Origin of the sequence: Arthrobacter gandavensis, from assembly GCF_015355785.1 — a bacterium.
GTDB classification, from domain to species: Bacteria; Actinomycetota; Actinomycetes; order Actinomycetales; family Micrococcaceae; genus Arthrobacter_B; species Arthrobacter_B gandavensis_A.
On sequence record NZ_JADKYW010000006.1, the window covers coordinates 115,343 to 206,701 of the forward strand.

Sequence of the window (91,359 nt, forward strand, 5' to 3'; positions counted from 1 at the left end):
GCGTTACTGGGGGGTTACACAACCTTCAGTACGGCGAGCTATGAGACGGTGCAGCTCCTCCGGGAGGGACGGCGTGCCGCAGCCTTCCTGAGCGGCGTGCTGATGCTGGCTGCCTCAGTGGGCGCGGCGTTTGCCGGACTCTGGGTGGGCACGGCCTTGTAAGCCGCGGCGTTCACCGAGAAACAGACCTGCCGGTTCTAGGCCTCCAAAGTGGCCTCCATGGTGATGCTGATGCCGGCCAGGGCCTGCGACACCGGGCAGCCGGTCTTGGCGGACTCAGCGATGTCCGTGAATTCTTCCGCCGTCAGGTCCGGAACAAGGGCTTTGACACGCAGATGGCTGCCCGTGATGCCGGTGCCCGGAACGAACGTGACTTCGGCTGATGTTTCGATGCGCTCTGCCGTCTTGCCGGCCTCTGCGAGTGCGTTGCTGAAGGCCATCGAGAAGCAGGCTGAATGCGCGGCGGCAATCAGTTCCTCGGGGCTCGTGCGTCCCTCTGCCTCCTCCGCGCGAGCCTTCCAGGTGACGTCGTAAGTTCCCAGCTGGGAAGAATCGAGTGTGACTTCACCACGGCCGTGGAACAGGTCGCCGTTCCAGATGGTGTGGGCTGAACGGACAGTAGCCATGGATGCTCCTTCGGGAATGGCTCCGGGCGGGTTTGCCGGACGCACTGGCGCCTATCCTTGCAGGACGGGCTTCCAACAGCCAGACCCGGACGCCGTCGTGTGTCCCCATCCGGCCAGGGGCACGAAAAAGGCCCCTCCCCTCCAACAGCGGGGGGGGAAGGGCCTAGCAGCTCGGCTGGTCAGCGTCGCATCGCCGTCCAGGGGCCGGTTACCACATAGTGGCAACTGCCACGTTGACCACGGTGAGGATGCCTACGCCATTGGCCAGGACGCCCGAGACCGGCTGGTCCTTCTTGTACTTTCGCTGGCCGATGAAGGCCATGACGGCGATCACCAGTGCGATGGTGAGCTTGACGGCAACCTTGATGTGGTTGACATCTCCGTCGCCCATTTCGTTGACGCCTACCAGCAGGATGCCGGTTACCAGCTGCAGCAGTGCGGCGTGGAACTGTCCGGGCATCACGGTGGGGTTCTTGATCTTGGCAAGCCAGATGCCGACGATTGCGCCGGCACCGAGGATGTGCAGGAAGACGAGGAAGTTGTGAAGGAAGTCCATGGTTTCGATCTTACCGACAGTGTGTCAGGGTGCGTAATTATTCCGATAACTATTCTACAACGGGTAGAAAATCGCAGGTCGAAGGCGACTTAAAGCCGGAAGGCGGGTGCCCCTGGAGGGATACCCGCCTTCAACCTGCCTTAGCAGTTAAAGGCCAAGATCGGCTTCGAAGCTGCCTTCTTCAAGGCGCGCCTTGAGGGTCTGCAGGAAGCGGCCTGCGTCGGCGCCGTCCACCAGGCGGTGGTCGTATGTCAGCGACAGGTACATCATCGACCGGATGGCAATGGTGTCATTGCCGTCTTCGTCAGTCCGCACAACCGGACGCTTCACGATCGCACCGGTGCCCAGGATTCCCACCTGGGGCTGGTTGATGATCGGGGTGTCGAAGAGGGCGCCGACACTGCCGATGTTGGTGATCGTGAAGGTGCCGCCGGAGAGCTCATCCGGACCGATCTTACCGCTGCGGGTGCGTGCACCGACGTCGGCGATCTTCTTTGCCAGGCCGGCGAGGTTCAGGTCCCCGGCGTCGTTGATGACCGGCACCAGCAGGCCCTTTTCGGTATCGACGGCGATCGCCAGGTGCTCGGCGTCGTGGTAGGTGACCTCCTGCGACTCGCTGTCGTAGGACGCGTTGAGCTTCGGGTGCGCCTTCAGCGCCTCCACCACGGCCTTGGCGATGAACGGGAGGAACGTCAGGTTGGCGCCGTTCTGCTCCTTGAAGCCGGCCTTTGCCTTCTGCCGCATCGTGGCGATGCGGGTCATGTCGATTTCCTGCACCTGGGTCAGCTGTGCCGAGGTGTCCAGGGACTCCATCATGCGCCGGGCAATGGTCTGGCGGATCCGCGGCGCCTTGACCGTGGTGCCTCGCAGCTTTGCGCTCTCTTCGCTGATTTTCGCCGGAGCGGCCTTGTCAGAGGACGACGGCGCCGCAGCCGGTGCCGATTCCTTTGCCTTGGCGGCTTCGGCAGCATCAAGGACATCCTGCTTGCGGATGCGTCCCGCTACCCCGGAGCCCTTGACGGTGGAGAGGTCCACGCCGTGCTCATTGGCCAGCTTGCGGACCAGCGGGGTGACGTAAGTGCCGGAGCCGGACTCTTCCTGGCCGGATTCCTGCTTCGGAGGCTCTTCCTTGGGAGCTTCCTGCTTCGGAGCCTCTTCCTTCGGGGCTTCCTGCTTGGGCGCGTCTTCCTTGGGAGCTTCCTGCTTGGGCGCCTCTTCCTTCGGTTCCGCGACGGGCTCGTCACGCTCGGTTGAAGGTGCGGCAGCTACGGGCTCAGCTTCCTTGGGTTCGGCCGCGGCCGGAGCAGAGGAACCGGAGCCGATGACGGCCAGGACGGAACCGACCTCGGCGGTCTCGTCCTCGTTGACCTTGATCTCCAGCAGCTTGCCGGCGACGGGGGAGGGGATCTCGGTGTCAACCTTGTCGGTGGAGACCTCAAGGAGGGGCTCATCGACAGCGACGTCGTCGCCCACGGCCTTCAGCCAGCGGGTAACGGTGCCTTCGGTAACGCTTTCACCCAGTGCGGGCAGCGTGACGTCGGTGCTGTCGCCGGACTCATCGGAGCCGGCGTCCTGCGCGGGTTCTTCCGGTGCTTCTTCGTTGGGCGCGGCCTCGGACTCGGCGGGAGCCTCTTCGGCTGCCGGCGCTTCTTCCTGGGCGGGCGCCGAACCGGAGTCATCGGAGGAAGAACCGGAGCCGTCGCCGATGCGCACGAGCGCCTCGCCGACCTCAGCGGTATCATCCTCGGCCACGAGAATTTCCTCGATGACGCCTGCTACCGGAGACGGGATTTCGGTGTCTACCTTGTCGGTGGACACTTCCAGCAGGGGCTCGTCAACGGCGACGGTATCGCCTACCTGCTTTAGCCAGCGGGTTACGGTGCCTTCGGTGACGCTTTCACCAAGGGCGGGTAAGTTCACGGTTTCAGACATATTGTCCCCGTTTCTCCTTATTAGTTCTTTGACCAGCCGTGCCGCTGGTGCTGGTTGGTGTGAAGCCTAGTGCACCCGGCGCCGCTGGCGCCGGGTGCACCGGCAAACTCTTTGCCCTAGCCGTGCAGCGGCTTGCCGGCGAGGGCCATTGCGGCTTCGCCGAGGGCTTCGTTCTGGGTGGGGTGCGCGTGCAGCAGGCCGGCCAGGTCTTCCGGGTAGGCTTCCCAGTTGACGATCAGCTGGGCCTCACCGATCTGCTCGCCGATGCGGCCGCCGATCATGTGGACGCCGATGATGGGGCCGTCCTTCTCACGGACCATCTTGATCAGCCCGGAGCTGCCCAGGATGGAGGTCTTGCCGTTGCCGGCCAGGTTGTATTCCTGGACCTGGACGTTTTCGGCACCCAGCTTTTCCTTGGCCTTTGCCTCGGTCAGGCCCACGGAAGCGATTTCGGGCTCGCAGTAGGTGACCTTGGGGATGTTGACGTCTTCAACCACGACCGGCTTGAGCCCGGCGATTTCCTCGGCGACGAAGATGCCCTGCTGGAAGCCGCGGTGTGCCAGCTGCAGGCCGGGGACAATGTCGCCCACGGCGTAGACGTTGCCGACGCCGGTGTGCAGGCGCTCGTTGGTGATGACGAAGCCGCGGTCCATGGTCAGACCGGCTTCCTCGTAGCCGAGGTTGGCGGTGACCGGCCCGCGGCCGACGGCGACGAGCAGCAGCTCGGCCTCGAAGGTCTTGCCGTCAGCGAGGGTGACGACGACGCCGTCGTCATTCTGCTCCACCTTCTCGAAGAAGATGCCCGTGCTGAACTTGATGCCGCGCTTCTTGTAGGCGCGCTCCAGGTTCTTGATGATGGCGGCGTCCTCGTTGGGGACCAGCGACGGCAGGCCTTCCACGATGGTGACGTCCACTCCGAAGGAGTTCCAGACCGAAGCGAACTCGACCCCGATCACGCCGCCGCCCAGGATCACGGCGCTCTTCGGTACGTAGTCCAGGGTCAGTGCCTGGTCGGAGGTGATGACGCGTCCGCCGATTTCCAGGCCCGGCAGCGACCGGGAGTAGGATCCGGTGGCCAGGATGATGTTGGAGCCGGTGTAGGTCCGCCCGTTGACCTCAATGGTCTTTTCGCTGGTCAGGCGTCCTTCGCCTTCAATGACGGTGATGCCCTTGGACTTGATCAGGCCCTGCAGGCCGCGGAACTTGCCCGCAATGATGTTGTCCTTGTAGGAGTTGACGGCGTTCATATCCACGGAGTCGAAGGTGGCCTTGATGCCGTACTTCTCCGCAGTCTTGGCGTTTTCAGCGATTTCGGCTGAGTGCAGCAGTGCCTTGGTGGGGATGCAGCCGTTGTGCAGGCAGGTGCCGCCCAGCTTCCCCTTCTCGATCAGCCCAACGGAAAAGCCCAGCTCCACGGAGCGGAGTGCTGCGGCGTAGCCGCCGCTGCCTCCACCGAGGATCAGGATGTCGAACTCTTGCGCAGTTGCCTCTTCGGCCACGTGGACGCTCCCTCGCGTAATCTGTTGACGCACTGATGGCGCGTCGGTTAGTGATTCGGGCGGTTGTGAATAGGTTTCACACTATCGCCCAGTTTCCTTGGCATCCACTCGGTTAAGTGGGCCGGAAGGCGAATGTAACCAGAAACACGCGCAACAAATGCCCCTTTAAGTTGCACGCAGAACATATTGGGGTGCTATACCGCGCGGGCCAGCACGTCCTCCGCGTAGGACACCAGCGTGCGCACGGCCACGCCGGTGCCTTCCTTTGGGGTGTAGCCGTAGGGTGCGCCTTCGTTGAACGCCGGTCCGGCGATGTCCAAATGGGCCCACGGAATCTTCACGCCGTCGACCTCTCCCACGAACTCGCGGAGGAACACGGCCGCGGTCATCATGCCGCCGAAGCGCTCACCGATGTTCGCCAGGTCAGCGGTGGGGGAGTCCAGGCTCGCGCGCAGCTCTTCCGGCAGCGGCATCGGCCAGAACAGTTCCCCAGCCCGGTCAGCGGCGGCCTTGACCGCATCGCGGACGCCGTCCTCGCCCATGACGGCGGAGACACGGTTGCCCAGGGCGACCATCTGCGCGCCGGTCAGGGTGGCGACGTCGATGATGACGTCCGGGTTTTCCTCGCTGGCAATCGCCAGGCCGTCGGCCATGACCAGTCGGCCCTCGGCGTCGGTGTTCAGGACCTCAACGGTGCGTCCGCCGTAGGTGGTTAGGACGTCCGAGGGGCGCTGGGCCGTGCCGGAGGGCATGTTCTCGGCGAGGCAGAGCCAGGCGGTGACCTTGAGCGGCAGGCCCAGTTCAGCAACGGCCAGGAGGGCGTTAAGGACGACCGCGGCGCCGCCCATGTCCGACTTCATGGCCTGCATGCCGGCGGCCGGCTTCAGGGACAGTCCGCCTGAATCGAAGGTGATTCCCTTGCCCACCAGGGCGAGCTTGGCCTTGGCGCGGGCGGGGGAGTACTCCACCTTGACCAGGCGCGGCGGGCGGGCTGATCCCTTGCCGACGCCGAGGATGCCGCCGAAGCCTTCGCGTTCGAGCTTCTTCTCGTCCCACACGGTGACCTTGACGGGCAGCGGCCGGGCGGCGTCGCGGGCGGCGGCGGCGAACGTCTCGGGGAAGAGGTGGCTGGGCGGCTGGTTCACCAGCGTGCGGGTGGCGTTCACGGCGCGGGCAACAACCCGGGCGCGCTCGAGCGCAGGTTTCAGGGCGGCATCGCCGGCGGTGGAGGTAACCACGGTGATGGAGGAGACCGGCGCGGGAACCTTGGCGGAGTGGGTGCTGCGGTGTTCCGTGAAGCTGTATGCGCCGAGCAGGGCACCTTCGGCAACGGCGGCAGCGTCTTCCACCGTGGCGGCGGGCAGCGCCAGGGCGACCGTGGAAGTGCCTGCGAGCTGCCGGACGGCGGAACCGGCGGCTCGGCGGAGCGACTCGGTGCCCAGCTGCTCGCCGGCGGCAACGGGTCCCAGTCCTGCCAGGACCAGCATTTCAGCCTCCAGCTCCGGCAGGCCGGGAAGTCGGACCACCTGGTCGGCGGCGCCGGTGACGCCCAGCAGTGCGAAGGAACCGGCCACAGCCGAGGAAGACTTCTGTGAGAGCGGGCTGTCCACCAGGACGGGTCCGTCAGGGCTCTGCCCGACGCCGACTACCAGTGCCTGCGTTTGGACCTTGCGGATGTCCCGGGAAATGACCTGCAGGTCTGGCTCACTGGCTTTGCTCACGAAGCTTCATCCTCACGTTTGTGTGTGTTCTTTGTGCTTTGTTCTTCCGATCGTAGTCTCTTCCTCCGCTGCCCACGCGGCCGGACCGCCGTCGGGATGGAATGAATCGGCTATTGCGTGGCGTTTACCCTTGAGTAAGGGATTGACGACCAAGCGCTTAGTTTCATAAGCGCACCCGCAAACCAACGGGACGAGTGGCAGGAAGGTACAACATGCTTGATCCGCTGACCCTGTTCAACCTGGATCCGGAACTGGCCGCTTCCGCCGAAGTGCGCGGGCTGCCGCTGCTTGCCGGATTCACGGGTTTCGGTGAGGCAGGACATGTGGTGTCCCAGGTCCGTGATGAGCTCTTCGAGAACCTGGAACACGACCTGGTGGCCACGTTCGACGCTGACCAGCTCATCGACTACCGTGCCCGCCGTCCGCAGCTGACTTTCGTGGAGGACCACTTCACGGGCTACGAGGCTCCGCGCATCGAACTGCATCGCTTCCATGACGGTCTGGGTGAGCCTTTCCTTTTTCTGACCGGGTTTGAACCCGATTTCCAGTGGGAACGCTTCACCGCCGCGGTGCTCAGCCTGGTTCACGCCCTCGACGTGTCCCTCGTGGCCTGGGTCCATTCGATACCTATGCCCGTTCCGCACACGCGCCCGATCGGCGTCACGGCACACGGCAACCGCCCGGACCTGATCGAGGGCATCAGTTCATGGAAGCCGACGGCCCAGATCCAGGCTGCCGTGGGGCACCTGCTGGAGCTGCGCCTGTCCGAGGCCGGCATCGACGTCGTCGGCCATGTTGTCCACGTTCCGCACTACCTTTCGGACGCCGAATTCCCGCCGGCCGCCGTGGCGGCGCTGGAATACCTCGGTGCGGCGGCTAATCTGGTGCTGCCGACCGACCGGCTGCGTGAGGCCGGCCGGGAGGTTGAAAAGCAGATTGCCCAGCAGGTCGACGCCTCGGCTGAGGTACGCGGCGTCGTGTCCACGCTGGAGAGCCGGTACGACGAGTACAACGGCAGCACGGTCCGGCGTTCCCTGCTGGTTAAGAACAACGATGAGCTGCCCGACGCCGATGAGCTCGGTGCCGCCGTGGAAGCGTACCTGGCCAGCCCGCAGGCCGAGGAAGAGACCGAGGCGCTGCTTGTTGGACAGAATGAGCAGGAACCGGGTCCGGACGGCGAAGGCCCTGCGGCAGACGAGGATGAGGAAAGCGTTGAACCGAACGGCCCCGAGCCCCTTCCCGGCGGCGGCGACCGGCCCGGAACACCCGAAGACGGCGGCAAGGCATAGGGTCGGCCGTGCTGTGACCGCCGGGCCTGGCGGTGCGGTATGAAAAATCGGGGTGCATGGCTGGTCTGGGGTGCCGGGGTCTTCGCCTACATGGTTGCGGTTACCCAGCGGACCGCCTTCGGTGTCGCGGGTGTGGAGGCAACTGAACGGTTCTCTGCTACTGCGTCCGTCCTGTCCATTTTTACGGTCGTGCAGCTGGTCGTCTATGCCGGACTGCAGATTCCCGTGGGCATGCTGGTGGACCGGTTTGGTCCCCGGCTCCTGATTGCCGCCGGAGCGGTGCTGATGTTCGCCGGGCAGTTCCAGCTCGCCGCCGCGGAGTCTGTTGGCGCCGGCATTGTGGGCCGGTCGATGGTTGGTGCAGGCGATGCACTGACCTTTATCTCGGTGCTCCGGCTGCTTCCTGCCTGGTTCCCCGCGCCGAAAATTCCCGTCCTGACCCAGTGGACAGGGATCATCGGCCAGCTGGGCCAGATCGCCAGCGCCATTCCCTTCGCCCTGGCGCTGCACGAACTGGGATGGAATGCAGCGTTCATGTCAGCGGCGGCACTCTCCGTCCTCGCCTTCGTGCTGGCGCTGGCTTTCATCCGCAACCAGCCCGGCGCAGCCGTGCGTTCTCCGCGCGCGGCCCACGACGGCGGTTCCCTCACTGCAGCCTGGCGCCAGCCCGGCACCCGGCTGGGCATGTGGACGCACTTCACCATCCAGTTCCCCGGGACGGTGTTCGTGCTGATGTGGGGCTACCCCTACCTGGTCAGCGCCGAACAGGTTTCCCCCGCGGCAGCATCCCTGTTGATGACTTTCTTTGTTGCGGTTGCCATCGTGTGCGGACCGTGGCTGGGATCGTGGGTGGGCAGGCATCCGCTGCGCCGGTCGACCATGGTCCTGCTGATCGCAGCTGCCATGGCCTGCGCCTGGCTCGTGGTAATGCTCTGGCCGGGCCCGGCTCCGGTCTGGGTCCTGGCGGGTCTTGTTGCAGTGCTTGCCGTTGGCGGGCCGGGCTCCATGATCGGTTTCGACTTCGCACGGACATACAACCCCAGCACCCGCCTGGGCACGGCCACCGGGATCGTGAACATCGGCGGGTTTACTGCCTCGCTGATCTCGATGTACCTCGTGGGCCTGGTCCTCGATGTCCTGCTCAACACGGGGTTCTCCGGCGGTGACCTGTATGACATGGCAGCCTTCCGCATCGCCCTGGCCGTGCAGTTCCTGGTGACGGTTGTGGGGGTGGCCGGCATCCTGGCCAACCGCAGAAGGGTCCGGGCGGCCCTGGCCGATGAAGGACGGCGCCTGCCGCCGCTGCGGGATGCGCTGGCCCGGGAGCGCCGCCGCCGCCGCGAGGAGCGCAGGGGCGCCGGGTCCGGGGAAGGCGGGCACTCAGCCCAGGAACCGGCAGCGGACTAGCTCATTCCTCCACAGCTTCCTTCCTCCACACCGAAGCCACCATCCGGTTCTGCGGGGCCGTTGTCCCCCGAAGACAGGGTGCCGGGACCGGTGTGCCGCCCGCGGAGGCAGGCTGGTGCGCATGAACGAATCCCAGAAAGCAGGACATGCTTCCGGCGGCGCCCGGCCCGGACGCCGCCGGCCCGACCGGCCCGCCGCTGCAGGACGCGGTGGTCCGGCCCCTGATACCTCCGGAGCAGGGATGCCTGAGGTGCTGCGCGCCGGCACCCCGCAGGACATCCTGGCCTTCGTACCCCACAGCCTCGGCTTCCAGCCGCAGGAGTCGCTGGTGCTCCTCGGGCTGCGCGGGACACGGCTTGGGGCGACACTTCGCCTTGACCTGCCGGGTGCGTCCTGCTCGGGGGACAGCCCAGGCCCGGACAGTCTTGAGCTGCTTTCCGGCTATGTTTCCCGGGCTGCCTCGCTGCTGTCCCATGATGCGGACACAGACGGGGTGCTGGCAGTGCTCTTCACGGACCTTCCCCTGGCCGAAGGCGGCCCCCCGCCCTACAGCGCCCTGATGGAAATGCTGGGCAGGGAACTGGAAGAGAACGGCCTGGTTCTGCGCGACGCCTGGCTGACGGGAAACGGATCATGGCGCGCCTACTTCTGCACGGACGCCGCCTGCTGTCCCTGGCCCGGGCATCCGGCTGACAGGATCACCGAGAGCAGGCTCAGTGCAGAACTGGTTTATCGGGGCAGTGCCTACGCCCCCTCGCCGGGTGGTTCGCTGGACGGACCGCTGCACGTGGCCGGAATCCTGCGGACCGCTGCGCTGGATCAACGCGTTGAAGAAGTCCGCCGCCGCATGGAGGGCACGTGGGGCGCCCCTGGAGTCTTCGACGAAGTGCTCGCAGCCTGGGACCGCCGGATCTGCTCAACACCTCGGCAGGTCCCTCCCGCGTCCGATGTCCCGTATCCCGGACATGACGGGCTTGAACGGGACGCCCTGCTGCTCGCCAGCCTGGAATCCAAGCCTGTTCGGGACACCGTCCTGGTTCTCGCTGCATCGGGACTGGCTGCCGCCGCAAACGGGGTACGTCAATGGCTGCACCCTGCACCGGAGTCGATGCCGGCAACGGGAAGCGCAGACCAGTCAGCTCCCGCCCTCGCAGGCCAGCAGTTCAGGTCCATCCTCATTGGACGCAGCCGCACCGCCCCGGACTGGGAACGGCTGGACCGCACCCACTCAGTATTCAGTGACCTCCTGCAGCGGGCGGCAGGTGAGCCGGCTGCCGCCCTGCTGACCCTGCTGGGGTGGGTTGAGTGGGCGCGGGGACGCAGTTCCCGTGCAGAGGTCTGCCTCTCAGCAGCCCTTCGCGAGGAACCCGGATACCGCCTCGCCGCGCTGCTTCGGGAACTGCTGCGCCGGGGAGAGCTGCCGCAGTGGGCATTGTCCCCGCTGACCGCGTGGCGCGGCGGTCCGCGGACCTGAACGGGCCTGCAGGCCGGCGGAGGAGCAACAGGTATCCGTGTCCGGTGGTGGCACTGTGCCAAAGCATGCGACAATGGGAACCGAGACCCGGTTGGGTTCGTGTACCTAGTGTCGTTCCATGCTTTCCGCTCACGCGGGGAATAGGAACAGGACGCGATGTGTTTCCATCAGGAACTGCGTCGCGTACAAAACACTGGTTATGGCACGGACTTGACAGGGTCATAGTGGTGTTGCCCCCATGGCGGCGCCGCAGCCCGCCGTATTGAAAGGTTTTCTGTGTCCGCGAGAAAGACAACTGCTGTCAAAGAGACTGACACTGTGACTGCCGAGGTTGCTGAGGCCGCGCCCGCCGCAGCCACCAAAACGGCGGCCAAATCCGCCCGCAAGCCTTCCACCCGGAAGGCACCGGCCAAGGCCTCCGCGGCAAAGACCACCGCCAAGAAGGCAACCGCGCCCGCTGAGGACGCTGAAAGCAACACCGATGAGACCGAAGCGGAGCCCACCGAGGTGGACGTTGAGGTCGTCGAGGCGGACGCTCCGGAAGCGGCGCCGACCGGTTCCGGCTTTGTTTACTCCGACGCCGACGACGACGACGCTCCTGCCCAGCAGGTCGTCTCCGCTGGCGCTACCGCGGATCCCGTCAAGGATTACCTGAAGCAGATCGGCAAGGTTGCCCTGCTGAACGCTGAGCAGGAAGTTGACCTGGCCCTGCGCATTGAAGCGGGCCTCTACGCCGAAGAGAAGATCGCCGCGGATCCGGACATGGATCCCAAGCTCAAGCGGGACCTGCAGCAGATCATCCACGACGGCAAGCGCGCCAAGAACCACCTGCTGGAGGCCAACCTGCGGCTCGTCGTGTCGCTGGCCAAGCGCTACACCGGCCGCGGCATGCTGTTCCTGGACCTGATCCAGGAAGGCAACCTGGGCCTGATCCGCGCTGTGGAGAAGTTCGACTACACCAAGGGCTTCAAGTTCTCCACCTACGCCACCTGGTGGATCCGCCAGGCCATCACGCGTGCCATGGCCGACCAGGCCCGCACCATCCGTATCCCTGTGCACATGGTGGAAGTCATCAACAAGCTGGCCCGCGTCCAGCGCCAGATGCTCCAGGACCTGGGCCGCGAGCCCGCCCCGGAAGAGCTGGCACTGGAACTGGACATGACCCCCGAAAAGGTCGTTGAGGTCCAGAAGTACGGCCGTGAACCCATCTCCCTGCATACCCCCCTCGGCGAGGACGGAGACTCCGAGTTCGGTGACCTCATTGAGGACTCCGAGGCCGTTGTTCCCGCTGACGCGGTGAGCTTCACCCTTCTCCAGGAACAGCTCCACTCCGTCCTGGACACCCTGTCCGAACGTGAAGCGGGCGTTGTTGCCATGCGCTTCGGCCTCACTGACGGCCAGCCGAAGACCCTGGACGAGATTGGCAAGGTCTACGGCGTGACCCGTGAGCGGATCCGGCAGATCGAGTCCAAGACCATGTCCAAGCTGCGCCACCCCTCGCGTTCGCAGGTCCTGCGGGACTACCTCGACTAGGACTCCGCAGCCCCGGCGTACCTGGAGCCGGCGTACTACCCAAAAAAGGCAGTGCCCCCGCGTCGCAAGCGGGGGCACTGCCTTTTGGTCCACTTGGCAAACGCCCCTTTCCCGGATACTGCCTGGATTCCGGAACCGGTGTGCCGCCAGACCCGTGCGCGGACAGAACGAAGGCCCCTCCACATCGGAGGGGCCTTCGCCAAGTCTTGGACTGCTGGTCTTCGGAATTAGTCTTCCGGAGAAGCGGCCTTCTGGTGCAGACGATCACTCTCGTCAAGCCACTCAGACGTCAGGGGGCGAAGGTTGGCCTCCACCGCCCGTGCATGATGAGCGCAGAAAAGCAGTTCACCACCGGAGGATTCCAGTACCGCGCGCACGTAAGCCTGAGCGCCGCAGCGGTCACAGCGGTCCAGCGCATTGAGTTGACGTGTAGCAACTGCTGCTGTCATGAGTGCCTCCTTAGGGGTGTTGATACTTCATATAACCACCTTTGACCGCCCCGCCTTTCAATTGGGGCCCGCCTTTCGCTCTGCGCGTACCAATGGGCAGCAGCTCACATCCGTTACCGGGCAGGGGCACCTCTTCCTTTTTGCCGGCCGGAAGGTTTTGGACGGGCCGGTGCTGCTGAGTCGCTGGCGGCCTCTGTCACCCGCGGGCATTAACCTTAAGGGAAGGCCGGTTTCCGCCGCCTGCCCAGCCGCAAGGCATCCGTCGCATAAGAAGGCCCTTTCCGGCCCTAGGAGTTCAGCACCGTGGTCCCCCTGGATACTGAGTACAACGCCCGGCACCTTTCCGTTCTGGAAGGCCTCGAGGCTGTCCGGAAGCGCCCTGGCATGTATATCGGGTCCACCGACTCCCGCGGGCTGATGCACTGTCTCTGGGAGATCATCGACAACTCCGTCGATGAAGCCCTGGCGGGGTACGGACAGAGCATCCGGATCATCCTGCACGCGGATAACTCCGTGGAAATCCATGACGACGGCCGCGGCATTCCGGTGGACATCGAGCCCAAGACCGGGCTTTCCGGCGTTGAGGTGGTCTTCACCAAACTCCATGCCGGCGGCAAATTCGGCGGCGGCTCGTACGCAGCTTCCGGCGGACTGCACGGTGTGGGCGCCTCCGTAGTCAATGCGCTCTCATCCCGTCTGGACGTGCAGGTGGACCGTGCTGGGAAGACCTACCAGATGACCTTCCGCCGCGGCGAGCCCGGCGTATTCGCGGACAGCGGCTCCAAGCCCACCCCTGATGCAAAGTTCACCCCGTTCCTGGACAGCAGCAAGCTAGAGGTGGTTGGCAAAGCGAAGCGCGGTGTCACCGGCACCCGCATCCGGTACTGGGCAGACCGGCAGATCTTCACCCCGGACGCCAAGTTCTCCTATGCGGAACTTGAGGCCCGGGCACGCCAGACCTCCTTCCTGGTGCCTGGCCTGCGGATCACGCTGCGCGACGAGCGCCGCCTGCCCGGGACTCCCGGCGAAGACGGACCGGTAGAGGAGGTCTTCCAGCACGACGGCGGCATCTCCGAATTCGTTGAATTCCTCGCAGCAGATGCGCCGGTTACTGACATTTGGCGCCTGCACGGAGCCGGGAAGTTCAAGGAGTCCGTCCCGGTCCTGGACGAGCGAGGGCACAGCAAAGTCACCGAGGTTGAACGCGAGTGCGAGGTGGACATCGCCCTTCGGTGGGGGATTGGCTACGAGACCAGCATCCGCAGCTTCGTCAACATCATCTCCACACCCAAGGGCGGCACCCATCAGGCCGGTTTCGAGCAGGCGCTGCTAAAGACCTTCCGCAAGGTCATTGAGAGCAATGCCCGCAAGCTGAAGGCCGGCAACGACAAGATCGAGAAGGACGACGTTTTTGCCGGCCTTACCGCCGTGCTGACCGTCAGGCTGGCCGAACCGCAGTTCGAAGGCCAGACCAAGGAGATCCTCGGCACGTCCGCGGTGCGGTCGATCGTGTCCAAGGTCGTCGAAAAGGAGATCTCTGCCAGGCTCAACTCAACGGCCCGCGGCGACAAGGCCCAGACGGCGCTGCTCCTGGAAAAAGTGGTGTCGGAGATGAAGTCACGTATCTCTGCCCGGGTGCACAAGGAAACCCAGCGCCGGAAGAACGCACTGGAAACCTCGTCCATGCCCGTAAAGCTGGCCGACTGCCGGATTGATGACAACGAACGGTCCGAACTCTTCATCGTGGAGGGGGACTCGGCCCTGGGCACTGCCAAACTGGCACGGTCCTCGGATTTCCAGGCGCTGCTGCCCATCCGGGGCAAGATCCTCAATGTGCAGAAGGCATCCGTCTCCGACATGCTTTCCAACGCCGAGTGCGCAGCCCTGATCCAGGTGGTGGGTGCCGGTTCCGGCCGAAGCTTCCAGCTGGATGCGGCGCGCTATGGCAAGGTGATCTTCATGACCGATGCCGACGTCGACGGCGCGCACATCCGTACGCTGCTGCTGACCCTGTTCTTCCGGTACATGCGCCCGCTGGTTGAAGCTGGCCGGGTATATGCCGCCGTGCCGCCGCTGCACCGCGTGGAAGTCATCAACCACGGCTCCAAGGCCAACGAGATGGTTTATACGTACAGCGAGAAGGAACTCCACCAGCTGCTGGAGCGGCTGGAGAAGGAAGGCAAGCGCTACAAGGAGCCCATCCAGCGCTACAAGGGCCTGGGTGAGATGGACGCGGACCAGCTGGCCGAAACCACTATGGACCCCCGCCACCGCACGCTGCGCCGAATCCGGCTCAGCGAAGCGGAGGAAGCTGAACGCCACCTGGATGAGGCAACGTTTGAACTGCTGATGGGCAGCGATGTTGCTCCGCGCAAAGAGTTCATCATCGCCGGTGCCGCAATGCTGGACCGGGACCGCATCGACGCCTAGCGGGCCGTTCCCGGCCGGCTATCCGTGAATCAGGCCGGGGGCGAACAGCAGCACCGTGGGGACGGCCAGCAGCAGTACGGCAGCGGCCTGGATGAGGATGCTGGCCCAGCGGGACAGCGGCGGCTGCGGTGTGAGCAAACGGCTGAGCCGGGCTGCCATTCCGGTTTCGTCCTCCCTGCCGCCGCCGGCAACGACGGGAACCGAGGAACCTGGTAGGCCGGAGGACGGGTCACCGACGGCGCCGGAGGCAGAACCGACGATTGCCACCGCACGGACCAGGGTTGGGCGGTCCACCTTCTTCAGTGCCTCGTCGTCAGCCAGCATCTCAATCAGTTCGTTCACGGACCGCTGCGCGAGCTGTGAGGTGGGCAGCCACGGTAGGGCCGCCCGCCAGGCGGCAAACGCCCACAGCAGCAGGTGGTGGTGCTGGCTGAGGTGTGCCTTCTCATGCGTCAGCACACCGGAGAGCTCTTCCTCGGAGAGGATATCCATCAGTCCGTCCGAAAGGACGGTGACCGAGTGCGCCCCGCCCGGAAGGCAGTATGCAACAGGTGAGGGATGGGGGATGACGAGCGTTGCCGGTGTGTTCAGCGAGGGGGAACTAAGGAGATTCAGCATGTCCCGGTGGCGGCGCCTACCGGAGACTATGCGGTAGTAGGTGAGCAGCAGCGTGAAGACAAGATGCACAGTCAGCAGAACGGCCGCGCTGATCGCAAACACGTGGACCAGGCCCAGTGCTTCGACGGACTGCCGCTGCAGCAGGATGTTCCAAAGGCCCGTGAGGCCCTGGCCAAGGTTGTCCGCGATCGGCTCCAGTCCCCAGGTCAGCATGGCGCCGATCATGGACAGCCCGCCGGCCAGGGCGATCGACTGCCACAGCACCATGGCGGTGAACGGTGACCGTGCCGTCCACCTGGCGCGTGAGAGCAAAACCGGCACCGGCCAGGCGAGGATTACCGCAAGTGCAGCGAGAAAGTAGGAGGCCCAGAACATGCGGGGCGCAGACCGGGGGCCTAGGCGCCGTCGAGCAGCCTGCGCAGGGTTTGCGCTTCGGTTGCCGAGACGGAACCGACGAAGCGGGCCAGCACCGCTTCACGGTCGTTGGCCGAGCCGAGAACCTCGTGCATCAGCTCGGCGGTGTGTTCGGCGCGGGTGGTCACCGCGCGGTAGCGGTGCGGGCGGATATCGCGTTCACGCGCCACGAGGGCCTTCTTTTCGAGCCGGGAAAGCACGGTCAGGACCGTGGTCACGGCCAGTCCTTTGGCGTCCGGGCGGCCGGCATCGTTCTGGGCCAGCCGTTCGCGGAGTTCGTTGGCGGTTAAAGCCTGGGGTGCCTCCCAGAGGAGGTCCATCATCGCCCGCTCAAGCTCTCCGAGAGTCGCCATAGTCCGCATCTTCCTTTGTTTTCGGTTCCTGTCCGGGAGGTCGCCCCGGGCCGGTTTGTCCCGGCCGCTTGCGCCGGAGCCGGCTGCGTCGGGATGCTTAACAATACCGAGATTCAGGGAAGTTCTCTACATCACGTAGAAACATGTCGCCAAGGTGTTCTACGATGCGTAGAAGAAGGTTTTCTACGGCCTGTAGAACATTGACATAGCTAAGGACCTGCACGTGGAAGCATTGGACATTGCCCGCTGGCAATTCGGCATAACAACCGTGTATCACTTCCTGATGGTCCCCCTGACCATCGGACTGGGGCTGGTTGTGGCCGCCCTGCAGACCGCGTGGGTCCGCACGGGCAAGGAAGAGTACCTTCGCCTGACCAAGTTCTGGGGCAAGCTGTTCCTGATCAACTTCATCATGGGCGTGGCCACCGGCCTGGTCCAGGAATTCCAGTTCGGCATGGCCTGGAGCGAGTACAGCAGGTTCGTGGGCGATGTTTTCGGCGCGCCGCTGGCGCTTGAATCGCTGCTCGCGTTCTTCACCGAGTCAGTGTTCCTGGGCCTGTGGATCTTCGGCTGGAACCGCCTTCCCAAGAAACTTCACCTGGCCACCATCTGGCTGGCGACCGGAGCCTCGGCACTCTCTGCCTACTTCATCCTCGCGGCCAACTCGTGGATGCAGCATCCCGTTGGCGTTGAGCTTGTGGATGGCCGGGCCGTCATGACGGACATCTGGGCTGTGCTCACAAACAACACCCTGCTGGTTGCGTATCCGCATACCATTGCCGGTGCCTTCGCCGTGGCCGGCGGCTTCCTGCTGGGTATTTCCTGGTACCACCTGTGGAAGCGGCGCCGCGACGGCATCGACACGGTGGACGCGGACGGCCGCGTGATCGTGGGCGAAAACGCCGCGATCGGCCGGGACAAGACAGACCACGCGGTCTGGATCAAGGCACTGCGCATCGGTGCGGCCGTGGCAGTTGTCGCGTTCGCCGGCACCGCTGTCACCGGTGACCTGCAGGGGAAGCTGATGTTCGAGCAGCAGCCCATGAAGATGGCTGCCGCGGAAGCAGCCTGCCACAACGGCACCTCTTTCTCGATCCTTTCCGTTGGCGACGTGGGAGCCCGCAACTGCGACGACGTCAAGACGCTGATCGAGGTTCCCGGGGTCCTGTCCTTCCTGGCGAACGGCGACTTCAATACTCCGGTCGACGGCGTGAACACCCTGATCCCGGAATACCAGGAGAACTACGGCACCCACCTGCCGGATGACCCGATGTACGGCGAACAGGCCGGCCAGGAAATCGACTACCTGCCGGTTATGGCCGTGACCTATTGGGGCTTCCGCATCATGATCGGCTTCGGAGGCATTGCGGCAGTGGCGGCCGCGGTGGCCCTCTGGGTCACCCGCAAGGGGACCGTCCCGCAGTCCAAGGGGCTCATGCGCCTGGCCGTCTTCGGTATCCTGGCCCCCTTCGGGGCCAACAGCGCCGGCTGGATCTTCACCGAAATGGGCCGCCAGCCCTTTGTCGTGGTGCCGAACCCGAGCTTCACCGGCATCGACAACGTGTTCATGTTCACCGCCGCGGCGGTGTCCCCGGGGGTAAGCAGGGCCGAACTGCTGTTCTCCGTCATTTCCTTCACGGTCATCTACCTGGCCCTGCTGGTGGTGGAAGTCGGCCTGCTGGCGAAGTATGTCCGCGGCGGCGTCCCATCGGCGATGCCCGAACTGCTGCCCGCCAACGGACACGGCGGCGACGGCCCCGACGGCCCCGACGGGCCGGACGGGCCGGACGGCACCGGCAGCGACGGCCGGTCCGGCGGGCGCAAGTCCGACGACGTCCTCGATTTCGCCTACTAGCAGGAACGGACGAACATGGAACTCACAACATTCTGGTTCATGGTTATTGCCTTCCTGTGGGTTGGCTACCTCTTCCTGGAAGGGTTCGACCTGGGCGTGGGCATGCTCATGAAGCTTTTCGCCCGCGATGAGCGAGAGCGGCGCGTCCTGCTCAACACCATCGGTCCCGTGTGGGACGGCAACGAAGTCTGGCTCATCACCGCCGGCGCGATGACCTTCGCGGCCTTCCCGTTCTGGTACGCGGCGTTGTTCTCCGCCCTTTATCTGCCGCTGACCCTGGTGCTGCTCGGCCTGATCTTCCGCGCAGTTTCCATCGAATACCGCGGCAAGCGGGACTCGGACCGCTGGCGCAACCGCTGGGACTGGGCCATGGCCCTGGGCTCCTTTGTCAGTGCCTTCGGCGTGGGTGCGGCCCTCGCGCTGACCTCCACCGGCCTGCCGCTGAACGAGAACGGAGACCGGGTGGGCGGAGCCTTCGCCTGGCTCACTCCCTGGGCAGTCCTCGGCGGCCTTGCCGTCGTCGGCTTCGCACTGGTTCACGCATGCGCCTTCCTGATGCTGAAAACCGGTGGCGAGATCCGTGCCCGGGCCCGCCGCGCCGTCGTGCGCTGGCTGCCCGTGGGCGTGCTGCCGCTGGCTGCCTGGGCCATCGGAGTGCAGTTCACCAGCGGCGAGCTGATGTCCCTGATCCCGCTGGCCGTTGCCGTGGCTGCCCTGGTGGTTGCCTGGCTCATGGCCTACAGGGGCAAGGAGGCGCTCTCCTTCGCAGCTTTGGGCGCGTTCCTCCTCTTCGGTGCGGTATCGATCTTCGCGGCTATGTACCCCGTGGTCCTTCCGTCCTCGCTTGACGCAGCCTGGAACCTGACCATCGACAACGCTTCGTCCAGCCCCTACACGCTGAAAGTCATGACCTGGGTATCAGTGTTCGGCCTGCCCGTCGTGCTTGTCTATCAGGGGTGGACCTACTGGGTCTTCCGCAAGCGCGTCACGGCGGAGTCCATTCCCGGCGTGCACAAGGTAAAGGTTCAGTGAAGCCGGTCCTGCCGGTCAGCGCCACCAGCCGCCGGGCGCTGTATCTGCTGGGACTCGTCGCCGCGGCAAAGGCCCTGGCCCTGGTGCTGCTGGCAACCGGCGTTGCCGCCGGAATTGCCGGCCTCGCCGCCGGCAGCCCGAACTGGGGATATGTCGCTGCGACGGGCATCAGCGGGGCGGTGCTGCGGTCCCTTGCCATGTGGACCCAGGAAACCGTGGCCCAGCGGGCCGCCGCGGGAGTTAAGGATGAGCTGCGCGGCCAGCTCACGCATCGGGTGCTGGCCGACGGCGGCAGCGTGCCCGGCATGGGGCCCGGAGCACTCAGTGTCCTGCTGACCCGCGGTCTGGACGGCCTGGACAACTACTATGCCAAGTATCTTCCCGCGCTGGTGACCTGTGCGGTCCTGCCGCTGCTTGTGGGTCTCCGGATCCTCACCGCCGACTGGGTCAGTGCCGTCGTGGTTGTGCTGACCGTGCCGCTGGTACCGGTGTTCATGATCCTCATCGGCCTGCACACCGGAGACAAGACAGCCAAGGCCATCGAGGCCCTGAACCGGCTCTCTGACAACATGCTTGAACTCGCCAAGGGACTGCCCGTGCTGGTGGGCCTGGGCCGGGCCCGTGCCCAGACGCGGGCACTGCGCGACGTCGCCGACCGCTACCGCGTGAAAACCCTCGAAACCCTTCGCGTAGCCTTTATGTCCTCCCTGGCGCTTGAACTGATCGCCACGATCTCCGTGGCAGTGGTTGCCGTTTTCATCGGCGTGCGCCTTGTACATGGGGACATGTCCCTGGAGATGGGCCTCCTGGCGCTGATCCTGGCTCCCGAGTGCTATCAGCCGCTGCGGGACCTCGGCACGGCCCACCACTCCAGCGAGGACGGGCTGGAGGCGCTGAAGCGGGCCAACACCGTGCTTGACGCGCCTTCCGCCCGGCCGCTCGCCCGGGAACCGGAAGACAACGACGGCGGCGTCAGCGTGCGCGGACTGACCGTTCAGTATGAAGGACGCCCCGAACCGGTGGTCCGGGACCTTTCCTTCACCGTCCCGGCAGGGTCGATAACCTCACTCACCGGGCCAAGCGGCAGCGGCAAGACCACCGTCCTGGAAGTGCTCGCCGGACTGCGCCGGGACGGAGCGGGCATGCGGATCAGCGGGAGCGCTTCCGGGGTGGACCGCAACCGGGTCGCCTGGATTCCGCAGCATCCGGTGCTCGTGGAGGACACCGTGGCGGCGGAGATCGGCCTCTACTCCGGCCTGGCCGATCCGGATGGGCAGCGGACTGCAGCCAAGGACGCGCTGGCCGAGATCCGTTCACTGCACCTGCTCGATGCCCACACCGCGGACCTGAGCCCCGGTGAGCAGCGCCGGGTAGCCGTAGCCCGGGCCATCGCCCGGGTCCGCAGCGTTCCTTCGGTCCGCGTCCTGCTCGCTGATGAACCCACGGCGCACCTCGACGACGCCAGTGCCGGCGCGGTCCGTGCCGCGCTGGCCGGCCTCAGCCCCGAGTGCACCGTCCTGCTGGTCGCCCATGACCGCCGGACGGCTGCCATCGCCCGGACCGAGGTCCAACTCGGTGACGGGGTGTCCGGTGCCGTACCGGTGCCTGACATCCGGCCCGCGGCCGCACCGGATGTCCCGGACGCGCTGCCTGAGTTCAGCGGCTCGACGGCGCAGACCGGCTACGCGCACCAGCCCCTGTGGAAGAACCTCCTGGTGCTGCGGCCCTGGAGCCCCCAGTTCCTGAAGGCACTTGCCTACGGAACGGGCGCAACCATCTTCGCCGTCGCACTCAGTGCCCTTTCCGGGTGGCTGATTGTCCGCGCCTCCGAGCAGCCTCCGATCCTGTACCTGCTCACCGCCATCGTCGGCGTCCGGTTCTTCGGCATCGGCCGCGCCGTCCTGCGCTACCGTGAACGGCTGCACCTGCACGACGCCGTCTTCCGCGCCACGAACTCGATCCGCATCCGGCTCTGGAACGGCCTGCTCAACCGCCCCGGAGGATGGCGCCGGCTGGCCCGCGGCGGGGGTGCGCTGGAACGGCTGGTGGGGGACGTCGACGAGCTGCGGGACATCGCCCCCCGTGTGGTCTTCGCCCCGCTGACGGCCTTCGTCACTGCGGTAGCAGCCTGCGTTGCCACCTGGGTCCTGATTCCGGAAGCCATCTGGGTGCAGATCGGCCTGTGCCTCATTGGGCTCCTCGGCGCCCCGGCCGTTGCGCTCTGGGCCGACGCCGCGGCCCGTGCCCGCACGGTAACGCTGCAGTCGAGGGCCATGGCCTCCATGGCAAAGCTGCTTGGGGCAGCCAGGGACCTGGAAGCCAATACCTCCGCGACGCCCGTGGTTAAGCGCCAGCGGCTGCTGGATGCTGCCGCAGCCGGCGCCGCCCGGCGCAGCGCCTGGGCGCAGGGACTGGCGAACGCCCTGACGGCGCTGGCCTGCGCCGGCTCAGCGCTCTGGATCCTGGGCATGGCCCAGGGGGTCCCGGCGACGGTCGCAGCGGTGATAGTACTCATGCAGCTGGCCCTGCTGGAGTGCTTCGCAGCAGTCAACGGGTCGGTCCAGCAGTTCACTGCCTGGCGTGTCCTCGGCGACAAGGTGCTTCCGGACCTTGGTTCGGATTCTGTGGATCCCGGCGCGGAGAAGGATTTCGATACTGCCGTTTCCGCGGCTCCCCGTCCGGGCAGCATCGAACTGGCCGGAATCCGCTACCGCTACCCGGGTGGATCCCGGGACGTGCTCAGCGGCGTCGACCTCAGCCTGCAGCCGGGCGACTGGCTCGCCGTCACCGGGCCCTCCGGCAGCGGCAAGTCCACCCTGCTGGGCATCCTGCTCGGATTCCTGCAGCCGCAGGCCGGTACGTTCCGCATTGCTGGGCGCCCGGCGTCGGAGTTCAGCCGGGAAGCCCGCGGGATGGCCTGGTGCCCGCAGGAGGCACATCTGTTTGACTCAACCCTGCGCGGCAACCTGCTGATCGCCCGTGACCGTTCGCACGCCCCGGGCGAGGCCGAAATGCTGGCTGCCCTGGAGGCAGTAGGTCTGGGCGGACTCGTCGCAGATCTCGAGGACGGCATCGACACCCGGATTGGCAACGGCGGGCACCGGCTTTCCGGTGGCCAGCGCCAGCGCCTTGCGGTGGCGCGCGCCCTGCTGACGGAAGCTGGGATCGTCCTCCTTGATGAGCCTACGGCGCACCTGGACGCCGCAGCCGGACACCGGCTCATGGCAGACCTCGCTGCCGGGCTGGAAGGCAAGACAGTAGTGGTTGTGACCCACAATCCGGCTGACGCCTCCTGGTGCGGCCGCAGGCTCTCGCTGGGTGCGGCCCAAAGCAGCCTTGCCCTACGCTAGGTGCCATGGCCTCAACTAACACTGTGCAGTTGCCCGGACCGCAGACCCGGCTGGCGTGGCGTGCCATTACGGCTGCCGACCTCGATGACTGGCATGCCCTGATCCGCCGGATGGTGGAGGTGGACAAGCCGGGGTGGGCCGAAGACCGCGCCGATTTGGAGCACGCGCTGCAGCGGCAGGGTGATGACCCGCACCGGGACTCTCTCCTGGGCGTAGACGCGGACGGCGTGCCCCGGGCTTTCGGGCTGGTCAGCCTGAATCCCGGCTCGGTCCGGGCCACCGGATTTGGCGGGGTGGACCCGGCATGGCGGAGACGGGGGATCGGTACGGCCGTCCACCGCTGGCAGGCTGCCCGGGCGCGTGAGCGGGTCCGGGAGCGGGATGGGGCGAACCCGGTGCTGCGCAGCTATGCCGAGTCCAACAATCCCTCGCACCTGGCCCTGCTCGAATCAACGGGCGCCCGGGTGGTGCGGTACTTCACCGAGATGACGCGTCCGCTGGACGGGGACCTGCCCGACGCGCAGCTTCCCGACGGACTGGAGTTCCGGACCTTCTCCGAGGAGTTCTCCGAGCAGCTGCGGCAGGCTCACAACGAAGCCTTCCGGGATCACTGGGGGAGCGAACCCCGGGACGCCGAGAGCTGGAAGTTCACGGTGGGTCACCCGCAGTTCCGCCCCGACTGGAGCTTCGTGGCGGCAGACAAAGCCTCCGGGGACATAGCCGCTTACCAGCTGGCCAGCTATGACCCTGAGTCTCCGGCCATTTTCGGCTACTCAGAGGGATACACCGAGCTGCTGGGAGTGCTGCGGCCGTGGCGCGGCAAGGGAATAGCTCCGGCGATGCTGGCCGAGGCAATGCGGCGTTTCCGGAACTCGGGGATGCAGAACGCGGGCCTGGGTGTGGATACCGAGAATCCGTCAGGTGCCCTCCGGATCTATGAAAACCTGGGCTACAGCCCGGTCAGCCGGCAGGTCGTGTACGACCTGCCGCTGGAGAGGGAACCCGCTTAGGCCTGCACAACCCAAATAGCTTCCGCAGCGGGAATTCCGAGCTCAACGCGTCCGCCGGCCCGTTCCAAGGTGAGGGTGCCGGCGTAGGCCTGCCGCTCCAGGACAATGATTTCCGTGTCCAGGCCAAGTCCCATGCCCCCGAGGTAGCGGAGCAGCTCAGGACTGGTATCGGAAACCCTTGCTATGCGCAGCAGCCGCCCCGGTTCACTGTGGCTCAGCCGAGAAGCATCCAGTGCGGGAAGGCTGCCGTCCGGAGCCGGAATGGGGTCTCCGTGCGGATCACGGGCCGGGTTGCCCAGCCGCACCGCCAGGGCCTCGACCATCTTGTCCGAGACGGCGTGTTCCATGTTCTCCGCCTCATCGTGGACCTCGTCCCAGCCGTACCCGAGATACTCCACAAGGAAGGTTTCGATGAGCCGGTGCCTGCGTACCATCTTCACGGCAGCCTGCTCGCCGGCGGGAGTCAAAGCCACTGACCCGTAGCGTGCATGGGTCAGGAACCCCTGGGAAGCCAGCTTCTTCACGGCCTCCGAAACTGACGACGCAGAGAAACCCAGGTGCGCGGAGAGCGCAGAGACGGTCACCGGCGCGTCCGTCCATTCCTGTGCCGTCCAGATGACTTTGAGGTAGTCCTCCGCGGCGCTGGTCAGTGCTTTTTTTCCCACGCGTTCCACCTTACGCCAGCGGCGTCCTTCGCCCGGAGCCGGGAAAAGGACGCCGCCGGAGCCGGGACTATTCCTGGGTCAGGGAATCCACGTAGTCGCGGTTCTCTTCGATCCAGGCCTCGACGGCATCCGAGTAGTCGTTGTTGCCGCCCTCGGTGTTGAACATTGCGTTCTCCAGGGAGAACAGGGTTTCCGAGTCCATGGTGAAGTCCCGGATCCATGCTGCCAGGACGGGGAAATCTTCCTCGAACGCCTTGCTGGCGAAGGAATGGATGCCCTCTGCCTCGCCCAGGGTGCCCTTGGGATCTGCGAGGTCCTTGATGGGGAAGGCATCGTATGCCCAGTGCGGACGCCAGAGCGTGACGGCGATGTTTTCACCGTTGGTCGTCGCGCTCTTGAGCTCCGAGAGCATGGCGGGCGTAGAAGAGGTCAGGTATTCCATTCCCTCAAGTCCGTAACCCGGAATCACCTCGTTGCTAGTCGCCTCGGTCAGGCCGGCTCCGGGTTCGATGCCCACCAGGCGGTTGCCGAACAGGTCAGCGTTCTCGGCAAGTTCCTCGAGGGAGTCGACGGGGGCGTCCTCGTTCACGGCAATGGTGAGTTTGGCGTCCTCATTCCAGGTTCCCAGGTCCACCATCTCCTCGCCATACTCCTCGAGGTAGCTGGCGTGGGTGATGGGGAGCCAGGTGTCGAGGGAGAGGTCATAGTCACCGCTTGCCAGTCCCGCGTAGACAGGAGCCGGGTCGGCATACTCAAGCTCGACGTCGTATCCCTTCTCTTTCAGGACGGCCTTCCAGAGTTCGGAGGCGGCGATGCCCTCGTCCCATCCGTTGAAGACCGCTATGGTGAGGTCCTTCCGGTCCCCGTTCTCCGGTCCGGAAGCATCTGCCTCGGCTCCGCACGCCGTAAGTGCCAGTGCCGCTGCCGCGGCGACGGCCGCCGCCTTGCTGAATTTCTGCATCATGGTGTTCCTTTCACTGCTGCGCCCGGGGGCGCAGGTTGGGTTTAGGTAGTTGAGGCGGCTGGTACACGCCGGCCGGCCCGGTTGCCAAGGCTGGCGGTGACACGGTCCAGGTACACGGCCAGGACGACGACGGCGATTCCAGCCTCGAATCCGAGTGCCGGATCCAGCCGGTTCAGGCTGGCAACGACGTCTCCGCCCAGTCCGCCGGCCCCCACCATGCCGGCGATGACCACCATGGAGAGAGCGAGCATGATGACCTGGTTGACGCCGGCCATGATGGTTGGCAGTGCGAGGGGAAACTGGATCTGGCGGAGAATCCGGCCCGGTGTGGAACCGAAGGCCGCCCCGGCCTCCACAACCTCGCGGTCCACGCTGCGGATGCCCAGTTCCGTGAACCGGACGCCCGGGGCCATGGCAAAGATGATGGTCGCAACGATGCCGGGAACGACGCCCACCCGGAAGATGATGAGTGCCGGGATGAGGTAGACCATCGCGGGCATGGTCTGCATGAAGTCCAGAATCGGGCGGATGACGGCGGAGGCGCTGCGGGATTTGGCTGCAAGTATGCCCAGCGGAATGCCGGCCAGGATGGCGACGATACTGGCCACCAGGACCAGGGACAGGGTTCCCATAGCGTTTTCCCACTGGTCCACGCCGTAGATGAGCACTAAGCTTGCCCCGGAGCCCAGCCCCAGTTTCCAGCCCCGGGCCAGCCAGGCCAGACCCGCCAGGACTAGAAGCACGGCCCAGAACGGCGGCGTCAGGAGCATCCACTCGATTCCGTCATAGGCGCCGCGGAAGAGCGTGCGGACAGCGTCGAAGAACGGACCAAAGGTTGAGGTAATCCACTCGAGTCCGGTGGCGATGGTGTCTCCAAGCGGAATGCGGAACCCGTTCATGCCTTGCCTCCGTCAACATAGTCCAGCGCTGCGCTGACCAGTTTTTCCGGCAGTGGTGCCGGGGGATTTTCCACTACAGGTATGCCTGTGGTGGAGGAAGGGACGTTGCCTAGGGCAGCAAGCAGCGTCACCCTGGGAATGGCTCCTACCAGCCGGCGCTGCCCGTCTATGACGGGCAGCGGAACCGGGCTTTCCACGGCCATGCCAAAGAGCTGGGCAAGGGGGGTGTCGCCGTCCACCGGAGTTCCGAGGCGAATGGCCGGGGTCAGCTCCGATTCGCGGCGTTCGACCAGTCCCATGGCATCGCGGTCTGAAACCGTGCCGAGGAACGTCCGCTTCCGGTCGACTACGAAGGCGGCTGAGGTCTGCAGGTCCCGCATGGTGCGCAGCGCGCCCCGCGGTCCTGCTGCCAGGTTCACAACGGAGCGTGCGGGTTCCATCACGCTTGCCGCGGTGAGCACACGGGTGCGGTCAACATCCTGCACGAACTGGGCTACGTAGTCTGTGGCGGGTGCGCTGAGGATCTCATCAGGGGTGCCGATCTGGACGATCGCGCCGTCTTTCATCATGGCAATACGGTCACCGAGGAACATGGCCTCGTTGAGGTCGTGGGTGATGAAGATGATCGTCTTTCCAAGCTCCTGCTGCAGTGCGATCAGCTGCTCCTGCATTTCCCTGCGAATCAGCGGGTCCAGCGCGGAGAACGCTTCGTCCATGAGCAGGATGTCCGTCCCCGCAGCCAGCGCCCGGGCCAGGCCCACCCGCTGCTGCATGCCGCCCGAGAGCTCGGCCGGAAACTTCGATCCCCAGTCCCCGAGGCCCACCAGGTCCAGGACACGGGATGCGGCAGCCAGCCGGCCGGAGCGCGGCGTGCCCTGGACTTCGAGGCCGTAGGCCGCGTTCTCAAGCACGGTGCGGTGCGGAAAGAGGGCGAAATGCTGGAATACCATCGAGATCCGTTTCTGCCGCACGGAGCGCAGCTCCCGGTCCGAGATGGCCGACAGATCGGTTCCCTGGACGTTCACGGAACCGGCAGTGGCAGGCTGAAGACCGTTCAGGGTGCGCAGCAGCGTCGATTTACCGGAACCGGACAGCCCCATGACCACGAAGATCTCGCCGGCCCTGACGCTGAAGGAGGCGTCGATCACTGCGGCTGTACCGAGGGGCGAGACCTCGGACCTGCTGGCGCCCTCCTTGAGCCTGCGCACTGCTTCGTTTGGCCGCTTTCCGAACACTTTGTAGACGTTGTCCACCTTCAGGACCACGTCCGCTTCGGTACCGCTCGTTGTCAATGTTCTTCCCTCCCATGGGCCCAGGCCGCAGCCCTGCCGCATGGCTTGGTATCTGCTTGATGTGTTATGAATCCTTCCGGCGGCGCTTGGACCTGCCGGGATCGTTGGCAACCCTAACAACCCGCTGTTCGCTACGGGCTGAATTTTGGCCCATATAGTGCGTGCCTCCCGGCGGGCGAGTTGCCTCGATGCCGCACGGGCAAAGGGAACCGTGGGAGTTACGGCATCGTGACCCCAAGCAGTCCATAGTCTGGACTTGGTACCCCCAGGGGGTACTTGACGCATACCCATAGGGGGTATACGTTCAGAGTGTTGCCAGAGTCTACCGGGAGGACAAACCGTGGAAACCAACGCGTTGGAGGCGCTCGAAGCGGCAGAACCGGAGCGTGGTTACGCCAGTGACAAGGAGGCCTACCTTAGGCGGCTGAAGCGCATCGAGGGACAGGTGAGGGGCATAGCCCGGATGGTCGATGAGGACAAGTACTGCATTGACGTCCTGACCCAGGTTTCCGCCGTCACCAAGGCTCTCCACGCCGTCAGCCTCGGCCTGGTCCAGGACCACATTTCCCACTGTGTGGTTTCCGCGGCCAGGGAAGCGGAGGAGACAGGGGATCCGTCAATCGTGGAGACGAAGGTCCAGGAAGCAACAGACGCCATCGGCCGGCTCCTGCGCTAGCGGCGCGGAACCGGAGAACCGGCGGGGCGCGGCCCTGCCAGAGGAGGAGCACTTATGGAAACCAAACTCAGCATTTCGGGCATGACCTGCGGGCACTGCGTCGCTTCGATCACCGAGGAACTTATGGCCGTCGAAGGCGTCCAGGACGTCAAGGTGGACCTGGTGGCCGACGGCGTTTCGACCGCAGTGGTCACCTCCAGGGAACCCATCGCGTCCGAGCTGCTCGGTGAAGCCGTTGCAGAAGCCGGCTACACCGTCGTGGGCTGAAAGGAGCACCATGGCAACCCGTGAACAGCAGCACCTCGGCGCAGAGCGCGAGGTGTCGCTGGATATCCAGGGGATGACCTGCGCTTCCTGCGTCAACCGCGTTGAACGCAAGCTCGGCAAGATTGAGGGAGTCCAGGCCGCCGTCAACCTTCCGCTGAACTCGGCATCGGTTCTGGTCCCTGCCGGCGTGACCGATGACCAGCTTGTAGCCAGTGTGGAAGCGGCCGGATACCAGGCGAAAGTGGCGGCGCCTGCGGGGCACGGCGGGCACGAGGACCACATGGCACACGGGGGCGCCGCGGCAGAGCTGCGCCCCCGCCTGATGGCCGCCGCCATCCTGACCGTTCCGGTGCTGCTTATTTCAATGGTGCCGGCGTTTGCGTTCCCGAACTGGGGCTGGGCCGCGGCAGCACTCTCGCTGCCGGTTGTCCTGTGGTCCGCGTGGCCTTTCCACCGCGCCGCGGCGGTCAACGCGCGCCACCTGGCCTCGACAATGGACACACTGGTCTCGATTGGTGTCAGTGCCGCCTACCTGTTCTCCCTCGGCCAGCTGATCGCAGATCCAGGGCTGACGGCTGATCCGGGCATGAGCGAAGCCCACCTGTACTTTGAGGTGGCTGCCGTGGTTACGACGTTCCTGCTGCTCGGCCGTTACCTCGAAGCCCGGGCCAAGACCAGCGCCGCGGATGCCCTGACCTCCCTGCTGAGCCTCGGAGCGAAGGACGCAGTGGTGCTCCGGGACGGGCGCGAGGTGCTCATTCCTGCCTCCGAACTGGTGCCCGGAGACGTGTTCGTGGTGCGTCCGGGGGAGAAGGTCGCCACCGACGGAACCGTGGTGGAGGGCGAGTCAGCCATTGATGCAGCCCTGATCACCGGTGAGTCCCTGCCGGTAGAGGTCCATCCCGGCGACCCCGTCACCGGCGCCACGGTCAACACGGCTGGAAGGCTGCTGGTTCGGGCCACCCGGGTTGGCCGCGAGACCACCCTGGCCCAGATGGGCGCGCTCGTCAGCGCGGCCCAGTCCGGCAAGGCTCCGATCGCCCGGCTCGCGGACAGGATCAGCGCGGTGTTCGTCCCGGTTGTCCTGGGCATCGCCGCAGTGACCTTCCTGCTCTGGCTGCTGCTCACCGGGGACCTGCAAAGCGCATTCACCGCTGCCGTGGCGGTCCTGGTCATCGCCTGTCCCTGCGCCCTGGGGCTGGCTACCCCGGTAGGGCTGCTGACCGGCACCGGACGGGGCGCCCAGCTGGGCATCCTCATCAAGGGGCCGCAGGTACTCGAGGACACCCGCACGGTGGACACCATCCTGCTGGACAAGACCGGGACGGTGACCAGCGGCAGGCTCTCGGTGGCCCGGACAGTGCTGCTGCTTGGATTTGGAGCCGGGGATGAAGACGCGCTCCTGCGCGCCGCCGGCTCGCTCGAGAATGCCGGAGAGCATCCGATTGCCCGTGCCATCGCCGCAGCCGCGGAACACGGGCCCGGACTGGCACCCGTCAGCGGGTTCCGTTCTTCGCCAGGCGGCGGAGTCCGCGGCACGGTTGAGGGGCACAGCGTCGTCGCCGGGAGGCCAGGCTGGCTGGAGGAGAACGGGATTTCGCTCGATTCCTCTGCAGCGGACGTGCTTCGCCGGGAACAGGAAACCGGCGCCACCGCCGTCGTCGTAGCGCTCGACGGAACACCTGCAGGCATCATCAGCCTGCAGGACACCGTCAAGGACGGCTCCCGCCAGGCCGTGACCCGCTTGCGGGAACTGGGGCTGCGCCCGGTCCTGCTGACGGGTGACAACGCCGTCGTGGCGGCGGCCGTGGCACGGGAAGTCGGAATCGCGCCCGACGACGTGCTGGCCGACGTCCGCCCGGAGGGCAAGGTGGAGGCGGTGCGCAGGTTCCAGGAGCAGGGTGCCACCGTGGCCATGGCAGGGGATGGCGTGAACGACGCCGCCGCACTGGCCCAGGCGGACCTTGGCATCGCGATGGGCTCGGGAACGGACGCGGCCATGGCCGCGGCGGACCTGACCGTGATGGGCAGTTCGCTGGGACAGGTTGCTTCGGCGATCGAACTCTCCCGGCGAACCCTGCGGACCATCAAGGTAAACCTGTTCTGGGCCTTCTTCTACAACACGGTGGGCATCCCGGTTGCCGCCTTTGGCCTGCTAAACCCGATGATCGCCGGCGCGGCAATGGCCGCGAGCTCGGTGCTGGTGGTCGCCAACTCGCTGCGGCTGCGGCGCTTCGGCACATAGCAGCGCAACGCTAAACGGCAGGGGCCGGACCCGGAAGAACCAGGTCCGGCCCCTGCCGTTGGGCGGTGGGTGCTACGGAGCAGTCATGCTGGGACCAACGTGCTCCACCGGGCTGGCCAGCGGAATTCCGGAGCCGTCCCGGCGGCCGTGTTCTGTGGGCAACGCACGGGCCACGCCGTTCGCTGCGGCGGCCTTGGCAGGTCCGTGCCCTGCCCAGGCCACCACCAGTGCGTCTTCGCCCTTCAGGAACCGGTGCGCCCGCACGCCGGCAGTGGCTCGTCCCTTGGCCGGATACTCGGCGAAGTCCGTCACCTTCACTGACCCGCCGGGCGTTCCGGGAATCGTTTCGGTGCCGGAGGCAACGGTCACGACGACGGCGTCCGGGTCTGACGCAGCGACCACGCCGAAGAAGATCACTTCGTCACCCACGCCGAGCTTCATGCCCGCGACGCCGCCCGCGGTCCGGCCCTGCGGCCGAACTGCGGAGGCGGGGAAGCGAAGCAGCTGGGCGCCCCTGGTCGCGAAGACGAGTTCGTCGTCGTTTGCCGCGACCGCGGCACCAATGACCTCATCGCGCGGCTTGAGCGTGATCGCCTCCCAGTCATCCCGGTTCAGCGGGTAGTCCGGATTGAGGCGCTTCACCACGCCGTTGCGGGTGCCCATGGCCAGGACGGCATTCAGGGGCACCAGGCCGACCAGCTTCTCGCCCTTCGTCAGCGTCATGAAGTCCTTGGCGGCTACTCCGCCCGCGAGGTTGGGCAGCCCGTTGGTAGGTGGAAGCGCCGGCATGTCCATGACCTGCACGCGGACCATTCGGCCGGAGGAGGTAACCGCTCCGATCTCCCCGCGTGCCGTGGCAGCTACCACGCTGCGGAAGACATCATGTCGGGTGCGCTGTCCGCCCTCGGCCAGCGGCTCCTGGTTGGAGGTCCGTGCCAGCTGGCCGGACGCGGAAAGGATAACCCAGCAGGGGTCGTCGGGGATCTGCAGCGGAAGCACGGCCTTGGCGCCCTTGCCCGCCTTCACGGCAACGGATTCGGAGGCCATCGGTGCCACGGCCTCGGACTCCAGCAGCACCGTGCGGCGCGGGGTGGCGTACTTGGCGGCGACCTCGCCGAGCTCTTCGCATACCAGTTCCCGCAGGCGTTCCTCGGAGTCCAGGATGGCCTGCAGCTCCTCGATGGCAGCGCGCAGTTCTTCCTGCTCCTTCTCCAGTTCCAGCCGTGAGTACTTCGTGAGCTGGCGCAGCCGCAGCTCCAGGATGTGGTTGGCCTGGATCTCGGTGAGGTCGTAGATGGACATCAGGCGGGTGCGCGCCTCGGCAGTCTCTTCAGAAGAGCGGATGACCTGGATAACCTCGTCGATGTCCACGATCGCAATCAGCAGGCCCTCTACCAGGTGCAGGCGGTCCTTCCTGCGGCCCAGCCGGTACGCGGTGCGCCGGCGGACCACGCCCAGCCGGTGGGAAGCATAGACCTGCAGCAGCTCAACCAGGCCCAGGGTGCGCGGCTGGCCGTCCACCAGGGACACGTTGTTGATGCCGAAGGAATCTTCCATCGGAGTGTAGCGGTACAGCTGTGCCAGCACGGCCTTGGGGTTGAAGCCGTTCTTCAGCTCAATGACCAGGCGCAGTCCGTTCTGCCGGTCCGTGAGGTCAACGACGTCGGAAATACCCTGGAGCTTCTTGGAGGTGACCGCGTCCTTGATCTTTTCGATCACCTTCTCCGGACCCACCATGTACGGCAGTTCGGTGACCACGAGCCCGGTCCGGCGGGCAGTGAGCTGCTCCACCTCCACCTTGGCCCGGGTCTTGAAGGAACCGCGCCCGGTGGCATACGCGTCGCGGATCCCGTCCAGGCCCACGATGCGGCCGCCCGAGGGGAGGTCCGGACCCGGCACAAAGCGCATCAGGTCATCCAGGGTCGCCCCGGGATGCCGGATCAGGTGCTGGGCAGCGGCGATGACCTCGCCCAGGTTGTGCGGTGCCATGTTGGTGGCCATGCCCACGGCGATGCCGGAGGCGCCGTTGACCAGCAGGTTGGGGAACGCGGCCGGCAGCACTTCCGGCTGCATCAGCTGGTTGTCGTAGTTCGGAACGAAGTCCACGACGTCCTCGTCGAGGTGGTCCGTGAGGGTCAGCGCAGCGGCCGCGAGCCTGGCCTCGGTGTAGCGCGAAGCCGCAGGGCCGTCGTCGAGCGATCCGAAGTTGCCGTGGCCGTCGATCAGCGGCAGCCGCAGCGCCCAGTCCTGGGCCATGCGGACCATGGCGTCATAGATCGCCGAGTCGCCGTGCGGGTGCAGCTTTCCCATCACCTCGCCGACTACGCGGGCGCTCTTGACGTGGCCCCGGTCCGGGCGCAGCCCCATGTCCGCCATCATGTACAGGATGCGCCGCTGCACGGGCTTCAGGCCGTCCCGCGCGTCAGGCAGGGCACGCGAATAGATCACCGAGTAGGCGTACTCGAGGAAGGACCCCTCCATCTCGGTGGTGACATCAATGTCGATGATGTTTTCAGCGATGGGTTCGCCGGGAGGGGGTGCGGAGGCGGAGCGCCGGGCCATGGAGTTCTTGCGTCCTTGGGGTTGGTGTTGACTGGTCGGTGTTGGTGGGGAGTGGGTGCGGTGGAGAGGGTCAGTGGCGGGTTCTAAAAATTGCCCACTAGTCTGAGTCTATGGCGGAGCAGGGACAATACCCCGAATATTGGGAAGCTGATGTCGTTTTGCGGGACGGGCGCACGGGCCACCTGAGGCCTGTCTCCCCGGCGGATGCCGAGGCGCTGCAGGCTTTCCATATGCGGCAGTCCCAAAACTCCATCTATCTGCGGTTCTTCACCTACAAGGCTAAACTGAGCGGCCGCGAGCTGAAGCGCTTTACGAACGTCGACTACCGGGACAGGGTTGCGTTTGTCATCACACTCGGCTCCGAGATCGTGGGAATCGGCCGCTATGACCGCCTGGATGATCCCGCCGAGGCTGAAGTCGCCTTCAATATTTCCGACGAACACCAGGGCCGGGGGATCGGCTCGATCCTCCTGGAACACCTGGCTGCCGCAGCCCGGGAGAACGGCATCCGCCGCTTCAGTGCCGAGGTGCTTCCGGAGAACCGCAAGATGCTCAGCGTCTTCGCAGACGCCGGCTATGAGGTCCGCAGGGCGTTCGACGACGGCGTGATCGCCCTGGACTTCGACATCGACCCGACGGAAAAGTCCCGCGCCGTTATGGAGTCGCGCGAGCACCGCGCGGAGGCACGCAGCGTCGCGGACCTGCTGGCGCCGTCGTCCATCGCCGTTATCGGTGCCAGCCGCGAATGGGGCAGCGTGGGCTACCAGCTGATGGAACACATCGTCGAAGGCGGATTCACCGGCGGCGTCTACGCCGTGAACCCGGAGGCCTTCGAACTGGCCGGAATGGTGTCCTACGGCAAGATCTCCGAGATTCCCGAACCGGTGTCCCTGGCAGTCATTGCCGTTCCGTATGACCAGGTCCAGTGGGTGGCCGAGGAATGTGCGGCCGCGGGTGTCAGGCACCTCCTGGTGGTCAGTGCGGGATTCGACGACGGCGAAACTGGCCTGGCGCGCCAGCGCCGCCTGGTGCGCTACGCCCGCGCCAACGGGATGAGGGTGCTTGGACCGGCATCACTGGGCCTGATCAACACCCGTCCCGACGTTTCACTGAACGCCTCCATGGCTCCGGCCCTGCCGCGCCGCGGGGGACTGGGCCTGTTCAGCCAGTCCGCTGCGATCGGCGTCCTCCTCTACGCGGCCGCCCAGCGCCGGCGCCTGGGACTGTCTTCCACCATCTCGGCAGGCAACCGGGCGGATGTCTCCGGCAACGACGTCATGCAGTACTGGGAAGACGACGCCGGAACCAAGGTGGTGGGCCTGTACCTGGAGTCGGTGGGCAACCCGCGCAAGTTCTCCCGCATCGCCCGCCGCCTGGCCTCAGGGAAGCCCGTCATCGTGGCCAAATCGGAGGTTACCGGGCTGCAGCTTCCCCCCGGGCACTCGGTGCGGCTTACCCAGGCTCCGCAGGGGGCGCTGGATGCGATGCTTCGCCAGTCGGGGGTGATCCGGGTGGCAACCAACGAGCAGCTCATGGACGTGGCCCAGATCGCCTGCAGCCAGCCCCTGCCCCGGGGCAGGGGACTGGCGGTGCTGAGCAACTCCGCAGCACTTGGCCGGGTGCTGGCCGATGCTGCCGTACCGCTGGACCTGGACGCCGTCCACCTGCGCATCGACCTGGACCTGGACCGCGGCCAGAGCGTTGCCCTGCCGGCGCTGCGCCGGGCCGTCGCGGAGGCCCTGGCGGATGAAGCCGTGCACAGCGCAGTGGTGACGCTGCTCCCGGCGCCGGGGCTGGACATTGATGCCGTTGCCGACACCCTGCTGGACTGTACGCTGGAGGCCGGAAAACCCGTGGTCGCGGTCTTCACCGGAATCATGGATCCGAGCCAGCTCGTTGAGGGAGTGCTGGCCGTCCGCGAGGTGGTCCGTCCGGAAGCGCCGGCAGAAGAAGGGCAGGACCAGGAACCGGGGCTGCCGTCGGGACTTCCCTGCTTCGCGAGTCCGGGTGCGGCAGTCAGTGCCCTCTCGGCGCTGGTCCGCTACAGCGAATGGGCGGGCCGGGAACACGGCCACTACGCGGAGCCGGCCGGTGTGGACACCGAGGCTGCGCAGGCGTTCATCGACGAGCAGATGTCCCGGGTGGCAAACACGGACCTCCTGCGCCTGGGCCCGGCCGAAACCTCACGGCTCCTGGACTTCTACGGGATCAGCGTTCTGCCTTCACTGCCCTTCCGCACCGAGGACGAGGCAGTGGAGGCGGCAGGCAAGCTGGGCTGGCCGGTGGTTCTCAAGACCATCGATGAGCACCTGCGCCACCGGCTGGACCTGGGCGGGGTGCGGCTGAACATCTCCTCCGAGCAGTCGCTTCGGAGCAATATTTCCGAGATGCGTACCGCACTTGAGCCGTACGGCCGCTTTGAACTCGAGGTGCAGTCAATGGCGCCGTCAGGCCAGGGATGCGTGCTGCGGGCCATTGAGGACCCGCTGCTTGGTCCGGTCCTGTCTTTCGGGATAGCCGGGGACGCCGTGAACCTGCTCGATGACTGGGCCCATGGCATTCCGCCGCTGACGAGCGTGGATATTGCAGACCTAGTGAGGACGCCGCGTACCTCCCGGCGGCTCTTCGGCTACCAGGGGCTGCCCAGGGTGGACGTCGCCGCATTGGAGGACCTCATAGCCAGGGTGGCGCTGCTGAAGGACGAACACCCCGAGATTGCGCTGCTGGAGATCAATCCGGTGCTGGTTTCTGTGCAGGGCGTCACGGTGCTGAGCGCGGATATCCGGCTGGGCAACCCGCAGCAGCGCACCGACAGCGCACGCCGTGCCCTGCGTGACTAGAGCCGGGACGACCCCGCTGCAAACCAGCCGGTTGTGCATCCACAGCGCGCCTTTTTAGGTGCTCAGGGCGCATCTGGGGGAAACTGGTTTCATGTCGCCGCTACTTTCCGCTGAACGCCGCAGCCTTGACGCCTCCATCGAGCGCGCAGGCTTCTACCCCACGCTGCTGGCAGACGTTGTGCATGATGCCCTGGACGGGCGTGAGCCCCTCTCCCACCTGATCCATCTTGAAACGCATTTCGACCGGACCGAGGTGCACCGCCACATCACTGTCCTGGTGCTGACCGAGGACATGCTGGTGATCACCCACGTGGACGACCAGCAGCTTGATGAGGCCGGTGAGCAGATGATGGCGCAGGTGTCCACCGAGTCTGTTCCGGTAACCCAGATCCGCTCCGTGGTACTTGGCTACATGTACTCCCAGCCGCAGAACTACAAGCCGTCCGACCAGGCCCGCGAACTGACCCTCGCAATTGCGTGGTCCGGCGGACAGCGCCTGGACATGGGCCCGGCGGGCTGTGCCGATCCGCAGTGCGAAGCCGATCACGGCTACACCGGAACCATTGCACAGGAAGACATCGTGCTTCGCGTGTCTGCCGAAGCCGACGGAATCCAGGCAGTGCAGAACGCCAAGGCGTTCGCCCGCGCCCTGCGCAAGGTCAACACGGACACGATGAATGTCCGTGCCCTGGAACCGGCCCTGGACCGGCAGCGGATGCCGGGCATTGGCAGCCGTTTCAACCGCGGCCACCACCAGCGGTAAGGGGCATGGAAGCAGCACCTGCCTCCGAATCCCTGCCGCAGGCACCCGGTTACGGCCGCAGCTCCGTAGCGGAGGTCCTCACCAGTGCCGCAGGTGTCCTGCAGGTCCCCGGTTTCACCAATACCCTGGGGCTGCCCGCGGCGAAGCGGGTCTGCGTGGTCATGGTGGACGGACTCGGCCGGAGCCTGCTGAGGCAGCGCTCCGGACACGCGCCGTTCCTGCGGTCACTGCAGGACGGAGGGCGCACCCTGACCGCTGCCTTCCCCACCACGACGGCGGCGTCCCTCGCGTCGCTGGGAACCGGACTGCCGCCGGGGCAGCACGGCATGGTGGGCTACGACGTCCTGGACCCGGAGCAGGACAAAGTGGTCAATATGCTGGGCAACTGGGACCCCGGGGTGGACCCCCTCCGCTGGCAGCCCTTCCCCACTGTGCTGGAGCGGGCAGCCGGGCATCTGCCCGTGATTACCACCAGCCTGCCGCAGTTCGCTGACTCCGCCATGACCCGGGCGGCCCTCCGCGGGGGCAGCCATGCCTCGGCAACAGGCATTCATGCGCGCGTTGAAGCTGCCCTGGGGGCGCTGTCAGCGGAGAAGCGCGTGCTCATGTACTTCTACTTCAATGAGCTGGACAAAGCCGGACACCGTTATGGCGCCCAGTCCCCGGAATGGGGAGGCGCCCTGGAGGAACTTGATTCGGCCCTGAAGCGGTTCACGGCCAAACTGCCTCCGGACACCCTGGTCCTTCTGACCGCAGACCACGGCATGGTGGACGCCGCTCCGGAACACCGGATCGACTATTCAGCCGTCCCGGCCCTGATTGAGGGCGTACGCCATACTGCAGGGGATCCGCGCATGGTGCAGCTCCACCTTGAACCGGATGCGCCGTCCGGAACGCTGGAGCGGCTTACCGGCTCCTGGCAGCAGGCACTGGGTTCGAAGGCGTGGATCCTGACCCGGGACGAAGCTGTTGCGGCGGGCCTGTTTGGTCCGGTCCGCCGGGAGGTCCTGCCGCGCATCGGGGACCTGCTGGTAGCAGCCCGTGAACCGATTGCGCTCTTTGACGCCAGGCGGGCCAGCCCGTCGGCGCTGCAAATGGTGGGCCAGCACGGCTCACTCACCCGCGCCGAGCGCGAAGTCCCGCTGCTGACGCTGGCGCGGCCGGCCAAGAGCGGGCGGAAGTAGGATATGGCTGAACTGGTCTTCTTCTCCGGGACCATGGACTGCGGCAAGTCCACCCTGGCGCTGCAGATGGACTACAACCACAGCGCCCGCGGACGCGGGGGAATACTCTTCAGCCGCAACGACCGTGCCGGAAACGCGATGATCTCCAGCAGACTGGGGCTGCAGACCCGGGCCGTCGAGGTCAAGGACCACACTGATTTTTGGGACGAGGTCATCCTGACGCGTGGAACGGGGGACAGGGTGGATTACCTGATCTGCGACGAAGCCCAGTTCTACAGCGAGGAACAGATCGAGCAGCTCGCCCGGATCGTGGACGAGATGGAAATCGACGTGTTCGCCTTCGGCATCGCCACCGACTTCCGAACGCGCCTGTTCCCCGGGTCCCGGCGGCTGATTGAACTGGCTGACCGCATCGAGGTCCTGCAGGTCCGTGCGCTGTGCTGGTGCGGCCGCCGGGCCACCCACAACGCCCGCACCGTGGACGGAGTCATGGTGGTCACCGGTGACCAAGTTGTAGTGGGTGACGTGGACAAGCGCCCGGCAGACCCGGGCCCGGAAGCGCTCTTTGAGCCGGAGGATGCCGGAGCGCCGCCCGTTGTGGGGTACGAAACCCTGTGCCGGCGCCACTACATGCGCCGCATGGGCGCGCAGCAGGCAGCGCGCCATGCGGGAACGGGCGAAGACCCGGGCATCTGCGCTGTGGGCACAGTCCGCGCCTAGGCTTCGCCGGCGGTCCGTGATTCTTCCGGACCCGCCGCGGGGGTGCTAGTCGCCCTTGGTGCCGAAGACGATTTCGTCCCAGCTGGGAACCGAGGAGCGCTTGGGCTTGATCCGCCGCTCCGTCACCGGTTCCTTGGCCTCCGGGGCCTCTGCCGATTCTTCCCCCTCCGCAGGGGGCTTTTCGGTGTCTTCGCCGCGTGATCCGCGCAGCGGCCGGGCCAGGATGCTGATTTCCCGCGTCGACGTACTGATGCCCTCATCAAGACGCAGCGGATCCACGGGAGCCTCTTCTTCCTCCGGGATCTCCGCGTCCTCCGGTGCGTCCGGCGGCACAGGTGCCAGGCTCAGCTTGCCAGTGCGCGGCCGAAGCGCAGACTCGTCTTCAAGCTCAGCCTGACCTTCGCGCGGGTGGGCGGCCGGGATGCTGCCCTTTGCAAGCAGCGCAGCCAGGGCGTCGTCGCCGTCTTCATCCGTACCAAGTCGATGGCCGCGCCGGGAACGCAGGACGTTCAGCAGCTCATCCGTGTCCTCATCCGAGACGGGAACCGGCTCCTCCGGGGCGGTGTCGGTTTCGAAATCGAAGACGCGGTCTGCGACGGCGGAAAGCCGGCGTGCAGGAACGGGGGAGTCCACCGGCGCGAGCTCGCTGAGCAGCTGCGCCCACCGGTTGGCATTGGTCACCTGGCGGCGGAGTGGATTGTAGGTCCACCGGGCGGGAGGTTCCTCGCCGACGGAAACCCGCGAATCAGTGCCCAGGCTGAAACTGGCCACGACGTCCCAGGAGCCCTCGGGACGCCGCCAGGAATCCCAGACAACTGTCTCCGGATCCACGCCGAACGCGCGGAGGCGGTGGTTGACCATGTCGCCCAGGTTGACGGGAGAATCACCGAAGGCTGAGCGGTGGCTGTCCTGGGCAGGGCTCATGGGCGCTGCCACCTCGACGGACTGGGCCTGGCGCGCGATGTACTCGCGTTCGGCCAGGACCGGGCCCTCATACCGGCGGATATGGGCAAGGTCGTGTCCGGAGAGCTCAGCTACCTCCTCGGCGCTGGCACCGGACCGGATCCGCGCCTGGATGTCTCGGGGAGTCATGGAGGGCCCGGCCTCGGGCTCGGCGGCCTGCCCGGCGCGCCTGGCAGGGCGGGAAGCAGCAACGCGGAGGGCCTCGTCGATGCGGAGCCGGAACGTTTCGCCGCCCCGTCCGCTCAGCAGCAGATGTTCGCCGCCCTCATGGATACCCACGAGCCGTAGATCCTGCATGAAAAAATCCTCGCTATCGATAGCAACTCCTTCCTGAAACAATGCCATCCGTGCACTGGATTTCCTACCGTTTAGCCCGGTGTGGCGCGGATCCGGGGCGGGTGCCGGAAATGAATGTTGGCCTGCGGACACGATGGGACAGGCGCAGGCGTGGCTATTTCGTTCAGGGCGGACAAAAATCTCTCTTCTGCGGGCACAAACACAGGGGCCGCGGCGTTGTCTACTCCGAGCCGCGCTGCGGTTCCGGGCCAGGCGCCCGGGACCGGCAGCACGTGCCTGGATTTACCCGTGAAGTACTGACACCGATGGTGGGATGAGAATCATGGCGACAGACTACGATGCGCCGCGCAAGGCCGAAGACGACGCCAGTGAAGAGTCAATCGAAGAACTCAAGACACGGCGGACGAACGTCCAGTCGGCAGTGGTGGACGAAGACGAAGCAGAGGCCGCGGACAGCTTCGAACTGCCGGGCGCGGACCTTTCCGGCGAAGAACTTATGGTCCGCGTACTTCCCGCGCAGCAGGATGAGTTCACCTGTGCTTCCTGCTTCCTCGTGCGGCACCGGTCGCAGATTGCCAAAGAGAAGGACGGGCTCTACTACTGCATCGACTGTGAGGGCTGACCCGCAGCTGCCCGCGGGCCGGATTAGCTGCGCGCGGACTGAAGGGCGGCCGACAGCTTTTCCGGGTGGCGGGTGGAAGTCAGCCAGTACGGAGTCCGGTCTGCGGGATCGGTGATTTCCATCCTGACAACCGGACCTATCCAGCCGCGGATGCACAGGTACGCGGTTCCGTTCAGGGCTGGTCCGCGCTGCTGCGTTGCGTCCTCGCCGCGGTATGCTGCCACCGCCCCGATCCACTTGCGTTCAATCTGGGCGCGTCCCACCTGCACGGTCTCTTCGGTCACCCGGATGACGGGTGTGGACATCAGCAGGAGCACGGTCAGGACCACCGCAGCCACCAGGGCAACCAGTATTCCGACGAGCAGGCTGATGGGAATGAAGGCAAGGACGAAGGTGCCGGACAAGCCGGCTACGACCAGCCAGATCCAGAATGCCGGCAGCAGCCGCTCCGAATAGAGCACGGTCTGGGCAGGGCTGTGGGCAGCTGGTGTTGACATACTCCTAGCTTTCCATCTTTGTTCCGCGTTTTCATCCTGCCTGCGGGCCGCCCGGACCGGGCCCGCGCGGCGGGACGGCGCCGGGCAGGCGCTACGCGCTACAGTATTCAAGGCGCTGCCGGCCGCTGGCCGCGGATGCCCCCAAACCGTTCCAGAAAGATCCCGGAGACAGCTGTGCAGCAAGCAGGACCCAGTGTGAAAGTCCAGCTGAAAATGCTCGACGACGGCCTCGAAGCGCCGTCCTACGCCCACCCCGGTGACGCGGGGGCGGACCTGCGTGCCCGCGTCGACGTCGAACTGGCACCGGGGCAGCGGGCCCTCGTGCCCACAGGCGTGTCCATCGCCCTGCCTTTCGGGTACGTGGCCCTGATCCACCCCCGCTCCGGTTTGGCCACCAGGCACGGCCTCACGATCGTAAATGCACCGGGTACCGTTGACGCGGGTTACCGCGGCGAAATTTCCGTCACACTGTTAAATACGGACGCGGCCGAACCCATTCGGCTCAACCGCGGGGACCGGATTGCGCAGATGGTGATCCAGCGCGTTGAAACTGCGGAGTTCGAGCCCGTTGCAGAACTTTCCGACTCGGTCCGAGGTGCCGGCGGATTTGGCTCCACCGGCGGATTCGGCACAGCAACGGCCTAGGCCGCCACACCCCGGGTTCACCTGCCCGGCAGCATAGAAGGAAAGAGGACCAGGCGATGGCATTTGGACGCCGCAGGAAAGACCGGGCGGACTCGGGTTACGTGCCCGGGGAGCAGGACACCGCAGAAGAAGCTGCCGGTGCCGCGGACGGACCGGCCCAGGGCCCGTACGACGTGGCCGACCGGCCGTCGGAAGAGGGCTACGTAGACCTGGGTGCGCTGCGCATTGCGGCCACGCAGGGCCTAGCGCTGCGCCTGGAGGTGGAGGAAAAGACCAAACGGGTAGTTGCCGTCACCCTTGACCTGGACGGATCCAGCCTCCAGCTGCAGGCCTTCGCCGCACCGAAGTCGGAGACGCTCTGGGAAGATATCCGCTCCCAGATCGTCAAGTCCGTTTCTTCCCAGGGCGGCACCGCGGACGAACTGGAGGGACGGCTGGGCACCGAACTGCTGGCCCGGGTACCGGCGCAGGCGCAGGACGGTTCCAAGGGCTACCGCGTGGCACGCTTTGTTGGGGTGGACGGTCCCCGCTGGTTCCTGCGCGGCGTCTTCGGCGGCCCTGCGGCCATGAACCCTGAGGCGGCCGGTCCGCTGGAGGACGTCTTCCGCAACGTCGTGGTGGTCCGCGGAGATGCGCCGCTGCCTCCGCGGGACCTGCTGCAGCTGAATCTGCCCCGGGACGCGTCTCCGCTGCCCAAACGCGGTGAAGAGTCAGCCAAGCCGGAACCGCCCCAGCGCGGGCCGGAAATCACCACCATTGGCTAAGCGGCCAACTCCGGCTGCAGCCGGTGCACCGGCCCGGCTCCGCATTGCCGATCTTCCGGCCCGTGGACGCGCACACAGCACCGGCTACGTAGAATCAGTCACCCTGGTTCCTGCGGATTCGGCGCCCCGGTTCACCGCGGTCGTGGCGGACCTGCAGGGCGCCTACCGGGATCCGGCTGCCGCGCAGACCCGGCGGCGCGTCCGCCTGGTCTGGATTGGGCAGCGGCGCATTCCCGGCATAGTGGCCGGAACCCAGGTAGCGTTCGAGGGTATGGTCAGCAGCGTCGCCGGCCAGCCCACCATCTTCAATCCGCGGTACGAAATCATCGGACGTCCGGAAGGCGAAATATGAGCACCAGCCCAGAACCCGAAGGCAAGGGCCGCCCCGACGGCCAGCCTTCGATGAGCGAGCTGGCCGGACAGTACGCAGCCCGGTCCGGCGTCGAACGCGGCGATGACGGGCAGATAGACGTGCTGAAATCCGTCGGCGGCGTGCGCGGACTCGCGGAGGCAATCCTCCCCGGGCTGCTCTTCACACTGATCTACACCATCACCGCCGGACTGTACCTCTCCCTTGGCGCCGCAGTGGTCGCCGCCGGTGCCTTCGCCGTGGCCAACCTGATCCAGAAGCGGCCGCTGGTCCAGTCCCTGACCGGCGTCATCGGCGTCGCAATCTGCGCCGTGTTTGCGCTGCGCAGCGGCAGCGGCACCACGTTTTTCCTCCCGGGCTTCTACCTCAACGCCGCGTACATCCTCGCCTTTACCGTCTCGGTTCTGGTCAAGTGGCCGGTTGCCGGACTGCTGTTTGGCTTCATCCGGGGCGAGAACCTGTCCTGGCGCAGTGAGCCAAAGCGCCTGCGCGCCTACTCCCTGGCCACCTGGATCATCATCTCCGTCTTCGCGCTCCGGCTCGCAGTGCAGCTTCCCCTTTACCTGGCAGACAACGTGGCGGCCCTGGGCACCATGCGGCTGGCCATGGGCGTGCCGCTGTACGCGCTTGGCCTCTGGCTGGCCTGGGTCATTTCCCGGCCGGCAACCGTCCGCGCCTCCTAGGGTAAAGGCCGGCTGCAAAGCACAGCCGGCGCAGGAACTAGGACTTAGGGGACAGCAGGGCCCGCAGCTCATCTTCGGCCGCAATGGTCGTGACGAAGAACAGCTCGTCGCCGCCTTCTATGACGTCGTCGCCGGTGAGGGTGATGGGAGCGTCGTCGCGCAGGATGGCAACCAGGGTTGAATCCTGCGGCCAGGGGACGGACCCCACGCGTGCCCCCAGCATGGGCGAGGCAGCCGGGACGGTGAACTCGACCATCGAAGCGACTCCGGTCTGCAGGGTCAGGAGCCGGACCAGGTCACCGACCTCGACTGCTTCCTCCACCAGCGCCGTCATGAGGCGGGGCGTATTGACGGCAACGTCTACGCCCCAGGAGTCGTCGAACATCCAGTCATTCTTGGGGTTGTTGACCCTGCCTACGGTCCGCGCCACTCCGAACTCTGTCTTGGCGAGCAGCGAAACCACCAGGTTCACCTTGTCATCGCCCGTTGCGGAGACCACCACGTCGGCGCTGTCCAGCCCGGCATCCTTCAGGGTGGTCAGTTCGCAGGCGTCGCCGATCAGCCACGCTGCACCGGTCAGTTCGCTCCGGCTCTCAGTTTCGGGTTTCTCGTCGATGAGGAGCACGTCATGTCCGTGGGAGAGCAGTTCGCGGGCAATCGAGGATCCGACACTGCCGGCTCCGGCAATTACTACCTTCACGGGTTCTCCTTCACTGGCGGAGCAGAAAGGATCCTGCTGATCTCCGCGGTTCGTCCTACCTGCATCATTGCGTGCAGGACGTCGCCCTGCTGGTAGCTGGTGTCTGCGCGGGGAAGCACGCCCTCACCGAAGCGGGTCAGGTACGCGATCCGCACGCCGGCGGCGGCCTCCACCTCGTGCAGCGGACGGCCCAGCCACGACGGCTCCAGCGACAGCTCGCCGAGGATGAGGCGGCCCGATGCTTCCCGGAAGTCGCCGTTGATGCTCTGTTCGGGCAGGATCCGGCGCAGCACCTGGTCTGCACTCCAGCGCACGGCGGCAACGGTGGGAATGCCCAGCCGCTGGTAGATCTCGGCGCGTCCAGGATCATAGATCCGTGCCACGACGTGGGGCACATGGAAAGTCTCGCGTGCCACCCGCGTGGAAAGGATGTTCGAGTTGTCGCCGCTGGAAACCGCGGCGAACGCGTAGGCATCCTCGATGCCGGCCTGTTCCAGGGTGGTGCGGTCGAAGCCGACGCCGGTCACCCGGGAGCCGGTGAAGGACGGCCGCAGCCGCCGGAACGCCCGCGGATCCTGGTCAATGACCGCCACGGTATGTCCGGCGTTGTCCAGGGTGTGGGCCAGCATGGCTCCCACCCTGCCGCAGCCCATGATCACGTAATGCGCCACCGTGTCCTACCTCATGTTCCTGGCGGGATTTCCCGCGTACTGCCGTATCCCGCTCCGGGCCAAAGGAAAGCATAGTCCGGTGCGCCGGTGAAATCGTGATGTGATGGTGTTTTAGCTCCAACACGGAAGTTCGAACGCACTATGACCCCCGAAACCCCGCAGGGCACACATGCTGCCGGCGATCTTGAACTGACCATCGGACCGGCCGCCCACGGCGGGCACTTCGTCGCCCGTCACGAAGGGCGCGTCGTCTTCGTCCGGCACGGCCTGCCGGGGGAGCGCGTGCGGGCCAGGCTCACGGACGCAGGGGAGAAGGCCAGGTTCTGGCGTGCCGACGTCGTCGAGGTCCTGGAACCTTCGGCGGCCCGCGTGCCGCACTTCTGGGCGCCGGCAGACGCGCTGAAGGCCGCATCCCGCGGCAGGCTTCCGGTGGGCGGAGCTGAATTCGGGCACATCGAGCTGGCCGAGCAGCGCCGGCTGAAGGCCGGTATCTTTGCCGAACAGCTGCAGCGCCTGGGCGGCGTGGACCGTGAAATTACCGTCGAAACCCCGGCGGATGAGAGCCCCGACGGGCTGGGCTGGCGAACCCGGGCCAGCTTCTCGGTAGCTGCCGGGGGACATCTGGCCATGCACCCGCACCGTTCGGAGGACCTCGTCCCGGTCCAGGAGATGCCGCTTGCCTCCGCCGCCGTCAACGCACTGAAGCTGTGGGAAGTGGACTTCACCGGCGCCGCCCGCGTCGAGGTTGCCGCACCCGCAGCAGGCGGTCCGCCGCTGGTCCTGATCATTCCCGCTGCGGGAACCCGTCCGCGGACACTGGCCCGCATCGCCTCCGAAATTGGTGCCGCCGCGGATGCGGGCGCCGGAGAGACCGTCTCGGTGGCAGCCTGGGATCCCGAAAGCCATGAGCTGACACGGCTGCGCGGCCGGACGTGGGTCCGGGAACACGCTGCCGGACACGAATACCGAGTCACCGGAGCAGGCTTCTGGCAGATCCACCGCAGTGCCCCCGGCACCCTCGTGCAGGCAGTCCTGCATGGCCTGGACATCCAGCCGGGTGAGCGCGCCGCAGACCTCTTTGCCGGTGCGGGCCTGTTCACCGCACCGCTCGCTGCTGCCGCCGGCACGGAAGGGCACGTGCTCTCCGTTGAAGGTTCGCCCGGCACCAGCCGCGATGCCCGCAAGAACCTGTTCGCACTGTCCCAGGTTGAGGTTGTCCAGGGCCGGGTGGACCGCGTGCTGCGCAACCAGGAAGGCCGCCTTGACGCAGTCCTCCTGGACCCGCCGCGGACCGGAGCCGGACGGGTGGTTGTTGACCAGATCAGTGCGGCCGCCCCGCGGACGGTCGGCTACGTGTCCTGCGACCCTGCGTCCTTCGCGCGGGACCTGGCCTGGTTCCGCGAAGCCGGCTGGGAGCTGGACGTACTGCGGGTCTTCGACCTGTACCCGCATACCCACCACATGGAGTCCTTCGCAGTCCTCAGGCGCCCCTGACACCGCCAGGAACGGTCGCCGGGCCGGTGTGTGGCGGCCCATAAGCCGGTATCCGGCGCGGTGAACGGTCCAGCGGACGAGCGTCCGGCTAGGATGGGAACAGTTGTCCGGCTCCGTGCCGAAGGGATTCCCGCCATGTGTTTGCACGGCAGGGGGACTTGCCAGTCCGGGAAATCACCCACCATTTCCCGGCCGGGCCCAACAGCTGTGCCGGTTAGGAAATCCTAACTAGCGTGCGACGGATCACTGGACAAAGATAAAACGGTGGCGAGAGGAGTCCTGTTATGAGTAATGTGGACAGCTTCGGATCCAAAGGCGTCCTTGACGTCAACGGAAACGAATACGAAATTTTCCGGCTGAATTCCGTCGAAGGCGCCCAGAGCCTTCCGTTCAGCCTCAAGGTCCTGCTGGAAAACCTGCTGCGCACCGAAGACGGTGCCAACATCACCGCGGACCACGTCCGTGCCCTGGCCAAGTGGGACGCAAACGCGGAGCCCAGCACCGAAATCCAGTTCACTCCGGCCCGCGTGATCATGCAGGACTTCACCGGCGTTCCCTGCATCGTCGACCTGGCCACCATGCGCGAAGCAGTGGCGGATCTCGGCGGCGATCCCAAGCGCGTCAACCCGCTTGCACCGGCCGAAATGGTCATTGACCACTCGGTGCAGATCGATGCCTTCGGCAACGCCGGCGCACTCGAGCGCAACATGGAAATCGAGTACCAGCGCAATGGCGAGCGTTACCAGTTCCTGCGCTGGGGCCAGACCGCATTCGATGACTTCAAGGTTGTCCCCCCGGGCATGGGCATTGTCCACCAGGTCAACATCGAGTACCTGGCCCGCACGGTTATGACCCGCGAAGTTGATGGTGTGCTGCGTGCCTACCCGGACACCTGCGTCGGCACCGACTCCCACACCACCATGGTCAACGGCCTGGGCGTGCTCGGCTGGGGCGTTGGCGGCATTGAGGCCGAGGCAGCGATGCTCGGCCAGCCCGTCTCCATGCTCATCCCGCGCGTCGTCGGCTTCAAGCTCACCGGTGAAATCCCGGCCGGCGCCACCGCCACCGACGTCGTCCTGACCATCACCGAGATGCTGCGCAAGCACGGCGTCGTCGGCAAGTTCGTGGAGTTCTACGGCGACGGCGTTGCCTCCGTGCCGCTGGCTAACCGCGCCACGATCGGCAACATGAGCCCCGAGTTCGGTTCCACCGCCGCGATCTTCCCGATTGACGACGTCACCCTGGATTACCTGCGCCTCACCGGCCGCTCCGAGGAGAACGTGGCCCTCGTCGAGGCCTACGCCAAGGAACAGGGCCTCTGGCACGATCCGTCCAACGAGGTCAAGTACTCCGAGTACCTCGAGCTGGACCTGTCCACCGTCGTTCCCTCGATTGCCGGCCCGAAGCGTCCGCAGGACCGTGTGGAGCTCACCAGCGCCAAGCAGCAGTTCCGCTCGGACCTGAAGAACTACGTCCACGAGACCGTGGAAGCGCAGAACGGCACCGTCGACGAAGCACTGGAAGAAACCTTCCCGGCCTCCGACGCCCCGTCCTTCACCGAGGGCAGCACACAGGTCAAGGACGCCGAGCACGACCTGGTCAAGGAATCCGACGCTCCCGCCGAGCGCTCGGTGAACAAGGTTCCGGTCACCATGCCGGACGGCCGCAGCTTCGAGCTGGACCACGGTGCCGTGACGATCGCTTCGATCACCTCCTGCACCAATACCTCCAACCCGTCGGTCATGATGGCCGCTGCCGTATTGGCACGCAACGCCGTCGAAAAGGGCCTCGTCGCCCAGCCGTGGGTCAAGACCTCGATTGCTCCGGGTTCCAAGGTAGTCACCGACTACTACGAGAAGTCCGGCCTGATCCCGTACCTGGAGAAGCTCGGATTCTTCGTGGTCGGCTACGGCTGCGCCACCTGCATCGGCAACTCCGGTCCGCTGGAGGACGAGATCTCCACCGCGATCAACGAAGCGGACCTGGCCGTTACCGCAGTGCTCTCGGGCAACCGCAACTTCGAAGGCCGCATCAACCCGGACGTGAAGATGAACTACCTGGCTTCCCCGCCGCTGGTAGTCGCTTACGCGCTGGCCGGCTCGATGGACTTCGACTTCGAGAATGACCCGCTGGGTCAGGACGCCGAGGGCAACGACATCTTCCTGAAGGACATCTGGCCGAACCCGGCGGAGGTCCAGGAGATCATCGACGCGTCCATCAGCCAGGAAATGTTCACGGATTCATACGCCACCATTTTCGAAGGTGACGACCGCTGGAAGTCCCTGCCCACCCCCGAAGGCGCGACCTTCGAGTGGGATTCGGAGTCCACGTACGTCCGGAAGCCCCCGTACTTCGAGGGCATGAAGGCACAGCCGGAGCCCGTCTCGGACATCGAAGGTGCCCGCGTGCTGCTCAAGCTGGGCGATTCGGTCACCACCGACCACATTTCCCCGGCCGGTTCCTTCAAGTCCGATACCCCGGCGGGCAAGTACCTGCTGGAGCACGGCGTGGCCCGGAAGGACTTCAACTCCTACGGTTCCCGCCGAGGCAACCACGAAGTAATGATCCGCGGTACCTTCGCGAACATCCGGATCAAGAACCAGCTCCTGGACGGCGTTGAAGGCGGCTTCACCCGCGACTTCACGCAGCCCGAAGGCCCGCAGAACACCGTGTACGACGCATCGGTGAACTACCAGGCTGCCGGCACCCCGCTGGTGGTCCTGGCGGGCAAGGAATACGGTTCCGGATCCTCGCGTGACTGGGCAGCCAAGGGCACCGCGCTGCTGGGCGTCAAGGCAGTCATTGCCGAGAGCTACGAGCGTATCCACCGCTCCAACCTCATTGGCATGGGCGTCCTTCCGCTGCAGTACCCGGCCGGCACCAACGCCGAGTCCCTGGGCCTGACCGGCACGGAGACCTTCTCGGTTGAAGGCGTTACCGAACTGAACAACGGCACCACCCCGAAGACCGTCAGGGTCACCGCGGTGCCGGAGAACGGCGAAGCCATCACCTTCGATGCGGTCCTGCGCATCGATACCCCGGGTGAGGCTGACTACTACCGCAACGGCGGCATCCTGCAGTACGTACTTCGCCAGATTTCGGCAAAGTAGGCCTGCACAGCCACTGAGCACGGCGCCCCGTTTCCTTTCACATGGAAGGAAACGGGGCGTTTTGCGTAAATGTTGAAACCCGGGGCGCGGGGCAGGCGTTAGAGTTAAAAGCTGTGACGGTGCGTTTGCCCGTTGCCTATGACGCAAGGGAGGCGCCCTCTTGGGACTTCTGGAAACCATCCGTGATCCGCGGGACCTCAGCAAGCTGAGCAACTCCCAGCTCTCATCCCTGGCGGAAGAGATCCGGTCTTTCCTCATCACGAATGTGTCCCAGACCGGCGGGCACCTGGGACCTAACCTGGGCGTCGTTGAACTGACCATGGGCATCCACCGGGTCTTCGATTCTCCGCGGGACAGCATCGTCTTCGACACCGGACACCAGTCATACGTGCACAAGATCCTCACCGGCCGGCAGGATTTCTCCACGCTGCGCCAGCAGGGCGGGCTCTCCGGCTACCCGTCCCGGGCCGAATCGGTGCACGACGTCGTCGAGAGCTCGCACGCCTCGTCCTCGCTTTCCTGGGCCGACGGCATTTCCCGTGCCCGGCAGCTGAGCGGTGAAGGCGACCGCTACACCGTTGTGATGGTGGGCGACGGCGCCCTGACCGGCGGCATGGCCTGGGAAGCCCTGAACAATATTGCGGCCGACCAAAAGCGGCGCGTGGTGATCGTCGTCAATGACAACGGGCGTTCCTATGCACCGACCATCGGCGGCGTGGCAGACTACCTGGCCTCGCTGCGGCCAACCATCGACGCGGTACGCACCCACCACATGTATGAGAACACCATGGACTGGTGGAAGGGCAGGCTGCAGAACGGCGGCCCGGTTGGCCGGTTCGCTTACCACAGCCTCCACGCAGCCAAGAAGGGCGTCAAGGACTGGTGGGCTCCCCAGGGCCTCTTCGAAGATCTCGGGATGAAGTACGTCGGACCGATCGACGGCCATGACCTCGGAGCGGTGGAGCAGGCGCTGGAAAAGGCCAAGAACTTTGCGGGGCCGGTGATCGTCCACGCGATCACCGAAAAGGGACATGGCTATGCCCCGGCCCGCGCCCATGAGGAAGACCAGTTCCACGCCGTCGGCATTATCGACCCGGAAACGGGCGCCCCGGTATCTGCCGGCGGAAAGCAGTCGTGGACCTCCGTGTTCGCCACCGAAATCGCTGACATCGCTGACGAGCGCAGGGACATCGTGGGCATCACGGGCGCAATGCTGATTCCGGTGGGCCTGCACCGCATGGCCGAGAAGCATCCGGAACGGGTGTTCGACGTCGGCATCGCCGAGCAGCACGCGCTCACCTCCGCGGCCGGCATGGCTTACGGCGGCCTGCACCCCGTCGTCGCACTGTATGCCACCTTCCTGAACCGGGCCTTCGACCAGCTGCTGATGGACGTAGCCCTGCACAAGGCCGGCGTGACTATCGTCCTGGACCGCGCCGGTGTCACCGGGCCGGACGGCGCCAGCCACCACGGCATGTGGGACATGTCCATGCTGCAGATCGTGCCCGGACTGCATCTTTCCGCACCGCGGGATGCCACCCGGCTCCGGGAGGAGCTCCGCGAAGCCGTCGCGATTTCCGATGCACCCAGCGTGGTGCGCTTCTCCAAGGGAACCGTAGGACCGGACGTTGGGGCCGAGAGCCGCACCGAAGACGGCGTGGACATCCTGGCCCGCCGTCCCTCCGGGGATGCCAGCAACGACGTCCTCATTGTCAGTGTTGGAGCCATGGCGGAGATGGCGCTCGAAGTTGCCGACCGTCTAGGTGACCAGGGGATCAGTTCCACCGTGGTGGATCCGCGCTGGGTCCTTCCGGTTCCGCGCTCGATTGTCCGCATGGCTGCTGAGCACCGGATCGTGATCGTCATCGAGGACGGCGTGCGGGCCGGGGGAGTTGGATCCCGGATCCGCCAGGAGATGCGCGCGGCAGGAGTGGACACCGCACTGAACGAAGTTGGCCTGCCGGTCGAATTCCTGGACCACGGTACCCGCGCCGAGGTCCTGGAGCGCGTTGGCCTCACCGCCCGGCAGGTGGCCAACGACGTCGTCGCCCAGGTGCTGGGAACGAAGGTTCCCTTCGCCCGGCCGCTGCCCGGACAACAGGCCCCTACAGGACAAATACCGAAGATCAAGTAAGCTCCGCAGGCCCGGCGGGGCAAGGAAAGCAGGTGGCGCCAATGCCGAACAACCTCCCTCCTCTCGCCATAACCGGAGCCACTGGTGCGCTTGGCGGTCTGGTGGCGCAGCTGCTGGCGGAACAGGGTGTACCCCTTCGCCTGCTGGCGCGGCACACTGCCCGGGTTCCGCAGCAGCCGGAGACGCCCACCTTCGCTGTGTCCTACGCGGACAGGGAACATGCCGAGCGTGCGCTGAGGGGAACCCAGACCCTCTTCATGGTTTCCGCGGCAGAGAACCCCTACCGCGCCCAGGACCAGCGCACGTTCGTCGACGCTGCGGTGGACGCAGGGTTAAGGCATATTGTCTACACGTCGTTCATGGGAGCCTCGAAGAATGACGTGTTCACCCTGGGCCGCGACCACTGGGACACTGAACAGTACATCCGCGAACGGGGCCTCGAGTTCACGTTCCTGCGCGATGCCTTCTACCAGGACATCCTTCCCTCCTTCGTGGGGCGCGACGGCGTGATCCGCGGCCCTGCGGGGGACGGGCGGTTCGCCCCCGTGGCACGGACCGACGTGGCCCGGGCGGCTGCCCGGATCCTTGCCGACCCCGTGCCGCATGCCCGCCGGACCTACACGCTGACCGGGCCCCAGGCCCTGTCCATGGCGGAGGTAGCCGAAATCCTCTCCCGTGTGACGGGGGAGCACATCACCTACTACGCCGAAACCCTGGACGAAGCCGTTGAATCACGACTCGCGGCGGGAGCCTCGCAGTGGCAGGCACTGGCCTGGGCCACCAGTTATGCAGCCATCGCTGCCGGGGAGATGGACCGGGTGAGTGACGACGTCGCTGACCTCACCGGTGCGGCGCCCGAGAGCCTCGAAGACTACCTGCGCAGCGAAGGCAAGAGTTTACCCTAGGGACTCTTCCCAGCCGCAGGGGCGTGTGGCTAGTGTCGGAGGTATGGAACAGGCACAATCCGGTCCCGTTACGGACTTTCTCCAGGAATGCACCATCACCGGACTTAGCGACAGCGAAGCCACCCCGGCCGCGGACCTGTACGGGATGTACATCATCTGGTGTGAACGGGGCAGGCAGGATCCTGTCTCCTCGACCATGTTCGCACGCCAGCTGCGCCAAAACGGGAACTCTCCCCGCCGCCGCAACCACGAGAGCATTTACCCCGGAATGCTTCCCACCGGGCCCATTCCCATCCAGTACATCCTTGAGACGGACAAGCCGCCTAGCCCGAACGGACCCCTGAGCGCCTTCGGGTCCTAGCCTGTCGCTGCCGGGGCAGCGCAGCGGCAATTGATACCGTGGCAGGATGACCACCTATACGAGACTTGGCAATTCCGGCCTGACGGTTTCAACTGTCGGCCTTGGCTGCAACAACCTGGGCCGATCCGGCACTGCGACCGAATCCCAGGAGGGAACGGACGCCGTCGTTCATGCCGCGATTGACGCGGGCATCACGCTGTTCGACACGGCCGACATCTACGGTGCGGAACCGGGGCTGAGCGAAATTCGGCTGGGCAAGGCCCTGGGCCCGCGCCGCGGCGACGTTGTCCTGGCTACGAAGTTCGGCATGGACATGCAGGGTGCCAACGGCCCGGATTTCGGTGCGCGCGGATCCCGCCGTTACATCGTGACCGCCGTTGAGGCGTCCCTTCGCCGCCTGGGCACGGACTGGATCGATCTCTACCAGTTCCACACTCCGGACCCGCTGACGCCCATCGATGAGACGCTGGCAGCCCTGGATGACCTGGTGACCAGCGGAAAGGTCCGCTACATCGGCCACTCCAACCGTACCGGCTGGCAGATTGCCGAGGCGGAGTTTACGGCTCGCATGAAGGGCAGCGCCCGGTTCATTTCGGCCCAGAACCACTACAACCTGCTGGACCGGCGTGCCGAGCTGGAAGTCACGCCCGCAGCCGAAGCCTACGGACTCGGCGTGCTGCCGTACTTCCCGCTGGCAAACGGGCTGCTCACCGGCAAGTACAGCTCCGGGCAGGCACCGGAAGGAAGCCGGCTGACGCACTCCCGCACCAACCTGCTGCAGAACGCCGACTTTGACCAGCTGCGCGTGTTCGGCGACTTCGCCCGTGACCGCGGCCTGACCGAGGTGCAGGTCGCGTTCTCCTGGCTGGCCTCCCGCCCTTCGGTTGCGTCCGTGATTGCCGGTGCCACCAAGCCGGAACAGGTGCAGCAGAACGCCGAGGCTGCCTCGTGGGTGCCGTCGGAGAAGGACCTTGAGGAACTGGACCGGATCTTCCCGCAGACGCCGAAGGTTGCTCTGTTCTAGGCGTTCCTTCTGGAAGGCCGCAGGAGAGCTGCTTCGGGATGCCATGCCCGGAAACCAACCAGCGCAGGCGGAGGTTGTACGGCGTTATGCCTGGTCCAGGGTTGCCTCGATCCGGGCCAGCAGAGCGGCCAAGATGTCCCGTTCCTGCAGGCTTAGCCCTGCCAGGATCCTTTCCTCGGTCGCCAGATGATCCGGCAGGGCCCGGTCGATGAGGGCGAGTCCGTCCGTCGTCAGGGCTACCCGCTTTCCCCGCCCGTCCGAGGAGTTCCTGGTACGGGAGATCAGGCCGCGTTCCTCCAGCCGGTTCAGCCGCTGCGCGATCGCGGCAGAGGTGACCATGGTGCTGGCCGTCAGCTCCGTGGGGCTCAGGGTGTAGGGGGCGCCCGACCGGCGTAACGTAGCCAGGACGTCAAAGGCGGCGGCATCCAGCCCGTGTGCGGCAAAGGTCGCCGCGAGCCGGGCGTCCAGCTTCCTTGACACCCGCGAAATCCGCCCGACGACGGACATGGGGGAGACATCAAGGTCCGGCCGTTCCGCCGCCCACTGAGCCAGGATGTGCTCTATCTGGTCCTTCATGGTTTCCAACTTATCCGTTTGGACACCAATCACGCCGTTGGTGAAACCCAGGCGAATTCGGTGAACCGAAAGCAGGCTGCCTGTTAGCGTCAATGAGTGAGCACCCAACCCGCATCAGCTGCCCCGTCTGCTTCCAGCGCCGCCTCAGCTCCCGCCGCCAACGGCATGGTCCGTGTCCGGGGCGCCGCGGAGAATAACCTCCGCAGCGTCAACGTCGACATTCCCCGCGACGCGATCGTCGCCTTCACCGGCATCTCCGGCTCGGGCAAGTCTTCGCTGGCGTTCGGCACCATCTACGCGGAGGCGCAGAAGAGGTACTTCGAATCGGTTGCCCCTTACGCCCGGCGCCTGATCTCGCAGGGCCACAATCCCAAGGTGGAGGCCATCACGGGACTGCCTCCCGCCGTCGCGCTCCAGCAGCGCCGCGGTACGGCCAGTTCGCGCTCTACGGTCGGCACGCTCACCACGCTTTCCAACTCAATGCGCATGCTCTTCTCCCGCGGCGGTACGTACCCGGCCAACGCCCAGCCCGGCAGCCTGGACTCCGATGCCTTTTCACCCAACACCGCTGCCGGTGCGTGCCGTGAGTGCTCCGGGCTCGGCGTCGCGCACACCGTCACCGAAGAGTCCCTGGTTCCCGACCCGTCCCTGACCATCCGGGAGGGCGCCATCGCAGCCTGGCCAGGCGCGTGGCAGGGCAAGAACCTGCGGGACATCCTGATCCACCTGGGCTACGACGTCGATGTGCCCTGGCGGAAGCTGCCGAAGAAGGACCGCGACTGGATCCTCTTCACCGAAGAACAGCCGGTGGTCACCATCACCCCGCAGCGCGACCGCGTCGCCAAACCGTACAAGGGCCGGTTCTGGAGCGCGCGCAGCTACGTCCTGCATACCCTCGCCGACTCCGGCAGCGCTAAGATGCGCGAGCGGGTCGTCGAGTACATGGTTTCCGGTCCCTGCCCGGTGTGCGGCGGAGCGGGCCTGCGTCCGGAGGCCCTGGCCGTCACGTTCGCGGGACGGAACATTGCCGAGCTCAACGGTGCGACGCTCGGTGAACTGGCGGAAATCATCCGGCCGACGGCGGAACTCAAGGCGGCCGGCACGGCTTCCCGTTCCGCGGCATCGAACGAGGACACCGAAGTCGCCGTCACCATCACCCGTGACCTGCTTTCCCGGCTTGAGATCCTGATTTCACTGGGCCTGGGCTACCTCAGCCTGTCCCGTGCGACGCCGACGCTCTCACCGGGGGAGATGCAGCGGCTGCGGATCGCCACACAGCTCCGGTCGGGCCTGTTTGGCGTTGTCTATGTCCTGGACGAACCGTCCGCCGGCCTGCATCCGGCAGACGCCGAACCGCTGCTGGCTGTCCTGCAGCAGCTCAAGGATGCCGGGAACTCGGTGTTCGTCGTCGAGCACAACATGGACGTGGTGCGAAGCGCCGAGTGGATCGTTGATGTGGGCCCGCAGGCCGGCGACGGCGGCGGAACCGTGCTCTACAGCGGCCCGGTGGCCGGACTCGCGGAGGTAGCCGAGAGCGCAACCCGGCCGTTCCTCTTCGGTGGGGCGGAAGAAGCCGCTCCGGCGCGGCGGCAGCCCGAGCGCTGGCTGTCCCTCAAGGGCATCTCGCGGCATAACCTTCGCGAACTCGATGCAGACATTCCGCTCGGCGTGCTGACTGCCGTCACCGGTGTGTCCGGATCCGGCAAGTCCACCCTGGTGAGCCAGGTCCTCGCCGAAGCCGTCGGTACCGAAGTCAACGGTGCGCGCCCGGAAGCCGAGGATGACGACGACGCCGAGCAGAACAGCGACTCCGGTGTGCAGATGCGGCGCATTCAGGGCCTTGAGCACCTGGACCGGCTGGTGAAGGTTGACCAGCGTCCCATTGGCCGGACGCCGCGTTCGAACCTGGCAACCTACACAGGGCTTTTCGACCACTTGCGCAGGCTCTATGCCGGAACGGATGAGTCGCGGTCCCGCGGGTACAACGCCGGACGGTTCTCCTTCAACGTGGCCGGCGGCCGCTGTGAAACCTGCCAGGGCGAGGGATTCCTCGCCGTCGAACTGCTGTTCCTCCCTGGCACCTACGGTCCCTGCCCCGACTGCCACGGCGCCCGGTACAACCAGGAGACCCTGGAGATTACTTACCGGGGCAGGTCCATCGCGGATGTCCTGGGCATGCGGGTTGAGACGGCCGCGGAGTTCCTGTCCGACGTTCCAGCGGCAGCCCGCAGCCTGAGCACACTGCTCGACGTCGGCCTCGGTTACCTGAGACTGGGCCAGCCGGCCACGGAACTCTCCGGCGGCGAAGCGCAGCGGATCAAGCTCGCCACCGAACTGCAGCGCGCCCGGCGCGGCCACACCCTCTACCTGCTGGATGAGCCGACCACCGGCCTGCACCCGCAGGACGTCCAGCTGCTACTGGCGCAGCTGAACCGGCTGGTGGATGCCGGCAATACCGTCGTGGTGGTGGAGCACTCGATGAACGTCGTCGCTTCCGCTGACTGGGTGATCGACATGGGGCCGGCCGGCGGCGACGACGGCGGACGGATCATCTGTTCCGGGACGGCTGATGAAGTGGCAGGCTGCGAGGCCTCGCGGACGGCGCCGTACCTGGCGGCTGCGCTCGAACGGCTGAGCTGAGTTGTTCCGGGTTCGGCCGGAGGGTTCGGAACGGCGGCAACGAAACTCCTTAGCTCGCAGAGCTCACCAGGAGTATTAAAGCCGCCTAACCCGAACCCTCCCGCCGTCGGAATCCGTGGCTGGGGCTCTCGCATCGGCGCGGCGCCGGGGTATGGCTAAGAGCTCGTTTCGTTCGTGCTGGAGAACTCAGAGGGCTCGGCTGACGGTGCTTCGGTGCCTCCGGGTTCGTAATCGCAGCGTGACCCTATCGGAGCCCAGGGAAACTTTAAGCAGGCGCACGGCCACACGGGGTAGGTACAGACGCCCGGAGGGACAGCAGCCGGGAGGCCCCGCGGTGGAATCGTTCGTTCCCAGGCGCGGGGAATTGGTGTCCTGGTCCCAGAGGATGGTCTGGCGCAGGATCCGGCCCTGGACCCATACGTGCTCCGGCCCGGTACCCACGGTCGCAACCCAGAGGTCCCGATTCTGTTCTGAGGTGTTTACCTGGGTTCCGGATGCTGCCAGCGTGAAGGCGTCGACATTGAAGCGGCTGGTCTTTTCAAGTTTCTGGAGCTGGGACACCACATCGTTGTAGGTCAGGATGCTGGAGATGTTGGTGTTCCCGTTGGGGGACGGGAGATTGGCATCGGCGACAGCGGGTGCCGTCCCGCTAAAAGGAATAACGACGGCGAGGGCAGCGGCGGCGGCCAGCCCGCGCCATCGTCGGAGGGGTGTGGGGCTGCCGGTGCTTTGTGGTGAGTTGGTCATGGTTTCCTCCGGTGAACGTCTGGGAAGACCAGGGACTGCTGCCTCCGTCGGAATCTTGAGTTTTGTCTCTCGTCTTGAGTAAAAATCGAGGAAAAATTTGGAATCGACGAATAGTTACGCATCAGGAATGATCCGCCCGTGCGGTTGACAGCCGAAAGAGTCCTGACGAGCATTGCGCTATGACTCAGCAGGAAGCACTGCCGCTCCGTCTTGTCCTGGTGGTCCTCGGAATCCTTGCCCTGGGGTCGCAGACAGTGCTGCTGCCGCGCCTCGCGGGCGAGTACGCCACGGCGTATCCGCAGGTCGCGCACCTAGCCGTCCCTTACACCGTCGCGGCGATCGCCGCAGTTGTCGGTTTCGAAGCGGCGCTGCTGGCGGCGTGGCGGATGCTCAGCATCGTTGTGGCAGAGGGCTCGCTGACCCTGGGCGCAGCCGGGCCGGCAAGCCTTATGGCAGTCTCGCTCGGCCTGTCCGGCGTAACTTTGGCCGGGATCTGCGCGCATGCCGGGTCCGTAGCAGGGGTCGGCGGTCCCGCGATGCTGCTGGGACTGCTTTGCGGACTGGCGCTGGTTCCCGCTGCCGTGGGGCTGCGGAACAGGATCCTGCGAGCCGGCATGGAACCCGCCGCAGACCTGGACGGGCGCTACCGCTGGATGTGAAAGGAAGCAGCGGCATGGCCCCGACAGGCGCCAGGAACACGGTCGATGAGGTGATGTAGCAGCTGGCCGCCCTCGAGGATCCAAAACGCGGGCGGGGGGACCTGCGCGTCGCCTGGTTCGCACCCGCCCTGCGCTCGTCTGGATTGCTGAGATGGTCCGCAGGCATGAAGGGAAATGAAGCATGGGAACAGTATCGCTTGACTTGTTTATGACCCTTGACGGCATCTACCAGGGACCCGGAGGCGCCGGGGAGGACACCTCCGGAGGGTTCACACTTGGTGGCTGGCAGGCGGCCTTCGCCGACGCTGAATCCGGCGCCGCGATCATGGCGGGCATCAATCGGATGGACGCGCTGCTGCTTGGCCGCAGGACCTACGACATCTTCGCCGGGTACTGGCCGCAGCTGGGGAACTCCAATCCCATAGCGGCAAAGTTCAACTCAATGGACAAGTACGTAGTGTCCCGGGCCCTGGAAGAAGCCGGCTGGGACGGGACCACCGTGCTGTCCAGCGCAGAAGAGACGGCGCAGCTCAAGGACCGACACGAAAACATCCACGTAGTGGGCAGCGGGGACCTTGCAGGTTCGCTGCTGGCGGCCGGAATCCTGGACCGGTTGAACCTGTTCCTGTATCCGGTAACGCTGGGCTCGGGAAAGCGGATCTTCTCCGGCGACGGCGGCCTCCCGGCAGCCTTCACCCTCGCTGAGCCGCCGCAGGCTTTTCCGGCCGGAGTCCTTCGCTTGGTTTATGACCGTAACGGCGTTCCGGTAACGGGACTCGACGCCGGCTCGTAGCGGCTGCCGGAGGACCAGGCACTTTACGCGCCGGGACGGGCCTTGTCCTCTAACCGGCCTGTTAGGGGACCAAGCACCAGCAGAGATGCCCACACCAGGCGTCCGGGGCCGGGGCCGGCCAGGAAGGTCACCGGAATAGACGCGAGGAACACCGCGGGCACGGTGGCATGGGGGAGTGCTTGCGCCAACCGGATAAGGGTCCGGGCGCCCGGCACACGGCCTTGCCGGCGGGCGGAGAGGCGGAGCGCCGCCTGGGCCAGAGAGGCCAGCGCGATGTTCGCCGCGTATAGAGCGGTGGGCAAGGCAAAGTCGGAGGTGCCGGGATCGCTGGTCCCCTGGGTGGTGAACGGCAGCAGAACGATGAAAAACGCCGCTACCGTGTTCCAAACGATGACGGGTGGCGTCATCAGGAGAATTCCGGCCGTAATTCGGTAGTTGACCCGCCAGAACACGGCGATGACCACGAAGCTGAGCAGGAAACCGAAAATCTGGGAAATCAGCCCGGAGTCCAGCAGCGCGGACATACTGGACCACGACCGTGCCGGCGGCAGGTCGATATTCGTAACGAGCAGGGTAATGGCGAAGCCGTAGATTGCGTCGAAGAAGGAGACGCTCCGCCCGAATTCGACCGAGCTGCGGTCGAAGGCCTCGCCTGGCCGCTGCGGTCCATGTTCAGGGCTTGCTCCCATGCCGGGAGGCTAGCACGCCGGACTGGCCTGGACAGCAGAATGCCGTCCAGGCCAGTCCGGCGTACCCAGCAGGGCCGGGGGATCAGCGCAGGCGGGACTCGACGGCTTCCTCGCTCGTGGATGCTGCGGCCCGGTAGTGACGGTTCCGGGTTGCCAGGATCGCAGCGCCCATAGTCGCGGAGATGATGGATCCAACGATCACGCCCACCTTCATATGGTCCGAAGCGGCACTCGCGGCGTCGTAGGACAGCTCGCCCACCAGGAGGGACACGGTGAACCCGATGCCGGCAACGAAGGACATTCCCAGGATGTCGATCCAGGCCAGGGACTTGTCCACCGTGATGCCGCGGAGCCTGGTGACAAGGAAGGTGCCCGCGGTAATGCCGATCGCCTTGCCGAGGACCAGCCCGCCGATGATTCCCAGGGCGATGCTGCTTCCCAGCGCATCGAACAGGCCGCTGAAGCCGCCGACTGTGACGCCTGCGGAGAAGAACGCGAACACCGGTACCGCGACGGCACTGGAAAAGACGGACCACTTGTCCGCGAAGTGTGCGGCCATTCCTTCGAAGAGGGGCTCGCCGTCGCCCCTGGTCCCAACTCGGACCTTGGCCCGGCCCTTCGCAACGACGGGAACCATAAAGCCAAGCAGGACGCCGGCGACTGTCGCATGAATTCCCGAGGCGTGGATGAGGGTCCAGACCGTGACGCCAAGGGGGATCAGGATCCACCAGGAGCGCACGCCGCGCTGCACCAGGACGGCAAAGACTGCCAGCGGCACCAGGGCGGCAAGCAGCGGAACGAAACCAATGCCGTTGGTGTAGAAAACGGCGATGATGGAGATGGCCAGCAGGTCATCCACTACGGCGAGTGTCAGCAGGAATGTCCTCAGTGCAGGGGGGAGGAACCGTCCGACAACAGCAATGACAGCCACGGCGAAAGCGATGTCCGTGGCCGCGGGGATCGCCCAGCCGTTGAGCGCGTCACCGCCGGCGTTGCGGTTGATGAGGGCGAAGATCAGCGCAGGAACCGCGACGCCGCCGATCGCCGCGACGATGGGCACCAGTGCCGTGCGCGGATCACGGAGCTTGCCGGCCACGAACTCTTCTTTCAGCTCGAGACCGACGACGAAGAAGAACACGGCAAGCAGACCATCTGCTGCCCATGCTGCGACGCTGAGGTTCAGGTGGAGCACTTCAGGCCCGAAGGAGAATTCGCGTACCTGCTCGTAGACGCCCGAGAGCGCGGAGTTGGCCAGAAGAAGAGCCAGGACGGTGGCACCCAGCAGCAGGGCGCCGCCCGTGGTGTCCTTGGCGAGGGTTTGATGGACGCCGCGCCAGATTGAATGCGGGCGCTGGTTATCTGGCAGGGCATTGGAGGATGAGGACATGGGGAGATCTTTCGTGCGCTGTACCTGACATGGGCATAGTGCACCTGCGGATCCGGGATGTGGTCAGGCAGGTGCGGGTCAGGAGCGTGGCGGCGGGCAGCCGGCGATCTCGCCATGTGCGTTGGTGCCCCAGGAACTCATCCAGCCGTTTGTTCCGCTGGCCCGCTTGGCCAGCAGCAGGCGCTTGAGGTACGCCGAAAGAGCCTGCGTGGAGGCAGGCACAACGGAGCGGCGTCGGGCAGTCATAGCTCCAAGTTTAGCAAGGATGCTGATGATGCCCTCACTCGTGACGCCGGCTTCCAGTGCCGGGGAGACGGCAGCGTGTTCAGCGCCGGGACACCCCGCGGCTGAGAGCCAAATAGCCACCAAGGAATCCGGCCGCGGCCGCGGAGACATTTGCTGCCAGGCCCAGCAGCACGCCGGCCCTGTGCCTGCCGCGCAGGCGCGCCGCGAGCGACGCTGTCATAAGGATCGTCGCAGCGTCCGTGCCCAGGGCGTGTACTCCTCCGATCCGCCTGTCTGCTCCCGAAAGAGCCGTCCAGTCATTGGCCCCGGCCAGGGCCGTCGGTACGGAAGCGCATAGCCCGGCGGCCACCAGCAGCGTGGCACTGCGCCGGGCGCGTACTCCGCCGACGAGGTCCAGCACCGTGGCGCTGAGCCAGCAGCCAAGCGGCAGATCCGTGAGGACGGGATGCAGGGAATGACCTGCTACGTGCCCGTTGAACGGCGTACCACGGACCCATCTGAGGATGGGGCCGTACAGGTACTCTTGGGACCGGGCGATGCCCTCAGACGCCGGACTCTCACCGACCGCCTTGACGACACGCTCCGAAACTGTGGAAGTTTTCACGTGCGCCAAGGTACGCCCATTCCGAACTGCGGCCTAGAGAAGCGGCACAAAAGGCAAAGCGCCGGACGGACCGGGTTAGGCGGCTTTAATACTCCAAGCGAGCTCTGCGAGCGTAGGAGTTTCGTTGCCGCCGTTCCGGTCCGCCCGGCGCGTGCCAGGCGACTAAGACGGACTAGGCTGCGGCCACGGGTACAGCACCAGCGTTGAACAGCTTTCCGTTCACCCGCTCAGAGGCACCCACGCGGTCCAGGTACGGGGTGATGCCGCCGAGGTGCATCGGCCAGCCCGCGCCCAGGATGACGCAGAGGTCGATGTCTTCCGGTCCGGCGACGACACCTTCATCCAGCATCATGCCGATCTCCTCGGCGAGTGCGTCCTGCGTCCGCCGCAGCACTTCCTCCGAGGTGGACGGTGAGTCGCCGAAGGTCAGCAGGTCAAGGGTTGCCTGCGGCACGTACGGCTTGCCGTCCTCGTCCTTCTGCCAGAGCGACTTGACGCCGCCGTCGATCAGCTTCTGCGAGTTCTCCGAAACGTGGAACCGGTCGCCGAAGGCTGCGTGCAGGGATTCCTGCACGTGCTGCCCAACCGGCAGTCCCACCAGGGCCAGCAGGTTGAACGGAGTCATCGGCAGGCCCATGGGGCGCAGCGCGTTGTCCGCGGTCGCGGCGTCGGTGCCTTCATCGAAGACCTTCGTGATCTCACCGAACATGCGGCCGAGGATGCGGTTGACCACGAACGCTGCGGCATCCTTGACCAGTACGGCGGTCTTCTTCAGCTGCTTGGCCAGGACGAACGCGGTGGCAAGCACGGCGTCGTCGGTCTTCGGGGCGCGCACAATCTCCAGCAGCGGCATCACGGCCACCGGGTTGAAGAAGTGGAACCCCACCACGCGCTCGGGGTGCTGCAGGTCCGCCGCCATTTCGGTGACGGACAGTGAGGACGTGTTGGTGGCAAGGATGCATTCGGGTGATACCACTGCCTCCACCTCGGCGAAGACCTGCTTCTTGACGGACATTTCCTCGAAGACGGCCTCAATAACGAAGTCGGCGTCGGAGAAGGCCTCCTTGGAGACGGATCCGGTAACCAGGGCCTTGGTGCGGTTCGCGGCGTCCGGGGAGATGCGGCCCTTGTCCAGCAGCTTGTCCACCTCGGCGTGGACATAGCCCACGCCCTTGTCCACGCGCGCCTGGTCGATGTCCGTCATCACAACGGGAACCTTGAGCTGCTTGGCAAACAGGAGTGCGAGCTGGCTGGCCATCAGCCCTGCGCCGACGACGCCGACCTTGGTCACCGGACGGGCCAGCTTCTTGTCCGGAGCGCCGGCGGGACGCTTGCCGCGCTTCTGCACCAGGTCAAGGAACGCGTACACGGTGGCCTGGAACTGCGGTGTCTGCATCAGTTCGGCCAGTGCGGCGCACTCTGCTTCGCGTGACTGTTCGCGGGTCCAGTCCTTGCCGGCTTCGAAGATGTCCAGCACCTTTGCGGGTGCGGGAGCGGCGTTGGAGGTGCGTGCCTCGACGAAGGCCCGGCCGGCTGCCACGGCGGCATCCCACCGGTCGCCCACCTCGGCGGGCTCGACGGCGTTGGGCCGGGTAACCGTTTCCTCGCCCGTGATGACCCGGGAGGCCCAGGCAAGGGACTGCTCCAGGAAATCGGCCGGCTCGAACAGCGCATCGGCGATCCCGAGCTTGTAGGCCGCCGGACCGGAGAGCGTACGGTTGTTGCTCAGCGGGTTCTCGATCATCACCTTGACGGCATTTTCGGGTCCGATCAGGCGCGGCAGCAGGTACACGCCGCCCCAGCCGGGGACCAGGCCAATGAAGGCTTCCGGCAGAGCCAGGGCGCCGGCGCCGGTGGAGACCGTGCGGTAGTCCGACTGCAGGGCGATCTCCAGCCCGCCGCCGAGCGCAACGCCGTTGATGAACGCGAAGGTGGGAACGCCCAGCGTGCCGAGCTTGCCGTAGACCTCGTGGCCCAGGGCTGCCATGGCGACGCCGTCCTCGTACTCGGCCAGTGTCTTCACAGCCGAAAGGTCCGCACCGGCCACCAGGTAGTGCGGCTTGCCGGTCACTCCGACGCCCACAATCTCGCCCTTGCCGGCGCGTTCCTTCAGCTCGTCCAGCACACCGCCGAGCTCCAGCAGGGTGTTCGGGCCCAGCGTGGTCGGGCGGGAATGGTCGACGTCGTTGTCCAGCGTGATGAGGGCGAAGGTGCCGGCACCGCCGGGCAGCCCAATGTCGGAAACGTAGGAGTGGGTGACGACCTCGTTCGGGAAAAGCCCGGCCAGGCGCTGGTAATCAGGTGCTGCGGTCATTACTTCGAAGCCTCCGTGGACTCGGTGTTGTACTCGGGGTGGTTGGGGTTCTCCCAGATGACGGTGGCGCCCATGCCCAGGCCGATGCACATGGTGGTCATGCCGTAGCGGACCGAGGGATCTTCTTCGAACTGGCGGGCCAGCTGGGTCATCAGGCGCACGCCGGAAGACGCCAGCGGATGCCCGACGGCGATCGCGCCGCCGTAGCGGTTCACGCGGGGATCGTCGTCGGCAATGCCGAAGTGGTCCAGGAAAGACAGCACCTGGACGGCGAAGGCCTCGTTGATTTCGAACAGGCCGATGTCCTCGATGGACAGGCCGGTCTGTTTCAGGGCCTTTTCGGTGGCGGGTACCGGGCCAATGCCCATGACCTCGGGCTCGACGCCGGCGAAGGCGTAGCCGACCATGCGCATCTTTACGGGAAGGCCGAGTTCCTCAGCGGCATCCGCGGACGCAAGCAGGGCCGTGGTGGCGCCGTCGTTCAGGCCGGAGGCGTTGCCCGCGGAGACCCGGCCGTGCGGGCGGAAGGGCGTGCGCAGGGTCGCCAGGTCTTCGACGGTGGTTCCGGGGCGGGGGCCTTCGTCAACCGTGCTGAGGGTCCAGCCGGCGCCGGCTTTTTTGGTGGCTACGGGAACCAGGTCCGGCTGGATCTGGTTGCCGGCGTAGGCCTTGGCGAGCTTTTCCTGGCTGGCGGCGGCGTACGCGTCAGTGCGTTCCTTAGTGATGTCCGGGAAGCGGTCGTGCAGGTTCTCGGCGGTGTTGCCCATGTTCAGGGCGGCCGGGTCCACGAGGCGCTCGGTGACGAAGCGCGGGTTGGGATCCGCGCCGTCGCCCATCGGGTGGTGGCCCATGTGCTCCACGCCGCCGGCGATGACGACGTCATACGCGCCGAAGCCGATGCCGGAGGCAGTGGTGGTAACGGCAGTCATGGCACCGGCGCACATGCGGTCAACGGCAAAGCCGGGAACGGTGCGGGGGAGCCCGGCCAGGAGCGCCGCGGTACGGCCGATGGTCAGGCCCTGGTCTCCAGTCTGGGTGGTGGCGGCAATGGCAACCTCGTCCACCCGTTCGGGCGGCAGGGAGGGGTTGCGGCGCAGGAGTTCGCGAATGCACTTGACCACCAGGTCATCGGCGCGGGTGTCGGCGTACATTCCCTTCTCGCCGGCGCGTCCAAAGGGGGTCCGAACGCCGTCGACGAAAACGACGTCCCTGATCTGCCGTGCTCGGCTCTGTGGGCTCACGTACTGCTCCTCGTTGCGATGTGGATTAGCTCACGCTCAATGTTACTCGCGGGTAACTTAGGCTGCAAGGGGCTGCTGCGTGCCGCGGGCGAATCCCCAGCCCAGCAAACTCCGGCTTAAACTGCAAGGCCCGGAACCACGCTGTGCGGTTCCGGGCCCTCGGGCAGCCTGGCAGGGCTAGACGGTTGTCGCGTCCTGGACTTCGCCCACCAGCTCTTCAATGATGTCCTCGAGGAACAGGACGCCGGTGGTGTTGCCGTCCGCGTCGAATACCCGAGCCACGTGCGAGCCGGTGCGGCGCATCGTATCCAGGGCGTCCTCCAGCTCGCTGCCGCGGAACGCCGAGGCGAGGCGGCGGATGCGCTTGGGCGGAACCGGGGCGTTGAACTTCTCCGCAGTGTTTAGGTCCATGACGTCCTTCAGATGAAGGTAGCCCGTCAGCCCGCCGTCGGCGTCGGCCAGGATGTAGCGGGAGTAGCCGTGGCTGCCCACCGCTTCCTGGATGTCAGCCGGGGTGGGCTGGGCGGGGACCAGGACCATCTCTGCCAGCGGCACCTCGACGTCGGCCACCGTCTTGGAGGTGAACTCAAACGCATTGGTCAGGGCGCCCGTGGCGTCGTCCAGCACGCCTTCGCGGGTGGACTGCTCCACAATGGTGGCCACCTCATCCAGCGTGTAGGTGCTGGTTGCCTCATCCTTCGGCTCCACCTTGAACAGACGGAGCACGCCGTTGGCGATGGAGTTCAGTGTCCAGATGACTGGCTTAAAGATCCTGGCCACGAGCACCAGCGGGGGAGCCAGGAGCAGGGCCGCGCGGGTGGGAACCGAAAAGGAGATGTTCTTGGGAATCATCTCGCCTGCCACCACGTGCAGGAAGGTGACCAGCAGCAGCGCCACGATGAAGGCCGTGATGCTGATGGCCTCCGGGGTGAGCGGCGTGTTGGCCAGCGGGATCTCCAGCAGGTGGTGAATGGCAGGTTCGGACACGTTCAGGATCAGCAGTGAACAGACGGTGATGCCGAGCTGGCTGGTGGCCAGCATGAGAGTGGCATGTTCCATCGCCCACAGCGTGGTCTTGGCAGCCTTGCTGCCCTCTGCCGCCTTGGGTTCAATCTGGGAGCGGCGGGCGGAGATCACGGCGAATTCGGCACCCACGAAGAAGGCGTTCACGGCCAGCAGCACGAACAGCCAGATGATGCCGGGCAGGTACTCACTCATGGATGGCTTCCTTCGTCAGGGTATCGACCAGGCGGTCATGCGCACTGCGCGGTGATTCCGAACCGGGGTTGGGGGTGAAGCGCAGCCGCTCGACATGCGTTCCGAGAACGCGCTCGACGCGCAGGACGCCCTCGTCGACTTCCACTTCGTCGCCCAGCTCGGGCATCCGGTCCAGGCTGTGCGTGACAAAGCCGGCCAGCGTCTCGTAGTCCTCTCCTTCCGGGACGGTGATTCCCGCGCGGTCCAGCAGTTCGTCCGGGCGCAGGGAGGCATCGAAGGTCACCGATCGTCCGGTACGGACGACGCCGACGCGCGCGCGGTCGTGTTCGTCCTCCAGCTCGCCGACGATTTCTTCCACCAGGTCCTCCAGAGTGACGACGCCGGCGGTACCGCCGTGTTCATCGGTCACCACTGCGATCTGCAGTCCCTGGCTGCGCAGGATGCCGAGCAGGGAATCAACACCCATCGACTCGGGAACCCGCAGCGGGGCAACCATCACCTCTGCCGCCGTCGTGCTGGCACGTGCGGCCAGGGGCAGGGCGAAGGCCTGCTTGACGTGCAGTACGCCAAGAATGTCGTCCGAGTCCCGGCCGATGACCGGGAAGCGGGAGTAACCGGTAGTTACGGCGGTGGCGATGATGTCCTCTGCCGTATCGGTTGCCGGGACGCCCACCATACGCACGCGCGGGGTCATGACGTCCTCGGCGGTGTGGTCGCTGAAGCGCAGCGTTCGGTGCAGCAGCTCCGCGTGGTCCTGGTCCAGGACTCCTTCCAGGGCCGACCGCCGGACCAGGAAGCTGAGCTCCTCGGCACTGCGGGCACCGGAGAGCTCTTCCTTCGGTTCGATGCCGAAGGAACGGATAACCTTGTTGGCCGTGTTGTTGCAGATCAGGATGACGGGCTTGAAAACCGTGGTGAACAGGGCCTGGAACGGGACAACCACCTTGGCGGTTGCCTTAGGCAGCGCCAGGGCGAAGTTCTTGGGGACCAGTTCGCCAATGATCATTGAAAGCAGGGTCGCGACGGCGATGGCGATCACTGCGCCGGTGCCGCCGACGACTGCCTCGGGTACGCCGGCACCGAGCAACGGTCCGCGGAGGAGTGCGCTGATGGCCGGCTCAAAGGTGTAACCGGAGAGCAGGGTGGTGAGGGTGATGCCCAGCTGGGCACCGGAAAGATGGGTCGAGGTGATCTTCAGGGCCTTGATGGTGGGACCAAGACGCTTTTCCCCGGCGGCCTGTCTGGCCTCCAGGTCGTTGCGGTCAAGGTTGACCAGGGCGAATTCGGAAGCCACAAAGAGGCCGGTGCCGACGGTCAGCAGGAGGCCGACGCCGATCATGAGCCATTCATACATGTCATTCAACGGGGCTGCCCTCCTAGAACCAAGTCGTCTGGCACACAGGAGGGCATGGGTTTATGAGAAGGATCGTCCATAGTAGCCAAGATCTTACGGCTTTTTCCTAGGAAAATCCTGAAAACGCCTAGCCAGAGCGTGGATGGTAAAAATCTGCCCGGCTGCTGTCACAAAACCGCTGCCACTGGTGTCCTATGTGCGACCGCAAATACAGTGCAGCATCGATGCGCAGGAGGAAGATCCAGTGGAGACCACAGCAGTAATCCTAGGCGGCGGTTACGCCGGTGTGATGGCAGCCAACCGGCTGGCAGGACAGGGCGTGAGCGTGCGCCTGGTCAGTCCCGAAGAGCGTTTTACGGAGCGCATCCGGCTGCACGAGTTCATGGCCGGAACCAGGGCGGACCCAACCGTCCCCTTTGAATCCCTCCTGAATCCGGATGTTGAGCTGGTGCACGCGGCCGCGGAGCATATCGATCCGGCGTCGTCCCGGGTGCAGCTTTCCGGCGGAGCGTATCTGGATTATGACTGGCTGATCTACGCAGTGGGCAGCGGAAGCGGCTCCGTGCCGAGCGGAGCGGAAGCACCCGACCGTCTGTCCGGTGCCGGTTCGGCGCGGCAGAAGCTACATGACCTGTTGCCCGGCGATCCGGTGGCAGTGGTGGGCGGAGGGCTGACTGCTGTCGAGGTGGCTGCCGAAACGGCGTATGCCTATCCGCGGAATCCCGTCACGATCTATGCCGCCGGGCCGCTGATTGGCCACTTCGCGGACAGCACGCGGCAGCGCGTGCTGCGCAGCCTGGCACGGGCTGGGGTGCGGGTGCGGATCCAGCGCGTGGACCCGCAGCACCTGCCGGACGCCGCTGCCGTGCTGTGGTGTGCCGGTTTCACCGTTCCGGATCTGGCGGCCCGCAGCGGACTGCCGGTCGACGCCGCGGGCCGGCTGATGGTTGATTCCCGCCTGCGGGCACAGGGGCATGCCCGGATCTTCGGTGCCGGCGATGCTGCTGTCTTCACGGATCCCGGTTACGGATATCTTGCCCAGACCTGTGCTACGGCCATGCCAATGGGTGCCGAAGCGGCGTCGAACATCCTGCGCGGCCTTGCCGGCGAGCCGCTGCCGCCGCACAACAGCGGCTTCCAGGCCCAGTGCGTTTCCCTCGGCCGGCGCGGCGGAGCCGTGCAGTTCCTGGATCCGGGTTACGTTCCGCGACCCTTCCATCTGCACGGCAGGAGCGCAGCCCTGCTAAAGGAAGTAATCTGCCGCATGACGCTGCGGTGGATCCGCGGTGAAGCCAAGCGAAGCGGAGGATACACATGGCCGGCCGGACCCCCCATGAAGCCGACGTCACCGGTGCTGCAGGAGACGTGAGCGAAAAGCGGGAACAGGAGTTCCTGGCGCACCGCAGCCTGGTCTTCACCATTGCTTACGACGTGACGGGTTCCGTCTCGGACGCCGAGGACGTGGTGCAGGAAACCTGGCTGCGTTATTCAGCCATTTCCGGTGCGCCGGTCAACCCGCGGGCATACCTTGCCCGGATAGCTTCCCGGCAGGCGCTGAACGCCGTCCGTGCCGCAGCGCGGCGGCGGGAAGAGTACCAGGGGGAGTGGCTGCCGGAACCGCTGCCCACCGGACAGGATGCGGCGGACGCATACGATCCGGAGGCGTCAGCGCTGACCGGGGCTGATGTGTCCACCGCCATGCTGGTGCTGCTCCAGCAGCTGGGCGGACCCGAACGGGTGGCCCTGGTGCTACGGGACGTCTTTGGTTTCAGCTACGCGGAAATAGCGGAGATGCTCGATGCCTCCCAGGCATCCGTCCGCCAGACGGTGCACCGGGCCCGCGAAAGGGTGCGGTCCGGCACCCGGCGGAACCAGCCGGACAAAGCCGAACACCGTGCCGCCGTCGAGCGTTTCCTGGAAGCGGCGCTGACGGGACAGACCCACGCGCTGCTGGAAGTGCTGGCGCCGGAAGTGGTGCTGCACTCCGACGGCGGCGGAAAGGTCAGCGCAGCCCGCCGGCCGGTCTACGGCCAGGAGAAGGTCGCCGCGCTGCTCCTTGGGCTGGCTGCCAAGTTCGGTGCGGGAGCGGCCCCGGAGTTCATCGAGCTGAACGGGCTGCCGGCCGTGGCCTTCCGGGAACAGGGTACGGTCACCACCGTCTTCCAGCTGGAGCGGCAGGACGGCCTGGTGACCGGGGTTTTTGCCATGCGGAACCCCGACAAGCTCCTGCACCTGCAGTAGCTAGTCCTTTTCCGAATCCTTCTCCGGCAGCGGGTCCGGGTCCAGGAAGGCCACGGTGAGCACGGCAGCGGTCTGCTGGATCTGCCATTCGCGGGCGCCGAGTTCCCGCAGGGCCGCAGTGACGGTATCCAGATCGATCACCGACGGCGGACGCCAGGCCAGCCGGCGCAGGTGGTCCGGGGTCAGCAGGTTCTCCACCGGCATGTCCAGCCGTTCCGCCACGGCGGCGAGGCGCGGCTTGGCGGTGTGCAGGCGGGCAGCCGCTGCCGGATCATTCCGGGCCCAGACCCGCGGCGGCGGAGGGGAGTTGGTGGGAATGTGGAGCGGCGGGAGGTCCTTCGTTTCCCGGGCCGCGGCAATGCAGCGCAGCCAGCGCGGAGCTTCCTTGTGGGCCGCCCGGCCGTGGAATCCCGGTGTGGACAGCAGCTGCGGCACCGTGGAGGGCATCGCCCTGGCCGCGGCAACAATGGCAGCGTCCGGGATCAGCCGGCCCGGCGCAGTGTCGCGGCGCTCGGCGAGGTGCTCGCGTTCCTGCCACAGCTCGCGCACTGCCGCCAGCTGGCGGCGGTCGCGCAGCTGGTGCATGCCGGACGTGCGGCGCCAGGGATCGGTGCGGGGCGGCGCCGGATCGGCCGTCCGGATAGCCTCGAACTCCTCTTCCGCGAAGGCAAGCTTCCCGTCTGCTTCCAGGAGTTTGATCAGCTCCTCGCGGAGTTCGGCCAGCACCTCCACGTCCAGAGCGGCGTAGCGCAGCCAGGGCTCGGGCAGGGGACGGGTGGACCAGTCCGCGGCGGAGTGTTCCTTGGCGAGGCTGAAGCCGAGGAGGTTCTCGATCACCGCGGCAAGTCCCACGCGGGGCAGGCCGGCGAGGCGGGCGGCAAGTTCCGTATCGAAGAGCTTGTCCGGCCACATACCCAGCTCCGACAGGCAGGGCAGGTCCTGGGTGGAGGCGTGCAGGATCCATTCGACGCCGGAGAGGGCTTCGTTGATGATGCTCAGGTCCCGCAGGGGTTCCGGATCAATGAGCCATGTTCCTGCACCCTCGCGGCGGATCTGGACCAGGAACGCCCGCTGCCCGTAACGGAAGCCTGAGGCCCGTTCGGCGTCCACGCCGGCAGGGCCGGTGCCGGACGCGAGTGCACGGGCAGCGCGCTCGAGCCCGCTGAAGGTGTCGATGACAAGCGGGACACCCTCACGCGGAGCATCAAGGACGGGAAGGGGAGCAGCAACAGGTTCGTCTGCGGACAGCTCTGAAGCCGGATTGCCGGAAGTTTGCGCGGTCATAAGGAGTTCAGTCTATCGAGAACTGGCGGTTTACCTGTTTTTCCGGCTGGCCGAGGCTAGTTCAGCCGCCTCCGCGGCAGCGGGGACACGCCATCGGGCAGCGGCGGAAGGCCGGCGAAAGTGCACACCATGTCCGACCACGCTTCGAGATGGGCCTGCACATCGGCGTCGGCCGGGGTCCAGGAGGCCCGCAGCTCAATATCTATGGCGTCGCTGCGTCCTGCAAGGGTTCCGTAGCTCTCGGAGAGGATCCGGGTTGCGGTGCCTCCGGCAGCTGAGTAGCGGGCGCCGTGTTCCTGCAGGGCATCCACCAGCCAGGTCCAGGCCACGGACCCGAGCATCTGGTCATTTCCCATGTCAGGCTCAAGCTCAGCCCGGATGTAGGTCACGATCCGGAAGGTGCCGTTCCAGACGTCGCTTCCCTCCGGATCGTGCAGCAGGATGAACCGGCCGGTGGCAAGTTCCCGGCTTTCGGGCAGGACAGGCCCAACGGGGCCATGGAAGGTTCCGCTCACCGGCTGGGGTCCTGACGCCGTAACGTCCGCGGCAAGGGAAACGGCAAACGGAGCCAGCCTGGTGGGGGCCGGAATCTCTTCCAGCCGGAGCTCCGGGCGGCATTTCGCCCGGCGCAGAGCCCCCAGGGCTGTCAGGAAATCCGGGGGCACCTCTGACAGGTCACCAATCGCACTCACCCTCGAAGGTTACGGCGGTCCCGCCCGCGGGTATTGCAGGCTCGCCGGTGTGTCCTATTCGTTACGTGGGTACACCTTACGCACGCGCGGCCCCGCACCGAAAGTAGGAAGTCTCAGCGGGACGCTGCGACTTCCTCGGCGATGGCCGCCGCGAAGGCATCCACGTCCGATTCGGTGGTGTCGAAGGTGCACATCCAGCGCACCTCTCCCGTGGCCTGGTCCCAGTCGTAGAAGCGGAACGTGTCCCGCAGCCTGTCTGCGACGCCGGCGGGAAGCTTGGCGAATACGGCGTTGGACTGCGTGGGCTGGGTGAGGGTGACGCCGTCGATCTTCTCCACGGCGGCGCGCAGCCGTGCGGCCATGGCGTTGGCGGTGGATGCCGAACGCTGCCACAGGTCCGTGCCGTACAGGGCGATGAACTGGGCCGAGACAAAGCGCATCTTGGAGGCCAGCTGCATGTTCATCTTGCGCAGGTAATCCAGGCCGGGGGCGGCGTCCGGGTCGAGGGCCACGATGCACTCGCCGTACATCATGCCGTTCTTGGTTCCGCCCAGGGAGAGAATGTCCACTCCGGCATCGGCGGTGATGGCGCGCAGCGGAACGCCCAGTGCGGCGGCGGCGTTGCCCAGCCGGGCGCCGTCCATGTGCAGCTTCATGCCGCGGGCGTGGATGTGGTCCGCGATGGCCCGGATCTCGTCCACGGTGTACAGGGTGCCGAGTTCGGTGGACTGGGTGATGGAGACTGCCAGCGGCTGGGCCCGGTGCTCGTCTCCCCAGCCCCAGGCTTCGCGGTCGATCAGTTCAGGGGTGAGCTTGCCGTCCGGTGTTGGAACGGTCAGCAGCTTCATGCCGCCTACGCGTTCCGGTGCGCCGTTTTCATCCACGTTGATGTGGGCCGTGGAGGCGCAGATGACCGCGCCCCAGCGGGGCAGCAGGGACTGCAGGCTGATGACGTTCGCGCCGGTGCCGTTGAAAACGGGGAACGCGCGCATGCGGTTGCCGAAATGGTCGGTGAACACGTCTCGGAGCTTGGCAGTGTAGACGTCTTCCCCGTAGGCAACCTGATGGCCGAGGTTTGCCGCCGTGAGTGCATCAAGGATTTCCGGGTGCACTCCGGAGTAGTTGTCCGAGGCAAAGGCTCGCAGGGCATGGTCGTGCAGGGAAGCGGTATCAGTCACGGGTGTCAGTATTCCTTAAGGTGGGTCATTGGCGAAAACGGCTCAGGTGCGCGGTACCAGGCTGAGACGTTTTCCGTTGATCTGCGCGGGGTCCGTGGTGAAGAGCCGCACGCAGTCGGCGGCAAGGTCGTCCACGCCGGTGTAGCCGGGGAATTTCCGCTCCGGAGAGGCTTCCCGCATTGAATCGTTCACCAGGGCTTTCACCACGAAGACGACGGCGGCTGCCCGGGTTCCGCTGAAGTCGGCGGCGATCGCCTGGACCCAGGCCTCGGCCGCAGCCTTGGCAGCGGCATATCCGGCGTTGCCTGCCGTGGGCGCCTCCACGGCGGTGGAGGAGACGATGGCCAGGCGGCCGTGCGCGGAAGCGGCCAGCTGGCCGATGAAACTCCGGCTGACATTGCGCAGCGTGGTCAGGATGTTCTGCTGCAGGAACTCCCAGTCCTCGTCGGACTGGTCCGCAAGGGTTCCGCCGCCCCGCCAGCCGCCCACGAGGTGGATCAGTCCGTCCACGCCGCCTTCGTCCTGCAGGTCCCGAGCGAGTCCGTCCACGTCGTCCTGACGGCTCAGGTCGCAGGTGCGCAGCTCGACGCCGGGAACGTTCCCCAGCGCCTCGGCCAGCCGGCCGGCACTGGACCCAACAGCCACGACGCCGGCTCCCGCTCCAGCCAGGGCTTTGCTCACCGCCGTTCCAGATGCTGAGGAGGCTCCGGCCACCAGGACCCTCAGCCCTGCCAGTGCGGCGGCATCCCCTGCTCCGGGTGTGCTCATGCGGCGCTGCTCCCTGTGATTCCTGCGGTGGATTCGATGACCGGCGCCATCTTCCTGGACAGTGCCTCGTAGAACATTGACAGCGGGAATTCGTCGTCCAGCACCTGGTCCGTCAGTGCCCGCGGCGGTCCTTCGAGCGGCAGTGCATCCGGTCCCTTGGCCCAGCGGGAGGCGGGGTGGGGCGTCAGCGTGCCGGAAACCAAAGCATATGCGGCGAGCCAATGGGCTGTCTTCGGGCGGTCGATGGAACGCCAGTACAGGTCCTCTATCTCCTCGCCGAGCCTGACGACGACGGCAGGTGCCTCATCCCAGTCGATGCTGAGCTTGCCGTCGGTCCAGTGCAGTACGCGGTGCTGGTGCATCCAGGCGAACAGGAGCTGTCCTCCCAATCCGTCATAGTTGCGCACCCGGGAGCCGGTGATGGCGAAGCGGAAGATCCGGTCGAATATGACCGCGTACTGCACCAGCTGCGCGGTGCTGCGGGCCTTGGGATCTGCGTCGTCGTCCTTCTGGATCCTGACCGATTCGCGGAACGCCGTGAGGTCGCAGCGGAGCTCTTCCAGCGAGTAGAGGAAGTAGGGCATGCGCTGCTTGATCATGAACGGATCAAAGGGCAGGTCGCCGCGCATGTGCGTGCGGTCGTGGATGAGGTCCCACATCACGAAGGTCTCCTCGGTGAGCTGCTGGTTGTCCAGCAGGTCGGCCGCACCTTCCGGAAGTTCCAGCGACGTGATCTCCGCTGCGGCCCGCAGGACGCGGCGGAACCGAGCGGCCTCCCGGTCCGCGAAGATCGCGCCCCAGGTGAACGTGGGCGTTTCGCGCACGGCAACGGTTTCCGGGAACAGGACAGCCGAGTTGGTGTCGTAACCCGGCGTGAAGTCGCGGAAGCGGATGGGGACGAAGAGCTTGTTGGAGTAGTCACCGGCTTCCAGTCCGGCAATGAAGTCCGGCCAGATCACCTCGACCAGCACGGCTTCCAGCAGGCGGGAGCGGGAGCCGTTCTGCGTGTACATGGGGAAAACCACCAGGTGGAGCAGGCCGTCGGTACGGTCAAGCTGCGGCTGGAACGCCAGCAGGGAATCGAGGAAGTCCGGCACGCCGAGCCCTGCCGCCAGCCAGCGGTCCAGGTCCCGGACCACCAGGTCCAGGTAGTCCGCGTCGTGCGGGAAAGCCGGGGCCAGTTCGGCAACGGCGTCACGCGCGGACTGCAGCAGCGGCGCAGCTGCGTCCCGGTGTTCTTCCGGCACGGACCCGTCCTGTTCCTGGAACTGGGCAAACCGGGTCGCCGCGTCCTTCAACCGCAGCCACGGGGCAGAGTCCTCAGGAGCAGCGAGCTGGCCTGCGGGGGAGGAAAAAGCAGTGGATGACATGGCTGGGACCTTCCGGTTGCACGAACTCCCCGGCGCGGGAAGAGGCGATGGCCCCAGCGTAGCCACAAATCAAGCGAACTTAGCCTCGATACCCCTTCAAATAAGCAATGCTTATGCTCCGCGCCATCCGCCGCATGATTTGGCCCAGCCGTTCTTCCGGTATCCGTCAGTAGCCGCGGCTGTTCGGTGACTCGGTGCCGATGACCGCCAGCGGAACCTCCGGGTGGTTCTTCTCCACGCGGCGCAGTGCCCAGATGTCGTTAAACACCGCAACGTATGCTCCGTCGGTGCGCACCAGAACCTCGGCACCGTGCACGTTGGAGAGGATTTCCGCTGCGCCGGCGGTAGTGAGCCGGGCGAGGGAGTAGGAGAGCTGTTCGTAGCGCATGGGCGCATTGAAGTCCTGCGTCATGCGGTCTTCCACTACCTCGAACTGCATTGGTCCGACGGCGGCGAGTACCGGCGCCTGGTCGCCGCGCCGGTCGGAGCGGAGCACCTGGATGATCCCTTCGTGCTCAAGCTGGTCAATGCCTCGGCGGAACTGCTTGTACCGGCTGGGATCCTGGGACCGTGCAACCCGGAAGTGTTCGGGGGAGAAGAACGGAATGGGCGGATACTCCACCGGTTCCTCCACATAGAGGCTGTCGCCCACCCGGAGTGCAGAAGCGTTAACCAGCCCGACGACGTCGCCCGGGTACGCCTGGTCAATCACTTCACGCTCGCGTCCGAACAGGTGCTGGGCGTACTTCGTGGCGAAGGTCTTGCCGGTGTTTGAATGCGTCACCACCATGCCGCGCTCGAAGATTCCGGAGCACACACGGATGAACGCTACGTGGTCCCGGTGGGCACGGTTCATGCCGGCCTGGACCTTGAAGACGAATCCGGAAAAGGGGGCCTCGACGGGGCGAAGTCCGCCGTCCTTGTCCTCGCGCGGCGCAGCTGACGGGGCAAGGTCCACCAGGGCATCAAGGATCTGCTTGACGCCGAAGTTCAGGGCGGCGGAGGAGAAGAGGATGGGGGTGGCCTTGGCGCCCAGGAAGGCGTCCCGGTCGAATTCCCGGCCGTCAATGACCAGCTCGGCCTCGTCCAGGGAATCGGTCCACGCATCGCCTTCGCGCTCCAGCGCCTGTTCCGGGGTGAAGTGATCCTCCTTGGCCAGGGAGGCGCCGGAGTTCTGCCGTTCGAAGCTGACGTATTCATCCTTCTGCAGGTCCCAGACTCCGCGGAAGTCGCCGGCGATGCCGATCGCCCAGGTCAGCGGCATGGGGGCCAGTCCGGTGCGCTCGGTGATTTCGTCCATGAGCGCCAGCGGGTCCAGGCCGGGGCGGTCCCACTTGTTGATGACGGTGATGATCGGCAGGTTGCGCGCGCGGCAGACTTCGAAGAGCTTCATGGTCTGGGTTTCCAGGCCCTTGGCGGCGTCCACCAGCATGACCGCGCAGTCCACGGCGGCCAGGACACGGTAGGTGTCCTCGGAGAAGTCCGCGTGGCCCGGGGTGTCCAGCAGGTTGATGACGGTGTCCCGGTAGGCGAACTGCAGGGCCGTGGAGCTAATGGAGATGCCGCGGTCCTTTTCCATCTGCATCCAGTCGGAGACTGTTTCGCGGCGGTTTTCCTTGCCGTTGGTGGCCCCTGCCGTGCCGATGACCCTGGCGTGCAGGGCAAGCGCTTCCGTGAGGGTGGACTTGCCGGCATCGGGGTGGGAGATGACGGCAAAGGTGCGCCGGCGGGCGGACTCCTTGAGGATCTCCCTGGTGGCGGTGGCGCTGACGGTGGTGGATACCTGTTGGGACACTCCGCTGCTTTCACATGTGGTGGGAAGGAGGGCCGGAGGGCTGGTCGCCCGCGGCAGCGCTGCCCGTGGGGACAGCCTTTCCATTCTAGCCGTTAGCGCAGCGGGGTCCCGCAGCGGACCGGTAACGTGGTGCAGGACACAGATGAACGAGCGGCAAAGGGGCCGGCCATGGCTGAGGCATTCATTATCGATGCGCTGCGTACTCCGGTGGGACGGCGCGGCGGGGGACTGAGCGGGATCCACCCCGCGGACCTGGCCGCCGCCGTCCTGGGTGAAATGGTGCGGCGCACGGGACTGGAATCCGATGAGTTCGACGAGGTGATCCTGGGATGCATCGACCAGGTGGGACCGCAGGCCATGGATATAGCCCGCACCGCCTGGCTGGCCGCCGGACTGTCTGAGCGGGTGCCGGGAACCACTGTCGAGCGCCAGTGCGGGTCGGGACAGCAGGCAGTTTCCTATGCTGCGCAGGCGGTGATGAGCGGCACGAGCGACCTGGTGATTGCCGGGGGGGCGCAGAGCATGTCCGCGGTGCCCATCGGCTTCGCCAACACGGCCGCGGCGGAGCTCGGTTTCCCCAACCCGTTTGCCGGTTCTGCCGGCTGGGAAGCCCGGTACGGTAAGCAGCCCATCTCGCAGTTCATCGGCGCGGAGATGATGGTGGACCGCTGGGGCCTGAGCCGCGCCGAAATGGAGGACTTCGCCGTCGGCTCCCATGAACGGGCGCTTGCCGCCCAGGCCCGGGGCCGCTTCGACCGCGAGATCCTCCCGGTCGCCGGGATGACGGCGGACGAAGGCCCACGTGTGCCCAACCGGGAGAAGATCGAATCCCTGGCACCGCTGCGGAAGGGAGGGAAGCTGACCGCCGCGACGTCGTCGCAGATTTCGGACGCTGCCGCCGTGCTCCTGCTGGCCTCGGAAGACGCCGTCCGCCGTTACGGCCTGGCACCGCGCGCCCGCATCCACCACATCTCTGCCCGCGGGGATGACCCGGTCATGATGCTCAGCGCTCCCATCGAAGCCACCCGGCACGCACTCAAGCGCACCGGCATGAGCCTGGACCAGATGGACCTTATCGAGATCAATGAGGCGTTCGCCTCCGTGGTCCTGGCCTGGCAGCGGGAGCTGGACGCAGACATGTCCAGGGTGAACGTCAACGGCGGCGGGATCTCCCTGGGCCACCCGATCGGCGCCACGGGTGCGCGCCTCCACGAACTGGAGCGCACCGGCGGGCGCTACGGACTGCAGACCATGTGCGAGGGCGGCGGCCAGGCCAACGTCACGATCATTGAGCGCCTCGGCTGAGTGGAGGACGTCCCGGCCTAGACCGAGCCCGCAGCCCAGCGCAGGCGCAGGCTCTCCTCGAGTTCCTGCTCAGCGAGGCTGCGCTGGATCTGTTCGAGGTCCGCTTCCAGCTTGGGTATCCACCGGTGCTCGACGGCGCGCTGCCGGGTGCGGGTCGCGGCGAGTTCCCGTCTGAGCAGGAGCAGCGCCCGTGCATCGGCGGCATGGACCACGGCGGCGGCGAGCGCCTCGCGGTGTGCCGCGGCAGCGTAGGCGAGCGCGGAGGAGCCCGTGGAGGGCATCCGGTGCGGCAGTTTGACGGCCGTGTCCTCGGGGTAGGCCATGCCCATGGCTCCGCCCCAGCGGATCTCGGCCTCGGCAAGGGAGTCCGGCACTGCTTCGCGGATGTGTCCCAGTCCGTCCAGTGCCAGTGACCGTCCGAGCCAGCGGGCCGCGCGGGACGCAGCTTCGAGGAAGCGCTGCAGGCTCTGCTCGGATGATTCGGCCCGGTTGCCGATGGCGATCCGCAGGATCTGCTGCTTGCGGTCCAGCAGCTCCGCCCCGTGCCGCGCCGTTTCAAGCCGTCGCTCCGATTCGGCCCGTGCTGCCCGCCCGGTGCCGCTCACAGCCGTGCTCCGCCGAGCGGTCCCGGAAGGTACCTGTCCAGCAGCTCCGGGGCGAGCATGCTCAGCTCACGGCGCGGCAGGACGCCCAGGGCTTCCCACGCCAGCCCCAGGGTTTCGTCCAGGGAGCGGTATTCATCCACCCCCTGGTTGAGCAGTTTCTGCTCCACCACGGACCGGAACTCGATGTAGGCGCGGTCTGCCTCGCCGAGGGCTTCCTGGCCCACCAGCTCCGCGAGCTCCGAAGCCTGCCGTGCCCGGGCCATCGCGGCGAGCACCTGCGCCGCAACATCCAGGTGGTCCTCACGGGTGCGCCCCCCGCCTGCGCCGGAGCGCATCAGCCGGGACAGGGAGGAGAGCACGTCGACGGGAGGATAGATGTCCCGTGCGCCGACCTCCGGGGAGAGCACAATCTGCCCTTCGGTGATGTAACCGGTCAGGTCCGGTACCGGATGGGTCATGTCGCCCGACGGCATGGTCAGCACCGGGACGATCGTTACGGACCCCTCGCGGCCCTGGACCCGGCCGCAGCGTTCATACAGGGTGGCCAAGTCACTGTAGAGATAACCGGGGTAGCCGCGCCGCGCCGGAATCTCCTTCCGTGCCGCAGAGACTTCCCGGACGGCTTCGGCGTAGCTGGTCATGTCACTCATGACCACCAGGACGTCGCTGCCCTCCTCATACGCCAGGTGCTCGGCGATGCTCAGGGCGATCCGCGGAGTCAGGATCCGTTCGATCACCGGATCATCCGCCGCATTCAGCAGCAGCACCAGTTCACCGGCGCCGGAGCGTTCCTCCAGCCGGTCCCGGATGTAGGCAATGTCAGCGTGGGTCATGCCCATGGCTGCGAAGACCACCCGGAAATTCCGTCCGCCGGTCCGGGACTGGGCGGCGATCTGCGTTGCGAGGGCCAGGTGCGGCAGCCCGGGAACGGAGAAGATCGGCAGTTTCTGGCCCCGAACCAGCGTGGTGAGGGCATCGATGGCGGAAATGCCAGTGATGACGGCTTCCATGGGCGGAATCCGGTAGACCGGGTTCAGCGGCCAGCCGCCCACCGGCTCCACCGTGTCGGCCGTAATCGGAGGACCGCCGTCGAGCGGTTCGCCGCGTCCGTTGCAGGCCCGGCCCAGCCACTCCGGACCCACCGGGATGTGCAGCGGCTGGCCCTTGAACCGCACCGAGATCCCGCCCAGCCGCATTCCGTCCGTTCCTTCCAGGACCTGCAGCAGGGCCTGGTCGTCGTTGACCTCCAGCACCAGGGCGTGGCGCTCGCGGCCGCCGTCCACGTCGACGTCGGCGAACTCGTCCCAGCCCACACCGTGGGCATCGCCCAGGACCATGAGCGGTCCGCGCAGTTCACGCACATCGCGGTGGGAGACCAGGTTCCGGTTCGGGACGGTCATTGCAGCTCCTTTAGTTCGGCCAGGAAGGCCGCTGCGCGTTCGGTAACGCCCTCGGCGTCGGCGGGCCCGGCGGACTCACGCAGGCGCAGCAGCGGGGAGAAGTCGAACGCATCAACCGTGGCCGGCGGAACGCCGCGGGCCACCAGGTCCTGGCAGGCGTCAACGGTGTCCAGCACGGCCTGCAGCAGTGCCGCGCCTTTCGCTGCCGAGCAGTATCCGTCATTGGCGCTGAGCGCGTTCTGCACCAGCACACCGTCGCGCAGCAGCCGTCCGCCCAGCAGCACCACCTGTTCGTGGCCCGGCAGGGAGTTCGCTCCGATGATTTCAGCCAGGGCGGAGAGCCGGTCCGCCTCGGCCAGGATCAGCCCGGCACGGGCGCGGCGGGCTGCCCATTCCGGGTCGCCGTTGGCCGCGTGCCAGCGGCCCAGGGCATCGGCGTCGCGGGAGAAGGATCCGCGCCAGCTGACCGCCGGATAGTGCCGTGAGTAGGCCAGGTCCCGGTCCAGCTGCCAGAGCGAGCGGACAAAGCGCTGGGTGCCGGTGGTGACGGGCTCGCTCATGTCGCCTCCCGGAGGGGAGACGGCACCGATCACGGTCACCGACGCCGTTTCCCCGCCCAGGGTGACGGCCAGTGAGGCCCGTTCGTAGAATGCGGCGAGTTCCGAGGCGAGCGACGCCGGATACCCCTCTTCGGCAGGCAGGTCGCCGTTTCGGTTGGCGAACTCCCGCAGCGCCTCGGCCCACCGGGATGTGGAGTCGGCGATCACCACCGCGTGGTAGCCCATGTCCCGGAAGAACTCTGCGACGGTGACTCCGGTGTTAATGCTGGCTTCGCGCGCCATCATGGGCATGTTGGAGGTGTTGGCTATGATCACGGTCCGTTCCAGCAGGGCACCGCCGGTGCGCGGATCCTCCAGCTGGCTGAGCCCGTCAAGGACGTCCGCCATCTCATTGCCGCGCTCGCCGCAGCCCACGTATACGATCACATCGGCGTCGGACCATTTGGCGATCTGCTGCAGGAGCAGCGTCTTGCCGGTTCCGAAGCCGCCGGGAACGGCCGCGGCGGCACCGCGCGGAAGTGGAAACATCAGGTCCAGCACCCGCTGCCCGGTGTGCATGGGCACGGAGTCGGTGAGGCGTGAGCTGACCGGGCGGGGCCGGTGGACCGGCCACTGCTGGGTCAGGTGAATCTCCGTGCCGGCAACCACCGCGGCACGTTCAAGCGGTCGCAGCGTTCCGGCGCCGAGCCAGGTGAGTTCACCTTCGACACCGGGCGGGACGGTCACCCGGAAGGGCACACTGCCCGCTTCGGGCACTGTGCCAAGCACCTGCCCCGGGGTTACCGTGTCCCCGACGGAAGCCTGCGGCTCGAACTTCCACTGCCGGTCCAGCACCAAAGGGTCCTCCGCGGCGTCTTTCCGGTCCGCGCTGAGCCACAGGGGGGCCGAGGACAGCGGCCGGAGCAGGCCGTCAAAGACCTGTCCCAGCAGGTGTGGCCCCAGCAGTGCGGAGAGCTGGTGGCCGGTGCCTTCCGCGGCGTCGCCGGCTTTTAGTCCGCCGGTGTACTCGTACGCCTGCAGGACGGCGTCATCGCCGTTGACGGCGATTGTCTCTGCCGGGATCCGGTCCGGTCCAAGGGCAACCAGTTCCAGCATGGAGACGTCCGGCAGTCCGCTGATTTCGACCAGCGGGCCGCTTACCCGGCGGATCCTGCCGCCGGTGGTGCCGGGCTGCGGCTCGCGGGGGGTTCCTCCGGCGTTCAGTCCTGCCACAGGGCACGCACCTCTCCGGTGTAGCGTTCCATTGCCGCCCTGCTGAGGGCAGGCAGGGACAGGTCCACGCTGCGTGAGCCGCGTACGGCGGTGATCCCGCCGGCCGGAGCCTCCTCGATCTGCGCGTCCGGCCCCAGGAGCCGGTATGCCTGGTCCCGGAGGGCGTTAAGCAGAGCCGGATAGCGTGGATCAGCGCGGAGTTTCGCTGCCTCGGCCTGGACCTGCCGGTGCAGCTGTCCGCGCAGTTCCTCTTCGCGGGCCAGAACCGTGCCGCCGGCGCTGCGCCGTGCCCGGGCGGAGCGCAGCACGGCTTCAGCCCGCGCTGCTTCGCGGCCGTCGGCCTCTGCCCGGCCGCGGATCTGCTCCGCCTCGGTTCGTCCGCGTTCACGGATGTCCGCTGCCTGCCGTTCCGCCGTGCCCAGGATGGTTTTGGCCTGCGCGGCGGCCCCGGAGCTGATGGCTTCGCGGATCGCTGCCAGTGCCGGGCCGGCGGCGCGGGGAAGGCTGCTCATGCGGGCAGAGCTACGGTCAGGGGAGCCGCCGGATCATTCAGGCTGCCGTTCAGTGCGGCAGCGGCGTCACTGGTCAGGATCACGACGGCGGTGCCTTCCGGAAGCTGCGACCAGGCCCGCCGGACGTCCTCGTCCGAGTCCGCGGGAACCAGCAGGGCACCGGCCAGCTCGTAGCCGGCCAGGATCGCCGGTGCGCCCAGCGCGGCAATGACCGGCCGGGTGCTCATGCCTGGCCGATCAGGATGATCGAAATGATGAGCCCGTAGATTGCGATGCCTTCAGCCAGGCCAACCACCACCATGGCCCGGCCGAAGATCTCCGGGCGTTCGCTCATGGCCGCGAGCGCAGCCGATCCGGTGTACGCCACGGCGATGGCCGCACCGATCGAAGAACCGGCGACGGCGATCGCGGCGCCGAGGAGGGCCGCACTGGAGCTGTCGCTGCCGTCCGTGGCCATGGACACCGCTGTTTCCGCCGCCCCGCCGGACGCGGAAGCAGGTGCCGCCGCAAAGGCTGCGGCGAGCAGCGCCAGGGCTCCGGCCATGATCAGGCCGTTCACGCCAAGCATCACCTTGATGCCCGCTCCGCGCCGGCGCCGCAGGAACCAGAGTGCTCCGCCGGCCAGCGCGGTGGTGATGATCAGTGCCAGGGGAATGCTGGCAAACCAGGGGTTCATGGCGTTTGCCTTTCGGTGGTGGACGGTCCGGATGCCGCGGTTTCGGGCAGCTGGGGGCTCCAGGGTTTGAACGGACGGCCTTCGTCCGTGAAGATGCGGGAGAACAGCTCGTAGTACTCCAGCCGCAGTGCCTGGATTGCCGCGACCAGCCCTTCCAGCGCAAAGGTGATGGCGTTGCCTGCCAGGAACACGGCAATGGCCAGCACAGCCCGCCAGTCCGGATGCCACAGCGCGGTGGTGCCCTGCCAGACAATGGACATCAGGGCTGCGTGGGTCAGGCCGAACGCGGCGAGGCGTGTGAAGGACACCAGGTTCGAAGCGAGCTGGATGACGGTGTCCACCAACTCCACGGACGCCTGCATGGTGCCGGTCCCTCCGCCGCCTGCCTCAACGAACAGCCCAATGAAAATGAGCACCAGGGCCAGCACCGCCAGCACTGCGGCAGCGGCGACCATGGGCACCCAGCCGGCCACCAGTCCGCCGGCCAGCAGTCCAACGGCGAGGAACAGCATTGCACCGGCCAGCCCGGTCCGGGCGTAGAGGGCATAACCCCACCCGCCCTCCCGGACCCGGTTGATGGTGCCCACCGTGAACGCCAGGGCCAGCAGGACGGCGCCGAAGATCAGGGCGGCGATGAGCAGGGGTATGGGGTTTTCGACCGGTTCCAGCCAGATCACCGGCAGCACCTGGGTGGGTCCGAAGAATTCCCCGTACAGCACGCCGAAGAACACTGCCGCCAGGCCGGCACCGAAGATGAACAGCCAGGTGCGCTGGAAGCGCCGGATTCCTGCGATCCTGCCGGAACGGACGAGAAGTCCGGCAATCACCAGCAGCAGCCCCTGCCCGGCGTCACCGAACATCATGCCGAACATGACCACGTACGCCAGCCCGGCCAGCCGCGCCGGGTCGACGTCCGCGTAGGGCACGGTGGTGTATGTGTCCACGAGCAGCCGGGAGAGTTTCGGGGCCCGGCGGGTGCGGCCTTCGTTGCCGGTGAGCAGGGTGGGCGGCTGGACACCGCGGGGCGCCTTCAGGGGCACGACGCCGGCACCCAGCGGCTTGAGCGCCTCCTGCAGTTCCGGTACCCGGCGCGATGGCGCCCAGCCCACGAGGCCGGAGACACCGGAGTGCTCCACGGCGGCTTCGGCGGCACGGTCCAGCTCGTCAGGCCCGTCGCCCGGTGTATAGGGGAGCGCGAGCTCGACGGCGGCGCTGCGGGCGACCTCTTTGAGTGCTTCCCGCGTGCGTCCGGCCGGTGCAATGACCGCGACGCGGTCCATCCGAACTGGGCTCAGGGTCTCACGCCACTGCATCAAGCACCTCGCTTCCGCCGCCCGCGGCCGCTGCGGCCAGGGCGGCACGCACGCGCCAGGCGTCGACGGCGAGGACGGCGACAGCCCCGACTGCAACATCCGGCCCCGGAAGGCCGGAACGCAGCAGCCGGAAGGCGTCCTCCTCAACGAGCGCCCTCAGTGCGGCTTCGGCTCGCCAAAGGTCAGCGGGATCCTCGATGCCTCTGAGCGCCGGTGCAGCGGCTGCGGGCAGCGCTGCCCGCAGGGACGCGAGGTCCTGGGCCTGCTGCCAGCTCCCGCCGATCATCGGCTGCAACAGCGAGTTCAACCGGTTGGCGGGTTCGCGGCGGGTCCCGGCACCGCCACTGCTTTCGCTGGACAGGACGAGCACGCGGCGGGCTGCCAGCAGAGCGGCGCCGGCAACCATCCAGCTGCCCGTCTGCGGTGCCGCTGCGGCGAGCCTGCGCATCCAGACCGCACCGAGGGTGTCCGCTGCGTCCTCCGGACTCCCCGGGTCGCCCCAGGGGCTGGTGCGCAGCATGTCCACCAGCTCCGTGGTGCTTACTGCACGGGACAACCGCGGCCAGGCGGTCGCCAGCCCGCCCAGCTCAAAGTATTCGGGCAGTGCGACGCCGGGGCGGGCCGGCGTTCCGGCGTCCTCAGCTGCGTCCTGCTGCAGCCGCCGGGTGAGCACCGTGATGTTGGCCAGCTCGAAGGCGGCTCCGGCGGCCCGGACCATCCTCGCGCCGGAGACCGGGAGCCAGCCCGCCAGCACGCGCAGCTGCCAGAGCACGCTGCGGCGCGTTGCGTGCTGGGCCTTGGCCAGGTCAGTTTCCGGGCCGGATGCGGGGCTGCCGCTGCGGCCAGCGGTGCTCTTCCTGCCGGCGGCGAGCTCGGGTCCGTAACCGGTCCCCTCAAAGAGCTCCACGGCCGGCTCAAGGGAGGACAGTGCAGCGGCGTCGCGGCAGAGTCCGGCACCGGCCCTCCTTCGGGCCAATGCCTTGGCACGGACGGTTGCAGCTACCCAGTCCGACCTCACGGCGGCCCGCCGCCAAGATAGTCCCGGAAAATCGAACCGGCGATCTTCGCGGCAAGCTCCGGAAGACGTTCCTGGGCGGCCTGGCCGAGCTGATCGGCACGGTTCCGGGCCCGGGCCAGGAGTTCTGCGTCGGCAGCTGCCGCCTGCTGCGTCACTTCTTCCGCGGCCCGTGCACGGACCGCACCGGCGTCAAGCCGGGCCTGGGCCACCTCCGCGTCGGCCTGCCCGTGTGCGTCGGCAATCAGCTTCCGTGCCTGCGATGCTGCCGCCTCGACCCGGGCCCGGCCTTCGTCGGTGTCCGGCTGGAGGGCCGCAAATACCGGAAGGAGTTCTGCGCCGGGACCCTCCTGGTCCGTGGACGGAACCCCCGCAGGCCCGGAGGGCCCCGGTGCGCCGACCGGACGGAACCGGTCCAGAATGGTAGGCCGTGCCAAAGCTCATGCACCTCCGGGATGGGCGTGAAGAAGCTGCTGCGCCGGGAGCGGCTCCCCGCCTGTCCAGTCCAGCGGGCGGGCACAGAAAAGCCCGCCGTACGCTGGGCCAAATACGTGTTTGACCCGTTATTCGAGCGTACGGCGGGCTACCGGGGGGCACAATGGCCGGACAGGCATCTGCCCGGCGCGGGGCTAGTTCCCGTCCGCGGTCTTCGGCACCAGCTTGATGGAGACCGAGTTGATGCAGTACCGCTGGTCGGTGGGGGTATCAAATCCCTCGCCCTCAAACAGGTGTCCCATGTGGGAGTCGCAGTTGGCGCAGCGAACCTCAATGCGGTCCATGCCCATGCTGCGGTCGTGCAGGTAGCGCACCTTGCCTTCGGCAAGCGGTGCGAAGAAGGAGGGCCAGCCGCAGTGCGAGTCGAATTTTTCGCTGCTGGTAAAGAGTTCCGCACCGCAGGCCCGGCAGGCGTACACGCCTTCGGTCTTCGTGTCCCAGTACTCTCCGGTATAGGGGCGTTCCGTACCTGCCTGACGCAGAACCTGGTACTCCTCGGGTGTCAGCTCGCGGCGCCACTCGTCGTCGGACTTCTGGACCGGGAACTGCGTGCCGGTGTCATTGCTGCTGTTCATTGCCGCCTCACTGTTCGTTCCTGTCGTGCTCATGTTTGCTCCAACGTCCGGAGGCGGCCAATAAGTCCCGCCTCCTTCAGCCCGGGGATCCGCGGCTGCTACGAATCGCCAATGAAGGTGGATCCGGAGTAGAGGTGCAGTACCGGGACGCCCAGCCGGTCCTGTGCCTCGTTGGCCCAGTCAGTGCCGAACGTGTCCTCCACCGCGTGCGGAGTGGTGATTACCACCACCTGCTGCGCCTGTGAATTCCGGGCTTCCTCAACCACTGCCTCCACCGGGTTCTCACCGGTCACCCGGCCATCGGCGTCGAACCCCAGTCCCCGCAGCAGGTCCAGGGACTCTGCCAGCTCCTGTTCGGCAGCCTTGACCTCCTGCTTTTGGGTCAGGCGCGGGCCTGCGATGTTGCGGTATGCTGCCGCGAAGTCCAGCAGGCTCAGGTTATCCAGCACGTCCACGAGCATGTTCCGCCCGGGGTCAGCCGGCACCAGGACCTCGAACCGCACCGGGTTGTCCTCGGCCAGATAGCCCAGGTTGCGGGCATCGGCTTCATTCAGCGTTTCTTCCGTCAGCACCAGAATCGTTGGGTTCATCCAGCCAGCCTAGCTTTTCCGGGCGGCAGCGCCACCCGGTACGCCGCGAAGCTGCGTTTACCCCGCGGACAGGAAATTCGGTAAGAATGAAGACATGGTTCTCTCTCCTTCCGAAGTTGCCGAATCCGCCTCTGCGGTGACTCCGCCGTGGGTCAAGTGGACGGCTTTCGGTGCCGGCATGGGTGTTGCTGCGTCCACGGCTGTCCTCGCTGCGACGTCGGGCCTGGCCGTGTATTTCGCCCGGCAGATCGTCACGCCCCGCCGGGAACGGGATGAGAACCTTGAAATCCTCGCGGTTTTCGATTCACCGCACGGACTGCAGGTGATCCTGCCCGCGAATGAGGATACGACCATTCCGGGAGCCTACGGCCTGTACTGGAACCGCGGCGCCGGGCACGCGAGGATCGGTGAGATCCGCTCCTACGTGCCGCGGGAAGGTACCGTGCAGCGCGACGTCGAACAGGTTTATTCCGGCGATATCGCCTCTGCCGTCCGGGGATGGTGGTCCGGCGCGATGCACCCGTCGCCTTCAGCCGCCGGTTTCCCCCAGGAAGACGTGGAGATCGACGTCGAGAACGGCAAGGCTCCGGCCTGGCTCGTGCGCTCGCTGGACGATTCGGGTACCTGGGCGATCATGGTGCATGGCCGCGGCGCCCAGCGCACCGAAACGATCCGCGGTCTGGGAGCAGCCAGGCGCGCCGGAATGACCAGCCTGCTGATCTCGTACCGAAACGACGGTGAAGCCCCCTACGCCTCTGACGGCCGTTATGGTCTGGGGCTGACCGAATGGCGCGACGTCGAAGCGGCTATCCGCTACGCGCTGGAGAACGGAGCCCGCGACGTCGTGCTCTTCGGCTGGTCCATGGGCGGAGCGATCGCGCTGCAGACCGCTGACCTGTCACCACTCAAGCGGCACATCCGCGCACTGGTGCTCGATGGTCCGGTAGTGAACTGGGTGGAGGTCCTGGCCCACCATGCCCGCCTGAACCGGATTCCCGCGCAGGTTGGCAGGCTGGGGCAGTGGCTGATCTCCAACGCCGCCGGACGGACCCTGACCGGGCTCGCCGCACCGCTGGACCTGCGGAGCATGGACTGGGTATCCCGGGCCGAGGAAATCCGGACCCCGGTCCTGATCGTGCACAGCGAGAGGGACGAGTTCGTGCCGGTGGGGCCGTCCGCTGACCTCGCGGAGAAGAATCCTGACCTGGTGACCTTCGTCCGCTTCCCGCAGGGCGGGCATACCCGCGAATACAACGTCGATCCTGCCCGGTGGGAAGACACAGTGGCCGGATGGCTGCAGCTTGCCCTGGGGCGTACCCGCCGCCCGGCTGAGCACCGCTAGCGCCTTCCGGCCGTTCTTCCCCGCAGGGTCCGCAATCCCGGCGGCTCATTGTGGCAGGCGTTGCCGGGTGCGAGCATGAGGGAAGCCGGAAGCGGGGCCCGGGAGTCTTTATGTCCATGGTGTCCGCCGCGGTCCGGTACCAGGCACCCGTAGGAGGAACCATGCTCGTCGTCGCCTCGGTCTTCGCGCTGATTGCTGCTGCCGTCCACGTGTACATCTTTGTGCTGGAATCGATCCGGTGGACTGCCCCGGCGACCATGGCGCTGTTTCGGATCCCGAACGGTGAGCAGGCAGCCCACACCCAGGCGCTCGCATACAACCAGGGCTTCTACAACCTCTTCCTTGCCGTCGGCGCAGTCCTCGGTGTCCTCCTGCTGGGGGCAGGGAACACCGCCGTCGGGGCTACCCTCGTCGGGTTCGCGGCTGCGTCCATGATGCTCGCAGGCATGGTGCTGCTGTTCAAGGATTCCCGGATGCTCCGCCCCGCCCTGATCCAGGCCGGTCCGGCGCTGCTGGCACTGGTGTTCCTGATTGCGGGACTTTGAATCGGCCCTCTGTTCAGGCGTGTTCCGGCGTGTTCCGGCGTGTTCCGGCGGGTCTTTGCTGAGTGGCAGGGATAGGCCATTTCCTGGGTGCGTTGCCTGGGCGCGTTTCCCGGGCGCGTTTCCCGGGCGTTTCCAGGGGGCGTTGCCTGAGGCGGTTCGCCGGACCGGGGCGAGAGGGACAGATGCAGACTAGTTCGGTGAGTGAGGCGGGAGCTGCTGGTTGCGCTGCGGATGCCTACGCCGGCGCTGCGCTGATGTCCGCCGTCGGCGTTGGGACAGTGTTGTCCCTCCTGTACGTCCTGAGCGGCAATTCCGCATTCAGGACGCCGTGGGAGCCCGCCGACCTGTCTTTACTCTTTCCGGGGGTCCTGTATCTGTTCTGGGGTCTGCTGCCGCTGGTGGTTCCCGCAGCGGTGCTATTCGGGGCCTATTTCTTCGTCGCCCGGAAGGAGAGCCGCTTGAGCGTGCGGCGGCAGCGCGGCGCCCTGGCTTTGCTTGGCTTCGCGGCACCGCTCCTGGCGCTTCCGCTGTGGAGCACCACATATAGCGGGGTGTACGGGGCCGCGCTCCTGGCACTGGCTTTGCGTACCCGTGAGGCGCGGACCGCTGCGACCGGTGTGATGGCCTTTGCTGCGTACCTGGGGTCTAACGTCCTCGCCGGGTCGTGGGTTGTCCTCCCGATGCTGGGACTGGTGGCTGTCGCGGCGTTTGCGGGTGGTTGGCGAGTTGGAAGAGGGGCCGGGAACGAGTCCTGAGGCCGGGGCAGGACCGGAAGCCTCCGCTTGGGGAGCGCGTGGAGTCGTTGCCCATGGAACCTCTGCGGTTCGTGTACGCCTTGTTATCCTCCACAGTTCGTCATGCTGGGCTGGTTCGCCGAGGAGTTGTCCCCTGATTCGCCAGGTACTCTGCCGGGTTCGAACCCCGCTGTGGGAGCCGAGCTCGCAGGCGCTCGCTGGTTCTCAAGACGAGTACTCGAACCCGTAGAATCGCTCTTCTGGGGAGCGGCGGAGGAGCCTAGACTCGAACACATGTTCGAATCAATTCGGAAGGCCCCGGCGCCACCGGTACGGAATCCAGGGGGTATGCACGCCGATGTTCCATGTGCCGGTCGGCATCCCCTTCCTGTCCGTGTTGCCAGTGGCGACAGCCCGGTCGAACCTGGCCGGCGGCTCACAGCGAGGGTTCGAAGCTTCTCTGCCGCGCTCGCAGGCGCCGACCTGGTGGAGACGGCCGACTATGAGCTGGTGGACTTGCTGCGGGTACTGGAGGAACTGAAATCGGCTGCCGCGGCGGTTCAGGCCCGCGCTGCGGCTGCATTTGATGCCTCCCAGCGCCGGGCCCAGGCCCGTGCCGGTGTCCCGGCCGAGCATCTTGGCCGCGGTGTCGGAGCGCAGGTAGCCCTTGCCCGCAGGGACTCCCCGCACCGCGTCAGTCGGCACCTGGGATTCGGCAAGACACTGGTCCACGAAATGCCCCACACCCTGGCAGCCCTCGCATCCGGAGTGCTCAGTGAATGGCGGGCAACCCTCCTGGTCCGGGAGACAGCCTGCCTG

Annotated in this window: 80 protein-coding genes and 2 pseudogenes (1 of these 82 running past the window's edge); 38 read left to right on the forward strand and 44 right to left on the reverse strand. The window is 66.4% G+C overall.

Features of this window, described 5'->3' with window-relative positions; translation table 11 throughout:
* Nucleotides 1–162, forward strand: the final stretch of a protein-coding gene (locus ITX31_RS12310) for a fluoride efflux transporter FluC (protein WP_194783732.1). 216 nt of this gene lie to the left of the window's left edge; 162 of the gene's 378 nt are visible here — the last part of the coding sequence; its start codon lies off the left edge, out of view; its stop codon occupies nucleotides 160–162.
* A gap of 35 nt (nucleotides 163–197) precedes the next feature.
* On the opposite strand, the gene ITX31_RS12315 is transcribed toward ITX31_RS12310, so the two are convergent.
* The 5 genes from ITX31_RS12315 to ITX31_RS12335 all read right to left on the reverse strand — a co-directional run bounded on the left by ITX31_RS12315 (nucleotide 198) and on the right by ITX31_RS12335 (nucleotide 6,334).
* Nucleotides 198–626, reverse strand: a complete 429-nt coding sequence (locus ITX31_RS12315) for an OsmC family peroxiredoxin (RefSeq protein ID WP_194783733.1) — start codon at nucleotides 624–626, stop codon at nucleotides 198–200.
* A gap of 208 nt (nucleotides 627–834) precedes the next feature.
* Nucleotides 835–1,182 (reverse strand): hypothetical protein, encoded by a 348-nt coding sequence (locus ITX31_RS12320; RefSeq protein ID WP_194783734.1) that lies wholly within the window; start codon nucleotides 1,180–1,182, stop codon nucleotides 835–837.
* Between the two features lie 147 nt (nucleotides 1,183–1,329).
* On the reverse strand, nucleotides 1,330–3,114 hold the full coding sequence (sucB, locus tag ITX31_RS12325) for a 2-oxoglutarate dehydrogenase, E2 component, dihydrolipoamide succinyltransferase (RefSeq protein WP_194783735.1): 1,785 nt from the start codon (nucleotides 3,112–3,114) through the stop codon (nucleotides 1,330–1,332).
* Between the two features lie 116 nt (nucleotides 3,115–3,230).
* On the reverse strand, nucleotides 3,231–4,613 hold the full coding sequence (gene lpdA / locus ITX31_RS12330) for a dihydrolipoyl dehydrogenase (RefSeq protein WP_091605558.1): 1,383 nt from the start codon (nucleotides 4,611–4,613) through the stop codon (nucleotides 3,231–3,233).
* Between the two features lie 194 nt (nucleotides 4,614–4,807).
* Nucleotides 4,808–6,334, reverse strand: a complete 1,527-nt coding sequence (locus tag ITX31_RS12335) for a leucyl aminopeptidase (RefSeq protein ID WP_194783736.1) — start codon at nucleotides 6,332–6,334, stop codon at nucleotides 4,808–4,810.
* Nucleotides 6,335–6,546: 212 nt separating this feature from the next.
* Here ITX31_RS12335 and ITX31_RS12340 point away from each other — a divergent pair.
* The 4 genes and pseudogenes from ITX31_RS12340 to ITX31_RS12355 all read left to right on the forward strand — a co-directional run.
* A pseudogene (locus ITX31_RS12340) lies at nucleotides 6,547–7,440 on the forward strand (proteasome assembly chaperone family protein); the annotation flags it as partial.
* A 222-nt stretch (nucleotides 7,441–7,662) separates the two neighbouring features.
* On the forward strand, nucleotides 7,663–9,030 hold the full coding sequence (locus ITX31_RS12345) for an MFS transporter (RefSeq protein WP_194783738.1): 1,368 nt from the start codon (nucleotides 7,663–7,665) through the stop codon (nucleotides 9,028–9,030).
* 121 nt (nucleotides 9,031–9,151) lie between these two features.
* Complete coding sequence (locus ITX31_RS12350; RefSeq protein WP_194783739.1) at nucleotides 9,152–10,504, forward strand: DUF4192 domain-containing protein; 1,353 nt, start codon at nucleotides 9,152–9,154, stop codon at nucleotides 10,502–10,504.
* Between the two features lie 276 nt (nucleotides 10,505–10,780).
* The gene (locus ITX31_RS12355) at nucleotides 10,781–12,037 is read left to right on the forward strand and encodes an RNA polymerase sigma factor (RefSeq protein ID WP_194783740.1); all 1,257 of its coding nucleotides are present in this window, start codon (nucleotides 10,781–10,783) and stop codon (nucleotides 12,035–12,037) included.
* A gap of 227 nt (nucleotides 12,038–12,264) precedes the next feature.
* On the opposite strand, the gene ITX31_RS12360 is transcribed toward ITX31_RS12355, so the two are convergent.
* On the reverse strand, nucleotides 12,265–12,486 hold the full coding sequence (locus tag ITX31_RS12360) for a hypothetical protein (protein ID WP_194783741.1): 222 nt from the start codon (nucleotides 12,484–12,486) through the stop codon (nucleotides 12,265–12,267).
* 303 nt (nucleotides 12,487–12,789) lie between these two features.
* Here ITX31_RS12360 and ITX31_RS12365 point away from each other — a divergent pair, with 303 nt between their 5' ends.
* Nucleotides 12,790–14,916 (forward strand): DNA gyrase/topoisomerase IV subunit B, encoded by a 2,127-nt coding sequence (locus tag ITX31_RS12365; protein WP_194783742.1) that lies wholly within the window; start codon nucleotides 12,790–12,792, stop codon nucleotides 14,914–14,916.
* Nucleotides 14,917–14,934: 18 nt separating this feature from the next.
* Here the strand turns inward: ITX31_RS12365 and ITX31_RS12370 are convergent, their stop codons facing one another.
* Together ITX31_RS12370 and ITX31_RS12375 are read right to left on the reverse strand one after the other, a co-directional pair.
* On the reverse strand, nucleotides 14,935–15,909 hold the full coding sequence (locus ITX31_RS12370) for a M56 family metallopeptidase (RefSeq protein WP_194783743.1): 975 nt from the start codon (nucleotides 15,907–15,909) through the stop codon (nucleotides 14,935–14,937).
* A 20-nt stretch (nucleotides 15,910–15,929) separates the two neighbouring features.
* On the reverse strand, nucleotides 15,930–16,301 hold the full coding sequence (locus ITX31_RS12375) for a BlaI/MecI/CopY family transcriptional regulator (protein WP_194783744.1): 372 nt from the start codon (nucleotides 16,299–16,301) through the stop codon (nucleotides 15,930–15,932).
* A gap of 223 nt (nucleotides 16,302–16,524) precedes the next feature.
* Here ITX31_RS12375 and ITX31_RS12380 point away from each other — a divergent pair, with 223 nt between their 5' ends.
* From ITX31_RS12380 to ITX31_RS12395, 4 genes are read left to right on the forward strand one after another with little or no spacing between them, the layout of a single operon-like run.
* Nucleotides 16,525–18,156: a cytochrome ubiquinol oxidase subunit I gene (locus tag ITX31_RS12380; protein WP_194783745.1), complete on the forward strand. Its 1,632-nt coding sequence runs from the start codon at nucleotides 16,525–16,527 to the stop codon at nucleotides 18,154–18,156.
* Nucleotides 18,157–18,171: 15 nt separating this feature from the next.
* Complete coding sequence (gene cydB, locus ITX31_RS12385) at nucleotides 18,172–19,188, forward strand: cytochrome d ubiquinol oxidase subunit II (protein WP_194783746.1); 1,017 nt, start codon at nucleotides 18,172–18,174, stop codon at nucleotides 19,186–19,188.
* Nucleotides 19,185–22,538: a thiol reductant ABC exporter subunit CydD gene (cydD, locus tag ITX31_RS12390; protein WP_194783747.1), complete on the forward strand. Its 3,354-nt coding sequence runs from the start codon at nucleotides 19,185–19,187 to the stop codon at nucleotides 22,536–22,538. The genes cydB and cydD overlap by 4 nt, the downstream gene beginning before the upstream one ends.
* Before the next feature lie 5 nt (nucleotides 22,539–22,543).
* Nucleotides 22,544–23,548 (forward strand): GNAT family N-acetyltransferase, encoded by a 1,005-nt coding sequence (locus ITX31_RS12395; RefSeq protein ID WP_228529330.1) that lies wholly within the window; start codon nucleotides 22,544–22,546, stop codon nucleotides 23,546–23,548.
* Here ITX31_RS12395 and ITX31_RS12400 read toward each other — a convergent pair.
* The 4 genes from ITX31_RS12400 to ITX31_RS12415 all read right to left on the reverse strand — a co-directional run bounded on the left by ITX31_RS12400 (nucleotide 23,545) and on the right by ITX31_RS12415 (nucleotide 27,368).
* A complete protein-coding gene (locus tag ITX31_RS12400) occupies nucleotides 23,545–24,213 on the reverse strand; it encodes a metal-dependent transcriptional regulator (protein WP_323745673.1) in 669 nt (222 codons plus the stop codon). The two genes, ITX31_RS12395 and ITX31_RS12400, sit on opposite strands and share 4 nt — an antisense overlap.
* A 67-nt stretch (nucleotides 24,214–24,280) precedes the next feature.
* Nucleotides 24,281–25,177, reverse strand: coding sequence for a glycine betaine ABC transporter substrate-binding protein (locus tag ITX31_RS12405; protein ID WP_194783749.1), 897 nt, complete (start codon nucleotides 25,175–25,177; stop codon nucleotides 24,281–24,283).
* Between the two features lie 41 nt (nucleotides 25,178–25,218).
* The gene (locus ITX31_RS12410; protein WP_194783750.1) at nucleotides 25,219–26,076 is read right to left on the reverse strand and encodes an ABC transporter permease; all 858 of its coding nucleotides are present in this window, start codon (nucleotides 26,074–26,076) and stop codon (nucleotides 25,219–25,221) included.
* Complete coding sequence (locus ITX31_RS12415; protein ID WP_228529331.1) at nucleotides 26,073–27,368, reverse strand: quaternary amine ABC transporter ATP-binding protein; 1,296 nt, start codon at nucleotides 27,366–27,368, stop codon at nucleotides 26,073–26,075. Before ITX31_RS12415 ends, ITX31_RS12410 begins: the two co-directional genes overlap by 4 nt.
* A 340-nt stretch (nucleotides 27,369–27,708) precedes the next feature.
* Between ITX31_RS12415 and ITX31_RS12420 the strand changes: the two genes are divergently transcribed.
* The 3 genes from ITX31_RS12420 to ITX31_RS12430 are packed head-to-tail and all read left to right on the forward strand — an operon-like array spanning nucleotide 27,709 to nucleotide 30,556.
* Nucleotides 27,709–28,044: a metal-sensitive transcriptional regulator gene (locus tag ITX31_RS12420; RefSeq protein WP_323745674.1), complete on the forward strand. Its 336-nt coding sequence runs from the start codon at nucleotides 27,709–27,711 to the stop codon at nucleotides 28,042–28,044.
* 54 nt (nucleotides 28,045–28,098) lie between these two features.
* The gene (locus tag ITX31_RS12425; protein WP_194783752.1) at nucleotides 28,099–28,311 is read left to right on the forward strand and encodes a heavy-metal-associated domain-containing protein; all 213 of its coding nucleotides are present in this window, start codon (nucleotides 28,099–28,101) and stop codon (nucleotides 28,309–28,311) included.
* Nucleotides 28,312–28,321: 10 nt separating this feature from the next.
* Nucleotides 28,322–30,556: a heavy metal translocating P-type ATPase gene (locus tag ITX31_RS12430; protein ID WP_194783753.1), complete on the forward strand. Its 2,235-nt coding sequence runs from the start codon at nucleotides 28,322–28,324 to the stop codon at nucleotides 30,554–30,556.
* 72 nt (nucleotides 30,557–30,628) lie between these two features.
* Here the strand turns inward: ITX31_RS12430 and ITX31_RS12435 are convergent, their stop codons facing one another.
* On the reverse strand, nucleotides 30,629–33,118 hold the full coding sequence (locus ITX31_RS12435; RefSeq protein WP_194783754.1) for a DNA gyrase/topoisomerase IV subunit A: 2,490 nt from the start codon (nucleotides 33,116–33,118) through the stop codon (nucleotides 30,629–30,631).
* A gap of 110 nt (nucleotides 33,119–33,228) precedes the next feature.
* On the opposite strand from ITX31_RS12435, the gene ITX31_RS12440 reads away from it, so the two are divergent.
* The 4 genes from ITX31_RS12440 to ITX31_RS12455 all read left to right on the forward strand — a co-directional run bounded on the left by ITX31_RS12440 (nucleotide 33,229) and on the right by ITX31_RS12455 (nucleotide 38,625).
* Nucleotides 33,229–35,958 carry a bifunctional GNAT family N-acetyltransferase/acetate--CoA ligase family protein gene (locus ITX31_RS12440; protein WP_194783755.1) on the forward strand — a complete coding sequence of 910 codons (2,730 nt, stop codon included), beginning with the start codon at nucleotides 33,229–33,231 and terminating at the stop codon, nucleotides 35,956–35,958.
* A gap of 91 nt (nucleotides 35,959–36,049) precedes the next feature.
* Nucleotides 36,050–36,721 carry a DUF5998 family protein gene (locus ITX31_RS12445; RefSeq protein WP_194783756.1) on the forward strand — a complete coding sequence of 224 codons (672 nt, stop codon included), beginning with the start codon at nucleotides 36,050–36,052 and terminating at the stop codon, nucleotides 36,719–36,721.
* A gap of 5 nt (nucleotides 36,722–36,726) precedes the next feature.
* A complete protein-coding gene (locus ITX31_RS12450) occupies nucleotides 36,727–37,905 on the forward strand; it encodes an alkaline phosphatase family protein (RefSeq protein WP_194783757.1) in 1,179 nt (392 codons plus the stop codon).
* Between the two features lie 3 nt (nucleotides 37,906–37,908).
* Nucleotides 37,909–38,625 (forward strand): thymidine kinase, encoded by a 717-nt coding sequence (locus tag ITX31_RS12455; RefSeq protein ID WP_194783758.1) that lies wholly within the window; start codon nucleotides 37,909–37,911, stop codon nucleotides 38,623–38,625.
* Between the two features lie 45 nt (nucleotides 38,626–38,670).
* Here ITX31_RS12455 and sepH read toward each other — a convergent pair whose 3' ends face one another.
* Complete coding sequence (gene sepH, locus ITX31_RS12460) at nucleotides 38,671–39,885, reverse strand: septation protein SepH (RefSeq protein ID WP_194783759.1); 1,215 nt, start codon at nucleotides 39,883–39,885, stop codon at nucleotides 38,671–38,673.
* A 322-nt stretch (nucleotides 39,886–40,207) separates the two neighbouring features.
* On the opposite strand from sepH, the gene ITX31_RS12465 reads away from it, so the two are divergent.
* Nucleotides 40,208–40,507 carry a DUF4193 domain-containing protein gene (locus ITX31_RS12465; protein ID WP_194783760.1) on the forward strand — a complete coding sequence of 100 codons (300 nt, stop codon included), beginning with the start codon at nucleotides 40,208–40,210 and terminating at the stop codon, nucleotides 40,505–40,507.
* Nucleotides 40,508–40,530: 23 nt separating this feature from the next.
* On the opposite strand, the gene ITX31_RS12470 is transcribed toward ITX31_RS12465, so the two are convergent.
* Nucleotides 40,531–41,004, reverse strand: a complete 474-nt coding sequence (locus ITX31_RS12470) for a DUF3093 domain-containing protein (protein ID WP_194783761.1) — start codon at nucleotides 41,002–41,004, stop codon at nucleotides 40,531–40,533.
* Nucleotides 41,005–41,139: 135 nt separating this feature from the next.
* Between ITX31_RS12470 and dut the strand changes: the two genes are divergently transcribed.
* The 4 genes from dut to ITX31_RS12490 are packed head-to-tail and all read left to right on the forward strand — an operon-like array spanning nucleotide 41,140 to nucleotide 43,466.
* On the forward strand, nucleotides 41,140–41,649 hold the full coding sequence (gene dut / locus ITX31_RS12475; RefSeq protein ID WP_194783762.1) for a dUTP diphosphatase: 510 nt from the start codon (nucleotides 41,140–41,142) through the stop codon (nucleotides 41,647–41,649).
* A 56-nt stretch (nucleotides 41,650–41,705) separates the two neighbouring features.
* A complete protein-coding gene (locus ITX31_RS12480) occupies nucleotides 41,706–42,413 on the forward strand; it encodes a DUF3710 domain-containing protein (RefSeq protein WP_194783763.1) in 708 nt (235 codons plus the stop codon).
* Nucleotides 42,406–42,765, forward strand: a complete 360-nt coding sequence (locus ITX31_RS12485) for an OB-fold nucleic acid binding domain-containing protein (protein ID WP_194783764.1) — start codon at nucleotides 42,406–42,408, stop codon at nucleotides 42,763–42,765. Before ITX31_RS12480 ends, ITX31_RS12485 begins: the two co-directional genes overlap by 8 nt.
* Nucleotides 42,762–43,466, forward strand: coding sequence for a DUF3159 domain-containing protein (locus ITX31_RS12490; protein ID WP_228529332.1), 705 nt, complete (start codon nucleotides 42,762–42,764; stop codon nucleotides 43,464–43,466). Before ITX31_RS12485 ends, ITX31_RS12490 begins: the two co-directional genes overlap by 4 nt.
* Before the next feature lie 37 nt (nucleotides 43,467–43,503).
* Here the strand turns inward: ITX31_RS12490 and ITX31_RS12495 are convergent, their stop codons facing one another.
* Together ITX31_RS12495 and ITX31_RS12500 are read right to left on the reverse strand one after the other, a co-directional pair.
* Complete coding sequence (locus ITX31_RS12495) at nucleotides 43,504–44,166, reverse strand: potassium channel family protein (RefSeq protein ID WP_194783765.1); 663 nt, start codon at nucleotides 44,164–44,166, stop codon at nucleotides 43,504–43,506.
* Nucleotides 44,163–44,837, reverse strand: coding sequence for a potassium channel family protein (locus tag ITX31_RS12500; RefSeq protein ID WP_194783766.1), 675 nt, complete (start codon nucleotides 44,835–44,837; stop codon nucleotides 44,163–44,165). The genes ITX31_RS12495 and ITX31_RS12500 overlap by 4 nt, the downstream gene beginning before the upstream one ends.
* A 141-nt stretch (nucleotides 44,838–44,978) precedes the next feature.
* On the opposite strand from ITX31_RS12500, the gene ITX31_RS12505 reads away from it, so the two are divergent.
* The 6 genes from ITX31_RS12505 to ITX31_RS12530 all read left to right on the forward strand — a co-directional run bounded on the left by ITX31_RS12505 (nucleotide 44,979) and on the right by ITX31_RS12530 (nucleotide 53,865).
* Nucleotides 44,979–46,331, forward strand: coding sequence for a class I SAM-dependent RNA methyltransferase (locus ITX31_RS12505; RefSeq protein ID WP_194783767.1), 1,353 nt, complete (start codon nucleotides 44,979–44,981; stop codon nucleotides 46,329–46,331).
* A 284-nt stretch (nucleotides 46,332–46,615) separates the two neighbouring features.
* Complete coding sequence (acnA, locus tag ITX31_RS12510) at nucleotides 46,616–49,441, forward strand: aconitate hydratase AcnA (protein WP_194783768.1); 2,826 nt, start codon at nucleotides 46,616–46,618, stop codon at nucleotides 49,439–49,441.
* Between the two features lie 160 nt (nucleotides 49,442–49,601).
* Nucleotides 49,602–51,575, forward strand: coding sequence for a 1-deoxy-D-xylulose-5-phosphate synthase (dxs, locus tag ITX31_RS12515; protein ID WP_194783769.1), 1,974 nt, complete (start codon nucleotides 49,602–49,604; stop codon nucleotides 51,573–51,575).
* A gap of 41 nt (nucleotides 51,576–51,616) precedes the next feature.
* Nucleotides 51,617–52,480, forward strand: coding sequence for an SDR family oxidoreductase (locus ITX31_RS12520; protein ID WP_194783770.1), 864 nt, complete (start codon nucleotides 51,617–51,619; stop codon nucleotides 52,478–52,480).
* Between the two features lie 43 nt (nucleotides 52,481–52,523).
* Entirely contained in the window at nucleotides 52,524–52,841 is a 318-nt protein-coding gene (locus ITX31_RS12525; protein WP_194783771.1) for a primase-like DNA-binding domain-containing protein, read from the forward strand.
* A gap of 46 nt (nucleotides 52,842–52,887) precedes the next feature.
* Complete coding sequence (locus ITX31_RS12530; protein WP_194783772.1) at nucleotides 52,888–53,865, forward strand: aldo/keto reductase; 978 nt, start codon at nucleotides 52,888–52,890, stop codon at nucleotides 53,863–53,865.
* 84 nt (nucleotides 53,866–53,949) lie between these two features.
* Here ITX31_RS12530 and ITX31_RS12535 read toward each other — a convergent pair whose 3' ends face one another.
* A complete protein-coding gene (locus ITX31_RS12535; protein WP_194783773.1) occupies nucleotides 53,950–54,441 on the reverse strand; it encodes a MarR family winged helix-turn-helix transcriptional regulator in 492 nt (163 codons plus the stop codon).
* A 165-nt stretch (nucleotides 54,442–54,606) separates the two neighbouring features.
* Here ITX31_RS12535 and uvrA point away from each other — a divergent pair, with 165 nt between their 5' ends.
* Nucleotides 54,607–57,081, forward strand: a complete 2,475-nt coding sequence (gene uvrA, locus ITX31_RS12540; protein WP_194784288.1) for an excinuclease ABC subunit UvrA — start codon at nucleotides 54,607–54,609, stop codon at nucleotides 57,079–57,081.
* Between the two features lie 186 nt (nucleotides 57,082–57,267).
* Here uvrA and ITX31_RS12545 read toward each other — a convergent pair whose 3' ends face one another.
* Entirely contained in the window at nucleotides 57,268–57,828 is a 561-nt protein-coding gene (locus ITX31_RS12545) for a hypothetical protein (protein WP_194783774.1), read from the reverse strand.
* 179 nt (nucleotides 57,829–58,007) lie between these two features.
* Between ITX31_RS12545 and ITX31_RS12550 the strand changes: the two genes are divergently transcribed.
* Together ITX31_RS12550 and ITX31_RS12555 are read left to right on the forward strand one after the other, a co-directional pair.
* A complete protein-coding gene (locus ITX31_RS12550; protein WP_194783775.1) occupies nucleotides 58,008–58,487 on the forward strand; it encodes a DUF2975 domain-containing protein in 480 nt (159 codons plus the stop codon).
* Between the two features lie 181 nt (nucleotides 58,488–58,668).
* Entirely contained in the window at nucleotides 58,669–59,280 is a 612-nt protein-coding gene (locus ITX31_RS12555) for a dihydrofolate reductase family protein (RefSeq protein ID WP_194783776.1), read from the forward strand.
* 23 nt (nucleotides 59,281–59,303) lie between these two features.
* Here ITX31_RS12555 and ITX31_RS12560 read toward each other — a convergent pair whose 3' ends face one another.
* The 8 genes from ITX31_RS12560 to ITX31_RS12595 all read right to left on the reverse strand — a co-directional run bounded on the left by ITX31_RS12560 (nucleotide 59,304) and on the right by ITX31_RS12595 (nucleotide 68,333).
* On the reverse strand, nucleotides 59,304–59,969 hold the full coding sequence (locus tag ITX31_RS12560) for a TMEM175 family protein (RefSeq protein ID WP_194783777.1): 666 nt from the start codon (nucleotides 59,967–59,969) through the stop codon (nucleotides 59,304–59,306).
* A gap of 82 nt (nucleotides 59,970–60,051) precedes the next feature.
* Nucleotides 60,052–61,356 (reverse strand): Na+/H+ antiporter NhaA, encoded by a 1,305-nt coding sequence (nhaA, locus tag ITX31_RS12565; protein ID WP_194783778.1) that lies wholly within the window; start codon nucleotides 61,354–61,356, stop codon nucleotides 60,052–60,054.
* Nucleotides 61,357–61,434: 78 nt separating this feature from the next.
* Nucleotides 61,435–61,602, reverse strand: coding sequence for a hypothetical protein (locus ITX31_RS12570; RefSeq protein ID WP_194784354.1), 168 nt, complete (start codon nucleotides 61,600–61,602; stop codon nucleotides 61,435–61,437).
* A gap of 79 nt (nucleotides 61,603–61,681) precedes the next feature.
* Nucleotides 61,682–62,206, reverse strand: coding sequence for a DUF2231 domain-containing protein (locus ITX31_RS12575; RefSeq protein ID WP_194783779.1), 525 nt, complete (start codon nucleotides 62,204–62,206; stop codon nucleotides 61,682–61,684).
* Between the two features lie 172 nt (nucleotides 62,207–62,378).
* Complete coding sequence (locus tag ITX31_RS12580; protein ID WP_194783780.1) at nucleotides 62,379–64,520, reverse strand: 3-hydroxyacyl-CoA dehydrogenase NAD-binding domain-containing protein; 2,142 nt, start codon at nucleotides 64,518–64,520, stop codon at nucleotides 62,379–62,381.
* Nucleotides 64,520–65,761 (reverse strand): thiolase family protein, encoded by a 1,242-nt coding sequence (locus tag ITX31_RS12585; RefSeq protein WP_194783781.1) that lies wholly within the window; start codon nucleotides 65,759–65,761, stop codon nucleotides 64,520–64,522. Before ITX31_RS12585 ends, ITX31_RS12580 begins: the two co-directional genes overlap by 1 nt.
* Before the next feature lie 177 nt (nucleotides 65,762–65,938).
* Nucleotides 65,939–66,979 carry a hemolysin family protein gene (locus ITX31_RS12590; RefSeq protein ID WP_194783782.1) on the reverse strand — a complete coding sequence of 347 codons (1,041 nt, stop codon included), beginning with the start codon at nucleotides 66,977–66,979 and terminating at the stop codon, nucleotides 65,939–65,941.
* Nucleotides 66,972–68,333 (reverse strand): hemolysin family protein, encoded by a 1,362-nt coding sequence (locus ITX31_RS12595; protein WP_194784289.1) that lies wholly within the window; start codon nucleotides 68,331–68,333, stop codon nucleotides 66,972–66,974. The genes ITX31_RS12590 and ITX31_RS12595 overlap by 8 nt, the downstream gene beginning before the upstream one ends.
* A 244-nt stretch (nucleotides 68,334–68,577) precedes the next feature.
* Between ITX31_RS12595 and ITX31_RS12600 the strand changes: the two genes are divergently transcribed.
* Nucleotides 68,578–69,702, forward strand: a complete 1,125-nt coding sequence (locus ITX31_RS12600) for an NAD(P)/FAD-dependent oxidoreductase (protein WP_194783783.1) — start codon at nucleotides 68,578–68,580, stop codon at nucleotides 69,700–69,702.
* Nucleotides 69,648–70,574 carry an RNA polymerase sigma factor SigJ gene (sigJ, locus tag ITX31_RS12605; RefSeq protein WP_194783784.1) on the forward strand — a complete coding sequence of 309 codons (927 nt, stop codon included), beginning with the start codon at nucleotides 69,648–69,650 and terminating at the stop codon, nucleotides 70,572–70,574. Before ITX31_RS12600 ends, sigJ begins: the two co-directional genes overlap by 55 nt.
* Here the strand turns inward: sigJ and ITX31_RS12610 are convergent, their stop codons facing one another.
* The 6 genes from ITX31_RS12610 to ITX31_RS12635 form a co-directional block, all read right to left on the reverse strand.
* Nucleotides 70,575–71,858 (reverse strand): HRDC domain-containing protein, encoded by a 1,284-nt coding sequence (locus ITX31_RS12610; protein ID WP_194783785.1) that lies wholly within the window; start codon nucleotides 71,856–71,858, stop codon nucleotides 70,575–70,577.
* Between the two features lie 56 nt (nucleotides 71,859–71,914).
* Nucleotides 71,915–72,541 (reverse strand): DUF3000 domain-containing protein, encoded by a 627-nt coding sequence (locus ITX31_RS12615; RefSeq protein WP_194784290.1) that lies wholly within the window; start codon nucleotides 72,539–72,541, stop codon nucleotides 71,915–71,917.
* Between the two features lie 122 nt (nucleotides 72,542–72,663).
* On the reverse strand, nucleotides 72,664–73,737 hold the full coding sequence (locus ITX31_RS12620) for a threonine aldolase family protein (RefSeq protein ID WP_416354829.1): 1,074 nt from the start codon (nucleotides 73,735–73,737) through the stop codon (nucleotides 72,664–72,666).
* A 33-nt stretch (nucleotides 73,738–73,770) separates the two neighbouring features.
* Nucleotides 73,771–74,496: an SDR family NAD(P)-dependent oxidoreductase gene (locus tag ITX31_RS12625; protein WP_194783786.1), complete on the reverse strand. Its 726-nt coding sequence runs from the start codon at nucleotides 74,494–74,496 to the stop codon at nucleotides 73,771–73,773.
* Nucleotides 74,493–75,866 (reverse strand): DUF6421 family protein, encoded by a 1,374-nt coding sequence (locus ITX31_RS12630; protein ID WP_194783787.1) that lies wholly within the window; start codon nucleotides 75,864–75,866, stop codon nucleotides 74,493–74,495. The genes ITX31_RS12625 and ITX31_RS12630 overlap by 4 nt, the downstream gene beginning before the upstream one ends.
* A 166-nt stretch (nucleotides 75,867–76,032) precedes the next feature.
* Entirely contained in the window at nucleotides 76,033–77,661 is a 1,629-nt protein-coding gene (locus ITX31_RS12635; protein WP_194783788.1) for a peptide chain release factor 3, read from the reverse strand.
* A gap of 168 nt (nucleotides 77,662–77,829) precedes the next feature.
* On the opposite strand from ITX31_RS12635, the gene ITX31_RS12640 reads away from it, so the two are divergent.
* A complete protein-coding gene (locus tag ITX31_RS12640; RefSeq protein WP_194783789.1) occupies nucleotides 77,830–78,966 on the forward strand; it encodes an acetyl-CoA C-acetyltransferase in 1,137 nt (378 codons plus the stop codon).
* Between the two features lie 17 nt (nucleotides 78,967–78,983).
* Here the strand turns inward: ITX31_RS12640 and ITX31_RS12645 are convergent, their stop codons facing one another.
* From ITX31_RS12645 to ITX31_RS12695, 11 genes are all read right to left on the reverse strand, one after another.
* Nucleotides 78,984–79,571, reverse strand: coding sequence for a V-type ATP synthase subunit D (locus ITX31_RS12645; protein ID WP_194783790.1), 588 nt, complete (start codon nucleotides 79,569–79,571; stop codon nucleotides 78,984–78,986).
* Complete coding sequence (locus ITX31_RS12650; RefSeq protein WP_194783791.1) at nucleotides 79,568–80,971, reverse strand: V-type ATP synthase subunit B; 1,404 nt, start codon at nucleotides 80,969–80,971, stop codon at nucleotides 79,568–79,570. The genes ITX31_RS12645 and ITX31_RS12650 overlap by 4 nt, the downstream gene beginning before the upstream one ends.
* Nucleotides 80,968–82,743 carry a V-type ATP synthase subunit A gene (locus ITX31_RS12655; RefSeq protein ID WP_323745676.1) on the reverse strand — a complete coding sequence of 592 codons (1,776 nt, stop codon included), beginning with the start codon at nucleotides 82,741–82,743 and terminating at the stop codon, nucleotides 80,968–80,970. The genes ITX31_RS12650 and ITX31_RS12655 overlap by 4 nt, the downstream gene beginning before the upstream one ends.
* On the reverse strand, nucleotides 82,731–83,255 hold the full coding sequence (locus tag ITX31_RS12660) for a hypothetical protein (protein ID WP_194784355.1): 525 nt from the start codon (nucleotides 83,253–83,255) through the stop codon (nucleotides 82,731–82,733). Before ITX31_RS12660 ends, ITX31_RS12655 begins: the two co-directional genes overlap by 13 nt.
* Nucleotides 83,252–83,482, reverse strand: coding sequence for a hypothetical protein (locus ITX31_RS12665; RefSeq protein WP_194783792.1), 231 nt, complete (start codon nucleotides 83,480–83,482; stop codon nucleotides 83,252–83,254). The genes ITX31_RS12660 and ITX31_RS12665 overlap by 4 nt, the downstream gene beginning before the upstream one ends.
* Nucleotides 83,479–83,931, reverse strand: a complete 453-nt coding sequence (locus ITX31_RS12670) for an ATP synthase subunit C (protein ID WP_194783793.1) — start codon at nucleotides 83,929–83,931, stop codon at nucleotides 83,479–83,481. The genes ITX31_RS12665 and ITX31_RS12670 overlap by 4 nt, the downstream gene beginning before the upstream one ends.
* Nucleotides 83,928–85,211: a V-type ATPase 116kDa subunit family protein gene (locus ITX31_RS12675; RefSeq protein WP_194783794.1), complete on the reverse strand. Its 1,284-nt coding sequence runs from the start codon at nucleotides 85,209–85,211 to the stop codon at nucleotides 83,928–83,930. The genes ITX31_RS12670 and ITX31_RS12675 overlap by 4 nt, the downstream gene beginning before the upstream one ends.
* Before the next feature lie 19 nt (nucleotides 85,212–85,230).
* Complete coding sequence (locus tag ITX31_RS12680) at nucleotides 85,231–86,262, reverse strand: hypothetical protein (RefSeq protein ID WP_194783795.1); 1,032 nt, start codon at nucleotides 86,260–86,262, stop codon at nucleotides 85,231–85,233.
* Entirely contained in the window at nucleotides 86,259–86,696 is a 438-nt protein-coding gene (locus ITX31_RS12685) for a hypothetical protein (RefSeq protein WP_194783796.1), read from the reverse strand. Before ITX31_RS12685 ends, ITX31_RS12680 begins: the two co-directional genes overlap by 4 nt.
* 192 nt (nucleotides 86,697–86,888) lie before the next feature.
* Nucleotides 86,889–87,329 carry a peptide-methionine (R)-S-oxide reductase MsrB gene (msrB, locus tag ITX31_RS12690; protein ID WP_194784293.1) on the reverse strand — a complete coding sequence of 147 codons (441 nt, stop codon included), beginning with the start codon at nucleotides 87,327–87,329 and terminating at the stop codon, nucleotides 86,889–86,891.
* Nucleotides 87,330–87,427: 98 nt separating this feature from the next.
* Nucleotides 87,428–87,919 (reverse strand): hypothetical protein, encoded by a 492-nt coding sequence (locus ITX31_RS12695; protein ID WP_194783797.1) that lies wholly within the window; start codon nucleotides 87,917–87,919, stop codon nucleotides 87,428–87,430.
* Between the two features lie 94 nt (nucleotides 87,920–88,013).
* Here ITX31_RS12695 and ITX31_RS12700 point away from each other — a divergent pair, with 94 nt between their 5' ends.
* The 4 genes and pseudogenes from ITX31_RS12700 to ITX31_RS12715 form a co-directional block, all read left to right on the forward strand.
* The gene (locus ITX31_RS12700; RefSeq protein WP_194783798.1) at nucleotides 88,014–89,261 is read left to right on the forward strand and encodes an alpha/beta hydrolase; all 1,248 of its coding nucleotides are present in this window, start codon (nucleotides 88,014–88,016) and stop codon (nucleotides 89,259–89,261) included.
* Between the two features lie 110 nt (nucleotides 89,262–89,371).
* Complete coding sequence (locus ITX31_RS12705; protein WP_228529334.1) at nucleotides 89,372–89,806, forward strand: DUF1304 domain-containing protein; 435 nt, start codon at nucleotides 89,372–89,374, stop codon at nucleotides 89,804–89,806.
* Nucleotides 89,807–90,003: 197 nt separating this feature from the next.
* A complete protein-coding gene (locus tag ITX31_RS12710; protein ID WP_194783799.1) occupies nucleotides 90,004–90,561 on the forward strand; it encodes a hypothetical protein in 558 nt (185 codons plus the stop codon).
* Between the two features lie 465 nt (nucleotides 90,562–91,026).
* A pseudogene (locus tag ITX31_RS12715) lies at nucleotides 91,027–91,359 on the forward strand (HNH endonuclease); the annotation flags it as partial.

Excerpts from the sequence above, each read along its gene's own strand:
- ITX31_RS12315 (WP_194783733.1), bottom strand. The coding sequence starts at position 626 with ATGGCTACTGTCCGTTCAGCCCACACCATCTGGAACGGCGACCTGTTC.
- ITX31_RS12320 (WP_194783734.1), bottom strand. The coding sequence starts at position 1,182 with ATGGACTTCCTTCACAACTTCCTCGTCTTCCTGCACATCCTCGGTGCC.
- sucB (WP_194783735.1), bottom strand. The coding sequence starts at position 3,114 with ATGTCTGAAACCGTGAACTTACCCGCCCTTGGTGAAAGCGTCACCGAA.
- ITX31_RS12345 (WP_194783738.1), top strand. The coding sequence starts at position 7,663 with ATGAAAAATCGGGGTGCATGGCTGGTCTGGGGTGCCGGGGTCTTCGCC.
- ITX31_RS12350 (WP_194783739.1), top strand. The coding sequence starts at position 9,152 with ATGAACGAATCCCAGAAAGCAGGACATGCTTCCGGCGGCGCCCGGCCC.
- ITX31_RS12360 (WP_194783741.1), bottom strand. The coding sequence starts at position 12,486 with ATGACAGCAGCAGTTGCTACACGTCAACTCAATGCGCTGGACCGCTGT.
- ITX31_RS12370 (WP_194783743.1), bottom strand. The coding sequence starts at position 15,909 with ATGTTCTGGGCCTCCTACTTTCTCGCTGCACTTGCGGTAATCCTCGCC.
- ITX31_RS12375 (WP_194783744.1), bottom strand. The coding sequence starts at position 16,301 with ATGGCGACTCTCGGAGAGCTTGAGCGGGCGATGATGGACCTCCTCTGG.
- cydB (WP_194783746.1), top strand. The coding sequence starts at position 18,172 with ATGGAACTCACAACATTCTGGTTCATGGTTATTGCCTTCCTGTGGGTT.
- ITX31_RS12395 (WP_228529330.1), top strand. The coding sequence starts at position 22,544 with ATGGCCTCAACTAACACTGTGCAGTTGCCCGGACCGCAGACCCGGCTG.
- ITX31_RS12405 (WP_194783749.1), bottom strand. The coding sequence starts at position 25,177 with ATGATGCAGAAATTCAGCAAGGCGGCGGCCGTCGCCGCGGCAGCGGCA.
- ITX31_RS12410 (WP_194783750.1), bottom strand. The coding sequence starts at position 26,076 with ATGAACGGGTTCCGCATTCCGCTTGGAGACACCATCGCCACCGGACTC.
- ITX31_RS12425 (WP_194783752.1), top strand. The coding sequence starts at position 28,099 with ATGGAAACCAAACTCAGCATTTCGGGCATGACCTGCGGGCACTGCGTC.
- ITX31_RS12430 (WP_194783753.1), top strand. The coding sequence starts at position 28,322 with ATGGCAACCCGTGAACAGCAGCACCTCGGCGCAGAGCGCGAGGTGTCG.
- ITX31_RS12435 (WP_194783754.1), bottom strand. The coding sequence starts at position 33,118 with ATGGCCCGGCGCTCCGCCTCCGCACCCCCTCCCGGCGAACCCATCGCT.
- ITX31_RS12440 (WP_194783755.1), top strand. The coding sequence starts at position 33,229 with ATGGCGGAGCAGGGACAATACCCCGAATATTGGGAAGCTGATGTCGTT.
- ITX31_RS12445 (WP_194783756.1), top strand. The coding sequence starts at position 36,050 with ATGTCGCCGCTACTTTCCGCTGAACGCCGCAGCCTTGACGCCTCCATC.
- ITX31_RS12450 (WP_194783757.1), top strand. The coding sequence starts at position 36,727 with ATGGAAGCAGCACCTGCCTCCGAATCCCTGCCGCAGGCACCCGGTTAC.
- ITX31_RS12455 (WP_194783758.1), top strand. The coding sequence starts at position 37,909 with ATGGCTGAACTGGTCTTCTTCTCCGGGACCATGGACTGCGGCAAGTCC.
- sepH (WP_194783759.1), bottom strand. The coding sequence starts at position 39,885 with ATGCAGGATCTACGGCTCGTGGGTATCCATGAGGGCGGCGAACATCTG.
- ITX31_RS12465 (WP_194783760.1), top strand. The coding sequence starts at position 40,208 with ATGGCGACAGACTACGATGCGCCGCGCAAGGCCGAAGACGACGCCAGT.
- ITX31_RS12470 (WP_194783761.1), bottom strand. The coding sequence starts at position 41,004 with ATGTCAACACCAGCTGCCCACAGCCCTGCCCAGACCGTGCTCTATTCG.
- dut (WP_194783762.1), top strand. The coding sequence starts at position 41,140 with ATGCCCCCAAACCGTTCCAGAAAGATCCCGGAGACAGCTGTGCAGCAA.
- ITX31_RS12480 (WP_194783763.1), top strand. The coding sequence starts at position 41,706 with ATGGCATTTGGACGCCGCAGGAAAGACCGGGCGGACTCGGGTTACGTG.
- ITX31_RS12490 (WP_228529332.1), top strand. The coding sequence starts at position 42,762 with ATGAGCACCAGCCCAGAACCCGAAGGCAAGGGCCGCCCCGACGGCCAG.
- ITX31_RS12505 (WP_194783767.1), top strand. The coding sequence starts at position 44,979 with ATGACCCCCGAAACCCCGCAGGGCACACATGCTGCCGGCGATCTTGAA.
- acnA (WP_194783768.1), top strand. The coding sequence starts at position 46,616 with ATGAGTAATGTGGACAGCTTCGGATCCAAAGGCGTCCTTGACGTCAAC.
- ITX31_RS12520 (WP_194783770.1), top strand. The coding sequence starts at position 51,617 with ATGCCGAACAACCTCCCTCCTCTCGCCATAACCGGAGCCACTGGTGCG.
- ITX31_RS12525 (WP_194783771.1), top strand. The coding sequence starts at position 52,524 with ATGGAACAGGCACAATCCGGTCCCGTTACGGACTTTCTCCAGGAATGC.
- ITX31_RS12530 (WP_194783772.1), top strand. The coding sequence starts at position 52,888 with ATGACCACCTATACGAGACTTGGCAATTCCGGCCTGACGGTTTCAACT.
- ITX31_RS12535 (WP_194783773.1), bottom strand. The coding sequence starts at position 54,441 with ATGAAGGACCAGATAGAGCACATCCTGGCTCAGTGGGCGGCGGAACGG.
- uvrA (WP_194784288.1), top strand. The coding sequence starts at position 54,607 with ATGGTCCGTGTCCGGGGCGCCGCGGAGAATAACCTCCGCAGCGTCAAC.
- ITX31_RS12545 (WP_194783774.1), bottom strand. The coding sequence starts at position 57,828 with ATGACCAACTCACCACAAAGCACCGGCAGCCCCACACCCCTCCGACGA.
- ITX31_RS12550 (WP_194783775.1), top strand. The coding sequence starts at position 58,008 with ATGACTCAGCAGGAAGCACTGCCGCTCCGTCTTGTCCTGGTGGTCCTC.
- ITX31_RS12555 (WP_194783776.1), top strand. The coding sequence starts at position 58,669 with ATGGGAACAGTATCGCTTGACTTGTTTATGACCCTTGACGGCATCTAC.
- ITX31_RS12560 (WP_194783777.1), bottom strand. The coding sequence starts at position 59,969 with ATGGGAGCAAGCCCTGAACATGGACCGCAGCGGCCAGGCGAGGCCTTC.
- nhaA (WP_194783778.1), bottom strand. The coding sequence starts at position 61,356 with ATGTCCTCATCCTCCAATGCCCTGCCAGATAACCAGCGCCCGCATTCA.
- ITX31_RS12570 (WP_194784354.1), bottom strand. The coding sequence starts at position 61,602 with ATGACTGCCCGACGCCGCTCCGTTGTGCCTGCCTCCACGCAGGCTCTT.
- ITX31_RS12580 (WP_194783780.1), bottom strand. The coding sequence starts at position 64,520 with ATGACCGCAGCACCTGATTACCAGCGCCTGGCCGGGCTTTTCCCGAAC.
- ITX31_RS12590 (WP_194783782.1), bottom strand. The coding sequence starts at position 66,979 with ATGAGTGAGTACCTGCCCGGCATCATCTGGCTGTTCGTGCTGCTGGCC.
- ITX31_RS12595 (WP_194784289.1), bottom strand. The coding sequence starts at position 68,333 with ATGTATGAATGGCTCATGATCGGCGTCGGCCTCCTGCTGACCGTCGGC.
- sigJ (WP_194783784.1), top strand. The coding sequence starts at position 69,648 with ATGGCCGGCCGGACCCCCCATGAAGCCGACGTCACCGGTGCTGCAGGA.
- ITX31_RS12610 (WP_194783785.1), bottom strand. The coding sequence starts at position 71,858 with ATGACCGCGCAAACTTCCGGCAATCCGGCTTCAGAGCTGTCCGCAGAC.
- ITX31_RS12625 (WP_194783786.1), bottom strand. The coding sequence starts at position 74,496 with ATGAGCACACCCGGAGCAGGGGATGCCGCCGCACTGGCAGGGCTGAGG.
- ITX31_RS12630 (WP_194783787.1), bottom strand. The coding sequence starts at position 75,866 with ATGTCATCCACTGCTTTTTCCTCCCCCGCAGGCCAGCTCGCTGCTCCT.
- ITX31_RS12640 (WP_194783789.1), top strand. The coding sequence starts at position 77,830 with ATGGCTGAGGCATTCATTATCGATGCGCTGCGTACTCCGGTGGGACGG.
- ITX31_RS12650 (WP_194783791.1), bottom strand. The coding sequence starts at position 80,971 with ATGACCGTCCCGAACCGGAACCTGGTCTCCCACCGCGATGTGCGTGAA.
- ITX31_RS12660 (WP_194784355.1), bottom strand. The coding sequence starts at position 83,255 with ATGAGCAGCCTTCCCCGCGCCGCCGGCCCGGCACTGGCAGCGATCCGC.
- ITX31_RS12665 (WP_194783792.1), bottom strand. The coding sequence starts at position 83,482 with ATGAGCACCCGGCCGGTCATTGCCGCGCTGGGCGCACCGGCGATCCTG.
- ITX31_RS12670 (WP_194783793.1), bottom strand. The coding sequence starts at position 83,931 with ATGAACCCCTGGTTTGCCAGCATTCCCCTGGCACTGATCATCACCACC.
- ITX31_RS12675 (WP_194783794.1), bottom strand. The coding sequence starts at position 85,211 with ATGGACCGCGTCGCGGTCATTGCACCGGCCGGACGCACGCGGGAAGCA.
- msrB (WP_194784293.1), bottom strand. The coding sequence starts at position 87,329 with ATGAACAGCAGCAATGACACCGGCACGCAGTTCCCGGTCCAGAAGTCC.
- ITX31_RS12695 (WP_194783797.1), bottom strand. The coding sequence starts at position 87,919 with ATGAACCCAACGATTCTGGTGCTGACGGAAGAAACGCTGAATGAAGCC.
- ITX31_RS12700 (WP_194783798.1), top strand. The coding sequence starts at position 88,014 with ATGGTTCTCTCTCCTTCCGAAGTTGCCGAATCCGCCTCTGCGGTGACT.
- ITX31_RS12705 (WP_228529334.1), top strand. The coding sequence starts at position 89,372 with ATGTCCATGGTGTCCGCCGCGGTCCGGTACCAGGCACCCGTAGGAGGA.